The sequence below is a fragment of the Asticcacaulis endophyticus genome, from assembly GCF_014652575.1.
In the GTDB taxonomy this organism is placed as follows: domain Bacteria; phylum Pseudomonadota; class Alphaproteobacteria; order Caulobacterales; family Caulobacteraceae; genus Asticcacaulis; species Asticcacaulis endophyticus.
Genome location: NZ_BMZB01000001.1, coordinates 1329750 through 1445092, shown reverse-complemented (window position 1 = coordinate 1445092; position 115343 = coordinate 1329750). Strand labels below are relative to the sequence as shown.

Genomic DNA, 115343 nt, shown 5'->3' with positions numbered 1-115343 from the left:
CAACCACGATCCAGTCGCCGTCACCGACCTTGGCATTGGTGCCATAGGCGTTGATGATGCCGCCATTGACGACTGTGGGATCAAGCCCGCCGGCATCCAGCAGCGTGGCGACCATGGAGGTTGTGGTGGTCTTGCCGTGGGTGCCGCCGACCGCAATGGAGAACTGCAAACGCATCAGTTCGGCCAGCATTTCGGCGCGCCTGACCTGCGGGATGCGGCGTTTGCGGGCCTCAATCATCTCAGGGTTATCGGCCTTAACCGCCGTCGAATAAACCAGCGCACAGACGCCGTCGGTGACATGTTCGGGCGCGTGGCCGATGAAGATTTTCGCGCCCAGCTTTTCGAGGCGTTCGGTGTTGGCGGAGGCCTTGGCATCCGAGCCCTGCACGGCATAGCCGATTTTCAGCATGATTTCAGCAATACCGCTCATGCCGATGCCGCCGATGCCGACGAAGTGGACGGGGCCAAGATCAAACGGGGTCGGGCGGAGCTTTGAAGCGGTCATGTAAGGCTTAACATCACTATTATGAATTGAAGGTGGGGTTTGCGTTTAAACCATAGCGCGGGAGGTGTCACTTGGGATTTTTGGCACATGGTACGATCGGAACAGGTAGGAATAGTTCGGAATATATGCCATATTCATGAGTAACTGTTTGGGAGTTTTAGATATGGCCAAGATTTCAATTTCCATGACCGATGGCATGAACGACTATGTTCAGGCGCGCGTCAAGGCCGGTGAATATAACAACACGTCTGAATATTTCCGCGATCTGGTCCGGCGGGATCAGGAAAATGCGGCAAAATATATGGCCCTGAAACAGGCTATTCAGGATGGACTGGATAGCGGGATAAGCGACAAGTCCATAGATGATGCTTGGGCAGAAGCTGATAGAGAATATGACGCCCAAAATGGCTGACTTCAAATTATCACATCTGGCTTTTGAGGATTTGAAAGACATCGCGAAATATACGCGTCACAATTATGGTGCCGCACAGTCGCAGAAATACCGGGCCAGTCTGAAAGCCAGTTGCGAGGCTCTAAGTCAGCATCCCAGTCTGGGGCATGAAGCTACGGTTGCGCAGGGCTTGAGGGCCTTTGACCACCAATTTCACACGATCTATTATGTGCCCACAGACAAAGGCGTTTTGATTGTTCGCATTCTGCACCAAAGCATGGACGCCAGACGCCATCTGACCTGACCCTTTATCTACCTTCTCAGGCCCTTTAAAAACCCGAAAATCCCCGGCGTTTTGGTCTCTTTGGTATCCGGTTCGGCGCGGGCGGCACTGATCGGATCATCTAGCACCTTACCGACATAGAGCTTAAGCACCAGCGTATAGATCACCACCGTCAGCGGCGTGGCAAACAGGATGCCCATAGGCCCCAGTAGCGTGCCAAACGCAATCACCGCAAACAGGGTGACGACGGTCGGTATTGAGGCCACATGCTTTTGCACCATCGGCGTAATCACATTGCTTTCCAGTTGCGACACCCCGACATAGATAGCGAGCGCCCACAGAAACGTCGGCAGGCCCTCAGACCCTGCCAGCAACAGCCCCGGCCCGGCGGAGACAATCGGCCCAACAATCGGCACGAACTGCGCAAGGCCTGAAATAAGACCCAGCGCCAAAGCCGATTCAACGCCGACAATCGACAAGCCAATAGCGGTCAGCGACCCCACCAGCACCATAGAAAAGGCCTGAGCCAGCAACCACATCTGAAGGGATTTGCCACTATCGTTCAGGCATTCCTTGGTCAGGGCGCGTTGCGACTTGGGGAACAGCATCACAATGCCGTCGCGATAGCTGCCCGGACGCATGGCCAGGAATATGCCGCCGACGATCGCCACCACCAGATTGGCCAGGGTTGCGAACACCTCACCGGCAATCTTGGGTGCCATCGAGATCAACTGACCGGCCTTTTGCCCCAGACTATCGATCTGCTCATGCACAAAGGTGCCCGTCGGCGTACCATTAATCTGAACCTCAAGTCGGTCCCAGGCCGCCGGCATCTGCTGCCACAGATCCTCGATCTGGCGCGAAATCTGCCAGCCAAAAAAGTAAAATGCGCCGGTTAAACCTGCGATCAAAATCACCAAAGCCAGCAAAATGGATACAGGTTCCGGCACCTTAAGATAACGGATGAGCGGTTCGGATACCGCGCGCAAAATGACCGCAACGATGATAGCGCCAAAAATCAAAAGCCAGATGCTGACCAACTTGAGCGCCAATGCGCTTAAGGCCACAATCAACAGAATGAACAGCACACGCTGAATGAAACCGGCGGTCACGCCTTCGCTGTCATGCTTGGACATAGAATCCCCTAATCTTGCCCGATAAAACTATCACGCAACGCATAAAGACGCGCTAATGAAATCAGACCTTTTTCGCCACGGTACGTTCAACCAGATCGGCCAGCCGTTTGGCGGCGTCGGCGCGCGCGACAGACCGTGCGCACACCGCCATGCCCTTGAGGCGCACCGGCTGGTCGATCAGGGTCTTAATCGCCTCGGCCAGGGTTTCAGCATCGGCGTCGTCTTCATTGATGACGACCGCGCCGCCCGCCTCTTTCAGCACTTCGGCGTTGAAAAACTGATGATTGTCCGCGGCAATCTTGAGCGGGATCAGCACGGACGGTTTTCCGGCCACCGCCAACTCGCAACAGGTCGAGGCACCGGCCCGGCCGATGACCAGATGGGCACGTTCCAGACGCTGCGCCATGTTGGTGAAAAACGGTGCGATGTCGGATTCGATGCCCGCTTCGGCATAGATGACTTTCGCCTGATCGACCTGTTCGGCGCGGGTTTGCTGCTCAACGCTTAAGCTTATCCGCAGCGATGCGGGTAGCAGGGCCAAAGCCTGCGGCACGGTCTCCGACAGGATCTTCGCGCCTTGAGAGCCGCCGGTGACCAAAATCCGGATCGGCTTGAAGCTGTCCGGATAAGGCTTGTCATATAGAGCGCGGATATCGGGGCGGACGGGATTGCCGACCACCTCGACCTTACCCGTCAGGGCTTCGGGGGCCATCTTCAAGGTCGGAAAGGCGCAAGCCACGGCATCGACGCGGGTGACCAGTTCGCGGTTTGAGCGCCCCAGCACCGAATTTTGTTCATGGATCAGGGTGGTATCTGAGCGGGTAATAGCGGCGATCAGGGCGGGATAGGACGGGTAACCACCAAAGCCGATCACCGCATCAGGTTTCAGCCTTGCAAAGGCTTTGCGTGCCTGTAGCACGCCGGTGGCGATCTTGATCCCGGCGCGGATCATGCCGATAATATCGCCGCGCTTAAAGGTGGCGGCTTCAAGTGACAAACGCTCAATGGCCGGGAAGTTTTCAGCATAAATCGCGCCGCGTGTATCTGATGCCAGCACGATCCGCCAGCCGCGATCAATCAGCTCCCGCGCCAGAGCCTCGGCCGGGAACATATGGCCGCCGGTGCCACCCGCCGCCACGACAGCGAGTTTGGAATCTTTTTGTTTCTTATCGGCCACGGTCACTACTTTCTTAATTCAAAACCACCTTAAAATTGGGAATTTTAAGGTGGACGAACCTACCACTTGGTCGGGTCTTTGTCGTCATTGACCGGCAATTCCCCTGAGCGCTTTCGGGTCAGGGCCAGAATAAAGCCCATCGTCAACCCCATAGCCAGCAAGGACGATCCGCCATAAGAAATAAATGGCAAGGTCATGCCCTTGGGCGGAATGACGCCTAAGTTGACGCTGATGTTGATAAATACCTGCGTCCCCAGCATGATGTAGAGGCCTGACGTGGCGATCTGGCGGAACGGATCGCTCATCGACATAGCCTTGATCAGGCCGCGAATAACGATAACCCCAAAGACCAGAATGATCGCCAGCGACCAGAATAGGCCCGCCTCTTCACCGATCACGGAATAGATAAAATCGGTATGCAGATCAGGGATGAAGCGCTTTTGCGTGCCTTCGTTGATACCCTGCCCCCACAGGCCACCGTTGGAAATCGCCGACAAGCCCGCATTGACCTGATATTTGTCACCGTCCGGATTGATAAAGCCCATGATGCGGTTGCGAAAGTGCGGCTGCACGAAAAACAGCCCAACCAAGGCCGCCATGACACTGGCCCCCAACCCGACGATCCAGCGCACCGGCACGCCGGAGATAAAGAAACAGGCGCCGAACGCGATGGTAATCAGCAAGGATTGCCCCACATCCGGCTGAATGAGCAGCAGCGCCACCGCCAGCACATAAAGGCAAAAGGCGATGGTCACCCCCGGCACGCCCTTGCCTTTTTGTCCTTCGGCAAACATCCAGGCAATCAGGATAATCAAGGCGGGCTTGAGGAACTCAGACGGTTGCAGCTTGAAAAAGCCCAGGTTCAGCCAGCGCTGCCCACCCTTTGAGGTATGGCCGATGAACGGCAGCAGGATCATAATCAGGATCGAGACGCTGTAGATAGCGGCACTGACGCGCTTGACGCCTTTCAGTGACAGCATGGAAATCGCCATCATCACCGATATCGCCGCCACTGCAAACAGGATATGGCGCTGGGTGAAATAGATCGGCGAATGGGCCCCAATCTTGGCCGCCGCCACCGGCGATGACGAGAACGAAAACAGCAGCCCGACAATGATCAGCGACGCGACCATGACCATGGTGGCGCGATCAACCGTCCACCACCACATGGCCATCGGCCTGCGGTCGGTGCGGGAAAAAGCCTGAGCGAAACCGGTGGCCATGATCTCACCTGAAAATGACGGATTATGCGTAAGGCTTCAGGTTTAGAGGATGAGGGTTAACGGATGTTAACTGTGCTGAAATTTTTATGGTCAGAACTCCCCTGATGCAGGGGGAGCTGATGATTTTGAGACCTCAAAATTATCAGACGGGGTTAAGGTGCCGTAAGTTACCCCCTCTGAAACCAAACGAGTTTGATTTCATCTCCCCCTCCAAGAGGGGGAGTTCTTAGAGTTAGGACGCCGCCCCCGCAATAATCGACTTCGATATCTCCGCCACCGCGTCCTTGAACGCATCCCCACGGGCCTCAAAATCCGGGAACTGGTCAAAGGACGCACAGGCCGGTGACAGCAGCACGACCTCTGGCTTGCCGGTCTTTTCAGCCTCGGCATAGGCCTGAGCCACGGCGGTAAACAAATGGCGCGATTGAACGCAAGGGGCTGCGGCACCTATCGTTTTTTCAAACAACTCCGCCGCTTCCCCGATCAGGAAAGCCCCCTTCACCCGCGGGAGCAGATCCGACAGGCTCTCGATCCCACCGGCCTTGGCACGGCCACCGGCAATCCAGTAAAACTGATCATAGCTCGACATGGCTTGCCGTGCCGCATCAGCATTGGTGGCCTTGGAATCGTTCACGAAACGCACCTTACCGATCCGGCCGATTTCCTGCATCCGGTGATCAAGGCCCGGGAAGGATTTCAGCCCCGCCGCGATGACCTCTGCGCTTAACCCCAGCGCCTTACAGGCACTATAGGCCGCGCAGGCGTTTTGCCAGTTGTGCCGCCCGACCAGTGAGCGCGCTGTTTTCAGATCGAACACCGCCTTGGCGCGATCGGTCGTGGCGTCATAGATCATGCCGTTCAGGGCATAGACCCCGCGCCCCAAGGTTCGGCGGGCGGAAATCGGGATCAGTTTGACCGACGGATGAGAATTCATCTCGGTCAGCACCCCTTGCGTCCACTGATCATCGGCGCCGATTACCGCGGTCTCGGATGCGCCCTGACCCGCAAAGATGCGCAGCTTGGCCTTGATATAACCGTCCATATCGCCGTGGCGATCCAGATGATCCGGCGAAAAGTTCATCAGCACCGACACGTCAGGCTTGAAACTATGGGTCAGGTCAAGCTGGTAGCTGGAGGTCTCAATCACATAGACACTGCCCGGCTCAATCGCGGGCAGATCGAGCACGCCGATGCCGATATTGCCGCCGACATGAACGTTTTTACCCGCAGCTTTCAGGATATGCCCGATCAGGGCGGTGGTCGTCGATTTGCCGTTGGTGCCGGTAATGGCGATGGTTTTCGGGCGCTTACGCTCCGGCAAGGCATTAATGGTGCGGGCAAACAGTTCGATGTCGCCCAGCACCGGCACATTCGCTGCGTTTGCCGCCACCACCGACCAGTGCGGTTCAGGGTGGGTCAGCGGCACACCGGGCGACAGCATCAGGGCGTCAATCTCAGACCAGTCGGCGGATTTCAGGTTCTCAATCGTGAAGCCTTCTTTGGTAGCCGCCAGCATGTTCTGAGGCTTATCGTCCCACAACAGAGGCTCCGCCCCCCCGGCTTTCAACGCGCGCGCGGCGGTTAAGCCTGAACGACCCAGACCGAAAATGGCCACCCGTTTGCCTTCAAAACCTTTGACCGGAATCAAACCGAACTCTCCATAAAGATGCCCCCACCACCACATCTCGCCCGTAAACGGGCTTCGTGCGGTCCCCCTCCCCAACCGAGTTGGGGAGGTATTATTTTGTTATACCTCCCCAGTTTACTGGGGAGCCGGGCGGCCGGTGCCGGGGACCGCGACCATTGATGGTCGTGGTGGTGGGGGCCCTTGCTTACCGTAACTTTAACGTCGCCAGACCAATCATGGCCAGCAACGCCGCGATGATCCAAAACCGGATAACCACCGTCGATTCCGCCCAGCCCAGCTTTTCAAAATGGTGGTGGATCGGCGCCATCAGGAACACGCGCTTACCTGTCAGCTTGAAATAGCCGACCTGAATCATGACCGACAGGGCTTCCACAACAAACAGACCGCCGACAATGGCCAGCACGATCTCATGCTTGGTCGTCACCGCGACCGCCCCTAAACCGCCGCCCAGAGCCAGCGATCCGGTATCGCCCATAAATATCTTGGCCGGCGGCGCATTGTACCACAAAAAGCCCATGCCACCGCCGATAATGGCCGCACATATAACGGCCACATCGCCAACGCGCGGCACAAAATGGACATTCAGATAACCGGCAAATACATAGTTGCCGACGAGGTAGGAAATCAGCGCAAAGGCGCCGGCGGCAAAGATAACCGGCACGATAGCGAGGCCATCCAGACCATCCGTCAGGTTGACCGCATTGGATGCGCCGATAATGACCACAGCCCCAAACACGACATAAAACCAGCCCAGATTAAGCAGGAAATTCTTAAACACGGGCACGGCCAGTGAGGTATGCAATTCCGGTGAGGTCGGCGACTGAGGCCCGAACGCAACCAAAGCCCACACGGCAATAACAGCGACAACCGTCTGCGCAATCAGTTTCTGTATCGACGACAAACCGGCTGAGGATTGCTTGGTCACCTTGGCGTAGTCATCGATAAAGCCTAAGCCGCCGAACGCCAGCGTTACCCCCAGCACCACCCACACTGCCGGGTTACTGAGGTCCGCCCATAGCAGGGTCGCCACCAGAATACCGGCCAGAATCATCAGCCCACCCATGGTCGGCGTGCCTTTTTTGGTCAACAGGTGTCCGGCGGGACCATCTTCGCGGATCGGCTGGCCCTTACCCTGCTTTGAGCGCATCCAGCGGATGAAGCGCGACCCCAGGGCCACCGCCACGATCCATGACGTCGCCAGCGCCAGCGCAATGCGCACCGTCAGATATTTCAGCAGGTTCAGCAGCGGAATATGGTTCGCCATCCCCGCATATTGTTCGTAGAGCCAGTAAAACATGAACCGTCTGAAACCTTAAACCAGAATTATACTAAAGAAGCGGCAATCAGGCCCGCCTTGGAGCCGTTGGAGCCCTTTATCATGACCACATCACCCGATTGCAAGTCCGCTTTTAACGGCGCGATCAATTCGGATGCCGTGGGCGCATAGCCCCCCTGAAGGGCGGGCGGTACTATCTGCCACAGATTGGTCATCAGCGGCCCCGCGCAGTAAACCTTATCAATGGCTTGCGCCTCAATCACACCCAAAAGTCCGGCATGAAGAGCGGCCTCATCGGGCCCAAGCTCCAGCATGTCGGTCAGTACGACGATTTTACGCTGATCGGCAGAAACGCTGCGCGCCCCAAGCGATTCGATGGTCGCGGTCATCGAAATCGGGTTGGCATTATAACTTTCGTCGATGACCGTAATGTCTTTGCCGTCAACCGTGACATGGCGCACGCTGCCGCGTCCGGCCAGAGGGCGGAAATCCTCTAACGCAGCGATAGCGACTTTTAAATCAACCCTAAGCGCTTGCGCCATCAGCAGCACCGACATGGCGTTAACCGCCTGATGCTTTCCGGTCGTGTAGAGTTTGAAGTCATAGCTCTGGCCGTGGATTTCGGCCTGAATGCGGGCATAGTCGCCATCAGGATCGCTTATGACATCATAACCGGTCAGGAGCGCATCAGCCCCGACGCTTTCACCGAATGACGCAACCTTCGCATCGATCGCCTCAGCCCGCGCCTTAAGATCATCAAACCATTTATTGTCGGCATTGAGGATGGCCAAACCGCCGGGTTGCAGCCCGTCAAAAATCTCGGCCTTGGCCTTGACGATCCCCAATTCTCCGTCCGGGAAGTTTTCAGTATGGACCGCGCCGACCGTGGTGATGATGACCGCATCGGGGGCCACAAATTTTGACAGCGGGGTAATTTCATCAGCGTGGTTCATGCCGACTTCAAACACCGCGCGCTCGGTTTCGCGTGGCATCCGCACCAGGGTGAGCGGCACGCCGATGTGATTGTTAAAGCTCTTGATCGCCGAATGGGCCCGACCGGCGCGTTTTAAGGTCGCCATGACCATCTGAGTGACCGAGGTCTTACCGACACTACCGGTCACCGCGCCACGTTTGCAGCCAATCGCCCGGTCGCGAGCATAGACGGCGGCGGCCTCTAACGCCGTCTGCACATCGTCCACCACGCAGCAGACCGCGCCGTCTATAGCGCGTTCCGTGACGCAAAAGGCCGCTCCGGCCTTGTACGCTCCGGCCACAAAGTCGTGGCCATCGCGCGCGCCTTTGAGGGCCAGAAAGATATCACCGACCTCAATGGCGCGGCTGTCGAAATTGACGTTAGAGGCATGGACCGCAATGGCATCCTGATCACTAAGGTGTTCGCCCGTCGCGTCAACCAGTGTGCCGCCCACGGCCTGCGCCCATTCCTTTGCCGTCCACAAAACTTCGGTCATGCGAGGTTACGCGCCTTTATTGGTTTAAGGCTTCAAGCACTACACCGGCGTCATCGAAAGGCAAGATGTCGCCCTTGATAATCTGGCCCTGCTCGTGACCTTTTCCGGCCACCACCAGCACATCGCCGGGTGCAAGCTCACCCACCGCCGCAAAAATAGCCGCCCGGCGATCCCCGATATCTTTATAGGCACCCGTGCCGGTCATGCCCGCCATCACCTCAGCCCGAATGACCTCAGCCGCTTCGGAGCGCGGGTTATCGTCGGTAACAAAGCTCAGGTCCGACAGGCGCTGGGCGATGCCGCCCATGATCGGCCGCTTGGTCTTATCGCGGTCACCGCCGCACCCAAAGACACATAGCAACCGGCCTTTGGTATGGGGGCGCAGGGCCTTTAAGACCGTTTCCAGCCCATCAGGTGTGTGGGCATAATCGACATAGATTTCCGCGCCATTGGGTTTCGTGCCGACCCGCTCAAGACGGCCGCGCGCGCCGGTCAGGTGAGTTAGCGACGCCAGCACATCATCAATCGCCTCCCCGGCCGCCAGACACAACCCCGCCGCAACCAAAGCATTCGACGCCTGAAACAGACCGGCCAGCGGTAGCTTGACCTCATAGCGTTTGCCATAGTGATCAAGGTGCAGGATCTGGCCATCGGCAATCAGATCGCGCTGGATGAGGGTCAGGTGCTGACCGCGTTCACCCACGCTCATGACATTGGCGCCCGACATGATCGCCGTCGCCGCAAAGGCGTTATAGGCATCCGAATCGGCATTAAGCACGGCTTGTCGTCCGCGTGGCAAAAGCTGCTCAAACAGGCGCAGCTTGGCCTGACGATAGCTGTCCATCGTGGCGTGGTAATCGAGGTGATCCTGCGTCAGATTGGTGAAACCGGCTGCTGTAAGCGTTACGCCGTCCAACCGGCGCTGATCAATCCCATGCGATGACGCCTCCAGCGCCATATGGGTGACACCATCGGCGGCAAGCTCTGCCATATAGCGCGCCACATCGGCGGCATCGGGGGTCGTAAGCCCCGGTGCGGTAATGGCGGTTTCCACAATCCCGTCCTGCTTGACAACGCCGAGCGTCCCCATGCTGGCCGATTTACGGCCCATATGGGCAAACATCTGCCGGCAGAACGTCGCCACCGACGTCTTGCCATTGGTGCCGGTGATCGCCACGCAGGTTTTGGGTTGCGCGCCATAAAACGTCTTGGCCGCCAGCGCATAGGCGCGGCGGACATCGGCAACCTTTATCAGGCTGTCGATATTATCGACGACGGTTTTCAGTTGCGTCTTTGCGCCATCGTCCGGCGTTAAAATCGCCGCCGCCCCCGCCGCCAGAGCCTGTGGGATAAACTCACGGCCATCGACCTTGGTGCCGGGCAGCGCGCAGAACAGCACGCCTTCGCCCACCTTACGGCTATCGGCGGTGATGCCGGTGACGACCGGATCGTGATCCAGATCGCGGCGCAGGATATCGGACAGCTTCATTCCGGTTTTGGCCACACTCATCACTGACCTCCCGATACGGGCATGGCCGGGGGTGCCGGAACGGATTGAGCGCCGCTTTGGACTTCGGCCACGACCGGAGCCTTGTCCCACTCCGCCTGAGTAAACTTGTCTTCCTTGCGCGCCACGCCAACAAACGGCGCTATGCGGTCAATGACACGGCCAGCCACAGGTGCCGCCACAAACCCGCCGGTGCGCAGGCCCGATGAGGCTTTTGAGCCCTTGGGGTCATCGACCATGATCAGCACCATGTAGCGGTCGTCTTCGATCGCGCCATCGGTTGGGAACACGGCCACATAGCTGGAGAACAGGCTGGAGCGCAGGTAACGGCCATCGACGACGCGTTCCGCCGAGCCCGTCTTGCCGCCCACCCGCAGACCCGGCGCATTGGCACGCGTACCCGTGCCGCGGATGCCGTTGATACGCATGAGGTCGAGCATCTGGCGCGAGGTATTGGCCGAAAAGACCCGCGCCCCGTCAAGCACCTGACCCGGCTGATGTTTGCGCACGGTCAGCGGACGCAGATAGCCGCCATTGGCCACCGCCCCAAACGCCTGAGCATAGGCGAGAGGTGAAATCGACATGGCATGACCAAATGAGGTCGACGCCAGAGTGCTGGCTGTCCATTTTTTGGCAATGATCGGGCGGGCCGATTCATAAAGTTCGGTATCCGCCGCCCGGAACAGGCCCAGATTATCATAGAACTTGGTCATGGTATCGATGCCGACACTTTCGGCCAGTTGCGACACCCCGATGTTGGAGGAATGGATAAACACATCCTCCAGCGTCATGACGCGATTCTCAGCGTGATAGTCGGAAATCTTACGGCTGCCGATCTTAAACGGCGCGCGGGCATCAAAGACTGAATTGATCGAGGCGGTGCCGGTCTCAAGCCCGATAGCCACCGAAATCACCTTAAAGATAGACCCCATTTCATAGACCGCCGCCGCCGCACGGTTCTTCTTTTCGTTCTCGGAAAAACTGCCGGCGCGGTTCGGATCATATTCCGGCCAGCTTGCCATGCCCAAAATCTCACCCGTGCGCACATTGGTGACGATGCCGATGGCTCCTTGCGCCTGCTGATCGACCGCCGCCGCGCGCAGTTCGTTCTCCAGCGCGCCCTGCACCCGCAGATCCATAGCCAGTTCAACCGGCACCCCGCCGTGCGCGGCTATGCTCAGATCAATGTCATCATTGAGCGCACGTTCGGCCCCGGCCACACCCTTGCCGCCGCGTTCGGTAGCACCAATATAGCTGGCGCCCGTGATGCCCAGCGGATAGGTGCGCACCCGCACGGGCTCGAAGATCAGACCCGGCAAGCCATAGTTCAGGATACGTGCCCGATCCGAAGGTTTCAGCCAGCCCGCGATCCGCGCCCGGCCATCGCCGCGCAGGGCCTTATCGATCGTTTCCAGCGACACATCCGGCAAAAGCTGGATCAGCGCCCGCTTCACCAGCGGCCGGTCAGACGCCATCATATCGGTCGGATCGACATAGAGAATGAAGTTTTCGCCGTCAGCGGCCAGCAGCGCGCCGTTGCGATCGACCAGTTCAGAGCGCGCCCCCGGCGACACCGGCGCACCAGAGACCCCATCGACGCCGCTAAACAGCGCCGCCTTAACAGCAAAAATCATCAGCACTGCAAACATGCAGGCGATGAGCGCCAGAATGAAAAAGATGCGCTGGGCGGTATTTTCCTGGGTCTGCCCTTCGACATGGGCGCGCTCAAAGGCGTGCTCGACCTTCCAGACGCTGTCGGCCACCCACTGAAAGCCACCAGACGATGGGACAAACGGAATAGAATATTTCATCGCGTGCCCTCCACCGTATGTTCGATCACCAGCGGTTCTGTGGTGGTTGTATCCGTCGTGGGCGCTACCGGCGGCACTGCCGAAGGCGCTTCCGGCATAGGCGGCACAGGCGAGGCTGGCCGTTCAACACCGCGCACACCTGCACCCTGCCCGCGTGAGATTTCCACCAATGAATCAAGATTGGCTTCGTGGCGGGAATCGACCGGCTTCATGCCCAGATAGACCGAGGCCAGCGCCTCAATCCGTTTCGGTTGTTCAAGCTGAGCGACCGCCGCGCGCAGAGTTTGCACCTGCTCGGCCTCAGCCACGATATCGCGCTTGAGGGCTTCAAGGCGTTTTACGTCGGCGTCTTCGCGCATCTTGATCCAGCCGAGGCCAAACATCATCGCCAGACACAGCACAATGCCGACCAGTTCCACCAGCCGGACTCCGCGCACGCGTTGCTCGAACACATTCAACAGGCCGTTCATGACCGCACCTTATTCGTCGAAGGTTTGCCGGAAACAGTTTGTTCAGACCACGTTGCCGCCGCCGTGCGCCGTCCGGCCCTCAGCTTGGCCGAACGCGACCGCGGATTGCGCGCCAGTTCAGCGTCTGACGGCCCCTGCGCCTTATGGGTGACCAGTTCGTAAGTCGGATCATTGGCCGCCTTGACTTCCGGGGCATAACGCGATCCCGACGGCAGCTTACCGCAACGCTCGGCAAAGAAGTTTTTGACGATCCGGTCTTCGAGCGAGTGGAAGGTCACCACCGCCAGCACGCCGCCCGTTTTGATAACCGCTTCAGACACTTCGAGGGCGCGCTCAAGCTCACCCAGTTCGTCATTGACCGCAATACGCAAGCCCTGAAAGGTGCGCGTCGCCGGATGGACCGGAGCCCCTCTGCGCCCACCCAGAGCCCGCTCGACCACCTCAGCCAGATCGAGTGTGCGCTCAAACTTTTGCTCGGCGCGGCGGCGCACGATGGCAGCAGCAATACCACGCGATTTACGCTCCTCACCGTAGAGCCAGATAACGTGGGCGATATCCTCGGCGCTGTCTTCGTTGACGATATCGGCGGCTGAGCGGCCATCGATACTCATACGCATATCGAGCGGCCCGTCACGCATAAACGAAAACCCGCGCTCGGCCTCATCAAGCTGCATGGACGAGACACCGATATCGAGCACAACCGCATCGACGGCCTCAACACCCACATCCGCCAGCCCTTCGGCCATTTCCGAGAACGGGCGGTTGATCCACTGAAAGCTGTCCGGAAACTCAGCCGATACCGCATCTACATAGGGCTTTACACGGGCATCGCGATCAAAGCCAATGACCCTGGCACCATGCTCCAGAAACGCGCGTGTATAACCACCCGCGCCAAAGGTGCCATCGACGACCAGCTTATCCTTGATATCGCCCAGAGCCGTCAGAACCTCATCAAGCAGCACCGACATGTGAACAGATTGGGACATCTTAAGCCCCCCTCTGCGACAGGACTTCGCGGGCAAGCTGATCCTGCTCAGCCTGATAGGCAGCGTAGGCCGTGGGCTCCCAGATCTGGAAACGGTCATAAAGGCCGACAATCAGCGCCTTATCGCTCAGGCCGAATTTGAGACACAGACTATCCGGCAAGGTAATGCGGCCCGCCGCGTCAAAGCTTAAGCGGTGCATCCCCCCATAAATCTTGTGCTCCAATGCCCTGCGGGCCGGCGATCCCACGGCGTAACTTTCAATAAGCTGGCGATAACGGTCAAAAAATTCTGCGCCGCCACCTTCAAGGCAGTCGGCTTCGATCGAGGCAAAGCAATAGACGCCCTCAAAGGCATCAGGGGTGGCAGCTTTTGGGCCTGCGGAACCTGAATTCGCGGTCGTGCGGAAGTCCTGCGGGATCAGCAATCTCCGCTTGGCATCAAGCTGCTTCTCAACATGTGAGAGAAACACCCCTCGCACTCAGGCTAAAATCTGCCCGCTCCCTTTTCACAACCTACGGTGCGCGCCAGCCCGCCCGGCGCACCTCATCCGACGACTAATATAGGGTTAACATGGGATGAATTGGGATGCAATGACTCCAAATGACACTTTTGGGGAATTTCGACCCAAAAACAACAACTTGGAACAAATTAAGAACACGGCGTTTCACGGCTATTTTCGGCGTAACAGATTGAATCGGCGTTAATATGCAGGGGAAATGGGTGCAGATTATACTCCCCTGCCTTTGGCGGGGGAGGTGGCATTGAGCGCAGCGAAATGACGGAGGGGGGAGGCTAGAGGCTCACCAATTAAGGCAAATAGTTATAAACAACTAGGAAGCCACCACCCCGCCAATGAATTGGCGGGGTCCCCCTCCCCGGCACGCCGGGGAGGTAAAGCTCGATAAAGCGAAAAATTCTTGAAGAGTCGCTTCTAGCCTCATGGCTTCAAAAGAATTTTTCACAGCTCCGATAACGCGAAAAAGTATTTTGCCCGCTTGGGCAAAAACTTTCTTCGCGAGGAGATGTTTTTAGTTGCGCTAACGCTTCGCTCCTTGAGCGCGAAAATATCAGATGGCCTGTAAGCCGGGTTCTGTACGCGTTGCCGCGTGGCGATCATTCCTCTGGGCGACTCATTGCTGAGCCGCTCAAGCAACCGACCCGGACGTGCTGGGGTAGTAACACCCTGTAAAGCCGAAACCTTACGCGCCGCCCCTATTTGGTTTTGCTCCGGACGGGGTTTACCGTGCCGTTCATGTTACCATGAACGCGGTGCGCTCTTACCGCACCCTTTCACCCTTACCGACTCCGAAGAGTTGGCGGTTTGCTTTCTGTGGCACTATCCCTGGGGTCACCCCCGGCGGGCGTTACCCGCCGTCCTGTTACCGTGGAGCCCGGACTTTCCTCGAAACCCGCAAAGGTTCCGCGACCGCCCGGCCATCTGATACGCGTTTCTTTGCGCGTAAATCAGATTGAAATCAAGGGTTCTGCGGTTTTTCAAACAGCTTAAGCCCCGACCCAATCAGTATGCCAAGCCAGCCCACCATAGACAGGGTGCCCCCGACCGGGGCCAGCATCGGCAACAGGCCAGCCCCGCGCGTCACCCGCATGACTATATCACCGGCAAACACACCCGCACCGGCCAGCAGCAGCAAAAGCACCGCCAATTTCAGCTTTGGCCCCAAAATCTGCGTCGGCAGCAGGCCGATCACGACCGCGGCGTGGAACAGCAAAAACATACCTGCCGTCGTCAGGCGCGGATCGGCATGCGCCCCCGCCGCCAACAGCATGACGCCCGCCAGCCCCCACAGACCCGAAATCATCAGGATCAGCGCGTCAAAGCCTTTGATCGGCACCGGGTTCATAACTTACTCCATCAAAAGGGTGACATGCCGCAGCAGCGCCATCAGGCGCACGCGGGTTTCGGCATCGGCGCGGCCATCTATGTTTTCCGGCCGCCAGTGACGCTGAAAGGCCGTGACGATGGCTTTGGTCTGATCGTCATAAGGCCCGCCCGCCAGGATGTTATAGCCAAGCTTGCCCAGCGCGCTTTGCAGCGAAAACACCCCAAGGCCGACATCGCTTATATCGAGCGGCGGCCCCATAACAGATTCACCAGAAGGTTTGGCCGGCGGCAGATCCGGCTCAACCCACAGGCCGTGCCCGCGCTGCGCCAGATACGCCCAAGGGAACAACTCACCCGGATCTTCCTTGCGCTCAGGGGCGACATCGGAATGGCCCAGGATACGGTGATCGGGAATATCCCAGCGGTCGCGAATATCATCCAGCAGCAGCACCAGCGCCTCGATCTGTTCCGGCGGAAAGTCGCGATAGCCGAACTCATGGCCGGGATTGACAATCTCGATGCCGATGGAGGCGCCGTTGATATCGGTCTCGCTCTTCCAGAACGACACCCCGGCGTGCCAGGCCCGGCGCGCTTCGGCGACAAGGCGGTATACCGTGCCGTCTTCGTCGATCACATAGTGCGCGGAAACCTTGGCCTGCGGGTCGCACAGCCGGTCGAGCGCCGCGCCCGCCGTTTCCATGCCGGTATAGTGCAGCACGATCATATCCACCGGTGCGGTGCGTTCGTTAAAGTTGGGGGACGGTAATTCGATCATGGCCGCTGTTTAAACACAAAAAAACGGAAGGCAGAACCTTCCGTTTTCAAAATTCTTAAATCTGACCAGAGGTTACTTGTACGCCACCCAGGTATTGCCTTCTTTTTTGGCTTCAAAGACGCCGTTGGCAGCCTGATCAGACTTACAGCGCACCGTCACCCGCAGAGGCTTGCGGGTAAACAGGGCTACCAGCGTCGCCGCCCCCAAACCGATCACCGCCAGCACGGCCAGAGCGGAGGCAAACACCAGCATGACGGCGAGCGCACCGAGTGCCCCCAGCCCCAGCAAGGTCATGAACGCGATATGGGTAAGTCTTGACATGAGGTTTCTCCGGCGCAGGCGGCCCCAGGGCTGATAGCGACTACCAAATACGCCACCAACCCGATGAATAGCTTCGAATGTTTTTGTGTAACCGTTCATCGGTGTACCCCTAAAACAAAGCCTAAACACACATGCCCCGCCGCTATCTGGGACACTCACAAACCTCTTAAGCCATCAGATTGGCATGAATGAGGCAAAGGTCAACCATGTACGGCGGCCTTAACTTCGTTTTTACAGAATTTTTACCCTATTCTTCACAAAAGTGCGCTATTTTTGTGCCGCATGTCCCGTATGCGGACAAAATCAGCCTCAAATTAGTTCAAACCGCGCTCACCCATGATCTGGGCATAGGCCTGATTGATGGCTGCGGATTTGTGGTTATAGAGCGTGATATATTCGGGCGGCAGGCCGCGTCCGGCAATCTTATCCGGATGGAACTCTGACAGGCGTTTGTTTCGCGCCAACCTGATTTCCCCGTCATGGGCATCCGGATTGAGCCCCAAAATAACATAGGGATCATTGTCATTAAGCGCGACATATGACGATTTGATCCGTCGATAGATGGGCGTTTCAATGCCGAATAACCGCGCCACGGTTTCCAGATAGGTCTCTTCGGCATGGTTTAAGGTGCCGTCGCTGAGGGCAATGTGAAACAACCCCTCCAGCACGTTTTCCAATATATGCGGCAGGCGAGCATAGCGTCTGGCCAGACGCTGGGCATAGGCTTCAAACCCGATAGAGGTCTGACGCGCCAGATCGTACAGCCGCAACACATCACGCTCAGAGCGCGCTTCGGGGCTGAAGACATCAAGAAACGCCTGCTGTTCGATGTCGTGGGCCAGACCGTCGGCCTTGGCCAGCTTTGCACCCAAAGCCGTAACCGCCGTCGCAAAGGCCGGATCACGGCCCGGCGGGCCTTTGGGGCAGTCAGGACATTCGGCCGGATCAAACTGCCGGACGGCCAACTGCGCGAGGTTCTTCCAGAATGACATATCCTCACCATCATAGCGGCTTTTTTCGCAAGCGCGAACTTAAGTTTTTGTAAGGCTGTCATTATTATTGGGCGCTTATATTTTCGCCGTAATTACAGGCATAATAAATCATAGCTTTTGCAGGCCCTGCCTGTGTAATAGTGTCACAGCATTTTAGTTCGCGCTACCGCTTCGCTGCTTGAGCGCATTATCCCCTTTGGAGCTTATCCGTTGTCCTTTGCGCTGAAATCTTCCTGCCTTGCCCTGCTTATCGCCACAGTATCAGTGTCTCCATTGCTGGCGCAGGACGCCGCTCAGTCAACCGACGGTCCGATTTCGACCAATGTCAGCGGCATCAAGGCGCAACTGCTGCACACGCCGCAGATCGAGGACGCCCCCGCCGACGACTTCGCCAAGGTCGCGTGGTGCCACGGCGCCCTATCCGGTCATATGATGATGGCGGAGCGCATCAGCGCGGTTGAACCCTTAAGCGCCGACATGCAGGCCATTGGTCAATCCTACCTGCGGGCCTATGAGGCCGCCCTTACCCTGTCTAAAGATGGCAAGACTGAAAAAGGCCGCGAGCGCGCCGAATTGGCCCGCCAGAGCGGTTACGACGGCTGGGAAGAGGCCCGCCGTGCTGATCTGGATAAGGCGGTCGGGGCCTATGTCACCTGGTCCCTGCCCGGCGTGTGTGAGACGGCGGCGCTCAATATTTCTGGTCGGCCTAAGCTGTTTTCGGAACTGCAAACCGAGGATGAGGCCCGGATTGTAACCGAAGCGCTCAAGCCCGCGTCAGAGCGGACGGCGCTGGATGTGCATCAACCCAAGGCGCGCGAATCACGCGTACTGGGCGATGAACCGCCCGCCGCCGCACCTCAAGACGTCAAACCGGAACCCGCCAGCCTGACCGCTGAGGCTACGCCTGCCGAGGATAAGCCATCATGGGCAGACGGCCTCAAGGCGCGTTTGGGTTGGGGCAAGAAAAAGAACTAAATACCGCATAACGGTTTGTTAACCCTGATTTTAAACCCTATTTTCAGCATTCTGGGTCATATAACCCTTTATGACGATATGGTTCTATCTGGCTCTATATCTGGGCATGGTCAATTTTCTGACCTATGTGGTCTGGGCTATGGACAAGAAATACGCGGTTCACGGGGCGCGTCGCGTATCGGAGCGGCGTCTGCTGGGGCTATGCCTGCTAGGCGGGTGGCCATCGGCCCTGATCGGCACCTACAGGCTGCGCCATAAATCTTCAAAACCGTCCTTTCTGGTTAAGATGTACGCGTTGATCGCCCTGCAAATTGGCAGCCTTGGATGGCTGACCTGGTACGCCATAGCCGCCGTTTAGGTTATTGTAAAACTACGGTTTGCTGATATGGATGCGTCATGACCGACGCACCCAACGCCCTGCCCCTGTCCTGCTATATCCGCACCCATAACGAAGCGCGCAATATCGAAAACGTCGTGCGCGCGGCTCTGACCGTGGCGGATGAAGTCATCGTCATCGATGCCGGGTCAAACGACGGCACAGTGGCACTGGCCGAAGCCGCGGGTGCCAAAGTCATCCACAATCCCTGGCCCGGCAATGGTTTTCAAAAGCGCATCGGCGAAGCGGCTTGCCGCCATGACTGGCTGCTGGATATCGACGGTGATGAGGTCATCACGCCGGAGTTAGCCGCCGAAATTCGTGCCCTGTTTGCACACGGTGAACCGGCCGCCTCGGCCTATGAGATCAAGATGGTCCATGCCCCACCTGCGGGTGAACCGTGGTGGGATTTTAACCCGTCGTTTCGGCGCAAGCTCTATGACCGGCGCAAATACCGGATGCCGGAGCATAAGATCTGGGATCAGTTGCCGATCCCCAAGAGTGAGTCTGTACCGACGCTCAAAGGGATATTGCTGCACTATGCCTTTAAAGACGTTGAGCATGTGGTGGCCAAATATAATGGCCGCTCGACCGCCCGCGCCCGCGACGGTAAACGCAAGTCGAAGGCTTCTCTGAAGCTGCGTCTGTGGTTCGGGCTGCCGGTCTATTTCCTGAAACAGTTCGCCGGTCGTGGCCTGTGGCGGGCGGGCACCTACGGCCTGATTTTCGCGGTGCTGTCGGCCTATATGCGCTGGCTGCGCGACGCCAAGATGTATGAGGCGATATTGTTTGAAGAGCGTAAGAAATAGTCAGGTATCGGTGCCGACATCGTCCCAGTCGTCATCTTCGTAACAAATCAGCCAGTTCAGCGCCTGATGCCGCTCCCGCACCACACCGGGATGCAGGTTAGCGGGCTGTTCGGTGCTGTCAATCTTGGCCTGACGCACGGCCCAGTGCAGGCGGTAAATCAGGTCGGCTTCGTCTAAAATTTCATGGACATCGCGGTGGCCGATACGGGTGATATCCGGGTGATTAAAGGCGATCCAGTAGTCGATGACATCCGACACATCGACCTCATCATCCGGAAACCATAGCTCAGGATAAACCCCGATCGCCCACATCAGCGGGATGGCGGCTTCGATGCGCCATGAAAACTGAATGGCGGCAGACTCAGAGATGTCATCGGCCTCTAAGAACGCCTGCTCTTCGGGCGACAGATGTTCGGCCAGATCGTGCTTTTTGACATAGGCCCGCGCGACCGAGATATCATTCTTAATCGCCGCATTGGCCACCGTGGTCAGACACATGGCACGACGGACAATATCTGCACCGGAGCGGATTTTAACATCTGCCGCCTCTTCGATCTCCGGCAGGGTGGCCAGCACCGCCACGCCTTTGGATTTCAGAAACGCGATGGATTTTTGTTTGCGGGTTTCGGATTCAGGCATCAAAATTATCTTCTTAAGAACTCCCCCTGTTGCAGGGGGAGCTTTTATTTGATGATTTCTCATCAAATAAAAGAGGGGGTAACCTTACAGCGCGAGCAAATTCAGGCGATTCAAGGTTACAATAATAATCCCTTCAACCGCCTCTTCCGGATCAGCCAATACATCCCTTGCCGCTATCCTGTAAACCTCAAGACCTTTATCCTTAAGCCATTTATCGCGCACAATATCGCGCTCTGGACGATCGCCTATATCATGCGCCATACCGTCAATTTCGATGACCAGTCGCGCCTTGGAACAGTAAAAATCCGCAACATAAGGGCCGATGGGATATTGCCTGCGGAACACGGGTTTTCCGGGTTGACGCTGTTTAAGGCGCGACCAAACCAGCATTTCCGGCAGGGACATGTCAGCGCGTAATGCTTTTGCCAATTGACAAGTTTGATCCGTCATTTTACCCCCTCTTCTATTTGATCCATAAGATCAAATAGAAGCTCCCCCTGCAACAGGGGGAGTTCTTAGAGCGCAATCTGCTTCAAGCGCTCTATAAGCTCATCAGGCAAAGGGGCATCCGGCACATGATCATATTCGTAAACCTGGAATGATTGGTGTTTAAAAACATAAAATTCATAGCTACTTTCGAACACTTCAACAGAAATTGCATCCGGTTGCGCTGCGTTCCAGTTAAAACAGATTGTTGGCCAATACCCCTTGGATACCCATCACCTTCGGCACAGTTTTCCGAAACATAAACCAGTAAGTCCTTGGCATTTCTGATTGTTGCCTCACTAAAATCTTCATTTGCCGCGATCAATTTTTCAAATTCATCCCCTACCGCTGACCATTCCATAAAAGACCCTTACGGAACGTAATTGAGGATCGGCGACAACCACCGCTCGGCCTGATCGACGGCCCAGCCCTTGCGGCGGGCATAGTCTTCAACCTGATCCTTTTCGATCTTGCCGACGCCGAAATAGTGGGCTTTCGGATGGGCGAAATACATGCCGGAAACCGACGCAGGCGGGGTCATGGCGAGGCTTTCGGTCAGTTCCATACCTGTCCGCGCCCGCGCATCCAAAAGGTCAAACAGCGTCCATTTTTCGGTATGGTCGGGCTGGGCTGGATAGCCCGGCGCCGGACGGATGCCTTTGTACTGCTCGGCGATCAAACCGGCGATATCAAGGTCTTCGTCCGCCGCATAGCCCCACAGTTCACGGCGCACCTTTTTGTGCAGGCTTTCGGCAAAGGCTTCGGCCAGACGATCAGCCAAAGCAGTGGCCAGGATCGCATTATAATCATCGCCCGCGTCTTTGAATTTTTTGGCGATTTCCAGCTCACCATGCCCCGCCGTGACCGCAAAGCCGCCGATCCAGTCAGGCGTACCTTTGGGAGCGATAAAGTCGCTCAGCGCCAGATTGCTCTGATCGGCGCGCGGCTTTTTCATCTGCTGTCTGAGGGTGTGGAACTTGGCGATGACCTTAGTGCGGCCCTCGTCCTCAAAGATTTCGATATCGTCATCGTCGGTCGCATTAGCCGGCCAGAACCCGACCACGCCGCGGGCTTCAAACCATTTCTCAGTCAGTATCCGTGCCAGCATACCTTTCGCATCTTTATATAATCCACGCGCGGCTTCACCGACAATATCGTCGTCCAGAATATCGGGGAAGCGCCCGGCCAGTTCCCAGGTCGCAAAGAACGGCGTCCAGTCAATATGCTCGGCCAGATCATTCAGGTCATAGGGGCTGAAGGTGCGCACGCCCAGAAACGACGGGGCAACCGGCGGTTCGGCCGCAAAATCGACGTTGAATTTGCGCGCGCGTGCCTCCGCCAGATCCGAGCGGGGCTTATTGTCGCCCTTACCGTAAGCGTCGCGCACCTTGACGTAATCGGCCTTGGTATCGGCGACAAACTTCGCCTTATCAGTCTCGCTCAGCAGTTGCGACACCACCCCGACGGCGCGGGAGGCATCGAGCACATAGACGACCTGATCGTTGCTATAGCCCGGTTCGATCTTAACCGCTGTATGGGTTTTGGAGGTTGTCGCCCCGCCGATCAGCAGCGGAATATCAAAGCCCGTGCGCTGCATCTCACGCGCCACAAACACCATCTCATCGAGGCTCGGCGTGATCAGACCGGAAAGCCCGATCATATCGACTTTATGTTCCTTCGCCTCATGCAGAATCCGGTCAGCCGGCACCATGACCCCAAGGTCAATGACTTCGTAATTATTACATTGCAGTACGACGCCAACGATGTTTTTACCGATATCGTGAACATCGCCCTTGACCGTGGCCATCAGGATCTTGCCCGCCGCCTGATAGGTGCCGCCGTCGGCCACATGCTGCTGTTTTTCTTCTTCCATGAACGGCATCAGATAGGCCACGGACTGCTTCATGACGCGGGCGGATTTGACCACCTGCGGCAGGAACATCTTGCCCGCCCCGAACAGGTCGCCGACCACATTCATCCCGGCCATCAGCGGGCCTTCGATGACATGCAGAGGCCGCGTCGCTTGCTGGCGGGCCTCTTCGGTGTCGGCGTCGATAAATTCGGTGATCCCGTTAACTAAAGCGTGCTTCAGGCGTTCTTCGACCGTGCCTTCGCGCCAGGCCAGGGTCTTGGCCTCGACCTGACCTTTTTCGCCTTTGTACTTGGGCGCCAGATCCACCAGATATTCGGTGTTCGACACATTATGGCGCTGCTTACGGTTTAATATAACGTCTTCGACCGCCTCACGCAGTTCCGGGTCAATATCGTCATAGACCGGCAGGTCACCGGCATTGACGATACCCATATCCATGCCAGCATTGATGGCGTGGTACAGGAACACCGAGTGAATCGCGCGCCTGACCGGCTCATTACCGCGGAAGGAGAACGACACATTCGACACCCCGCCCGATATGCGCGCATAGGGCAGGGTCGCCTTGATGACCTTGACCGCCTCAATGAAGTCCACGGCGTAGTTATCGTGTTCTTCGATACCGGTCGCGACCGCAAAGATATTGGGATCGAAAATAATGTCTTCGGCCGGAAACCCGACTTCGTTCACCAGAATATTATAGGCGCGGGTGCAGATTTCTATCTTGCGTTTGGCGGTGTCGGCCTGCCCCACCTCATCAAAGGCCATGACCACGACGGCAGCCCCGTAACGCAGGCATTTGACGGCCTGTTCCCTGAACTCGGCCTCGCCCGCCTTCATGGAGATCGAGTTGACGATCGCCTTGCCCTGCAAGCATTTCAGGCCGGCTTCGATCACCTCCCATTTGGATGAGTCGATCATCACCGGCACGCGCGCGATATCAGGCTCAGCCGCCAGCAAATTCAGGTAGGTGCGCATAGCCACCACCGAATCGAGCAACCCTTCGTCCATGTTCACGTCGATGATCGCGGCCCCGGCCTCGACCTGCTGACGTGCGACATCAAGGGCTGCGGAATAGTTGCCCTCGATGACGAGTTTCTTGAACTTGGCGGAGCCGGTGACGTTGGTGCGTTCACCGATATTGATAAAGGAAGGTCTCATGAGAGCCTATTAAAGCATTAGAGTCTAAAATGTATGCGTTTTCTTGGCGGGATTATACGGCCCGCATCAGAACCGCCTCGATGTCGTCAAGCCTTTTGACCCAGTCGGCAAAGTCTTCGCTTTCCTGCCACATCTCATTCAGTTCCGAATCCTCGCCCCGAATGCGCAGTAGGGCTTTCAGGGCCAGTCCCGGCAGCTTTTCCGGCATGGGGCCAAGCTTTGCGGGCAGGCCTGACAGTTTGGCCGGCAGTACGCCTTTGCCCCCCAGTTTCGCCGCAACGAGGGCAATCCCGGCCAGAGCTTCGCTGGCGTCAGGGGCCTGAAGGTAACCGTGAGCGTGCAGGACGTCGTCAAATTCTTTTTGCAATCGCCGCCAGCTTAAGTCACCGCTGGCGATCAGATCGGCCGCGTCGTCATTGTCAAAAGGGCCAGTATTCCAGGCACTCATTACTCATCTCCCGTCAGGCGTAAGCGATCCATCCGCACCAGTACAGGCCTTTGAACACAAGCTCAATCCCGCTGAAACCGGCCTCCCGCAAAAGCTGCTCATCGCGTTCAGGGCCGACTGTGTTCAATCCGGTGCGCACCCGCTCATGGGCTTCCTTCAGCACCTTGGGATCGAGCTGACTGTCCTGAGCATAGCGAAGGTAGCGATCAAACTTCTGATCCGAATTGGGGTCATCCTTATCGACGCTCATGTGAGCCATGAAGAAAGGCGCACCGGGTTTCAGCCGTGCCTTAACGGCCTTGAGAGTCTCCAGCTTTGCGCCGTCATCGGGCACGAAATGCAGGGTCAACATGCAGGTCGCGGCATCGAACGGCCCATCCGGCGCATCAAAGATCAGCCCTTCGACCCATTCCACTAATGCCGGATCGCTTAAGTAAGCCCTACCCTGCGCGATCATTTCCGCTGACGGATCAACGGCGCAGAACCGACCGTCCGGCAAGGCATCCATCAGGGTTTTGAGCTCCAGCCCACCACCGCCACCAAGTACTAACGTTTGTGCCGGTGACGCTTCACCGATCAGTTGCGCCATAATGCGGTGCAGACCGTCAAACCCCGGAATGATCTTCCGTGGCCGCTCGGCATAGGTGCGGGCGTGTTCAGGGTCTTTGAACAGGTCGGCCATTTTATCAGTCATCAGATCAACTCAAACGGCTCTAAGCCTGAAAGACGCATCGCCTTGGGGCGCTCCGGCACCGGGCGCGGTGTGATGCCGCGCACTTCATCGGCCACATGGCGGATATGGTCGGGCGTCGTGCCGCAGCAGCCGCCCAGAATATTGACGATGCCGTCTTTCGCCCATTCATGCAATTCATGAGCCGTTTCATGGGGCTGTTCATCATACTGGCCCATCGCGTTGGGCAGGCCAGCATTGGGATAGGCCGCCACCAGCGTATCGGCCACGCGCGATAACTCCGCGATATGCGGGCGCATCAGATCAGCCCCCAACGCACAGTTAAAGCCGATGGCAAACGGCTTGGCGTGCTTGACGCTGTTCCAGAAAGCTTCGGCGGTCTGGCCCGATAAAGTCCGCCCCGAACGGTCGGTAATCGTGCCGGAAATCCAGATCGGCAGCTTTTCCTGTTCTTCGTCTTCAAGGTCCAGAATCGCCTTCAACGCGGCCTTGCAATTGAGCGTATCGGTGATGGTTTCAATCAGATAGAGATCAACGCCGCCCTGATAGAGCGCCCTCACCTGCTGTTTATAGGCCTCATAGACCTGATCAAAGGTCACCAGCCGTGCGCCCGGATCATTCACATCCGATGACATGCTGAGCATCTTATTGAGCGGCCCAATCGAGCCGGCGGCAAAGCGCGGCTTATGCGGCTCTTTGGCCGTCCATTCATCGGCGGCAGCGCGCGCAAGCTTTGCGCCTTCATAGTTGATATCCCAGCACGCCTGCGCGTCCAGATGGTAGTCATCCTGCGCAATCGTCGTGGCCGAAAAGGTGTTGGTCTCACTGATATCCGCACCGGCCTCGAAATACTGATTATGCAGATCGGTGATGATGTCGGGCCGCGTCAGGCACAGGATATCGTTATTGCCCTTCATCTGGCCGATGTGATCGGCAAATCGTTCCCCGCGAAAATCCTCTTCGCTCAGGTCACGGCGCTGGATCATCACGCCCCATGAGCCATCAAGGATCAGGATGCGCTCTTGTGCCGCCTGTTTGAGAGCGACCACTCTGTCTGTGCGGTTCATGCGGCACCTTTTTTAAGTTGCGCTAACGCTTCGCTCATTGAGCGCAGTGCCGCCGCATAAAGTGCGGGCACTCTGTCTGTGCGGTTCATATAACAGCCTCCTTAACACCCAACACCCGGCAGATGGAATAGACCAGTTCAGCGCGGTTGAGGGTATAGAAATGGAAATTGGTCACCCCTTCGCGCTCAAGCTCCAGCACCTGCTCAACCGCCACCGCCGACGCCAAAAGCTTGCGCGTTTCGGCATCGTCATCCAGCCCGTCGAACAACTCCGCCAGCCAGTTAGGCACATGGGCTTCGCAGGCGGCGGCCATGCGCTTTAAGCCTTTGAAGTTGGTGACCGGCATGATCCCCGGCGTCAGCTCAATCTCAATACCGGCATCGGCCACCGCGTCCCGAAATCGCAAATAGGTTTCCGGCTCAAAGAAGAACTGGCTGATGCCGCGTGTGGCGCCCGCATCGACCTTTTGACGCAGGACATCGAGATCGAAATCCAGCGATGGCGACTGCGGATGTTTTTCCGGATAAACGCCGACGCTGACCTCGAAATCGGCAATGCGCTTGATGGCCTGCGTTAGTTCAGTGGCGTTCTGATAACCATCAGCGCGCGGGGTATATTGCCCGTCGGCCAACCCTGTCGGCGGGTCACCACGCAGGGCCACGATATGGCGCACACCAGCATCCCAGTATTCGCGGATGACCTCATCGACCTCTTCGCGGGACGCCTCCACGCAGGTCAGGTGGGCGGCGGGCTTAAGCGCGGTCTCGTCCAGAATACGTTTAACTGTCCTATGGGTACGCTCACGGGTCGAGCCGCCCGCCCCATAGGTCACCGACACAAACGACGGATTGAGCCCTTCAAGACGACGGATAGAGTTCCACAGGCTCAGTTCCATCTCTTCCGATTTGGGCGGAAAAAACTCGAACGAAATGTTGAGATGACTGCCGCCGGACGATACCGAACGCGCAATGGAACTCAGGCGGGTTTGCAGATGGGGGCTTATCATAGTGTGATCTTTATTCTTGAATTAGTCTTTGCGCGCCAGCCAGATGCGCACCGTAAGGCCTGCGCCATCCACCGGCGGCAGGGCTGTGTCGTTGTTAAGCGTCAAGCCCGCCCGCATCAGCCAGCCCGACATATCCTCATCGCTGATGCCTAAGCGCCGGTGCTGATATTGCTCACGCATGTGCTCTAGGCCGTGGGGTGCGAAATCAACCACCAGCAGCCGCCCGCCGGATTTAAGGATACGCCCGGCTTCGCGCACCGCCTGCACCGGATCGGGCAGGAAGTGCAGCACCTGATGGACAATCACCAGATCGGCACTGTCGGCGCTTAAGCGCGTATCGGCAATATCGCCGTGGCGAAAGTCGATCCTTATATCGCCCGTCAGGCCGCTCTCGGCCGTTCTGGCGCGGGCGATATTGAGCATCTGCTGCGACAGATCAAGGCCGGTCGCGGTCTTGGCCCGCGGCCCCAACAAGGTCAGCATGCGCCCGGAACCGGTGCCCAGATCGACCAGATGGTCAAATGGCTGATCACCCAGAATATCCACGATCGCCGCTTCGACATCGGCTTCGGAAATGTGGTGGGAACGGATTTCGTCCCACCGGCCGGCGATATTTTCAAAATAGCTCTGGGCCGATTTCAGGCGCTGAGCATGGATATCATCCAGCGCGCGCACATCGTCGGCATAGTCATCCCCCAAGGCATCCAGCACGGCCGTCACCAGCGGACGGATTGCGGGCGCGTCTGATGCGCGGTAAAATACCCAGGCCCCATCAGGGAAGCGATCAATCAGACCGGCCTCGCTCATCAGCTTAAGATGGCGCGAGACACGCGGCTGGCTCTGGTTTAAGATCTGTACCAGCTCCATGACCGACAATTCCTCATCGGCCAGCACTCGCAACAGGCGCAGACGCGTCGGCTCACCGGCCGCCTTTAAGGCCTCCAGCAGCAGCGCCGCCCCCAATACAGGATTTGATTTCAATCTCATATAATCATATAAAGATATCTTTATATGATATGCAAGCGTTTGTTTTTCAACCTCATCATTTTAACGCGGCAAACCTGCGACTGTATGGCACACGCCGGATGACTTGATCTTCATATCCTGATAAGCCAACTAGGTTATTATGATCATAAAAAATACATCCGGTCCGAAACACACAACCGGCCAAGCCACAGGGTTATCTATGTCCGCCGAAAAGCCCCCCTTGATGACCGCCATTAAGCGCGGTCTTGGTCGCCGCTGCCCCGCCTGTGGTGAAGGCCGCGCCTTTAAGGGCTACCTCAAGATCGTCGACGCCTGCGATCACTGCCACACGCCGCTGGGGCTATATCCGTGCGATGACGGCCCCGCCTATGTCACCATGATCATCGTCGGTCATATCGTGATTGCGCCGCTGTTCATGTTTGACAGCGTATTTATGCACTATCCGTTTGAAATCCTGATCCCATCATCCATTGCGGTTATGGGCGCTCTGACGCTCTGGCTTTTGCCCTATATCAAGGGCGGGTTTCTGGGGCTGGTCTGGCACCACGGCCTGAAACAGCGCTGATCCATTTCCGGGCAATGCGAATTATCAAGGCTTTGTGATCCTGCACGCCCCGGACCGACTTGACAGCCTCAACTACCTTGCGCGAAATTGAGCCCTCTTTTCAGAGACTTCATAGCGGGGATGCCATGGCGCATACATTCGAGATCAAGAAAAACAAGGCCGGCGAATTCGTCGCCTATTTCAAGTATAATTCCGAGAGCATCTTCTGGACCGAAGGCTACAGCTCCAAAGCGGGCGCGAAAAATGCCATCGAATCGATCTTGAAGAACGGCCCGAACGCCGAAATCGTCGATTCGACAGCCGATTAAGCGCCATTCACTAAAAATCAAATCTTGCGATTCTAATTTGTCCCTCACAGATGCGTCGGTTCAACCGCCTCTGTGAGGGGCAGCAGCCCCTGTCATCAGTGTGATCAAGGGGTTGGAATGAAATACCGGGCGGATATAGATGGCATCAGGGCGTTGGCGGTTTTGCCCGTGGTCCTGTTTCACGCCGGAGTTCCGGGCGTATCCGGTGGCTTCATCGGGGTCGATGTCTTTTTCGTCATCTCAGGCTACCTGATCACCGGCATATTGCGCGATGATCTTGAGACCGGACGCTTTTCTATCTCACAATTTTACGAGCGCCGCATAAGGCGCATAATACCGGCGCTGGCCGCCGTTATCATCGCAACCTGGATCACGGCCTGGTTCCTGTTCTTGCCGGTCTATTTTCAGGACTTCTCAAAAAGCGTCGCGGCGACAGCGGCCTTCATCTCCAATTTATATTTCTGGAAGTTTTCAGGCTATTTTGAAGCCAGCGCTCAGCTACGCCCCTTACTTCATACCTGGTCTCTGGCGGTCGAAGAGCAGTTCTACATCTTTATGCCCATCGTCATGTGGATCGCTTACAAACTGTTCAAAAAGCATTGGTTCTGGTTGTTTGCCGCCGCCGCCGCAGGCTCATTTGGCCTCAGCCTCTATATGACAAATGTCGGCCCGACCGCGAATTTCTTCATGCTGCCGACACGGGCCTGGGAGTTACTGGCCGGATCATTGCTGGCCTTAGCCCGCCTGCCTGCGCCGCGCACGGCGGTCGTGGCGCATACGCTGGGCGGACTGGGTCTGGCGCTGATACTGGTGCCCGTCGTCGTCTATTCCGAAGCCACACCGTTTCCGGGCCTGGCCGCCCTGCCGCCCGTTCTGGGTGCGGTTCTGCTGATCTACAGCGGTGCCTTTCCGGCAGGCCTTGGCGGGCGGATTCTGTCGTGGGCCCCTATGGTCTTTATCGGTAAGATTTCCTATTCGCTGTACCTCATTCACTGGCCCGTAACCGTATTCGTGCGTTACGTCACGCTGGAGCCACCCACCCTGATTTGGGCCGGTCTGATCATCAGTGTAAGCTTCGTGCTTGCCGTGTTGAGCTGGCGCTTTGTGGAGCAACCTTTCCGTTCACCGACGTTCACACCACCACGCGCCCTGTTGTTAAGCGGAACATTGGCCGGTCTAGCCGCCCTGTTTGCGGTAGGCGTCGCGGGCGTTGCGATGAAAGGCATGCCGGATCGCTTTCCAGACTACGCCCCCGTCATGGTCGCGGATGCCCGCCCCAACGCCTGGAACAATGACACCTGTTTCTTTGAAGCGCCCATTGCGTTTGAGAAATGGTCCGCCGATACATGTCGCATCGTTAACAACGGGCCGGAAACCGTCATGTTATGGGGAGATTCTTACGCCGCCCATTATGTGCCCGGCATCACCGACAGCGCGGCCTACATCCCTTATACCGTCTATCAATATACCGCCGCCGGCTGCCCGCCCGTTCTGTCATACTACTCATACGCCCGCCCGAACTGCCAGAATTTCAACGCCAATGCCCTGAAACTCATCAAGCGCCTGAATATCAAAACGGTTATTTTATCGGCACGGTGGATCGATGTAAAAAGCCGCGGGCTGGATCAGATTCAATCGACGCTCACGGCGCTAAACGCCATGGGCGTCAAGACATATGTCATCGGGCAGTCCCCCCTGTTCGTGACCGACATCGGCGTGATTGCCTACCGTCAGGCAAAGCAAGTGCCCCGCCCAAGCGTAGCCGCCAATAGCTTCGGCCCGGAAATCAACGAACTGTTGCGTAAAGAAGTCGGGAATGTGCCCTTTATCGACCCGCTTGCCCAGTTGTGCCCGAATGGCACCCACTGCACCTATCGTGATGGCGAGCGGCTCATGTTTAACGATAATGGCCATTTCTCAAACAGCGGCAGCAGAGACGCCGTGAAACTTTACTTCCCTCTGTATTCCCCGTTGAGAGGGTCATTAGCCCCCCAATAAATCACAAAAAACGCCCCGGTTGATGCCGGGGCGTTTTTTAGAGCACGTCCCGAAAAGTGTGAAACGGTTTTCGGGACGTGCTCTAATGTGTGACGCGAACTAAACTCTATTACACTCGGTCAAGGGCCTCGCGCACCAGCGCGATAGCACCTTCGGCTTCTTCGGTGCACTCCATCGACAAGCGGTCAATTTCTTCCTGCGCAAACGAGCGCATCAGAAGGGCCGCCTGTGGCGACAGAGCCATAAGGGTACGCACAGATGCCCGCGCCATGGCCAGGGCGGCATCCATATCTACTAAATTCGCTGTGTCACGCGCCACTGCCAAAGCATAAAGGCGCGATGCCACATCCGGGGAGGAACTTGGCATAATTTTCTTCTTGGGCATGTAAGGTGAATGGGGGAACTCAGGTACAGTACACGGGTAGATTACGACAAAAACACACAGTCCCGCTAAAACTGCTGACGCCTTGCAATGATTACATTGTAACAGATATTGTGACGAAATCTAGGTCATCCAAATTGGTCAACCATAACGGTCACCAGTCGTCATATAATTGTAATTTAAAGACTCTTTGAAAATGACTTTGGAAAAATTACGAATTAACCGTGATTTTTCGTATAATTTATCATGGTAGCGCTATCAAAACGCACAATATATCGAAAAAATTGCACATATTTGCAAGAAAAACGGTATTAAGGTGCTGAATTATGTCGGAAATAAGGCGTATCCCGACATAATCCACACCCATTCAATCAGAATCGATCAGCGCTTAAAAAGGCCACCCAGAACATCGCGCACCATATCGTTGCTGCCCAATTGCCCAACAATATCGCCGAGCCCGCCGGCTGAGATTTGACCATTGGGGCTGAGCTTATCAATCAGGCCCGGCAGTACATCGGCGATTTGCGCCGGATTAACCCCGATCGTCTGAGCAATCTGAGCAAGCTGATCAGAGCCCAGCACCGCCTGAATCTGCTCGGCCGATATCGGCAGATTAGCACCATTACCCAGCCACGACTGCACAACGTCCTGTAGACCGCCCTGCGAAAGCTGGCCTACAATGTCATTCAATCCGCCATTACCCACCAGGCCCGGCAGGGCCTCCAGATTAAGGCCGCCTTTATCGCCGCCGCCCAATGCGCCTAAAACACCATTCAGAATATCCATTGCCCGCTCCTTGATTTTTTGCACCCGCCCGACTTTAAGCCGCTAACTGCAGATGTGAAAAGCCGCAAATCGCAGCCTGACATGGCTTTGAGTAACATTTTCGACACCAGAGCGTTTAAACGCGACAAAACAAAAAATCGGCATAAAAAAACCCGCTCCGGAACCGGAACGGGTTTTATAACTTAAACAGAAGCGGCCTTAGCCAACCTTGGCGGCCAGACGTTCCTGACCTTCGCGGATCAGTTGGGCGGCCACTTCGGGCTCACCCCACCCCTTGAGGGTCGTGACCTTGTTCTTTTCCAGATCCTTGTAGTGCGCAAAGAAGTGCGCGATCTGCTCGATCAGGATTTCCGGCATCTGGCGGTAGCTTGAAACATTGCTATAGTACGGGTGCAGTTTATCGACCGGCACGGCCAGGATTTTCTCGTCCTTACCGGCTTCGTCTTCCATCAGCAGCACGCCGATGGGACGCGAACGGATCACAACACCCGGATAGACCGGCACCGGGCCGACCACCAGAATATCGCACGGGTCGCCATCATCCGCGAGGGTGTGCGGAATAAACCCGTAGTTACCGGGATAGAACATAGAGGTATAGAGAAAACGGTCGACAAACAGAGCGCCGGAATCTTTGTCCAGCTCATACTTGACCGGCATGCCACCCTGGGGAATTTCGATAATAGCGTTAATGTCCCACGGCGCGTTAGGACCAATAGAAATCTTATCTATATTCATAAGTTTTGGCTTTTTGATTATATAACAAAGTTGAGCCCATTTAAGAGATTGAGGCTGTTCGCACAAGCGAAGAGTTGGAAAAAGTGAAAACTTTGTGCCTTATGGCGCAAAAACCCTATTGCTGATTGTACCGGAAACGACCTGTTAAGCTTAATGAAATCAATACCGTGGCAAACAGTGAACATCTACATGCGGGGAGAGTAAGATGTCCGATCTGGATTTTATGACGTTAAGGCATGATATTGCCGCCCTAATAATCTTTTTCGTGTGCTGGTTAGGCTACGAACATCTGATTAAGCTGTTATCCAAACGCCGGGGCATGCTGCTTAAGGATCTGACCGTCGTCCGCCACGCCTGGATGCGGGAAATGGTCATTCGCGACTTTAAGCTGTTCGATTCCAACCTGATTGGGCACGGTGTCAATTCGGCCAGCTTTTTTGCCTCAGCTAACCTTATCTTGATCGCCGCCATCGGGGGGGCCCTGTTCAGCACCGACGTCACCTTCCAATACGCCACAGGATTGGGAATCGATACGTCGTCCTCCTTGCTGGTGATCAAGCTGTCTCTGGTTATTCTTTGTCTGGCGCGTGGCCTCCTGAACTTCGTCTGGGCATTGCGGCAGATGAACTACTGCGTGGCGGCCTTCGGTGCCATCCCACTCAATGTCGACAAAGAGACCGCCGACAAGTTCACCGAAGCGGCCTCAGATATTATCGACCCGGCCATGTCGAATTTTTCGCAAGGGGTGCGCGGTTACTATTTCTCGCTGTCGGCAGGTGCGTGGCTGTTCGGGCCCTGGGCCCTCATCATTGCCAGTTTGGGCGCCGTGTTTCTGCTAGGCTACCGGCAGGCCAATTCACAGGCCTCACGCGGACTTCGCCGGATGCGCGAACTTCTGGAGGAACACCCTTACCCCACCCGCACCCGTCCGCTTTATGAAAAAGATACACTGCCTCTGGAAGATATTCTCGCGATGCACAAGGACGACCGCGCAAACCACCTGCCTAAAAAAGAGCCGCAAGATTAGAAAAGCCCGTTAAAAATCACGGTACTGACATTAATGTTTTTGCAGTTGTAACCATACGTGATCATACAAATGCACTTTTGGACTTGCGATTTTTCGCACCGCAAACTATTTTGATCTTGTTCGACGTTTTTACGTCGATGCCCTTCCTGGGCGTTTCCTCCCTGTAGACTTTAGCCGCGCTTGTTATTAGCGCGGCTTTTTTTTGCCCCAATTCAGGGAGTTCCGAGGCGGAACGTCTTAAGGACCTCAATAACGGACGCCAGCGCCGCTTTGAGCGTAGCAAACCCTGCCGTACGCTCCAGCGTAGCTTCATCCATATAAAGCGCCCGATTGATCTCAATCTGCAGCGCGTGAACGCCCCGGTGCGGCTTACCGTAGGTTTCCATATTATAGCCCCCGGCAAAGGGCATATTCAGCCCGACCTTAAGGCCCTGAGCTTCCAGTTGCTTTTTCACAAAGCGCGTCAGCTCCGGAGCGCAGGTTTCCCCATAAAGGTCGCCCAGCACGATATCCGGCAGCTTTCGCGACCCGCCCGCCTGTGTGGTTGACGGCATGGAATGCCAGTCGATGAACATAATGGTGCCAAACTGGGCGCAGCCCTGCCGCAACAGGTAGTTCAAAGCATGGTGATAGGGGGCATGAACCCGTGCAATACGGATCTTGGCCTCATCAATCCCGATGGGATGAAGATGGATTTCCCTCTGTCCGCTCAAACAGCGCGGAATAACCCCAAAGCCGGAGCGCACCCGCAGGGTCTGGGTCAGGGCATCCCTGGGCAAAGCGCCCTTGATCAGACGGGCATCCAGTTCGCGCGGATCGCGGTTAACATCGACAAACGACCGCCCGTAAACGGCGCGGACACAGCGGATGTGCATGTCCTTTGAAAACCCGATCAGGTCATCGACATAGGCATCTTCGGTTGAACGCAGCACCGGCAAGGCCTCGCGCGCGGCCTGAACAAAGCTGTCGGGATAATAACGACCGGAATGGGGCAGACCGAACACCAACGGCCAGCCCTCCCCGCCGTCCGGCTCGATCACATCGACCGCCGGGATAAAATCGCGGGACAAGTGCCACAGTTGAGAAACATTCGTATCCATATTAGCTATTTAGTAGGCCATTCGTGCGAGTTCTTCATCCCTAATTTACGTCAGTTGCGTTATTATCGGTTATCAACACCGGGACGGCGCCTGATCTGGACGTAAGGCGTTTAGTGATTTTGGGGTACCATGAAAAAAATTCTGCTGGCTGAAGACGAAGATTCCGTGCGCAGTTTCCTGACCCGCGCCCTGCAACGGGCGGGTTATGAGGTCGTAAGCTGCGCCGATGGCGACAGCGCGATCGAAGCGCTCGACCAGGGCCCCTACGACCTGCTGTTGACCGATATCGTTATGCCAGGCGCCGATGGCATCGAAGTCGCAAAGATCGCCGGCCAGCGCCAGCCCGGCCTTAAGATCATGTTTATCACCGGCTTTGCCGCGGTGGCGCTTAACGCCCAGAAAGCCTCGCCCGAAGCCAAGGTGCTCGAAAAGCCGGTGCATCTGCGCGAGATCGTGACCGAAGTGGAACGCCTGATCGCGGCGTAAGATTCTCGCGCAGTTTTTTAGTTGCCCTAACGCTTCGCTCCTTGAGGGCGGGCGCGAGATCGTGACCGAAGTAGAACGCCTGATCGCGGCGTAAGCAACCTATATCTGATTGTGGGATTAACCCACAGATTTCCCGAAAAATGGCTTGCTATGGCGGGGAGGCTTGGTTATACACCGCTTCCTCGCATAAAGTGGACTCGTAGCTCAGCGGGAGAGCACTACGTTGACATCGTAGGGGTCACAGGTTCAATCCCTGTCGGGTCCACCATTTTCTTATCTGACATAGCCGCACTGTCCAAACCGTTGATAAACTTGAACGGAATGGCCAATTGCGCGGTTCTAAAACCAGACTCGAAATCATCCTTTGGCACTCGCCATTTTGCTATGGCTTCACGAGTTTCGATCCTATCAGCTTCAAGCGAATTGATCTTATTTTCGTAGGTTTTGATCAGGCTTGGCGTAGGGCCATATCTCCTCCTTCGTCGTGATTTTAACCGTGCGGCATCATTCCGTTGTTACATGCTGGCAACGTCTGCGATCAGCCCAGTCACGTTAATGGCCGTTAAATTTGATCCATATAATAGGAATACTTTGGATCTTGTTTCGCCATTTGAAACGGTAACATACCAACGCAGAACAACAAATTAGCTACTCTCCCGATTTAAGGCAGAATTTCTAATTTGCAAATTAACACAGAATTAGTAGGAATAAAAATACGCCAACCATATGCATGGGGCGCCCTAAATTTCATGGCCGGACGTCAACGTCGCCTTTTCCCCATCATTTGTCTGAGCCGTGTCCGCATTTGACACGCGACCCCAGACTCCAACGATTTAGAAAGGCTCATCTCATGGGCAATCCTTCCGGCGTGCGCCTTGACGGCGCTTATGAAATCCCAAACCTGTGGTACACGCGCTGCCCGGTGCCGACACCACTGGGGCTGGCTGTGCAACTGGGCTATTTTCGTGATGAATTTGCCTCTGAAGGGCTTGAGCTAAAATCGCTTCAGGAAAGCCTTGATCCGGCGGTCAAGGAATCTCACTTCGACCACACCTTGCAAAACTCCTTTCGTCAGGGCGGCAATATTCCGGCGATCTGGGCCAGGGCTAATGGCCGCGACACCCGCGTAATCGGGCTGAACTGGACGGATGAATCGCTACTGATCATCACTTTGCACGGTTCAGGCATCCGCACGATTAAAGACCTGAAGGGGCGCAAGCTGGCCCTGCCGGTCAATCCGGGCAGCATCGACTTCAACCGCGCCACGGCCCTTCGCGCCTATTACAAGGCTCTGGAACTGGAGGGGTTGGCGCTCAAGAACGTCGAACTGGTCGATGTCATCGCCCCACCCACAATTGAGGCAGGCTCAGATGTCGACACCTCCGGTCGCCGCATCCGCAGACGTTCAGGTTACTTTGCCGAAATCAAAGCCCTGCTGAACGGTGAGGTTGACGCGATCTTCGTCAAGGGCGTGTCCGGCCTTGAAATCACCCGCGCGCTGGCGGCGCACATTGTCACCGATATCGGCTTTCATCCCGATCCGAAGGTGCGCATCAACAATGGTGCGCCGCGTACCCTGACGGTCGATTCCGAACTGCTTGAGGCCCGCCCTGATCTGGTCGCCCGCTTCCTCAAGCGTGTGGTCGAAGCCGGTGACTGGGCGCGTCAGCATCCGAATGAGACCCATGACTTCATTGCCCGTGAGACCTCATCCTACCCCGATCTGGTGCGCGCAGCCTACGGTGATAATGTTCACCACAATCTCGATACCTACCTGAATGATGAGGCTATCAACGCTTTGTCTGACTTCAAGGACTTTCTGTTTGAACATGGCTTCCTGAAGTCCAATTTTTCCGTGCCCGACTGGATCTCCAGAGTGCCGTTCGAGCGGCTGGAAGCCGACAGCGCTTACGCCCGCATCCCTGCATAAATCGCCCGTCACAAGACGGGTCATAAATAACGAAAAGTAACATCCCAATGACGACCTCCCCGAACGTCGTGCAGGCCTCTGCGCGCCGAACTCTGTGGCTTGCCTCGGCGGCCACCCTGTCCCTGATTACCGCACCCGCGTTTGCCCAAGACCTGTTGCTCGCCTCCGCCGATGATGTGGCGCAATCCGTGACCCGCGAAGCTCAGGCCGAAAAAGACCTGAAAAAAGACGACCGCGAAGACCGTATCGAGACCATCGTGGTTACCGCCAATAAGCGCTCGGAAAGCGCCCAAAAAGTGCCGACCGCCATTTCTGTGGTCGGCGGTGCGCAGTTGGAACGTAATGAAATCCGCTCGGCCGGCGATGTCGTGCGCTTCATCCCCAATGCCTCAGCCGCTCAGACCGAGTCGCGCAACCGTCCGCGCTGGTTCATCCGGGGCGTCGGCTCCAACGATCCGGGCGCCAACGTCGTCAATCCCGTCGGCGTCTATATCGACGAAGTCTACCTTAACGCCCCGTGGTTTCAGGCCTTCCCGGCCTTTGACCTTGACCGGGTCGAAGTCCTGCGCGGCCCGCAAGGCACCCTGTGGGGCAAGAACACGGTCGGCGGTGCGATCCATTATATTTCGCGCAAGCCTCAGTTCGAGACCGGCGGCTATGCCCGCGTCGGTGTCGGCAATCTCGATGCCTATAACGCTCAGGGTGCTGTGACCGGCCCGGTCAGCGACAACATCGCCGCGCGCCTGTCGTTTAGTCTGGAAAACCGTGGCGGGGTCGCCAGCAACAATGTCACCGGCGAGGACGATTTCGGCAAGGTCAAGGACGCCGCCCTGCGCTTTCAATTGCTGGGCAAGGTCTCGGATAATGTCGAAGTCCTGGCCTCAGTACGCGCTCGCAATTCCGACGGCACGCCGATTGCCCGCTACATTGAGCCCGCCTATCCAGATAATGCCACCTTCAAGGGCGCATCGGCCCTTGCCGATGACTACGGCAACACCCCGACCAACGCACCGGATGCGGGTTCGTCCAATGTCGACGGCTCATCCCGCACCGACCAAAAGGGGGCGACTTTCACCGTCAACTGGACGCCGGGTGATTACACTTTCACCTCGATCACCGCCTATGATGACGGCCAGCAAGTCTCGAAATCCGATGGTGATTTCACGGCGTTCGAAGGCTCACGCTCCTATGCGGATATCCAGAGCACCCAGGTCACGCAGGAATTCCGCATCACCTCGCCGCGTGATGACCGCTTCAACTGGATCGCCGGCTTCCATTATTTCTACGAAGATTTCTCTTCCGATTCCTCAACCGCCACCCTGCAAACCACGGCCTATCTTGATCGCGGCACCGGGGCCCAGCGCTGGCGCCACACCTACTTCCAGAACGTGAAATATGATCAGGAAGCCAAGTCCTACGCTTTGTTCGGATCGGGCACCTATAACTTTACCGGCAAGTTCTCGATCACCGGTGGCCTGCGCTATACCACCGAACAACGCGACGCTAAGATCGACATCCTGAACGGTCTGGGCGAAGCCTCAACCCGCCGCCTGAACACAGTCGATCCGGCCCTAGCTCCGACCTCCGCCAAGCCGCTGATTACCTTTACCAATACCGGCCAGTGGTGGCTAAGGTCAGCGGTGACCTCATCAGCTCCGTATCAGCCCTATGTGTCCGAACCGTCCAAGACCTGGAACCGCTGGACGTGGGATATCACCCCACAATACAAGGTTTCCGACGACGTCCTGCTGTACGCCAAGCACGCCCGCGGTTTCCGCTCCGGCACGTTCCAGGCCAGCGCCACCCAGTCCAACCAGTTTGATCCGAGCGGCATTGAGCCCGAAGATCTCTATTCCTACGAAGGCGGCGTAAAATCGCAGTGGTGGGATAAGCGCGTGCGCGTCAACCTGTCGGCCTTTTACTATGACTACAAAAAGGCTCAGGTGCTGGTGCAGGGCGTACCCATTGTTACCGGCGGCACCACCGCCTTTGCCGCGCGCCTGATCAATGCTCAGGGCTGGTCGAAGGGGATCGAGCTTGATATCTCTGCCAAGCCCACCCCGAAACTGCGCCTTGATGCGGCAATCGGCACGCTCGATACCGAATATACGCAAGACTTTATTCCGAATAACCCCAATACCGGCCTGCTGTTCGGCAAGGGTAATGAGTTCACCCGCGCGCCGAAGTTCTCCGGCACGGTCGGGGCGGAATACCGCATTCCGACCAGCTTTGGAGACGTCACGCTGGCCACCGACTGGAGCTACCGCACCTCACAGTGGTTCACCGTCAATGCTCAGGAAAGCGATCCCACCAAGCTCGATTATCTGGTGTCTCAGTATCAGAAACAAAAGGGTTATGCGCTCGGCAATGCCCGCGTCACAGCCGCCATTGGCGATGATCTGGAGGTATCGGCCTATGTCCGCAACCTGACCGATGAGACCTACAAAATCCTGACCTTCGGTACCCAGCAGGGCGCACGCCTGACCACCTATGGCGACCCGCGCACCTATGGCGTGACCGTCTCGGCCAAGTTCTAAGGGAGGATATTCGTATGTCCACGACCATGTTCAGACGCACCCTTTTGACCGGCGTTATCGGCATCACAGCGACCCTTGCGGCCTGCGGTGAAAAACCGGCCTCAAAGCCTGCCGCCAAGCTGCCGGAAACGGTGACCATCGCGGCTATCTCCTACACCTATCAGGGCAAGCCGACCTTTAACGGGCTGTCTCAGGTGGTGATCAATCAGGGATGGCTTGAAGGGGAACTCAAGAAAAAAGGTGTCGCTCTGAACTGGTTGCCGGTGCCAACTTCGGTCGGTGGCCCGCTGATCAACGAAGGCTTTGCGGCCAAGCGCATCGACTTTGCGGGCTACGGTGATTTTCCGGCCCTGATCGCCAAGTCCGGTGGCGTGGACATCCGCGCCATCACCTCCTCCGGTCAGGGCAACAATGCCTATCTGATCGTGCGTAAGGGGCTGGAGGCCAAATCCATCGAGGATTTAAAGGGCAAGTCGCTCGCTATCCATCGTGGCCGCCCGTGGGAGCTGACACTGGCCAAACTGTTGGATTCCAAAGGCCTGAAGCTTACCGATTTCAAGATCTATAATCTCAACCCGCAGGCCGCCTATTCGGCGCTGGCCGCCGGTAAGGTCGATGCGGTTTTTACCCTGTCCGAAGCCATACTTCAGGAAGACAAGGGCGCCGGCACCATCATCTGGTCGACCAAGTCCAATCCCGAATGGAAGATGCGGACCGGCCTGTTTGCCCGTACTGAATTTACCACGCAAAACCCTGAACTGACCCAAACCGTGGTCAACGCCTATATCAAGGCCGCGCACTGGGCTTCACAGCCGGAAAACCGCGCCGCATTCCTTGAACTGGCGTCGCGCGGCAATAATCCGACCAGCGTGCTGGAGCGCGACTACGCCAACGAAGGTGGTGACTGGAAAGACCATTTCTCGCCCATTATTGATCAGGGATTTGTCAGCCATTTCGATGATGTGTCGAAATACACTTTTGAGAACAAGCTTGTCCAAAAAGAGGTCGCCAGCCGCGATTTCATCGACCCAACCTTTGTCAATAAAGGCATTGATGAACTGGGCCTGACAGGGTTCTGGAAAGAAACACCCGTCACAGGTCCGGTTCAATGAGTTCGGCCCCGGAGTCCTTATCCCCCTCTGGTGCCGGAACGTCCGAGGCGGCGGCCTCTGCTAATCCTCCCCTGGCCGCCGCCTCACCGGCTGTTTTTCTGGCCGGGTTCTCAACCCTTGCCCTGATCAGCGGCATCTCGATCGGTCTGGCTAAGGTCGTCACCCAGTTTTTTGCGCTGGCTATTGGGGCCGATGCCTTTCAAATCGGCCTGATCATGGCGATGGAATCGATCGGCATGGTGCTGGTCACCGTCCCCGCCGGTTTCATCATCGCCCGCTTTGGGGCGCGCAGGGTTTACGCCATCGCCTCATTAGGCCCGCTGATCGTCAATCTGCTGCTGCCGTTTGCCAGCGGGATCATCGGTCTGGCGGTCGGTCGTCTGGTGATCGGGTTGTGCATTCCGTTTCGGATCGTGTCGATGAACTCGACCTTTCTGGCCCAGCTTAACCGCATCGGTGTGGGTAAGGCCGGCTGGTATCGCGGCGCGCTGACCGCCGGTCTGGCCCTGATCGGCCCGGCGCTGGCGACGGTACTTACGCAGCATGTCGATTACGTCTGGTCGTTCGCCATTATCGCCGCCCTGTTCGGTATCATGGCAGTGGGATCGCTCTATTTCTTCACCGACGAAGCGCCCCAAAGGTCGTCATCCTCAACGCCCGCCCCCAAAGGCTTGAGCGCTAATGGCATCGTCTCTGAGGCGAGAGGACTTTTGCGCAACAAAGACGTATCGGAAAGCTGCGTCATCGAATTTATCTCCTCGGCTACAGGGTCATTGTTTGCCGCCTTCATCATCGTGGTGGCCGCCCACCTGAACGGCCTTACCAAGGAAGACGGCGTCCACATCATGCTATTCCACGGCGCCATGACGGTGCTGGCCCTGTTCGGAGCGGGCCGCCTGACGCGCACGCTCAACAAATGGATCGCCTACGGGGCAGGTCTGGTTCTGGGAACACTGGCCCTGATCATTCTGGGTACGGCCAGTGGGTTTGCCGCCCTGGCCATCGGAGCCGTCCTGCTCAGTGCCGGGCAATCCATCGTCCACCTCGTCAACATGCGCCTGCTCAGCACCCATCCCGGCGAAAAATCTAAAGTGTCCGGCCTGTTTAACCTGTCGTCCATGACCGGCTCCAGCGTCGGCGCATTGGCAGGCGGCATCGTGTCCAAATTCGCCGGGGTCCAGTCGATCTACCTGTTGTGGCTGCCGGTGCTGTGGCTGGCCGCCGGCTACCTGTTCTTCGTTCTCAAAGGGACCAACCCTCATGAAGCCTGATCTTAAACTCATATTGTCGGTCAGCTCGCCTCTGCTACTGCTCATTGTGTGGCAGGCCGTGACCGCGTTTAAACTGTTCCCGCCCGAAGTGCTGGTCTCGCCTACCGCTGTCGTGGCGGCCTTTGGCGAAGTCATCGCCACCGGTGAATTGCAACGCCATCTGTCGGAAAGCCTGACCCGTCTGGCAGGCGGCTTTACCACCGGTGCGTCGCTGGGGCTGCTGTTCGGGCTGGCGCTGGCTCTATCGAAAACGGTGGAGCAGGTTTTCGGCCCGACATTTCAGGCCCTGCGTCAGATACCGGTTCTGGCCTTCATTCCCATGCTGATCCTGCTGCTGGGCATCGACGAAGTATTCAAGATCGTCATCATCGCCAAGGCCGCGTTTTTTCCCGTGGCCCTGGCCGCCTACGACAGCGTTAAGGGCGTGCCGAAATCCTATTTCGAGGTGTCGTCGCTGTACCGGGCGCCATGGTGGGTGCTGATTAGCAAAATCCTAATCCCTGCCACCATCCCCAATATTCTGGCCGGTGTGCGCCTGAGCCTGACCCGATCCTGGCTGGTGCTGGTGGCCGCAGAACTGATCGTGGCCGACAGCGGCCTTGGGCAAATGATGGAAATGGGCCGTCAGATGTTCCGCCTCGATATCGTCATGGTCGGGGTGATCGTCGCCGGGGTCATCGGCTTTGGTCTTGATCGCCTGTTCCAGCTTTTGCAAGCGCACGCCCTGCGCTGGAAGACCGCGTGAGGCCGATCATGACATTAAAAACCCTAAACTTAAACGCCTTCAAACCGGTCTGGCTACTGGGCCTGATCCCGCCCGTCCTGTTCCTTTTGTGGTGGGATCATGAAGCCGCCAAGGGTGGTGCCAACGCTCTGGCCTTCGTCTCTCTGGCACAGGTAGGTCAGGCCCTTATCGATATGTTTTCATCCGGTGAACTGGCCCTGTCCTATGGCTCCAGCCTTGGCCGCGCCTTATCGGGCCTGTTGATCGGCGGCGGTATCGGCACGCTGGTCGGCATTGCGATGGGCCTGTCAAAGCCGGTCGAATGGGCCGCCTCACCCATCTACAACAGCTTTCGTCAGGTGCCTATTCTGGGCTGGTTGCCGCTGATCGGCCTGTGGTTTGGCTCAGGCGACCTGTCCAAACTGATCATCGTCGCCCTGTCGGCCTTTTACCCGACCGTGCTCTATACCTTTGAGGGGCTGAAGCAGGTTGAGGCTCGCCTGCTCGATGTCGGCCGTGTGTACCGCCTCAATGGCTGGCAGACCTTCTGGCGTATTCAGTGGCCCGCGGCCCTGCCGTCCATCTTTACCGGCCTGTTTCAGGCGCTGGCCTTTACGTGGATTTCGACCATCGGGGTTGAGCTTTTGTTCTCATCAGGGGCCGGTCTGGGTGCGATGATGCAGCAGGCCCAGCTACAGGCCCGTCTCGATATCGTTCTGGTCTGCATCCTGTTCGTCGGCCTCACCGGCTTTGCAATCAATTTCCTCATCAAACGCCTCAGCCAGCACGTCTTAAGCTGGCGCTCTGTACGCGCTTAGGAGCTTTTCATGGACTATGTTCCGCACTCTCAAATCCCCGGCCACAAGGTCAAACAAACCGGCGCCGTCTCGCTCAAAGGCATCAAGAAGCAGTTCAATTTCAAAGACCGTGAACTGAAGGTTCTGTCGGAGTTTTCGCTTGATGTGCAACCCGGCGAATTTGTCTCAATCGTCGGCCCGTCCGGCTGCGGTAAATCCACCTTATTGCGCCTGATTGCGGGGCTTGATGACACCTATGACGGCACCATCACTCTTGATGGTCAGCGCGTCGCCGGCACGTCGCTGGAGCGAGGGCTGGTCTTTCAGGACCACCGCCTGTTCCCGTGGATGACGCTGGAAGACAACATCGCGCTGGCCCTCACCAACCGTCAGATTTCAAAGGATGCCAAGGCCAAGCTGGTCGCCGATCATATCGCTTTGGTCGGTCTTAAGGGCTTTGAAAAAGCCTTCCCGCATCAGCTTTCCGGCGGCATGGCCCAACGCGCGGCCATTGCCCGCTCACTGGTCAATGAGCCCAAGGTGCTGCTGCTGGATGAACCGTTCGGCGCGCTTGATGCCCTGACCCGCGTACACCTTCAGGGTGAGCTTCAGCGCATCTGGCTGGCGCAGGGCTCGACCATGATCATGATCACCCACGATGTCGAAGAAGCGCTCTATCTCGGCGACCGGGTGGTGGTCATGCAGGCCAATCCGGGCCGCATCACCCATACCGTCGATGTCAACCTGCCCCATCCGCGTGACCGCGCTTCACCGGTTCTGCATAGGCTGAAGGACGAGATTCTGGCCGAACTAACCAATGTGCCTGAAGCCCCCAATTCGGTCGTGCGCCTGATCAAGGGAGACGATCAATGAGCTTTGATACCGCCCCCGCACGCCTGAGCGACTATCCGGTCGATCCGATCTTTACCGGTCGCTGGTCATCGCGCGCCCTGAGCGGAGAGCCGATCCCGGAAACCGATCTTTATACCTGTTTCGAGGCCGCCCGCTGGGCCCCTTCGGCCTTTAATGCCCAGCCGTGGCGGTTTGTCTATGCCCACCGCGATGGCCGCGACTGGGACGCTCTGTTCTCGCTCCTCAATCCTAAGAACCAGTCCTGGGCGCACAAAGCCTCAGCCATAATCTTTATCGTCTCGCGCAAGGATTTTGTTTTTCAGGATCAGACCGTGCCGGTCGGCAGTCATTCGTTCGACACAGGCGCTGCCTGGGGCGCATTCGCCCATCAGGCTCATTTGCTGGGATATTCGACCCGCGCCATCGGCGGCTTTGACCGTAAGGCCGCGCCTGAAATCTTAGGCCTGCCTGACAACCACCATGTCGAAGCCGCCATAGCTATTGGCCGTCGTGCGGGCCTTGATGACCTGCCGGAGACCTTTCACGCGCAGGAAACCCCGTCGATGCGCCGCCCCTTACAGACCTTCGTGTTCGAAGGCCGCTTAACCTCAGCCGAATAGGAGCCCCGATGCCGTCACGCCTTGCCCCTTTGGTGCCATCCGACACCGTCTATATCACCCGCTGCCCCGTGCCGACCGCCACCGCCATTGCCCTCAATCAGGGCTGGTTTGCTGACGCGTTTCATCAGCACGGTTTCAAGACCGAAACCTTACAGGATTCCAACGATCCGAAACTGCGGTCCCAGCATTTCTACCATGACCTTAAGGCCCTGTTCCGCGAAGGCGGCAATGTGCCGGCCTTCTGGTCGCGGGCGCGCAATCTGGCCACCAACGGTGAAGACCACACCCTCGTCATCGGCCTGACGTGGGTGGATGAAACACAACTCTTATTGGCGCGGCCCGGTTCGGGAATCCGTGACCTGTCCGACCTTAAGGGCAAGACGCTGGGCCTGTCGAACGCAGCGGGCGCGGTTGATATCTGGCGGGCGATGGGTTTGCGCGGCTATGAGACCGCGCTTCATCTGACGGGTCTGACCTTTGACGATGTCACCCTGAAAAACCTGACGGCACCGGAGGTCAACTGGCAAACCCCTCGTCGCGGCGGGACATGGTCGCAGGTCAGCGAGCAGGCCCTGCTGGATGGCGAGGTCGATGTCATCTACGCCAAGGGGGCGCCCGCCGTCGCGCTAAAGGAAAAGCATGGGCTGGACGTTGTGCTTGATATCAACACCCTGACCGATCCGGCTTTGCGCATCAATAACGGCACGCCGCGCCCGATCACTATCCATAAGCATTTCCTGAGCGATCATCCCGAACTGGTGAAGCTTTATCTGCAAATCCTCAACCGCGCGTCGGCCTGGGCCAAAAACCATTCAGACAGCGTGGCCGATATCATCGCTTTCGAGACCGGCACCACCGCCGATGCCGTCCACAAAGGCTATGGCGCGGGGCTGCCCCACACTCTCGATGTCAATCTGTCGAAGGCCCGCATCGATGCCTTTCAGGACCAGGCCGATTTTCTGCACCGCCACGGTCTGATCGACGCCTCCGTCAATGTCCGCAACTGGATCGCCGCCGAACCGCTTCAGGCGGCCCTCAATGACCCGCTGCCCCTCACTGCCTCACAGGCCGCTTAAAGGAACATACCATGACTACAGAATTTTACTGGTATCTGCCGACCGCCGGCGATGGCCGCTCGAAAGCCTTCGATCAACTGGCACCCGCCAATGATACGCCCAACGCCACCATCCGCGATCTGCGTAAAAGCCATTACACCAATATCGACTACATCACTCAGGTCGCCCGCGCTGGCGAACTGACTGGCTTTGATGGCCTGATAGCACCCGATGACGTGGCGGGCGAAGCGTCATGGATCGTAGCCGGCCTGATCGCCCGCGACATCAAGCGCCCGACAATCATCGCTGAGTTTTCCCCCGGCGCGGGCTCAGCCGTCTATTTCGCCAAGAAGGCCGTGACCTTTCAGCGCTACAGCGGCAACCGTCTGGGCTGGTCGCTAGCCACGTCAACGAATGCGGTCACCCGCAAAGCCTTGGGTGATTTCGTGGCTGATACCGACATTGCCCGCCGTTTGGAAGAGTTTCTGATCGTCTCCAAAGGTGTCGGTTCGTCCGATGATTTTACCTTTAAGGGTGAGTTTTTCGAGGTCTTAAAAGGCGGCTTTGTTGGGCCGCTATCGGGCTGGCAATTGCCGGAAATTAGCCTTTCCGGTGAGACATCCGAGGCGCTGGAGATTTCAGCCGGTTACGGCGATGTCCATGTTTTTGAGCTGGGCACGGCTGATCTGGCCGCCAAAATCGCCCGCCTGAAAGCGCTGACCGCCACCAAGGGCCGCACCCTTAAAATCGCACTCAAGGCCCGCATCTTTGCTCATGATGACCTTGATCGCGCCGCATTAGAGGCCAAACGCTCAGGCTTTGAAGACGACTCTCAAACCCTGACCGGCGATTACGACAGTCTGGCCGAAGATCTCCTCCTGCTGGGCGAACTCGGCGTTGATCGTTTTCAACTGTTCGCCCCTCACAGCCTTGAGACCACCTACAGCATCGGCGAGCACGTCCTGCCGCGCATCCGGCAAGCCCTCCGCAAAGCCGCATAAGGAGTTACAGATATGTCCATTGATTTTTTCTGGCGACTGCCGACCCACGGCTGCTCGACCTCGGTGCGTAATCCCAGCCTGACCCGCGGCGACTGGGCGCCCCTGACCGAAGGCAATCAGGCCCCCGGCCTTTATGACGGTCAGCCCGATGGCTCAACCTATATCGACCATGTCGCCCAGATCGCCAAGGCAGCCGAGATTTCCGGCTTTCACGGCGGCCTGATCCCGTCATTCCCCATGACCGACGATCCGTGGGTGATTTCGTCCCATCTGGCGCGTGAAACCAAGACCTTCCGCTTCATGATCGCGTTTCAGCCGGGCTTTATCAATCCGGTGGAAACGGCACGCCTGACCGCCTCATTGCAACGGGCCACCGGCGGGCGGGCCCTGTTCAACATCATCACCGGCGGCGGTGGCCCTTCGCAACTGTGGTGGGGTGACAGCTTCGCTCACGATGACCGCTATGGCCGCACCACCGAGTTTCTGGACATCCTCAAAGGCGTCTGGAAAGACGGCCCCTATAGCCAGAACGGCAAGTTCTACAGTGTCGAAAACGGCCAGCTACCCGCAGCCCTCGCCGCCACCGACCTGCCGGAAATCTACTTCTCAGGTTCATCGGACGCCGCCTTAGCATCAGCCTCAAAACACGCCGACTACTACCTATCGTGGCTGGAGCCGTTCGAGCAACTGAAATCCAAATTCGGTGCTGTAAAAGAAAAAACCGACGCGCTGGGTCGCAAAATCAAGTGCTCGGTCCGCGTCGACCTGATCGCCCGTCCGACCGAAGAAGAAGCCTGGGCCGATGCCAAGGCCGGTTTCGAGGCCACTGCCCACAAACGTAGCGACAGCTTTAAACAGGCTTCCGATTCCGTCGGTGCCGCCCGTCAGGCCGCGTTCAAAGCCTCGGATGCCAAACACTATGATGAACTTATCATCGGGCCGAACCTGTGGACCGGTTTCTCGCTACTGCGTGGCGGCCCGGCACTCGGCATCGTAGGATCGTATGAGCAATGCGCCCAGAAGCTGGATGAGTTAATCGCCCTTGGCACCGACAGTTTCATCCTCGCTGGCACCCCGCACCTCGAAGAAGCTTACCGCGTCGGCGAAGAAGTCCTCCCCCTCGTCCGGGGCCGTCAGGCCTCATTATCTATTGCTGCTGAATAAAGGAAACACACTCATGACTACATTGTCTCAAACCGTGCTCGACTTTGTTGAACAGGTTAAAACCGATGCCGCGATTGCGTTTAAGGGTCTGCGCGACACCCACACCATCTCCCCGGCGGGTACCGTCAATTTCGTTCAGCGGGTCCCCGATGAGCACCTGATCGTCTCGATCGGCTATCCCGGCCCGTTCGCGCCCGACTCTGAGCTGAAACCTGCGGTCTATGATTTTGACGGCAACCTTCTGCTGGGTGAAGCCAAAAATGCGGGTGGTGGCGGGCGCTACCTGCCGATTTTTCGCAAGCATGACGACATCACCACCGTCAGCCACGTCCACTCGGTCTATTTAGGCGCATGGTCGCAAAGCCACCGTACCCTGCCCATCCGCTATGTGCCGGTGCAGCGCTGGACCCGCATCCGTGAACTGCCGGTCTATATCGACCGTCGTCAGGGCGAGGCCAACTACATCCTTGAGCGCCTTGAGGAGGACAACAGCCACTTCGCCATCCTTGAGGCTAATGGTGGATCGACCGTGTGGGGCCGTAAGGGTATCCTGGCGCTGGCCAACACCATCGTAAACCTCGAAGAAGGCGCGCGCCTGCAAGCGATCGCTGAAACGCTCGGTGGCTCCAAACTGTACGGCCCCGGCGTACTAGAACAGCAATGGAAAATGAGCGGCCTGTGGCGCCCTGAAGATGAAGTGGCGGTCGCTGCGGAATAACGTCCAAACCGGTCGCCTGGGGTCAAACTCAGGCGGCCAGATCTTCCTTTTCTTATTCCCGATCTAAGTACAACCGACAGAAAAAACGCGTTCGATTTACCCCGACTTTAATCCAGATGGGGCTAGTGCAGAATGATACGATAATGGCACTCAGTATAAGCGGAATGCCTTATTTTGTTTGCGTATCATTACGGCGTTTTGCTACGTTTTGATTTTGTTAGGTTTCTTGTTCGTTGACATCGTAGGGGTCACAGGTGCAATCCATGTCGGGTCCACAATTTCCTCATTTTCTCCGAAAATTCAGAAATGCTTTTTTTTCTGGCGCTCAGGGCCACAGGCCCTTGGCGGCGCGCAGCCTGCGCTCCCGCTTGGTCGCTAGTCGCTTCGCTCTGGCCATTTCACTCCAAAGTCCCTCGCCATCGTTGGGGACTTTGTCGCGCGTGTTCTGAGCTGGCTCGCGGTTTCATTAGCCCACTGATAGCCAGCTTATTTAGCCACACCCCATATTATCCGCATCGCACGCTTATGGGCATGGGCGCACACTGTCGCTCCGAAATCAGGAGAAACGCATATGACCGAAAAAGACATCACCGAAAAATTCTGGAAAGCTTTGCGCTCTGACCGCACGGTCATGCTGGGCCTGCGCAATGTCGCTCCGCGGCCGATGACCGCACTGGTGGACGGCGACGAAGGCGGGCCGATCTGGATTTTCACCTCAAAAGACACCGAACTGGCTAAGGCTTTGACGCCAGATGAGACGGCACGCTTTACCTTTGCCGATAAGGGCCACAATGTCTTTGCGACCGTGTACGGTGCGCTAAACCCGCACAATGACCGCGCCGTAATCGACCGGTTATGGAACCCGTTCATCGCCGCGTGGTTCACGGGTAAGGACGACCCGAAACTGCAATTGCTGCGCTTTGATGCGCGCGATGCCGAAATCTGGGTCGATGCCTCAAGCCTGATGGCGGGGCTGAAACTCCTGCTGGGCAGCGACCCCAAGGAAGACTTTAAGGACAAGGTCGCCAAGGTCGAGCTGTAGCGTTAAGATTTATTGAAAAACCCGTGCGTCAGCCACCGGCCCAGCCAGTGCGGTAAGCGTTCGGCAGCGGCTTCGGTGGCAATCGCGTCTGTCAGGCTTTGGCCTTGCGACAGTCGCGTTAGAACGTCGTATTCCAGTGGCTCAAGGTCGTGGCGATGGACTTCGTGGTCGTGGCGGACGATCAGCAGGTGTTCCGGCCCTGCCCCCATCATGGCAGGACCACCCGCCCTATGCGCCGTCAGATAGGCGTTGGGCGCTGCCTCGAAACTCAGCAGGTGCGAGGCGGTGCGCAGCTTAAAGCCCATCTGAGCAAAGGCCTCATCATCAATGCCGCTCAGATCCGCTGTCGTCAGGGGCGCGCTGTCCGCAGCCCAGAATACCGCGACAATCGCAGCCTCCAGTGTCGCCAGATCTTTGGCCGGGCCGGGCGACACAAGGTCGGGCAAGCCAATGGGATAGAGATTCAAATCCCAGTGGCGCGACGGCGTGGCCTCGACATAGGCGGCGACCAGCGCGTCAAACGCCTCTGCTCCCATAAAGGCCGCAAGCGCCGGATAGTCCGCCGCGACCGCCGCTTTTAACCGTTCATGATAGCCATCGGCATAGATGTTCAACCGCCGTTGCGGCGTCAGAATATTGCCGCGTGATGGCTTAAACAGAGCCATATCCGCCGCCCCGCGTCCGGTCGCCGCCTCATATAGCTGCTCAAGCTGGTGGCGGTAGATCATCGGGCGCGCACCTTATCCAGTTCGGCCTCCAGCACTTCAAACGCCGGAATATCGGCGTCCCATTCAATCATGGTCGCCCGCTCACCATGTACCGACCGCGCATAGTCATACAGCGCCCAGACCGGATCGGCGACCGGCGCATTATGGGTGTCGAACAGGTAATCGCCGTGATCGGTATGTCCGGCCAGATGGTACTGCTTGATCGCCGCCGATGGCACCGCATCGATATAGCCACGCGCGTCCCAGCCGTGATTAAAGCTGGAGACATGGACATTGTTGATATCGAGCAAAATACCGCAGCCCGTGCGTGTATGAAGTTCGGCGAAAAACTCAGCCTCGCTCAAGGTCGCGCCGTCAAATTCAACATAGGTTGAGGCATTTTCCAGCACCAGTTCCCGCCCCAGCGCGGCCTGCACCTGATGGATGCGCGGGATGAGGTGTTTAAGCGCTTCTTCGGTATAGGGTATAGGTAAAAGGTCGTGGCTGTTTTGGCCATTAATGCCGGTAAAACACAGGTGGTCTGACACCCAGGCGGCCTCGACCCTGTCGGCCAGCGCCTTCAACGCGCTCAGATAATCCGCATCGAGCGGATCGGTGGTGCCGATCGATAAGCCGACCCCGTGCATGACGATGGGATAGTCGGTGCGCAGATCGCACAGCATGTCATGATAGCCTGCGTGGGCGCGGATATAGTTGTCGGAAATGATTTCCAGCCAGTCGACCGATTTCGGGCGCGCGTTCAGAAAATGCCCGTAGTGAGGGCTGCGCAGACCAAGCCCATAACCGAGATGAGATTGTGACATCATGAATTAAGGGGCCTTCTCCGAAGGGAGCACGGAGAAGGCCCACACTCTTACATCTTCTTCGGCGGGGTCAGGGAGCCGCCCATTTTCACGCACTCGCCAGCTTTTACATAGACCCATTCATTCGGATCATTGTCCTTGGTGGCATGACCGGCGCAAGAGTGCGAACCGTCAGCCGAGGCGCACGAATTCTTGCCAGCCTTGGCAACGCCGTAGCATTTTTCCTTGTCGGCCTTGTCTTTCTTCATGTCGTCGCCCGCAAAGGACGGCGCAGTGGCAACAGCACCGGCCAGGGCCGAGGCGATAGCGGCAGTAATGAGAAGTTTATTCATGGGTAGTTTCCTTCTGTCGGATAACACCGGCCGGATAATTCCGAAATGCCCGGTCACATTTGCATTCGCCCCGCCTTTGCCCGCGGTTACACTATCACCGAAATATTTTTCGACCCAGTAACAATGCGCCCCCTGACAGCATCAGCATGGGCAGGTAATGCCAGATCAGCAGACCGACCGACAAAGGCTCGGCATCGACCAGCCGGATGCCAAGTCCACCCGCGGCCAGCGCCATAATCAGGCTAAGCCCCGCCGCCCGCATGGGCTTTACCACCATCAGCCTGCACAGCCGGAACAGCATCCAGGCCGCCGGAATAATCGCAAAAATAACGATGCACAACAGGCAGTGGAAACCATGTTTATGGAACACGGCGCCCGCCAGATCAGGTGTGACTGAAGCCGCAATCGCAAACACCACCGCATACAACCCAAGCGGCAGAATAAACAGATAGCGCCACCCTTTGATCCCCGCCCGGTCAGGATAGGCCGCGGCTGTTGCGGTCACACCGGCGGCGATCACCAGGCTAAGGTTCATGGCGAGTTCGGCCAAAAACAGCGGCTCCCCTATCCGCGCGCCCAGATCAGACCGTAGGCCATAGATCAGCGTCAGCACGCCAAAGCTGATCGCCGTCACGGCCATCCATTCGGCGCACACCCGTAGAAACGGCACGTAACGAACGGGACGGCCTTTGTCGGAGAGTTGCGTAATGAGGGTCTCGATGCTCATGATCCGCCCTCCTTTAGCTTATCTCTGAGGCGTTTATAGGCCCGGTGGGCCGTAACCTTGACGGCGGAAATACTCATACCCAATGCCTTACTGACTTCGGCCACCGACATGTCTTTGATGTACATGCCGGTGATCACCTTTTGCTGGCCTTCGGGAAGTTCCGCGATGGCTGCAACTATGTGTTCGTCTAAATCGATGCTTTCGGTTACAGGGGCGCATAGATAGGCCTCAACATCCTCAATCGCTACCTTCGGCATACGCTGATCGCGGTACCGCCGGCGCAAAGCATCATTGAGCCGGTAGTGCATGATCGCCGCCAGCCACGGCATGCAGGGGCGCTTCACATCATAGGTATGCAGGCCCTTATGGACTGAGATCAGGATTTCCTGCACCACGTCATCGCCATCAGCGCTTAGTTTGCGCCGGACATAGCCCTGAGCGATGTCAGATATAGCAGAAAGCAAAGCGGCATAACACCGGCGGTCGCCACCACACGCCGCCACAAACAGCGGATGCAGGCGGGCTTCATGGCCAGTGCGTGTGGGCGTATCAGACACCGTGTAACCGTATCCCTTTGCGCAGCGAATAGTATGGCAGCAAACCTAAATATTATTTTGTCGCTCTTTCGTATCCAATAAGTGAAACCACTTATTGGGAAAACGCTCCATAAAGGAACCGCCCCGATGCTGACCCAAACGCCTGCGCGCTCGAATCCCTCATCTGCCGTAAGATATGACGCCTATCGCCTTGCGCGTCTATATACCCTGCCCGAAGTTTTATCAGCACCGTGGTGGCTGATGGCGCGACTGTGGATCGGCTGGGTATTTTTCGTCTCCGGCCTGACCAAGATCGCCGATTTCGACACCACGATATCCCTGTTTGCCGATGAATATCAGGTGCCGATCCTGCCGCCGGAATTTGCAGCGTTTTCCGCCACCGCGTTTGAGCTGATCTGCCCGGTTCTGTTGTGGCTGGGGCTGGGCACACGCTTGGCCGCCATCCCGCTTCTGGTCATGACGGCTGTGATCCAGTTTACGTACCTGCAGCACGATCAGCACCTGTTCTGGGCGATCATCCTGACCGGCCTGATCATCCAAGGCGGCGGCAAGTGGTCCGCCGATCACCTGATCGCACAGCGCCTCAAGGTTTAGACTGCAACCATCCGAAGCGGTAAAGGCCACCGGCCAGCGCCGCCCCGATCAGCGGTGCCACGATAAACAGCCACAATTGCGCCAGGGCCTGTCCGCCGACAAACAGGGCAGGCCCCAAACTGCGGGCCGGATTGACAGAGACGCCGGTGACCGGAATACCGATAATATGAATAGCCGCCAAGGTCAGGCCGATGGCCAGCCCGGCAAAGCCGACAGGGCTTGAGGCGTGGGTTGAGCCCAAAATCACCACCAGAAAGATAAAGGTCGCCACGACTTCAAACAAAAAGGCGGCGGCCATGCCATAACCGCCGCCATAGCCTTCGCCCCAACCGTTTTGCCCAAGGCCTTCTACCGCGACATCATAGCCGCCAAGCTTACCCGACACCACCGCCACCAGGAACGCCGCCCCGGCTATGGCCCCAAGACATTGAGCGATCACATAGATGCCGAAATCGCGCGGCGTCATCCGTCCGGCGATCAGCGCCCCCAGCGACACCGCCGGATTAATATGACAGCCCGACACGCTGCCGATGCCGTAAGCCATGGCGACAATCGCCAGACCAAAGGCAATCGCGATGCCCAAAACGCCGACCACGTCCGATGAAAAGACCACCGCGCCGCATCCGAACACCACCAGCACAAACGTGCCGATAAACTCCGCCAAAGCCTTATTCATAATCCCCTCCCGGATATTGATCACCCGCAACCATACACCCTATGGGAGAAAAATAAAGCCTCAAGTAGCGCCGTTACACCTCAGCCTTAACGGCCTTTCCCGACTTGGCCTTACGCTTGGCGCCGCGCGTGAAGTCATAGACCATCAGCCCGTCTTTTTCCGTCGGCGGGGTGCGCCACTCCTCATGCCGCATGGCGGTTTGCGCATCGGCCACGCCGGACGCCCAGTTTTCCAGCATGGTGACGCGCGAAAACTCATAGTCTTTTGACTGGGTCTGGCATTGCGTGCCACGGTGGATCAGGTGGACAATCGTCACCCGGTCTTCGGACGCCAGATCTTTCAGGGCCTGAACTTCCGCGCATGATTTAACCTCATCGGGAATATGCTCATACAGGGTGCGGATCGCCTGCCGCAGCACATATTTTTGCAGGAAAGCGTCGGTATTTAACCGCGTCCGGCTGGAATAGGTGATGTCCTTGATGCGGGCATAGACTTCATCCAGCGTCTCCGGCATGGCCCCTTGAGCGTTAAACAGGTCGATCTGGAACACCAGGGTGTCTTCGTGCATATCGCCGACCCCGCCGTGCAGCACATAGCTAAGCGGCGTGTTCGACACCACCCCGCCGTCCCAATAGGCTTCACCGTCGATCATCACCGCCGGAAAACCGGGCGGCAGCGCGCCTGATGCCATAATGTGCTCAGGCGTTATGGTGCGTTCACGATTGTCGAAATAGACGAAATTACCGCTGGTGACATGCACAGCGCCTAAACTCAGGCGGATTTCGCCATCATTAAGCCGCTTGAAATCAATGTGGCTCAGCAAGGTATCGCGCAACGGCGAGACATCATAAAAACTGGTCTCAGACGGCAGCAGCCACGGCGTCGAAAACATCGTCTGCGCGCTCGGTCGGAAAAAGCCTGGCACGCCCTGAAACATGCTCCACAGCCCGCTCATCTGGCGGAATTGGGTGTTAAACCACGGATTGAGATTGCTTAAGCCATCGGTCGGAAAGGCGGTCGAAATCTGCTCCCAGAACGAAGTCAGTTTGGCCATGCGCTCATCCGGGGCATTGCCGGCAATGATCGCCGCATTGATCGCCCCGATCGAGACGCCTGCGATCCAGTTCGGCTCAATGCCGTGAGCGTGCAACACCTGATAGGCCCCGGCCTGATATGACCCCAGCGCCCCGCCGCCTTGCAGCACCAGCACCACCTGCTCATAATGAGCCGACAGTTTCTCAATCGCATCCATCTTCATATCGGGCACCTCTTACTCAAGTCCTGAACCTAACGTGTGCAGTGCAAAAGGTCACGCTCTGTGCCGCCGCCTCTCCGAAAGTTGATCACTGCGCTCAACAAGGGGGCAAGCCCCCTTGACCCGTTAGTTGGAGCGGTTGCACCTGTATCGCTATATTTGTACTCCACCATCGCACCCGGTTTCAGTCATTGTTGCACTGTATCCTATGGGGGAGGTGGCGCGGCGCGCAAGCGACGAGACGGAGGGGTGCTGCTTCACTCGAAAACTCTTTTAAGCCCCCCACCGTCACGCCTACGGCGCGCCACCTCCCCCACATGACAGGATGCAGCAAGACTTGAAACAGTTTGCGGTGGGGGAGTATTAATTTTCTCAGTTCAGCCCATAAACCACGCAGGCCTTGGCCGTCAGTTCACTAAGCGGCGGCGCCTGAATGAATGGATTTTGCGCGGCCTTGGCTTCCAAAGCCTCAACCGGCGAAGCGGGTGCAGGCGCGGCCATCATTGCGGGCGGTGAGTTATATTCAACCCGGTTTTCTTTTCTCATAGCTGAAACGGTGATGGCCTGAGTGTCATCATAGGATTCAGGTGCTGCCCGAGCCAGAATATCCGTCTCACACGCTCTACCCGTCGGGTCGATCACCTTGACCTTGCCCAACACAGCCCCCGCATCCGTCGCTGCAGCTTTTGCCCGGCGGGCGGCATCCTTCACGGCTTCCGAATAAAGCCATGACTTGGTCTCATTGGACGGTTCCAGGTTAAAATAAATGGGCGCCGTCGAAGTCGGATTGGCCGCCAGAACCAGCGCATAGGCGCGCTCCAGCACCGCCATATCGCGCACCTGCAAGGTTAGTCCCAGATTAACCTGATAGGCGTCGATCTTGTCGCCGCGCTGGTTTTCGATCCGGTTGCCATCCTTATCCTTATACTGCTCATAAAGGGCGCGCATGGCAAAAGATGTGGAAATCTGAACCTTGTCCGCCCCTAGTTTTTTCAGCGCCTCATTCAGCGCCTTGGTCTGGGCGATAGCTTTATTTTGCGCTTCTTCGGCGGTCTTGCCCACCGTCTGGAACTGCGCAGAGAAATTGGCGCGATTGGCCTCGATCTCCGTGCGCACAAAGCCGGTCTGGGTGATGACGCTTTCTTTCATCCACCACGGCGCTTTGTCGTACGGATAGGCATTGGCCGCAGGCGTCGTTTGCGCCATCGCCGTGCTCGCTAGCGCCATCAGTGATGCGGTTATGATGAGTATACGCATAGTCCCTCTCCCTCGATGATCGTTATCGGCAGAGTTGTATCAGACTATGGCTGAATTAGGGAGGGGGCTGAATTAGGGAGACGGTTTACGCCTCTTTGCGTAGACGCTCCACAAAGGCGCGCACCTTATCGTGCAGGTTCAGCGCCTCATCGGAAACTGTCTCGATGCGGGTGCGCACCTGCCCGACGGTCATCGTCGTCTCTTTCGCCACATCGGCCACGGTTTGCAGGGACTGACTGACTTCACCGGTGCCTTGCGCGGCCAAAGCGACGTTCTGAGAGATACGCTGGGTCGCGCCTGACTGCATATCAACCGTATCGGCAATCACGCTAGAGATTTCGTTGATCTGCTCAATGGTTTCGGCAATGGCGCGAATGGCGGCTTCGGTCTGGCCGGTCGCGGCCTGAATATCGCTGATTTGCGCTGAGATTTCCTCGGTCGCCTTGGCCGTCTGCTGGGCCAGAGACTTGACCTCAGAGGCCACGACCGCAAAGCCACGGCCCGCTTCACCGGCGCGCGCTGCCTCAATCGTGGCATTGAGCGCCAGAAGATTGGTCTGCGACGCAATAGTCTGGATTAGCTTGATGACATCGCCGATGCGCTCAGCGGCGGCCACCAGCCGGTTGACGGTTTCCTGCGTATTGGCGGCCTGCTGCACGGCGTCGCGGGCGATGGTGGTGGACCGCCCGACCTGCTCGCCGATAGCGCCGATCGAGGATGCCAGATCCTGCGTCGCGTCGGATACCGTGTTCACATTATTATTGGTCTGCCCGTTGATCGAAACCACACTTTGCGACTGGCGCGAGGTTTCTTCGGCCGAGTGCATCAGGGTGGCGACAATGCCCGACAGGTCGTCAGTGGCGCGGGAAATCGCCTCGACACTGGCCCCGACATCGCCGTGCAGGCTGTCGGCCAGATCGCGGAATTCCGCCCGGCGACGGCTGATCTGCTCGGCGGCGTTCATGTCCTGTAACTGCGCAACCGCATAGGGCTTGCCCCCCAGGGTCATCAGGGTGACGGTGGCGGTGACCTCAAAAATCGTACCATCTTCGCGCACATAGTTGGTCGGCCCCGTCCATTTGCCATCGCGGGCAATGGCGGCTTCGGTATTTTTGGCCATTTCAATGGCGGTGCGGCCTTCGGGCTGCTGGCCGGCGAAAAAGGACGAGACGGGCTTGCCCAGATAGTCGGATTTTTGGCGGGCTCGGATACCGTGCGCAAAGGCGGTGTTAAGGTACACAAGCCCCTCTTCTCCGGGCGTCAGGGCATTCACAAACACCGGTGAGGTCAGGGCCTCCAGCGTCGCCGACAACAACTCAAGCTCACCGGCTGACTGAACCTGTTTTTTCTGAGCCAGACCAAATACCGCCATATCCATACCCCTGAAGCGCTAAACGTGCGCGCCAAGATGGCGGATTAACTCTAATTTTGTGTAAATCAGGCGATCTTAGCTACGGGTTTTGAGCCAGACCTGCGCGCGCATTTCACCACTTTGCTGCTGCTCTGGGGTAATCCGCGTGTGCAGGTATTCGCGCACCTCTAATGCGGCCTCTTTTTGAGCCTTGTCTGCGGTCTGGCTGGCGATCTCAGCCCATTTGTAGGCTTCAACAGGATCACGCGGCAGGCCCTGCCCCGCCAGACATAGATAGGCGTATTTGATTTGCGACGGAACGTGGCCCAGATTAGCGGCCTCTTCGAAATAGGTCACGGCCCGAATGGGGCTGGCCAGGTCACCGTTTAGCGGATCGGCATAGATTTCACCGAGGCTATAGAGCGCATCCATATCCCCACGTGCGGCTGCTTTTTGGAACCACGGCAGGGCCTCAGTGAGCTTGCCCTGACTTTTAAGTTCCTGCGCATAGCGGTTAAGGGCCGGGCCATAACCGGCATCGGTCGATTGCTGTAACAACTGGGCGGTTTTAGCCGGATCGGGCTTTAGCCCCCCAAGGCTCTGGGTGTGGTACTGCGCCAGTTGGTACTGAGCACGGCCATCACCGCCACGGGCGGCTTCACCGTACCAGTGGGCAGCAATCGTGCGGCTAGCGGTGTCGCCTTTACGGTCATAGATGTCGGCTAGTCCCATCATGGCCGGGACATGGCTCTGGGCAGCGGCTTTTTCATACCACTTTATGGCCTCGGCTTCGTTGCGGTCTTTGCCGGTATCGGCAACTATGGCCTTGATATACTGAGCCTGCGGATCGCCCATGACCTGCGCACGGGCATAGGTCACCCATTCGTTTTCGCCACTGGGAGAGGTGCCGGCCGTAAAATAAACGCTCGCAGCACCTGCCGCCAGCGCAACGGGCACCAACAGCCAGGCCCACAGGCCTTTTGAGGCTTTACGTTTTTTAGTCTTCACTTAAGTAAGCCCCAGCGCAGTCTCAAAGACGATCTTAGCGATTCGCTTGAGACTGATTATACCGGCAAGGATTGCAATTGCCACCCTGCCCCCCCTGCTGCGCGAACCCGGAGGCGCGACATTACCCCAAATGCCCTATCCCGGCCAGCGCAGGTCGAGCGTTACCGGATATTCCGGATTGAGGATCAGCGGCGGTGGCCGCAGACGACCCGGCGTATGGGTCGGGGCCTCAAAACGCGACAACCTGCGCCCCTCGGCTTCGTTTTCATTGAGCGGCAGGGTCTCATAGTTGCGTCCGCCCGGATGGATGACATGGTAACGGCAGCCACCGATCGAGCGCTCCAGCCGCGTATCAATCACATCGAAATTAAGCGGCGTATTGATCGGCAGGTTGGGATGCAGGGCGCTATAGGGCGCCCAGGCCTTATAACGCACACCGGCCACCTGGGTATGGTGATCGCGGGTCGGATTGAGCGGCAACCTTTTGCCATTGCAGGTCACCACGTGCTGGGACGACACCGCCCCTTTGAGGGCGATTTGCAGGCGCTCAACGGAGGAATCGACGCCGCGGGAGGTGCCGCCGCCGGAGGGTTCTTCGCCCATCACCGGCCACGGCTCCAGCGCGTTGCGAAGCTCCAGCGTGACATCGCCGATCTGCACCTGCCCCACCTGCGGGAAGCGGAAGTCAAAGAACGGCACAAACCAGTCGGGGCTGAACTTAAATCCTCCCTGCCCCAGATGGGCCAAAACCTCGTTCAGGTCTTCGCGGACATAGTGCTCTAGCATGTATTTGTCATGCAGCATCGTGCCCCAGCGCACCAGTTTTGAGGTATAGGGCTTTTTCCAGAACAGGGCGACGAGTGCGCGGATCAATAGCGTCTGAATGAGGTTCATCTGCGGATGCGGCGACATCTCAAAGCCGCGCATCTCCAGCAGACCCAGACGACCACGGTCGCTATCGGGGCTATAAAGCTTATCGATACAGAACTCGGCGCGGTGGGTATTGCCTGTCAGATCAACCAGCAGATTGCGCAACAACCGGTCAACCAGCCACGGCGGCACATCACCGGCATCCGGCCCATCGGGGATGCTGTTGAAAGCGATTTCAAGCTCATAGAGCGAATCGTGGCGGGCTTCGTCGATGCGCGGGGCCTGAGAGGTCGGGCCGATATAAAGCCCGGAAAACAGGTAGGACAAAGACGGGTGGTTCTGCCAGAAGGCGATCATCGAGCGCAGCACATCGGGCCTGCGCAAAAACGGACTGTCGTCGGGCTTTTGCGCGCCCATAACGATGTGGTTGCCGCCGCCGGTACCTACGCGCTTGCCGTCGATCATGAACTTATCGGCAATCAGGCGCGCCGTTTGCGCCTCTTCATAGACCGTGTTGGTGATGAACTTCAGCTCTTCCCAGTTGCGGGCAGGCTGGATATTGACCTCGATCACGCCGGGGTCAGGGGTGACGCTCATCGACTCGACGCGATGATCGCGCGGCGGGGCATAGCCTTCGATAATGACCGGCGTTTTCAGGTGGGTGGCGACCGCTTCGATCGCTGAGATCAGGTCGAGATAATGTTCGATATAGCTGAGCGGCGGCAGGAACAGATAAAGCTTGCCCTGACGCACTTCGGCGCAAATGGCGCTGCGGATCAGACCATTGGGGCCATCACTGGCCGGTTTGATAGCCACCGTCACCTTGGTGAGATTTACCGCCAGAGCCGCCGCCGCGTCCATAAGCGCCCCGTCTTCGGCATAGGGCGAGCGCGGCGGAAAGACATGCTCGGCCACCAGCTTGGGCTCAACCACCGGCAGGGCCGACAGCGGCAAGCGCAAACCGACCGGTGAGTCACCGGGGATCAGCATCATCTTCTCTGTGCGGAACTTCCAGCCATTGCTCATCCAGCTATCGGTCTTGGCCGAAAACGCCAGCGGCAGAACATAGCCGGTGGGTTTACCCACATTGGCATCCAGTTGGGCCTGAAGCCGCTTACGTTCGGTCGCCTCGAACACATCGGCCTTGAGCATTTCGCCCTCAACCGGAATGCGCTGCTCTTTCCACAGCAGGTAGGGAATATCCTCATAGGCGGGGATGACGCGGTCCTGGGGCACCCCCAGCACACGGGTCAGGGTGGTGAGGAACTCTCCGGCAATTTCGGGTTTAAGCTTTGAGGCTTTGTCAGGATCGGCCAACAGCGACTGATCCAGCCAGATCGGCGTCTTATCCAATCGCCAGAACATGTTCATCGCCCAGCGCGGCAGGATTTCGCCCGGATACCACTTGCCCTGCGCATGTTGCGCCAGCGCGCCCACGGCAAACTTGGCCGCTAGTCGCTGAAACAGGTCGTAGCCGAGTTTCTTTTTGGCCTCCGACAGGGCCGTGAAATGCCACTCATCGCCGGTGCGGTCATCAAGCGACACAAAGGTCGGCTCGCCGCCCATGGTCAGGCGCACGTCCTGTTTGTTAAGCGCCTCATCGACCTTAGTGCCGAGCGCATCAATGCGTTTCCATTCGCCGTCGCTATAGGGCTTGGTAACCCGGCGGCTCTCATAGATGCGCTCAATCGTCATCTCATGGTGCAGGGTCGATTGCGCGAACTCAAGACTACCCGATATGGGGGCCGCCGATGACGGGTTCGGCGTGCAGCACAAGGGAATGTGACCTTCGCCGGTAAACAGGCCGGACGTCGGATCAAGCCCGATCCAGCCCGCCCCCGGCAAATAGACCTCGCACCACGCATGAAGGTCAGTAAAGTCGTGGTCCGTGCCCGATGGCCCGTCCAGCGACTTCACATCGGCTTTTAACTGGATCAGGTAGCCGGACGCAAAGCGCGTCGCCAGACCTTTGTGGCGCAGGATCTGACACATCAGCCAGGCCATGTCACGGCACGACCCGCTTTTGAGGGTGAGCGTTTCCGCACTCGACTGCACACCCGGCTCCATGCGGATGGTATAGCCCAGATCACCGTTCAGTTTTTGGTTGAGCGCCACCAGATAGTCGATGGTCGGGATGGGATTGTCGGAAATGCCGTTCACATAGCTCATCAGCAGTGGATCGGAATCCTTGATCTCAAGGTACGGCGCCAGTTCTTCTTTCAGGGCCGGATCATAGACGAACGGGATTTTCTCTGCGCTCGGCTCCAGAAAAAAATCGAACGGGTTGAAGACCTTGATTTCGGACACCAGATCGACCTCGACCCGGAAATGACTGGTTTTTTCAGGAAACACGATCCGCGCCAGATAGTTGCCGAACGGGTCCTGCTGCCAGTTGATGAAGTGATTGGCGGGCTCAACCTTTAAGGCATAGGACTGGACATTGGCCTTGGCGTGCGGGGCGGGTCGCAATCTGATCGTTTGCATCCCCAGTTGAATGGGCCGATCATAGCGATAATCGGTGACGTGATGCAGAGCCGTCAGGATTCCCATAGATTTAACCTTTAAACTGTTTTCGCGTCACGAATCTGTAACAGGCCCGTTACGAATCCGAAAAAAAATTGTAACCATACGCTCATCAGGGACTAGACAACCGCATCGCAAAAAAGTCTAGTTGCATTGCGGCAAGAGGATAAAAATTGTTAAGTGACATCTCATCCGACATTTTAGCTTTTAGTTTCGATGGCTTATCGTCACCGACCATAGACCTGAAATTTCGCGCTGGCCCGCAAAAAGGTGACCACACCCACGGCTGGGGACTGGCCTGGTATCCGGCCGATACCCGCGCCGCTATGGTCGCCAAAGACCCCGCCGCCCGCGACACGGTCTCACTCAAAGACGCCATGAGCGATTGGGAAGGGTTCCGCTCGACCATCTTTTTCTGCAAGGTGCGCGGCGCGGCATCAGGCTACACCCACCTTGAAACCCAGCCATTCACGCGGTCTTTTGCGGGGCAAGACTGGGTGTTCATGCACAACGGCAACCTTGACAAGAACGCCTTGTCCAAGCTGCATCATAACAAATCCATTTTTCTTGAGCCGCTGGGCCGCACCGATTCTGAGCTGGCGCTGGTATTTCTGCTCGGCCGGATACAGGACGCCGGAGCCCGCACCCTGGCTGAGGTCGATCATAAGGTTTTGGCTGGCTGGTTCGGGCAGCTTGATGATCTGGGCTCGGCCGACATGGCCATATCCGACGGCGTGACCCTGTGCGTATTTTACGGCTCCAACTCCCAGTCCGAACTGTACTATAGCCGCCTTAAGCCGCCGCATGAGGACGAAGCCTTCACCTCGGATGCGGCCTCCTTTGCTATTTCCAACCCGCGCGATACCTTTCGTACCGCTCTGGTGTTTTCGTCCTCGCCGTTTCAGACCGGCGAGTGGACGAAGATGCAGGGCGGCCAGCTAATCATCGCCCGTCGCGGCTCTATGGTCTGGACCAACAAGGACGCGGTTAAACCCAAAACGACGCCCGCAAGCCAGCAGGTCGCACCTGCCGCCACCGCCGCTTTGCGCAGTCGCGGCTTCAATGAGGCGCAGGCGCAGTCGCAACAACTCTCGATCGCCCAGTCGCTTCAGCAGATGGGCAATGTCTCAAAATACGTCATCAATACCCGCTCGATCACCCAGACCCCGGACGGCAGCCCGCTGTTGTACCGGCTTTATGATCTGGTTCATTCGACCGAGTATGCCTATGAAAAGCTGGTCGAACATTCGACCCATATTTTCCGCCTTTTGCCGGTCGAGGATCAAACCCAGGAAGTCATCCACTCGACCTTGAGCCTGTCGGTCGAGGGCGAGGACGTGCGCTTTGAGGATGTGTTCGGCAATCAGAACATCCACTATTCGATCATCAAACCCTATAAGTCTCTGACGGTCAGCGCGCGCTCTCTGGTCAAAATCTACGCCTCGCCGCCGGATGATTACCGCCATGCCCGCCGACAGGCGACCATCCCGATTTCGTGGATGCCGTGGCAGAACCAGATGATGGAGCCCTATATGCTCCTACTGGAAATGCCGGAAACTCAGATTTCAGAACTGATGATCTATGCCCAGAGCTTCTCTGAGCGCAATGGCCGCAACCTGATGGAAACGCTGAATGATATCAATCAAACCATCTACCGCGATTTCAGCTATATTCCGGGTTCAACCTCCCTGTCGACGACGCCATTTGATGTCTATGCGTCGCGCAAAGGCGTCTGTCAGGATTTCGCCAACCTGTTCATCTGTCTGGCGCGACTTCTGGGCGTACCGGCGCGCTACCGGATGGGCTATATCTACACCGGCGCCAACTATGAGAATAAGATTCAGTCCGATGCCTCCCACGCCTGGGCCGAAGTCTATATTCCGTATATCGGCTGGCGCGGGTTCGATCCGACCAACGGCATCATGGTGACGCAGGATCATATCCGCGTCGCCTGCGGCCGCAACTACCTCGACGCCACGCCTACCTCGGGCACCATCTATCGTGGCGGCGGCAAGGAAAGACTTCGGGTTCAGGTGACGATGAACGAGGTGTTTCAGACCTAAAAACTATATTTTTACAGCAAAGCCAGCAGGGGATTTAATATGGCTTTAGAGGCGTATCAGACCGGTGGGTTCTATGACGAACTGTTCAAAGGGGACGGCGTGGCGCACGATGCCGCGTCCCCTCTGGTCAAGCAGATCGACGCCTTGAGTAAGGCAGAACTTAAGCGCAAGCAAAAATGGGCTGAGGATATTCTTTATCAGTCGGGCAATACCTTCAACGTCTATGGTGACAAGAAGGGCACAGAGAAAATCCTGCCGTTTGACATCATACCGCGTATGGTGGCCGCCTCCGATTGGGACCGGCTGGAGCGCGGCATCAAGCAGCGCATCTATGCGCTCAACCTGTTTATTCAGGATATCTATAACGACCAGAAGATCCTCAAGGACGGCATTGTCCCGCGTGAGCTGATTTTCTCCTCGTCCTGCTACCTTAAACCGTGTGAGGGCTTAAAGCCGCCCAAGGGCGTATGGACGCACATCTCCGGCACCGATTTTGTGCGCGCCGGCGACGGTGAATTTTACGTTCTGGAGGACAATCTGCGCTGCCCGTCCGGCATTTCCTACGTGCTGGAAAACCGGGCAGTTCTGAAACGCATCCTGCCGCACATTTTCCAGTCGATGAAGGTGCGTCCGGTCTCCGACTACGGCGATCACCTGTACCGGACGCTGAAATTCATTGCGCCCGAAGGCGTCGAAGACCCCAATATTATCGTCCTCACCCCCGGCATTTATAACAGTGCCTATTTCGAGCACGCTTATCTTGCCCAACAAATGGGTGTGCCTTTGGCGCAAGGCTCAGACCTGATCGTCAAGGACGACTATGTGTGGATGCGCACGACCCGCGGCTTGAAAAAGGTCGATGTCATCTATCGCCGGATCGACGATGAATTTATGGACCCGGAAACCTTCCGGCCGGAGTCGGTCTTAGGCGTGCCGGGACTGATGCGCTGCTACCGGATGGGCCATGTGTCGCTGGCCAATGCGCCCGGCACCGGCATTGCCGACGATAAGGCGATCTATGCCTATGTCCCTAAGATCATTAAATATTATCTCGACGAAGACCCGATCGCCAACAATGTCCCGACCTATATCTGCGAGGACGATAAGGAACGTGACTACGTTCTGGCCAACCTCGATAAGCTGGTGGTCAAGGCCGTCAACCTGTCGGGTGGGTATGGGATGTTGATCGGGCCGAAATCTACCAAGGCTGAACAGAAAGAGTTTGCCGCCCTGATTAAGGCTAAGCCACGCGAATATATCGCCCAGCCGACGCTTAATCTGTCGCGGGCACCAACCCTGGTCGGCAATGCCATCGAAGGCCGCCACGTCGATTTCCGCCCCTATTCGCTGTACGGCGAAGAGATATTCACCCTGCCCGGCGGTCTGACGCGCGTGGCCCTGAAAAAAGGCTCGCTGGTGGTCAATTCGTCTCAGGGCGGGGGTTCTAAGGACACCTGGGTCTTAGGCGATGACACCACGGTCGTGGAAGGGGGCGCAAATGCTGAGTAGAGTCGCCAATTCGATCTACTGGATGAGCCGTTATCTGGAACGCGCCGATAATGTCGCGCGCTTCATCACGGTCAACACCCACCTGATGCTTGATCTGTCGCTCGATAAGGACTCGACCCAGTGGTATCCGCTGATCGCCACCTCCGGCGATGATGAGGATTTCTCCAAACGCTATTCGGTCGCCGATGAAAAATCAGTCGTCAAGTTCCTGACCTTCGATCTGAAAAACCCGAACTCGATCATTTCCAGCATCTATCTGGCGCGCGAAAATGCCCGCACGGTGCGTGAGATCATCCCCGTAGAAATGTGGGAAATGATCAATGAATTGTACCACCTGACCCAGGCCCAGAGCCGTAAGCGCTCGATCGCAGACCTTCAGGACTATTACGAATTTGTGCGCCGCTGCGGCTACATTTTCACGGGCCTTAAGAACAATACCATGTCGCGCGACCAGAGCTGGCAGTTCGCCCACCTTGGGCAAATGCTGGAGCGAGCCGATAAGACCGCCCGTCTGATCGACGTGAAGTACTTCCTGCTACTGCCGCGCGGTCAGGTCATCGACAGCCCTTATGATACCGTGCAGTGGGGGGCGGTGCTCAAATCGGTGGATGCGCTGGAAATGTACCGCCAGCAGTATCATTCGATCAACTACCGCGATGTGACCGAGTTCCTGCTGTTCTCAACGGCGTTTCCGCGTTCGGTCAGCTTTACGCTGGAATCGGCAGCGTTTTCGCTGGGTTTGCTGTGCGGTAATGCCGATGCACCGTCCTTGGCCATGCAGGAAATGAAAACCCTGATCGGCAGTATTCAGGGCTCAAAAGCCGATGACATCATCGCGTCGGGCCTGCATGAATTTATCGATGTTTTTCAGTATAATCTGAACCTTGTAGATACGGCGATCTTTGAGAACTATTTCGACCCGGAGGCCAAAGCCTAAGCCCGCCCCAGTTTCTGCCGCAGCCAGCTATGGGCATGGGGATCGGCATAGTGCATCAGGGCCGTTGAGCGGATTTTATCCGGATCACACGGTTCATTGGTATGCAAGGTTCGGCAGCCCCAGAACAGATAGATGTTGCCTGGCTCCATCTTAAGGCGGACCGGCTTAAGCCAGCCCATTTTCACGCCTGTGCGCAGCGCCCATTGGGTCAGCGGATTATCGAGACAAATCTTATCAACCAGATTCGTCAGATAATGCCGCCTGATCCGGCGCAGGTTGGGAAACAGGATCAGATCACCCGATTGCCCTTCGGTCGGGATGATGATCGGTGCCAGCGCCGTCAGCACATAGGAATCAAAGTGGAAATAATAGGCGTGTTTTTGGCCGGTCTCTCCGGCCAGACAGCGCAGAACCAGATGAAACCGGGGTGGCGGCGGCGAAGGTGACACACCGCGCTCATAAATTAAGCGGCATACATTCTGGAAATTCTTACTCTCAGACAGGTCCTGCAACAGCGTGCCCGCAACGGCCTTTGCCCCGGTGAAGTGCAGATACTCACCGTGATTAGCGCGCACGCGGTCTTCGACGAACCGGCGAGTTTTCGCCAGCACCGCCTCGGACAAGCCATTTTTAATGACGCCGTAGCCCAGGGTTTCGATCGAGCGCACCACCGCATCTATGTCGGCTATCGAAAGCCCCTGAAACATATCGTTCATCGTAACAACCCTCCGGGTTCAGGCCCCATGGTCGAAAGCGAACTTTACACCGCGTGATCATGACACTGGCGTGTTTCAAAATCTCAAACATTCGCTCAGGCCTTACCCCGATGCGTCTTTATCGGCGCTTTTACCAGAACCTGTGCCTTTATGGGCGCAAAAAGCCCGCTGACTGAGGGAACCGGGTCAGCGGGCGAAGTTTTTGGAAGGTGTGACCGTCACCAAAACGCGTGACATCACTCCAGGATCAAGGCTTAGAACACATTCCAAAACCTTAAATTCGAGGGACGCCGCCGATCCGATACACCGTGATCCGCTACCCCGCGAAGTTTAAAAAGCGCCCTATTGGTCCGAATGTCAAATTAAATATTTCAATTTTCTTTAATATAAATCAATATACAGGAAACCTACCTGAGATTAAGGTGCCCTGCACATGATCCGTGCTCAAAAGGTGTCCTTTAAAATATTGTTTCAATGGCTCTTTTGCCATCAGGGATGCATGCTGTAAAAGCCTTTCAGTAATGAAACACTTGGTTGAGTCGTGCATTTTCGACAGGAACCCCGATGATGAGCGCAGATGAACGCTTCGATATTGACCGCAGCGCCGCCAAACCCGCCAACTATGGTGAGGGTATGTCGGGCACAAACCTTGAGCGGGCGGGCGATCACAACCAGCGCGTCACCCTTCAGGCCGTGCGCGCCAACGGACCTATTACGCGCGCCGATCTGGCGCAGATCACTGGCCTGACCGCGCCGGCGATCGCCAATATCACCAAGCGCCTGCTGGATGACAACATGATCCTGAAAGCCGGCCGGCTTTTGGGCGGACGGGGGCAACCGGCGACCAAGCTGGTGGTCAACCCGGACGGCGCCTTTTCTATCGGCCTGAACATCGACCGTGACCACATCGCCGTGGTCGCCCTCGATTTTGAAGGCAAGGTTCGTGCCCGCATTTCACGCGAAGTCCATTTCGCCATGCCCGATGAGGTCGTGGCCTTCTTCAAGGCGGCGATCGAGCAGATCAGACATGACCATGCGATCAATTTTGAGCGGCTGATCGGTATTGGTATTGGCATGCCTGACGATCTGGGTCGCGTGCGTTTGCCGAACCGGCCCGAAGCCTATGAAGTCTGGTCGGAAATCGATGTGGCTGAGTTGTTTGGCCCAATCCTCAATGTGCCGGTCAGCCTCGAAAACGATGCGACGGCCGCCGCCATTGGTGAAATGCAATTTGGCCACGGCCTGCAAACCGCCAGCTTTATCTACACGCTGATCAGCGCCGGTCTGGGTGGCGGGCTGGTCATCAATGGCCACTATTTCCGCGGCACCCATGGCCGCAGCGGTGAAATCGGGTTCCTGCCGATCGTGCGCCAGACGCCGGACGGCACGCAAACCCCGGCCTCGCTGCAGGACGCCGTATCGCTTTATGCGCTCTACGCCCACCTCAATGCGGCAGGCCATGCGGTATCAACCCCGGCTGACCTCGATAATCTGCCCCCCGAAGGCTTGAGCGTCGTAGATGACTGGATCGAAAAGGCCGCGTCCTATCTGCACGATCCGTTTCTGACGCTCAGTTGCGCCATAAACCCCGAAGCCCACTATATTGGCGGACGGCTGCCCGCCACGGTTATCGAAAAGCTGTGTGCACGCCTGAACGAAGCCTATGCCAAGCTGAGTGATCGTGTCCCCAAGATCGCGCCGGTAACACGGGCGGCCCTGGCGGTCGATTCCGCCGCCATGGGCGCGGCGATCCTGCCGTTCAATGAGCGCTTCCTGCCGATCCGCGAAGCCCTGATGAAGACCGCTTAAAGCGCATCCCAAAAAGTGTGAAACGGTTTTTGGGACCAGATGCGCGGCGAGCGAAAACCGCTTTAAAGCTACCACCGTAGCATTCGCCGCGACATAAGCCCGGCCACCCCGCCCGCGGCCAGTATCGGCAGGACATACCAGACCAGCACATAGGTCGGCGCATCGCGGTCACACCGTACCGAATAGGTGGCCGCCACAAGGCACGCCACCCCCACCGCCGCCATGGCCCCGAATACCGCCGGTCGGTCCGGTGCGGCTTTGCGCAGCCACAATGCCCACAACAGCCCAAACGCGATCAGCCCGCCAAAGAAATTGGTGATGATGCATTGTGAGGCATAATCATCGACGCGGCTTAAGCTCTCGATCACGCCCATTTCCGCGAACTGACGCGCGATATTCAGCAACAGCAGGATAACCGGCGCGGTCATAAAGGCCCAGACTGTGCCGCCGAGTTGCCCCTCTGGTCTGTAGAGCCGCGCAACACCCCACAGGCAGGCCACACCCGCCCACAGCAACAACAGCGGCTTGCCATAGACAGCCTCATTGCCGGTAAAGGTCAGGTGCGCCATGGCCAGATATTCCGGGCGCACGCCAAACCGGCCGACGACATAGATCGCCGTCAAGATAATGATCAATACCCCGACACCCCACAAATGGCCCGGCCGCAGCTTTGGTACCGGCTTTAGATTGCCAACCAGTTGGTCGATCATGGCCTGCGTCATAAGGCGCCCCCGGCAATCAGGGCCTGAAGCCGCTTGACGCCGCGATGAACCATGACGCGCACATTGGCCGCGCTGTGGCCGGTCAGGCGCGACACCTCATCGACATTCAGTTCCTTCAGCTTATGCAGCCCGATCACCCGCGCCTGATCCTTGGGCAGTTGCGCCAGCAAGACCACAACATCACGCCTGGCCAGAGCCGGACCATAGCCATCGACGGCACTTAAGGTGTCATCCAGTTCCACCTGCACGTTTTTTTTGGTTTTACGCACATAGTCGATCAGCTTGTGGCGCGCGACGGCCATAAGCCACGGCAGGAACGGGGCCGAACGATCATAGGTCGCACGCTTTTCATGTAGGCTCAGAAGGGTCATCTGCACCAGATCCTCCACCTCCGCCTGCCCGTGATGTCCGGCATTGAGGCGACGGGAAAAATAGCCGACCAGAAACGGTCTAAGCGCCATCAGAAGGTCACGGTACGCCGACGCATCGCCGTCCAGCGCTGCCCGCATCCATCCCTGCCATGTTTCAGGATCATACGCAGCCATAGGGATAAGGTTACACATCCTCAGAAAAAATCGACCTTTTTTGTCATAAGGCCCCAAACCCACAAATATTTTATGGGGGATGTAACCTGATGGCCGTCTGAACCGTAAAGTCCATTGAGCCGTATGCTCAGATTACGCGCTATTACGGTTTGGCCCGCACTTGGGGATAATGGGGGATAATGGGGGATAATGTCTGATGACTGATGATAACCATAGCCACAGCCCGGCCCCTCCACCTATTCCTGCGGCATCTCTACACCCGGCCAATATAAGTCTGGCCGACATTGTGGCCTATCGCTGCGGATCAGCCACCGGCGCGCTCACGGACCGGGCAGAGGTCGCCCGCGCCCGACTTATGGCCCGTCGGCAGGATCAGATCGAACACCTGCATGACCTTTTGCACGCCAACTACCCTGTGACCCGCGCGGCGTTAAGCGACGGAGTATTCAGAGACCTGTGCGCCACCTATGTGCGCGATATCATCACCCTTTATGACGGCTGGGGCAGCCAGTCAGGCTTCGCCGCCCACTGTCAGGCCCATCCCCCCTTGGGCGCCTTTCCCTACCTCTATGATCTGGTGCAACTGGAATGGGCGATCTGCCAGTCCCGTAAGGCCGCAAGCGCTTATCGGCTGGAGATGGACGACCTGTTGCTGGATGAGGGAGAGTTACCGGTCGCCCTGCATCCGTCGGTGCACATTTTGCACGTTGGCTTTGATGTGCTTGGCCTGCATCAGGCCTTTCACGCCGCAGGTGTGGCCGTAACCGAGGTCGCCCCGGCCAGCGATCTGATACTGGTCTGGCGGGATAGAAACCATGTCCCGCGACAGATGCGCCTAAGTCCGCGTCAGGATCAGTTTTTAAGCTCGCTTCTGGACACGGAAAACCTGTGCCAGACCTTCAAAGACCTGAATGGCCGCGACCAGAACGATCTCTACGCATTCTTAGGCGATGTGATCCGCGACGGCCTGTTTGTGGCGGCGGTTTAGGGCCGCGCATCTTAGCCCAAAAACCGCTTCACACTTTTTGGAAACGTAGTTCGGCGAAGCCAATGCGCTTTTAGGGCCGGTTGAGCATATCGCAAATACCGCCGCGCAGGCGCTGACGAACGACCGGCCCGGCGCGCGAAAACGCCATATAGTTATCATCGAGCCCGAACTCCGCCCATTCCAAAAGGTTAGGCCCACGCGGCTCACCCGTGGCCGCAAACCGCGTCCAGTAGCTCATCATCGGCGGCCAGGCGCTTAAGGTCGCGCCGGCAGGCGGGCGGTTAAACACAAAGGCCAGTTCCGAGCCATGCCCCACGGGCTTTGCCGGATCAGCATCGACATCAAGCTGATAGAGCCAGACCTTTTGCCCGATTGAGGCTTGATGATCGGCCACCCACGCCGACGGACAGCGAAAGCTGACATCGGTCGCCAGTTGCAGATCGGCAGAGCCCAGCACCGGATCGGCGGGCGGATCGAGGTTGATATCAAGCTTATAATAGCGCTTGGCGGTAAAGGCGCGCTCACCAAACTCGTGCTGGATGGTGCTGTAGACCGCCTCCTTGCCGCCGTGCAGGCCCAGTTCACGCGCCGACATGCCGATGATGAGTGGCACCTTGGCCTGATCGCCGTCCATGAACACATCTTCGGGCGCACGCGGCAGGACATAGCCATCCACGGTCGGTTGCAGCCAGACGAAGCTGTCGTCAGGGATCGGGGCATCAAGCTTATCCGCCGCCGCTTGCAGGGCCTTGGCCGGTGCCGCGCGCAAGGCCGCCAAAGCGCGGGCACTGGCCGGGTCTTTTTCGGTGCGCGGCCCAATGGTCTTGGCCAGATCAACCCCCAGCGCCTCATTCTGCGCAAGGGTACGCGGGGCCATGCCGAACTGCGGCGTGCCGCTTTGCATGATCGCTTTATGGAACAATCCTTTAGCCAAGGGCGAGGTCAGCAGCAACCCGACATCGTGGCTGCCCGCGCTATGGCCAAAGATCGTGACATTATCCGGATCGCCGCCAAAGGCCGAAATATTAGCCTTCACCCACTCAAGCCCCGCGATCAGATCCATCAGGGCATAGTTGCCTGATACCTTGTTGGGGCTTTCGGCGCTTAAGGCCGGATGGGACATGAACCCCAGAACGCCCAGCCGGTATTGCAGGCTGACCAGCACAACCCCCTCATCGACCATAGCCGAGGAGATGGTTCCCGACCCGCCCCCGGCGCGATTGGCACCGCCATGGATAAAGACCATGACCGGCTTTTTGGCACCGGTCTCAAGGGTCGGGGTGCGCAGTTCCAGATAAAGGCAATCTTCGGCACTGGAGGCCGCGTCCTTTTCGTTCCAGCCATAGGACACCTGCAAGCATGCCGGTGCGCTTTTCTGGGCCAGCCGCACGCCCTTCCACGCCGCAACCGGCTGAGGCGGGCGCCAGCGCAGATCTCCGACCGGAGCCTTGGCAAACGGCACGCCCTTGAACGCAAAGCTGTTGTTGGGGCCGGTTTCGCCCATCAGCGCGCCTTGGGCCGTCCTGACCACCGGGCCATCAGGTTTTGGCGATTGCGCCTGAACCATGGCGGACATCGCCAGCCACAGACCTATTGCCACCCCAACCCTGAATCCGACCTTCGCCATAACGCCGCGACCACTTTAATGAATTACGCAGACATTATCTGTCTTAAAAACAACTGATCTGCCAGATAAAAATCCCAGACCAAATATCATAGCGTCGGTTTTTTAGCCTTCGCGCCATAGATAGGCCGCCCCGCGCACCCCGGAAGAATCCCCCCAGCGGGCGGCAATAAGGCGCGCCTGCCAGCCATCGGAAAAGACATAGGGCTCAATCAACCCCGGCAACCGCTCATAGATTTCCGGCACGTTCGACAGCCCGCCCCCAAAGACAAACACTTCGGGGTCAAGGATATTGACAATAGTCGCCATGCTGCGGCCCAGCCGGCTGAGCAAACGATCAAACGCCGCCATGGCCTGACGATCTCCGGCGCGCATGGCTCCGATAATGTCCTCGCCTTTCAGATGCCGGCCTGTCGTTTCGGCAAAATCGCGGGCAAAGCCGGTGCCGGACACCCAGGTCTCAAGGCAGCCCTGCAGGCCACACCAGCATTTCGGACCGGGATATTCCTCCGGCTTAGGCCACGGCAACGGCATATGGCCCCACTCACCGGCGATGCCATTGGCACCTTCGGCCAGATGACCATTGACGACCAGCCCGCCCCCGCAGCCGGTGCCAACGATAATCGCAAAGACAGAACCGGCCCCTGCCCCCGCCCCATCGACGGCTTCGCTGAGCGCCAGACAATTGGCATCATTGGCCAGCCGGATCGGCCGCCCCAGTGCGGTTTCCAGATCCTGACGGAACGGCTTACCATTCAGATAGGTCGAATTTGAATTGCGCATGACCCCGGTGCGCGGCGATAGGGAACCGGGCGAGCCAATACCTACGGTAGCGCTAACACGCTCAAGTTCCGGCGCCTTGGTTTTTGCCTCAGTCTCCACCCGCGCGATCAGGTCACTGACCAGACGAATAGCCGCCGGATAACTGCCGGGATTGGGCTCACGCTGGCGACTGAGGAAGGTTCCGTCCGCCGACAGCGCCGCTGCCTCGATCTTCGTGCCCCCAAAATCAACGCCAATATAAAGCATCTTTTATCCCAGATCGGCCTCAGCCGTTTTTTAGAGCGCATCCCAAAACGTGTGAAGCGGTTTTCGGGATAGATGCGCGTACGAAAAATACTCAAATAAAAAGGCCCCCGCCTGTTTAAGGCTTAAGCAGGGGCCCTCGTTTACAGTTCAGCGTTGTTTGGCCAGATTAGTGGCCTGACGACACGCCTTCTTCGATGGCATGGACCGGTGCTTTGGGTGCCACAATGGCAAACCACAGCACATAGACGTAGCACAGAAGCGGCGCGATAAAGCCGAGGTTACGGCTGCCGGTCGCATCGGTGATTGCCCCGAAAGCCAGCGGCAGGAACGCACCACCGACAATCGCCAGCACCAGAAGACCCGACGTTGCCGAAGTGGCGGCGGTCGAGCGTTCCAGCGTCAGGGTGAAGATGGTCGGGAACATGATCGAGTTGAACAGCCCCACCAGCAAAGCCGCAAAGCCAGGAATGACGCCCGTGGTCAGAGGCAGATCAACGCCCAGCAGATTAACCGTCGAATTCATATCCGAAGGCACCATGCCGTTCGTACCGATCACGATACCGCACATGATCATTGCACCGACGGCAAATACGCCCAGCAGGATGTGCCCCTTGATGAACTTCAGCATGGCCGAGCCGGCAAAGCGACCGATCATGGCAAACAACATGTAGAAGGTGATCAGCTTACCGGCTTCCTGAGCGCCGAGGTTGAAGATGTTCTTTTGCTCAAGGAACAACAGCAGGTTCAGGGAGATTGCGACTTCCGCACCAACATAAAGGAAGATGCCGATAGCCCCCAGATTAGCCCACTTGGACTGAAGCGCCGAGAACGGCGACACCAGATGGCCCATTTTCGGGGCTGCGTCGGTGATTTTCTGACGCACCAGCCAGATGGCCACGATGAACACAGCCAGAGCGGCGGCGATCAGGAAGTAGACATTGCCCACAAACGACAGGGTTTCCTGACGCAGGGTTTCGGTGACCACGACGTCTTCCTTGAAGATGTCGCCGCCCAAGAGGAAGGTTGCGCCGAAGAACATACCGCAAGCCGCACCCAGCGAGTTAAACGCCTGAGACAGGTTGAGGCGGAAGGCCGAGTCAGAAGGCTTACCCAGCGACGCGATCAGCGGGTTGGCCGCCACCTGCAACAGGGTCACGCCCGATGCCATGGTAAACAAAGCGACGAGGAAGACTGGATAGATTTGAACCTTGGTGGCGACCAGCGCAATCAGGCAGCCAATGACAATGCCGCCAAGGCCGAGCAGAACCGACTTAGCATAGCCGAATTTCGACAGGAACGCGGCCGACGGGAATGACATAACCCCGTAAGCGATGAAGAACGCAAAGCCGGTCAGATTGGCTTCGAGGTTGTTAAGCGTGAAGACCGTCTTCATGGCCTTCAGCAATGGATCTAGCAAATTGGTGACGAACGCCCATATGAAAAAAAGCGCCGTAACGTAGATGACCGCCAAGACAAGGCCGGAGCCTTTTTTGGCGCTACTTGTTGGTTCGGACATGTACCCTACCCTGTGTTCGGTGACGAAGGCTCTTTATAGGCCCTTCCCGATTAAATAAATCAAATTTCAAAAAGCGCGTTTTGGCGTTAATTTGCAACTGAAAAAATCGCCGGGCGTCAATTTTTTTCATTTTTCGCCCTTTACGCGCAAATCGTACAAAGTTCGATTTTCAGCAAATACTTATAATTAGCCAAGAAATTTGCCTGACAATTGCGAAAGCGCCCTCAAGAGACGAAAATTAACCTTTACGCGAAAAATTCATAAAAAAATTTCGTAACTTAGGTTTTTTTGACGTTAATGCCGATTCCGCAGCGCACCATTGATGATTCGCCGGTTGGCGGTGGCCGGTTACGCGCCGACACCACCCGTCGCCAAGGCTGCGCAATAGGTTTTCAGAACGTCATCGTGGGTCGGAGCCTGACGCGCGGCCGCGGCCAAAGCCTCAGCCATCAAGGCCAGATTTCGCTGCAATTCATCAGCCCCCATCCGCTCTGCCAGCGGGTCATAGCCTGTCGGGATGACCTCCTGCCCGATCAGCACCGACAACCAGGAATCGAGCTTAAACAGTTCGCGGCTTTCCACGACGATGCGCCCGGTATCTCTGAATAAATCCAGCCGGTGTTGCAGGCTGTCGGATATGGTCTGCGCCGCCATGTCGCGCCAGAAAGGGCTGTCGTCGCGCACCGTGGCCTTATAGTGCAGCACCAGAAAATCGCGGACATCCTCGTATTCAAAGCGGATCTGTCGGTTATATTGCTGCCGCAGCGCCTCAGAATATCCTTTATCCGGCATCATCTGGATCAGGTTCAGCACGCTTTTCTGGATCAGATGTATGGCCGTGGATTCGAGCGGTTCCAGAAATCCGCAGGCCAGTCCCATGGCAATGACGTTCTTGACCCAGGCTTCACGGCGCACACCGGTTTTGAACTTCACCAGCCTCGGATCACCCAGCGCTTCACCATCCAGATTACCGAGCAGAACCTTTGCTGCGGCCTCGTCACTCAGGTGCGCGCTGGAATAGACATAGCCGTTGCCGGTGCGATGCTGAAGCGGGATGCGCCATTGCCAGCCCGCCTCACGCGCCGTCGCCCGTGTATAGGGCGTCAGCGGCGTGGTGCGTGCCGACGGCACCGCGACGGCCCGGTCACACGGCAAAAGCCCCGTCCAGTCATCATAGGCTGTGCCCAGCGCCCCGCCGGTCAGCAACGCCCGAAAGCCCGTGCAGTCGATAAACAGATCGCCACTGACTTCGCGACCGTCCTCAAGCCGCAGTGTGGTCACATGACCGGTGGCACTGTCGGTCGCCACGACGGTGATCTTGCCTTCCAGACGTTGAACCGAACGGGCCTCAGCAAAGCCGCGCAGATACTGCGCATAAAGCCCGGCATCAAAGTGATAGGCATAGCTTAAGGTCGACAGAGCGGTTGGGCCCGTCTTTGGAAACGCAAACCGGTTTTGAGCGCACAAAAGCGTGCCGAGATTGAACTGGGATAGATCCGGCGCAATCCCCAGCTTGCGCGCCCGCAACCAGTAGGCATGAAATCCGGCAGCGTCGATATCACTGCCGTGCCGGGCAAAGGGGTGCAGATAGCTTGCCCCCTTGCGCGACCAGTCGACAAACTCGATCCCCAGTTTAAAAGTGCCACGGGTCTGCACCATGAAATCGCGCTCATCAATCCCAAGCAAACGATTAAAGGCGATCAGGGGCGGAATAGACGCTTCTCCTACCCCGATAATACCGATTTCTTCAGACTCAATCAGGGTCACACGGGTAGACGTCGGCACAAATTTCGCCAATGCGGCGGCACACATCCATCCGGCAGCGCCACCCCCGGCAATGACGATATGTTCTAGCTGTGCGCTCATGCCTGAGCCATGACCGGCTTGAGAAAGGCCTCTGAGGCACAGTGACGGGCGATAAACTCGGCATGGCTCGGCAACTGTTGGGTCACCTTCTCGATTTCCGCCAGACGCTGGCGCATCAGGCTGCGCAGTTCGAACTCGCCCAGACGGTCGGCGAGAGGATCATAGATATCGGAGACGACACCCTGCCCGTTAAAAATAGCCGTCCAGCTCGGCAGCTTAAACGTATCACGGTCCTCGGTAATGACCCGGCCACAGTGGGCAAACAGATCCATCCGCGTCTGAAGACTGTCAGGGATCGGCATGTCCACGCAATAACGCCACAACTCGCCGTCCTGACGGGTATTGAGGCGATAGTGAAGGATGATGAAATCTCGTACCCGCTCATATTCCCTCAGTACCATACGGTTAAACTCATCCTCAATGGCCTGAGAATGGCTGCGGCTGGGGTAGAACTCCAGAAACCTCACAATCAGGTTCTGGATGAAATTGATCGAGGTCGATTCCAGCGGCTCAATAAAGCCGGACGCCAGACCCGTGCAAATGCAGTTCTTATTCCAGAACTTGTTGCGGTAGCCGGTCGTAAAGCGGATCAGCATCGGGTCTTTGAGCGGGGCCCCATCCAGATTAGCCATCAGTGTGTCCAGCGCGCTCTGTTCATCGGTAAAGTTTGATGAAAAAACATGGCCGTTGCCCGTGCGATGCTGAAGCGGGATACGCCACTGCCAGCCAGCCTCCCGCGCCGTCGACACGGTATAGGGCTGCAACGGATCTGTCCGTTCACACGGCACCGCCCAGGCCCGGTCCACCGGCAGATAATGACTCCAGTCCGTATAGCCGGTCTTAAGCGCGCCTTCGATCAGCAGGCCGCGGAAACCGGAACAGTCGATGAAGAAATCGGCCGCCTCGACGCGTCCGTCCTCAAGGGTCACGCTCTCGATAAACCCATCTTCGCTGCGCAAATTAACGCCGCTGATTTTGGCATTCAGGCGCTTGACGCCGCGCGCCTCGGCATGACGGCGCAGAAAGCGCGCATAAAGCGAGGCGTCGAAATGAAACGCATAATTATAATTATGCATCGGCGAGCGCGGGTCCGGATTGGGCGGGAAAAAGCGGTCAGCCAGCGCCAGTTGCGCCGACAGGCTGAACGCCTCCAGCGGCGTCTGATCCCCGAGCGACCTGAGCCTGCGCCACAGGGCGTAGGCGCTGATGGCCTGATGGTCGTCGCCGAAATCGCCAAAGCCGTGAAAATAGCGGTTCGTCTCATGGCCCCAGCCGCGAAACTCGATCCCCAGCTTGAAGGTTGCTTCGGTCGCGCGCACAAACTCGGCTTCATTCAGGCCGATATGGTCGTTGAAAAAACGGATGGCCGGGACGGTGGCCTCCCCCACGCCGATGATGCCGATCTCTTCGGATTCGATCAGCAGTACCTCAACCTCTTTGGGCACTGCGACGCTAAGGGCCGCCGCACTCATCCAGCCGGCGGTGCCGCCGCCCACGATGATAATCCTGGAAATCGGGTTTTGCATAAGTACCCCAGGGGAATTTAAAAACTCAGAAAATGCAGATATCAGCACAAACAAAAAAGGGCTTCTCCCGCACTATACGGGAGAAGCCCTTTGTCGTCATGCTTTGCTTAGAACGCGGCTCTGAGCACCAATGCTATGCGGCGATCCGTCTTGGTTGCCGAATAGAACTGGGTATCCAGCGGCTTGGATAGGTCGGACGACACGAGCGTGTACGCCGGTTCCTGCCCCAGATTGGTCGCCTGGATACCGACCTTGACCTTTGGGGTGACGCTGTAGAAGACCGAGCCATCTAGCTGGCCGAAATCATCCGCCCACATAGGACGGTTCACGTTGGCCGCCGAAGTGGTGTACAGATACTTGGAACGCCAGTTATAGGCCAGACGCGCCGAGATACCGTATTTTTCGTAGATCAGCGCCAGATTATAGCTGTCTTCCGACATACCTTCTAACGGCAATCCGCTCAGGTTTGCACCGGTGATCTGATTGCCATCAAAGACGTTGGCGATCGGGTTGCGGCCACCGGACGAATTGATCTTCGTATAGTTGGCCTGAACCCCAAAGCCTGACAGGGCGCCGGGCAGGAAATCGTAGAACTGGTTATAGGCGATTTCAAACCCGTCAACCTGACCCGATTCCGAACCATTGACATAACGGCTGACGTTGAAGTCAAGCGTCACACCATTGTTAGTGTACTGTTCAACGCCGGTCTCAGTGTAGATGTAGTTTTCCATGTCCTTACGGAATATGGCAATGGTCAGGCTGCTGGTCGGGGCGAAATACCACTCCGCCGTCAGATCGTATTGATTAGCCTCAACCGGCTTCAGGTTTGGATTGCCGCCTGTGCCTGTGTAGGCATAGTTCGTAAGCAAACCAGCCGTGTCAATCGTAAATGACGAGCCGAGCGTCGTGTAGGGCGCCAGCCATGACATTTCCGGACGCACCATCGCTTTGGATGCCGCAAAACGGAACTGGAGTTGATCCGAATACTTCAACCGAATGTTAAGGCTCGGGAGAACATCCGTGTAATCCGTCCCGCCGGTAACGGCATAGGTTGGTGCACCAAAGGTTACGGCATTGTTGAACGGTGCACAGTTGGTAACGCAGGTGGCGCTGGTGGTCGGTGCCGTCGTGACTACGAAACCATCCGCCGCAGTCTCGGTCTTGACAATACGAACGCCGATGTTGCCATCGATGGTCTTGCCTTCCCAGAGGTTGTCAGCTTCCAGCCGGAACAGACCATAAACCGCTTTGGTTTCTTCGGTCTGGTTGTTTATGCCGCCACGTGTGCCGTCAGTGAACCAGGAATCTCCGGCTGGCGTCCAGCCCCAACCGGAGGTATTGGCCGCGGCCAGTGCCTCATAGGTGTGCTGCGTGCCCTGATTGACCAAAGACGCCGCCGGGAACCACACATTGCCCGGAACCGGCACGTCGCCATGCATGAAGTTGTTAAAGGTATAAAGTTCACCCGAACCCGCTTCATCCAGGAAGGTGCCCGCGCCACCGCCCCAATACTGACGGCTCAGGAAGCCCCAGTTATAGTTTGATTGACGGGTGACATAGTCGCGGTCAGTCGCACGGGCGCCGAACTTAAACGTCTTAAGCCAGCCGGCATCATCGAAATCATAACGGCCATCGACACGGGCGCTGTATTGGGTCGCATCGTTCTTTTCGATGTGGTCCATGGCGGCCGCGTACCAATAGGTCGACGGGTCATCAAGCGTACCGGCGTCGATGATTTCGATGGTCGGCATCTTCCCCGTCAAATCAAGGTTGACGTCTGGACGGCCTTCGACCTGAATAAAGACGGTATTAGACAATACGTCCGCTTTTGATTTCAGGTATTGAAAATCGCCCCACAGAGTCAGCTTTTCGCTGACATACCAGCGCGCATTTAGCGAAACGTCGGTCGTGGTCTTTTCGTCTTCGCCGTAACGCGTGTTCGCCGTCACCGCCGCATCGTAAACCGTACCACCGGTCCAGACACCGTTTGAATCATAGGTGTAGGTAGCTGCCGATGGAGTCTCGGTGCGTGTTACACCATTATCGGGTGATGTATAAAGCGTCGAAATATCGCCCAGATCGTTGTAAAAACCGGCATTATATTCCGTGTTCTTAGGTGTCGCCTTGGAATGGAACGCCTGCAGGCTGAATTCCCAGGCATCGTTCGGACGCCATTGTACGGCGACGGCACCGGCCTGACGCTTTTGTGTCCAGTCAATGCTGCGCCAGCCCAGCGAGTCCGGCACAAATACGTCTTCGCCCGCCGCGGTTTCCGCCGGGTTATACTTGCTGATACCGATGACATCGGTACGGTTGCCAATTGTGGCATCCGAATAGTTCAGCAAAAGCCCGATTTCACCGATAGACGTGTCCCAGCGATCCGAATACATGGCGCTGAATGAATTGTTATATTCCTCCTGAAGATCGCCATAGGTCGAATCAAGAGTTCCGGCCAGTACGCGGCCTTTGGCGTCAAACGGCAGGCGCGTGCGCAGGTTAACCGTACCGCCGATGCCGCCTTCGATCATGTCCGCCGACGGGTTCTTATAAACATCTATGCCCGACAGCAAATCGGCCGATACATCTTCAAAGCTCAGTGAGCGGCCATTCTTGGCCGAAAAGATATCGCGGCCGTTGGTTTCGGAACGTACCCAGGTCAGGCCGCGGATCACCACACCGCCACCTTCAGCGGTCATACGGATCGGGTCGCGCGCCTCGGAGGCACGCTGGATCTGAAGACCCGATACGCGCTGCAGGGCTTCGGCGACCGAACGGTCAGGCAAAGCGCCGATATCAACCGCGGTCACCGAATCGACGACGACTTCGGCGTCTTTCTTCAGTTTTTGCGCCGTTTTGATCTGAGCGCGCTGGCCGGTGACGACCACTTCGGTCACATCCGGATCGGCAGCCGGGGCGTCCTGCGCCACGGCAGGCATGGCAAGGGCCGCCGCCAGCGCACCAAGTGCGACTGCCGATACCCCGTTTTTAAGCACGATGCTGAAAGCGCTGCGCCCGTTAAGCGCAGTACGTGAGTTTTTCATAAAACTCCTCCCTCTAAATAAGCCAAGGCTCAATCTCCGGTCTTTGCAGCCGGTATGATTGAATGCGTCCCAAAATTTATGACCCCGGTTCGTCACGGAGGCAGCCTGCATGGGCAACCTCTCATAGACCGCGAACCACGATCACTGTTGTTCAGCCAAAAGGTTGGAAATTCGGGTGTATAAAGGAGGCCCGGAACGTGCACACCACGTCCGGCAATTGCGCCCTTAACCTGAAAACCCTTCCAAATCGACTGTCGTCCGGCACCCTGTCGCTGAGGTGTTTTAAAAAGATAAAAACACACCGAAACGGGCACTCTTGAATGGTAGCGATATCATAATATCATTGAGAAGCCACTAAAGATTGACAGCGCTGGCATAAAAAAATGTGATGCTGACGCAAAAGTCACACAAATGGTCAATAAAACAGATTTTAAGCGTAAAATTTTGACCAATGCGTCAATTCCGCACACCTCAGCACGGCTCATTTTTACTATTTGTTATAAAAATATGACTTGACCGGGCCTAAAGAAGCAGCGCTTTGTCGCTTCCAACAAGCCCGGCCGGGACAAAAGCGCCGCATCGATCGCTTTTCAGCTCTACAAGGCCGCTGAGTCGTCAATACCCAACTGTTAGTGAGTCCTGCCTTGAAGATACTTCGCCGCCGCCGCACCAAAATCGTCGCCACATTAGGCCCCGCGTCCTCTAATGCCGAAATGCTCCAGCAGTTATTTCAGGCCGGCGCCGATGTTTTCCGCCTTAATTTCTCCCACGGCAGCCACGAAGATCATGGCCGAAACATCGATCTGATCCGCGACCTAGAGGCGCGCACCAAGCATCCGATCGGTATCCTGGCCGATGTTCAGGGCCCAAAACTGCGGGTCGGTCGCTTCATGGGCGGGGCCATTGTTCTCAATAATGGCCAGACGTTCCGGCTGGATCTTAACCCAACGCCGGGCGATTCCCGCCGCGCCAACCTGCCACATCCTGAGATTATTGCCGCCGCCCAGATCGGCTCGCATCTGCTGCTCGATGACGGCAAGCTGAAACTCAAAGTCGTGCACGTCCGCGACGATCATCTGGAAACCGTGGTCATCAATGGCGGCCGCCTCAGCGACCGCAAGGGCGTCAACGTCCCCGACGTGGTGCTGCCGATCCCGGCTCTGACCAAAAAAGACCGCGAAGACATGGAATTCGCGCTGGAACGCGGGGTTGAATATATCGGCCTGTCGTTCGTTCAGCGCCCCGAAGACGTGCTTGAGGCTAAGGAAATCATCAAAGGCCGCGCCTGGGTGCTGTCGAAACTTGAAAAACCGCAGGCCCTTGATAATTTAGAAGAAATCATGGCCCTGTCGGATGCCGTCATGGTCGCGCGCGGTGATTTGGGCGTTGAATTGCCGCCCGAAGAAGTCCCTCTGGCGCAGAAACGCATCATACAGTCGGCCCGCCTTATGGGTAAGCCGGTCGTCGTGGCAACCCAAATGCTGGAATCGATGATTTCCGCACCGACCCCAACCCGCGCCGAGGCATCGGACGTCGCCACCGCCGTTTTTGATGGCGCTGATGCGGTCATGCTATCGGCTGAAACCGCCGCCGGTCAGTTCCCGATCGAAGCCGTGACCATCATGGACCGTATCATCGCCCGCGTCGAAAGCGACGAAGGCTGGCGCGCCAACACCGACCGACGTCGTCCGGAGCCTGAAAAAACCACATCGGGTGCCATGGCTGCTGCCGCCCGTCAGGTCGCGCAAACCATTGAAGCGTCAGCGATTGCGGCCCTGACCAACTCTGCCTCCACCGCCCTTCGGGTCGCACGTGAGCGTCCGAACGTGCCGATCCTTGGCCTGACCCCCAATATAGAGACCGCCCGCCGTCTGGCCATAACCTGGGGCGTGCACGCTACGACCGCGCCCGTCACCCATTCGATGTCGGAAACCGTCGCTGTCGCCACGCAACTGGCACGCACCGAAGGCATTTCCGAACCCGGCCAGAACATCGTCATCATCGCCGGCATGCCCTTCGGCAAATCAGGATCAACTAATGCTCTGCGTGTCGCAAAAGTCACGCGCACCCGCGTTGAAGAACCCGAATTCGTCCCCGAATCTGCCAGTGACAAGACCGAAAACCCCGTCTAAATCGGGTCGCACGGTCTCTGAGTTCAACATTAACGCCCCGAAGTGCACACTTTGGGGCGTTAATTTTTGCCTCAACCGCACATCGGATTGAGTGGTAAAATCCCAACTCACTGTGTTAGCCTATCAAATTATTCTGAAATAATTTTCACTAGCAAACCGGCTCATTTGAAAAACAGGTGCACCAATACCGGTTTACAGCTTGTTCAGCCATAGCGGGTAACCTGACGTCTTTCCTTGCGAATGAGCCAGATGACGAAACGCATCAACCTCACCTTTATCCGTGATGCCGACGGGCTTACTGCCGACCGCGTCAGGGCATGGCTGCAGGTTTTGTTGGTCATGACCCTGGCCGGATTCGCCATCTGGATTTTCAGCGCCCGCAATGCCATCGATATCTCCGGCAAGCCGATCGGCAGCGATTTCATGAGCTTTTACGCGGCCGGAAATTTAGCTTTGCATGATCAGGCGGTGGCGGCCTGGAACCTGCCCAGACATCAGGCCGCTCAGGATGCCATTTTTGGCCAAAGATTAGGCTACTGGGCCTTCTTTTATCCGCCACCGTTCCTGCTGATATGCCTGCCGTTTGCCCTTGTGCCCTATGGTTGGGCGGTATGCCTGTGGCTCACCAGCACCACGGCGGCAGCGATTATCACCTTAAAACGCTGGGCAAGCACATTTGCGGATACCCACCGCCTTGGCGTTCTGCCCTTTCTGGCCTTCCCGGCCCTGTGGATCAATATCGGTAATGGCCAGAACGCAGGCCTGACCACCGCGATCATGACCGGCGGTTTCATGTGCCTGAACCGTCGCCCGCTTCTGGCCGGCGCCATTTGGGGACTACTGGTCATCAAGCCGCAGATGGGGCTGGCTCTACCCTTCATACTGGCTGCGGCAGGCCGATGGAAAGCCTTTGCGGCCACAGGCGTAAGTGCAATCATCTATGGCCTTATCACCACGGCGATATTGGGCTCTGACAGTTGGGGGGCCTTTATGGACGCCTCGTCTCTGGCCCGCCAAACCCTCGAAGAGGGATTAGTCGGCCATGGCAAAATGCAAAGCCTGTTTGCCATGGCGCGCCATTGGGGCCTGCCTTCAGTGGGGGCCTATGGCTTCCAGCTTACTGGGGCCATCACCGCAATCACAATTGTCGTCATGGCTATCCGAAAGCACCGCCCGACCGCCGCTGCACTCGCCGCCCTGACAGGGGCAGCAACCCCGCTACTAAGCCCGTTCCTTTTGGATTATGACCTGCTTATTCTGGCACTGCCGCTGATATGGATTGCGGGCGAAGGCATACGAACCGGGTTCTTACCCTGGGAAAAAGCCGCCCTGCTGTGCGGCTTTGTACTGCCGCTGATCGCGCGCACCGTAGCCACTCATCTTTACCTGCCGATCAGTCCGGTCGTCATCATGGGATTGCTGTTCATCGTTATGCGCCGGCTGGAGCGCTACCCGTACGGGCCATCGGTCTCGGAGAAACACACCGCAGGCGGGGCCAGTTTCCATGAACCGCTCGAATCATCAAACCGGCAGGCAAAATAGGCATTGAGATAGTGCTGCTTGAGGAAGGTTTCATCTTCCATCTGGTCGGCATGTTCGGCCTTATAAAACAACACCGTAAATTCATGGTCGGCGCGGTCGATTTCCTTCATGGCAATAGCCCCAGAAGCCAGCAGAGGACGCAGGCCTTTGCGGATATGATCACGCTCAACCTGATTGAGCTTGCCCTTTTCCGAGTACATGTCCTCAAAGCTCTGATAGCCGAGGATCAGTTTTTCATCGTCGCTATTGAGCGCGGTTATGAACTTGGCGGCCTGCGGCGGCAAATCCGCGACCGATGAGCGCGGGGCACGCATTTCAGACTGCATATAGCTGTCGTCTATGCGGATCGGCACGGTCGCGGGTAATGCGTCATCGGGCACTGCGGGCTTGGCCGGTTGCGGCTTATCGCACGCCCCCAGCATGAGCACGCTTGCCAGCGCCGTAAACGTCAGAAATCGTGCGACCATGCCCTCCCCCATCAAGCGTCAGCTCTACGATGAAACCTTAGCCTATCGTTAACGCAATCGCCACCGGATTTCCCCCATCCGGCGAGATTACTCGATATAGGCCGGGGCTTCGATGCGCTTGCCGACCATGAAGGCATCCGCCACGACCCGCAGCGGGCTCAGGTCGACATCCGAGGTGCCGCTTTTGACCAGATCGTAGAAGTGAGCATAAAGGCCTGAATATTCAGCCTCTTTTTCCTTGATGATCGTCTTGCCGTCAATCTCAAGCTCGGTGCCGCCCATGGACAGGACAAGCTTTTCACCTGACTCAGACTCGACAAAAATGCTCCAGGTCTGCACGCCGGTTTGCAGAAAGTCATAGTCGGCGCGGATCGCCAAACCATTGTCGGTCTGCATGTTCATTTCGACCTGAATCGGGGCCTGACAATTGGACGGGAAATGCAGATCGGCTGATTTAACAATCACAGTATCGCGCACAATCCGCGTCAGGATCGACAACGAATTGATACCCGGATCAAACACGCCCATGCCACCGGCCTCAAAGATCCAGGTCTGACCCGGATGCCACTGACGAACATTTTCTTTCCAGACTATATGGACCGACTTGATCGGACGCTCACCCATCCACTTGCGGGTCGCTTCGACCGCCGGGGCATAGCGTGAGTGCCAACTCGCCAGGGCCGACACGCCTTTAGCCTTAGCCAGATCACGGATCAGTTCCGCTTCGCCAATGGTCGCTGCGGGTGGCTTTTCAAGGAAAACGTGGCGACCGGCCTCAATGACTTGGCGCGCGACGCTCAACCGCACCTGCGGCGGCGTACAGACAGCGACCGCTTCGATTTCCGGGTGCGCTTTCAGCATTTCCGCCAGAGTATTATAGGCCACAACCCCTTGCGGACGCGAACCGGGACTGGCACCGGCGACCAGTTCAAGGTTTTTATTGGCGCGAATGGACGGGATATGCTGATCGACCGCGATCTTGCCTAAACCGATCAGACCGATTTTGAGCGTCTGAGTTTGGGTTGCCCCTTTTTGTGCTTTTGATTTACCGAAACCGAACATCAACGCTTTCCCTGCACCTTTTAAAACCTGCTGCCATGCCCCTTAGCCGAACACGGGGCCCAAGGCAATTATCATATAAATACCCGGTCTATTTGTCCGGCAATTTGTTTCGTCAGATATCCCGGCAGACCGGAACTGTGAAGCGCTTTTTTTGCAGCCCTCATCTAAGGCTGCTGAATAAGGTCGAAAATACGGGTCATTTCAACCCACTTTTCGCCCGCCTTGGCAAATGGCAGGGGTTTCTGAAACTCCCACATCAGCCGCTCCCACGCCTGAACGTCTTCTGAAGCGGCATCCGCTGCCGCCTTGGCATCGGCTGAAAATTCTGGCCCCGTCTCCATAATCATGAACATGCGGTCACCCGCCTGCCAGATTTCGAGGCTGCGGATATCGGCGTCACGGATGGAAGCCACGATCGCCGCAGGCACCTGCCCCGGCTGATGCCAGACCTTATAACGCTCAATCAAAGCGGCATCATTGTGCAGATCAAGCGCGAAACAATATCGGGTTAAGGTCATGTGGCGTCTCCGTTTTTAGGGTTATGCGTGGTATTTTTATCCTCGCCTACACTTTTTGACAACAATGTAAATTTCATATTTGACGGCTTGATTTATATGTGATGTCCTGTCTGACAAAGGGCGAGTTTAAACAATAACGCCCATACAGGTTGAGGATATTTCATGCGCGCATCTGACATGTCGCGCCCGGCAACGGGTGCGCTCTGGCCCCTTATTCTGATTACCAGTCTGTTCTTTTTCTGGGGCATGGCCAACAATCTCAATGATGTGCTGATCCCCCAGTTTAAAAAGGCGTTCAGCCTGACCGACCTGCAATCGGGTCTGGTGCAGTCGGCGTTTTACATGGGCTATTTCTTGCTGGCCATTCCGGCCGGGCTGTTCATGCGCCGCTTTGGCTATAAGGCGGCGGTTATCGCGGGCCTGTTGCTGTTTGCCGCCGGGGCTTTTCTGTTTTATCCCGCCGCTGACAATCACCAATATAGCTGGTTCTTAGGCGCGCTTTTCGTGATCGCGTCGGGTCTGGCGTTTTTAGAGACCTCAGCCAATCCGCTGATCACCGTGCTGGGCCCGCCCGAAAAAGCCGCCTTCCGGCTTAATCTGGCGCAAGCCTTTAATCCGCTGGGCTCGCTTACCGGCATCTGGGTCGGTAAGGAGTATATACTGTCCGGGGTCGAGCATAACGAATCGTCTTTGAGCGCCCTGTCTGATCAAGCTCGTCTGGCCTTTTACATTTCCGAATCTCAGGCCGTTCAGGGGCCGTATCTGATCATCGGTGCCATTATTATCGCTTGGGCGGTGCTGGTGGCCCTGTCGAAGTTCCCGGCGGCGGCGACCGAAAACACCCACGAGCATACTGGTGAAACCGTCTCTGCCGGCCGTTCCTTAAGCGGCCTGTTTGCCAAACCACATTTCCTGTTTGGCGTGATGGCGCAGTTTTTCTATGTCGGGGCGCAGGTCGGCATCTGGAGCTATATGATCCGCTATGCCCAGTCCGAACTGGCTATGCCGGAAAAAGAGGCCGCCAACTTCCTGTTTATCGCTCTGATTCTGTTCGCTGTCGGCCGGTTTGTCGGCACGGCCCTGATGAGCCGCCTGTCGCCGCTGCGGATTCTGGCGGTCTTTGCGATCATCAATATCGGCTTGTGCGCCTATGCCGCAGCCGTCGGCGGGCTTTACGGGCTCTATGCTTTAACTGCCACCTCGTTCTTTATGTCGATTATGTTCCCGACCATTTTCGCCACAGCGGTCGATGGCCTGGGGCCGCTGACCAAGACCGGCTCATCCCTTCTGGTCATGAGCATCGTCAGCGGGGCTTTGCTGCCGCCGCTGATGGGGTTGATTTCGGATGCGTCTCATATCCGCACCTCCATTTTCATCCCGGCCCTGTGCTTTGCGGTTATCGCCTGGTACGGACTGAAATCGCCCAAGCGCCCCCTTAGCGCGACGCCTGTCGCCACCACACACTGAGGGCCGGATGGTCATCGACGCCCACCATCATTTCTGGCAGATCGGACGCAATGGCCATGAATGGCCAACCTCTGGCCTTGGGCCGATCTACCGGGATTTCGGGCTCGATGATCTGAGGTCGGAGGCGGTGGGCGTCAGCCTGTCCGGCACCATAGTGGTGCAGTCGCAAGCTCATGACGCCGACACAGATTGGCTGCTTGAGGTCGCGGCCAATGATAATCTGATCTTAGGCGTCGTCGGCTGGGCCGATATGCTGGCCGGGGGTGCCGCAGACCGCATCGCCCATCTGGCGCAGCAGCCCAAACTCAAAGGCGTGCGGCCCATGCTGCAATCCCTTGCCGATGATGACTGGATCAATCAGCCCGTCGTGGCACCGGCGCTTGAGGCGCTGACCCAACATGATCTAAGTTTCGACGCCCTGATCTTTGCGCGCCACCTGCCGGCGATTGACCGGCTGGCGAAGACCTATCCGGGTTTACGCATCGTCATTGATCACGGTGCCAAACCCCCGATTGCCCGCCGCCACAGCCATCCGGAAGAGACGCGGCACTGGCGCGAACTGATCACTGCTATTGCCCGTAACCCCAATGTCCATGCCAAGTTGTCAGGGCTGGTCACCGAAATGATGCCGGGTCAGCCGATCGATGATCTGTGGCCCTATGCGGATCACCTGCTTGAGCAGTTCGGGCCGGATCGACTGATGTGGGGCTCGGACTGGCCGGTCGTCAATCTGTGCCAGTCTTACCGGTCATGGTTCGATCAGGTTCATAACCATCTGCGGGCCATGCCGACCCACAGCACAGATAAAATCTTCAGCACCAATGCCAAAACCTTTTATAAAATTAAGTCTGAAACAGGGGTAACACTATGAATATGCACCAAAATCTGCGTGACGACGATAAAGAGGGCGAAACCACCGTCCTGAAATACCGCGCCCCGGCGTTAGAAAAAGGCCTTGATGTGCTGGAACTGCTGGCGGCCCATAAACGCCCGCTGACCCTGTCGCAGATATCGGCCCACCTTGACCGCTCGGTTAGCGAACTGTTCCGCATGGTGCAGGTGCTGGAAAACCGCGGCTATGTCGCCCCGGCCCTGCGCGGCGACGGGCTGGAACTGACCAATAAGCTGTTCTCGCTTGGCATGAGCCGCGGCCCCAGCCAGAACCTTTTGGCCAGCGCTATGCCGATCATGCAGGCTTTGAGCGAATCGACCCGCCAGTCGTGTCATATCGCCATCGCCTCCGACAACCAGATCGTCGTCATTGCCCGTGTCGAAGCGCCCGGTGATCTCGGCTTTTCGGTAAGGGTCGGCCATCAGGCGCCCGTTGTGAAATCGACCTCCGGCATCACCCTGTTCAGCTTTCAGCCGCACAAGATGAAAGAAGCCTGGCGCGCCGAACTGATGGCGGAGACTCCGCCCGAAACCTGGCGTACCTTTGATGAGCTGTGCCAGTTTGCTCAGAAAAATAACTATGTACAGCGCCGCTCCGATTTCACCGACGGGATTACCGATATTTCCTGCCCGATCTTCAGCGACGGTACCGTCATCGCCGCCCTGACCATCCCCTATATCCGCTCGCTCGGCAGCGAAAGCCTTGAGGACGCCACCCGCAAACTCCAGACCGCCGTTCAGACCATATCGAAATCGCTCGGCGGCGTTGATACCGTCGAACGCATCCCCATCCGATAGGCGGCTTTTTATCGGTAAGCGTACAAAAGCCTTGAGTTGTGCGCGCCCAAAGCGTACTTTTATCAGTAAGAATGATTTCATTTATAAATGAAACCTAACCGGAAACGTCATAATGTCAGGGGCTGACACCTTGAATTTAATTGGCCGCACCAGTGTGCGCGTCCCTGCCCTTGGGTTCGGGGCGGCCGCCATAGGCAATCTTTATCGTCCGCTGGGCGATGAGGCGGCGAGCGCCTGCGTGACCAAGGCCCTTGAGGCGGGTATTCGCTATTTCGACACCGCCCCGCGCTATGGCCACGGCCTGTCTGAGCGTCGCTTAGGGGCCGTTCTGCCGCATGACGTGATCGTCTCCACCAAGGTCGGGCGTGTCCTGACGCCCATCGCCCCGCCCCCGTCCGGCACCCAGCGCCACGGCTTTGTCGATGGCGACCCGTTCGAGGAGCATTTCGACTACAGCTATGACGGCGTGATGCGGTCGTTTGAGTCGAGCCTGACACGGCTGAAACGCGATCATATCGATATTCTGCTGGCCCATGATCTGGGACAACTGACCCATGGCGATGACCATGATTATCACCTGAAAGCGTTCCTTAGTGGTGGCCTCAAAGCCATGCAAACGCTGAAATCCGAAGGTCGCATCGGCGCCATCGGGCTGGGGGTCAATGAGACCGAAATTTGTGACAATGTGCTGGATCATGCCGATCTGGACGCTATCCTGCTGGCGGGCCGCTATACCCTGCTGGAACAGGCACCACTTGAAGCATTCCTGCCCCGCTGCGTGGCACGCAATGTCTCGATCATTCTGGGCGGGCCGTTCAATTCCGGCATACTGATTACTGGCGTAGGCAATGGCCACACGCCGTTTTATGACTACGCCCCCGCCCCGCCGGAAATCATCGCGCGGGTGCACCGCATCGAAGCCATTTGTGCCGATCACCACGTCCCTCTGGCGGCGGCGGCCTTGCAGTTTCCGCTCGCCCATCCGGCGGTCGCCAGCGTCATACCCGGCATGGCCACGCCCGATGAAGTGCGCAGCAATGCCGCCCTGTTTCACCACCCAATTCCGCCCGCCCTGTGGGACGATCTGAAAACCGGCGGTCTGATACCATCCGCCGCCCCGACACCTGCCCCAACACCTGAAACGCCTGTATCCGCATGATTACCCCCCTTATCCTTTTGCATCCCGACGACAATGTGCTGGTGTGCCGCGCCCCCATTGCGGCGGGCTTTGAAACGGTCATTGACGGCGATACCGTCACCATCCCCGCCGCCATTGAGGTCGGCCACAAGGTCGCGCGCGGCGATTTGCAGGCCGGTGATAAGATCCTGAAGTACGGTGCGCCGATTGGCTCCATGACGGCGGACGCCAAACGCGGCGATCACGTCCATCTGCACAATATGAAAAGCGACTATATCCCCTCCCACACCCGTAAGGCCGTAAGCTGATGGATACCGTAATTTGTGAAGCCCCCGGCAAGCTGGTTCACACGCAACGCCCCCGGCCTGTACGCGCCGAAGGTGAGGTGCTGGTGCGCGTCCGCCGCGTCGGCATCTGCGGCACGGACATGCATATCTATAAGGGCACTCAGCCGTTCCTGACCTACCCGCGCGTCATGGGCCATGAACTGTCCGGTGAGGTGGCCGAGGCCCCCGCAGGCTCAGACCTCAGCCCCGGCGATGTGGTCTATATCATGCCCTATATGTCGTGTGGCCACTGCGCGGCCTGCCGTAAGGGTAAGGGCAATTGCTGCATGAATATCCGGGTTCTGGGTGTCCATATGGACGGCGGGCTGTGCGAATATATCAGCGTCCCCGAAGGCTTTGTGTTTAAGGCCACCGGCATCGGTCTGGATGAAGCCGCCATGCTGGAGTTTCTGGCCATCGGTCACCATGCCGTCCGCCGCGCCCAAGTGCAAACCAGTCAAAAAGAGCAGTCCGGTCATAAGGCGTTGGTCGTCGGGGTCGGGCCCATCGGCATCGCCACGGCCCTGTTTGCCAAACTCAGAGGGGCCGAGGTCACCGTCATCGACAGCCGCCAGCCACGCATTGATTTCTGCCTGCGCGAACTTAAGGCCGATCATGGCGTGTTGGTGGGCGACGATACCCGCGACCAGTTATCACAACTGACCGGCGGCGATTTTTACGATGTGGTGTTTGACGCGACCGGTGCCCCCAAGGCTATGGAGGCTGGGTTTGGCTATGTCGGCCACGGCGGCACCTATGTGCTGATCTCGGTTGTGGCCGCCGACATCACCTTCAACGACCCCGAATTTCATAAGCGCGAAACCACCCTGATGGGCAGCCGCAACGCCACCCCGGAAGATTTCAAAGGCGTGCTGGCCGCCATGATCGCGGGCCACGTTCCCACCGCGGCGCTCAATACCCACCGTGCGAAGCTTTCCGAACTCCCCGACATTTTGCCGCAATGGATCGAACCATCGGCAGGCGTTATCAAGGCTCTGGTCGAATGTTAAATACCCCCGCCATCACCGCTTATCTCAGGCCCGATGGCCGCAAAGGCATCCGCAATGTCATTGCCGTCGCCTATCTGGTCGAATGTGCCCACCATGTCGCGCGCGGCATCGTCAACCGCTTTACGGACTATGAGCAGTTGGCGTCAGCGACCATCGGCGATGCGCCCGAAGTTCATCTAATCGGCTTTCCGGGCTGCTATCCCAATGCCTATGCCTTCAAGATGATGCAGGCCCTGACCACCCACCCCAATGTCGGCGGTGTGCTGCTGATCTCGCTCGGCTGCGAAAGCTTTAACCGTGAACAGCTCAAAACCACCATCGAAGCTTCTGGTCGTCCGGTCGAAACCCTGGTGATCCAGAATTCCGGCGGCACCGCCTCGACCATTCAAAAAGGCGTCGAAGCGGTCAAACGGATGCAGGCCATTGCCGCCCAGACCCCGCGCGTGGATATGGACATATCGGAGTTGATTATCGGCACCATCTGCGGCGGTTCGGACGGCACCTCCGGTATCACGGCCAACCCTGCCGTCGGGCGCGCGTTCGATGCTTTGGGGGCTGCGGGGGCGGCCTGTATCTTTGAGGAAACCGGCGAACTGGTCGGCTGCGAAAAGATCATGGCCGACCGGGCGGTCACACCGGAGCTGGGGGCCGCGTTAGAGGCCAGCGTCGAAAAGGCCGAACGCTATTACACCATCATGGGCTTTGGCTCGTTCGCGCCCGGCAATGCCGAAGGCGGACTGACCACCCAGGAAGAAAAGTCGATGGGGGCCTATTCCAAGTCAGGCTCAGCCCCGATCTGCGGGATTCTGAAACCGGGCGATCAGCCCCCGACCGGCGGGCTTTACCTGCTGGATGTGGTGCCCGATGGTGAGCCGCGTTTTGGCTTTCCCAATATCTCCGACAATGCTGAGATTGTCGAACTGATCGCCTGTGGGGCGCACATAACCCTGTTTACCACGGGCAGAGGTTCGGTCGTGGGCTCAGCCATTTCGCCGGTGATCAAGATTTGCGCCAATCCGGAGACCTTCCGCAAACTGGCTGAGGACATGGATATCGATGCCGGACGGATCATGGAAGGCCGCGCCACGCTGGATGAAGTGGGCTCTGAGATCACCGATCTGGTGCTTAAGGTCGCTGCCGGTGCCCGCACCAAATCCGAAGCCCTCGGCCATCAGGAATTTATCCTCACCTATAAGGCGTTTGAGCCAATTGGCCCCGCCTGTTTACCTTTGAAACGAGCCTGACATGAGACTGCAAAACAAAACCGCCCTGATCACCGCCGCCGGACAAGGCATTGGCCGCGCCACCGTCGAAGCCTATGTCCGCGAAGGGGCGCACGTCATCGCCGCCGATATCAATGACGCCTCACTGGCCGAACTGGCCGCCATACCCCGCGTCACCGCGCGTAAGCTGGATGTCACCGATGCTGAGGCCATCAAGGCCATCGCCGCCGAGTTTCCGAATATCAATGTGCTTTATAACTGCGCAGGCTTTGTGCACGCGGGTACGATCCTTGACTGCGACGAAGATGACTGGGCCTTTTCCAATAGCCTGAACGTCACCGCCCAGTACCGCCTGATCCGCGCGGTGTTACCGAACATGATTAAAAACGGCGGCGGCTCGATCATCAACATGTCGTCGATTGCCTCTTCGATCAAAGGCATTCCCAACCGCTTTGCCTATTGCGCCACCAAGGCCGCGGTTATCGGCCTGACCAAGGCTGTGGCCGCCGATTTTGTCGCCCAAGGCATCCGCTGCAACGCCATCTGCCCCGGCACGGTCGAGACCCCGTCCCTGCTGCAACGCTTACGCGACACCGGAGACTTCGATAAGGCCTATAGCGAATTCACGTCGCGCCAAGCCATGGGCCGGTTCGGCAAGGCCGAGGAACTGGCAGCACTGGCGGTTTTCTTAGGCTCCGACGAATCCGCCTTTATCACGGGTCAGCCCTATATCATCGACGGAGGATGGGTGAATTAACCTGCTCACTCAAAAGTTTGCCGCTAACGCGCCAATACATTTTTACTGGATCAATCAGGCTTAGAGGCAGCCGACTGTTTCAGGACCACATGTTTAATTACAGGTGGCCCAAAGAAAATCTGCTGCTTATGGCCATAAACATGGACGCTATAATAGACATCGAAATCTGTGCGATCTGATCTGAAATCTTCGGCACCAATCTTGATAAGTTTATAACCCCACCATTCCTTTTGAACCCAATTTTGTAATTGTTTTACGCCGCCATCTTCGTCAGGTGGTCCTATTTTCTCATATACCTGCTGAATACTCAGATTTTCGTAATTTAAGTCCCATTTGGCGGGCATTTCATCTGCGCGCGTGGCATAGATGATATGAGGAAATACCCCCCAAGCGCCTATTGCCATTATCAGGGCAGCTAATATTGCGACTAAAGTGTTTCTCTTCATACCGCGATCTAATCAACCATGCAGGGTCATGTCCATCCACATCATCGCCCGCTCACCGGTCTTGAGGCATTTCAGGCCGGAATTGGGTTTATTGAACGGATCGGGCATGTGATTGACCGGCTCGGCGCAGAAGAAATCCTCGCCCGGCGGCACATAGATATGCAGCCAATGACAATCGGGTGAGGCCTTGACCGTCAGGGTCGCCTCATCGCCTTCAAAGATATCAAACCGGCCATTAAATTCGGTGTGGCAGTGATCGAGCAACTGATCCGCATCGACTACATCGCCGCGCGTCCAGTCCTTGCCGCGATAGACCCCGCCGTGCCATTCGGTCGGCAGGCAGTCATCGCTCGATAGCCACACCCCTTCGACATGGGCCTTAAGGCGCGTCTGCGGCGTTTTCAGGAAATAGGGATGGAACCCCAGCCCCGCCGGCATGGCGCACGGCGACAGATTGGTCACCGACAGATAGATCCGCACACCGCCGTCGCGCAGTTCATAGATGACTTCGGCCCGGTAATCCCACGGCCATTCCCCGCACCTGTGATCGAACACCAGCCGCGCGCGTGACCCGCTAATCTCTGCAACTTCCCATTCAGAGCGCCAGCCCTGACCGTGCAGGGTATGGGGATGGTCACCCAGATTGGGCTTAAGCTGAATGTCCTTGGTGCCCAGCACAAAATGGCCGTTCTTGATCCGGTTGGCAAACGGCACCAGCGGGAAATTGCCGGTCTGCAGCACATCGTCTGCCCCATCCGGCGCGGGCCGCAAATAATCGCGCCCTTTATGGGTGAGGCTAAGCGTCGAAGCCCCCAGATGCGGCGCGATCTTAAGCCGCGTATCTCCGGCCACAAGGGTGCACACCGCGTCGCGCGCACGGCTCAGGGTGAGGGTATCCCCCTCAATACTATTGGACATGATGGCGTCTTTCCCGGTTTCATTATTATTTTTATCTTTTTTTTGAATCAAAAACGGCGGGGCTGATAACCCCGCCGTTCGCCAACCTTACCTTAATATCAGGACTTTTTCCAGAGCCCTTCGATAGCCTCCAAAGTCTTGCCCTTGGTTTCAGGCACGAACTTCCACACGAATATGGCCGCCAGAACCGAGAACGCCCCGTAGACATAGAACGAAAAACCGTGGTTAAACAACGCGATCAGCGTCGAATTGCCGTCCATCATCGGGAAGGTTTGCGACACGATATAGTTGGCGATCCATTGGGCCGCGACCGCAATCGACATGGCCGTACCCTTGATAGAATTGGGGAACATTTCCGCCAGCAGCACCCACACGATCGGCCCCCACGACAGGGAGAACCCGGCAATGTAGACAATCGCCGTCACCAGAAAGATCATGCCCTGCTGATGGGTCTGGTACAGATAACCTAAGAAAAACAGCGATACCGCCATGACCACGGCGCCCAGGATCAACAGCGGCTTACGGCCCCAGTTATCGACCGTGAACAGGGCAATAATGGTGAACACCACCATCGCGACGCCCATGATGACGGTTTGCAGCATGGCGGCATTGGTTTCCATGCCGACATTCTTGAACATGCTGGGGGCGTAATAAAGCACCGCATTGATGCCAACGACCTGCTGAAAGACCGACAGCAAAATACCGACCAGCAGAACGCCTGAGCCAAACGATAATAGCTTACCCGAATGGTTGACCAGACTGCCGCGGATCTCCGCCATCGTCGCCTTGGCGGTATCCGGATCATTCAGCTCATGCAGCAGCTTTTCGGCCTTGGCCTCATGGCCCTTCATCATGTACCAGCGCGGCGTGTCCGGCATCAGGAACGCCGCCGTCAGGAACAAAGCCGCCGGAATGGCGCACGACGCCAGCATGTAGCGCCAGCCAAGCGCATTGATCCAGGTGTCATCGCCGTGGCCCGCTTCGGCAATTTTCATATTGACGAAATAGACCAGCGTAATGCCGACCACGATGGCGATCTGTTGCAAAGACACCAGCAACCCGCGATGCTTGGCGGGGGCGATTTCAGCGATATACATGGGCGAAATCAGTGACGCCATGCCAATCGCAATCCCGCCAAAGACGCGGTAAATCATATAGGGCCACAGGGTATCGACACCCAGTGTGCCGATCGGCGCGATAAAGGTTTCCGGAAAACCCGACAGAATCGACGATACGAAAAACAGGGCTGCGGCAATCATCATGCCCGCCCGACGACCGAACTTGGTCGCCAGTGGCCCTGCGATGGCCGAACCGATCACGCAGCCCAGCAGCGCGATACCGACCGCCAGACCGTGAAAAAAGTTCTTTTGGGTTTCATCCCACGCCATATTCGGCAGGATGTAGTTATGCTTGATTGAGGCTTCCGCACCCGAAATAACGGCGGTGTCGTAGCCGAACAAAAGGCCCCCCAGAGCGGCACCAATCGCCAGCCCCATTACAAGCCCCATATTCACCTTAACCTGTGACGAGGTCATTGATTATCCCTTCCTGAAGGCCACCCCCACGATGGTGATGCACCTGTTGTATCAGCGCACACAGCCGTTAGGTTGCGTGCGCCCTCCTCTGATCCGTCGCGCTCATGTGCGGAAATTAAGCGTTGTTGCCCGCGCGCGTATCGGTCTCAAACCTATGAATGGCAGCGCTGTCATTTTCAAGCGGATACACCCTTGCCCGCGAGAAAATGAGTGACGACTGCCGGAATTTCTCCCGTTATTTCAATTAAGATTAATGGTTATGACGCGGCATCTGCTCGGCGATATGGGTGAACTTCAGCGCCGGTTCCATGACGGCCCCGGTGTGCAGTTGCCCGACCGTCTGACGGTAGATTTCCTGCCACGGCGTCATGCTGGCCGGATAGGCCGGGATACCCTCGGCTTTACGCGCCGCGATGACCTCATCGGCCACCAGCGCATCGCAGGCACCGGTATTGATGTCGATGCGGATGACATCGCCGGTTCTGAGCCACGCCAGCCCGCCACCGACCGCGCTTTCAGGTGAGGCGTTGAGGATCGACGGCGAATCCGCCGTGCCCGATTGACGGCCATCGCCCAGGGTCGGCAATGACGTGATGCCGCGCTTCAGCAAGGCATCGGGCGGCTGCATATTGACGACTTCGGCCGATCCGGGCCAGCCGACCGGGCCGGAGCCACGGATAACCAGAATGGTGTTTTCATCAATATTCAACGCCGGATCATTGATGCGTTCATGGTAATCGGTTGAGCCATCAAACACGACCGCCTTGGCCTCAAAGATGTTTTCCGCACCCGGCTTAGACAGATAGCGTGTGCGGAACTCATCCGAGATCACGCTGGTCTTCATGATCGCAAAATCGAACAGATTGCCTTTGAGGACCAGGAACCCGGCCCGCTCCATCATGGGCTCAGCGACCGTGTAGATCATCTCGCGGTCTTTGGTTTCGCGCCCGACAATGTTTTCCGCAATCGTCTTACCGGTAATGGTTTTGACATCCCCGTCGATCAGGTTTTCTTTGAGCAGTTCGACATGGATGGCAGGCACACCACCGGCGCGGTGGAAGCGCTCGCCCAGATATTTACCCGCCGGCTGCATATTAAGGATCAGCGGAATATCGTAAGCCGCCATCCAGTCCTGATCGGTCAGCTCAACACCGGCATGACGGGCCATGGCCACAATATGCGGCTGGGCATTGGTCGAACCGCCGACCGCCGCCACCAAAGCAATGGCATTGAGGAACGAGTTGCGGGTCAGGATTTTCGACGGTTTCAAGTCTTCCCACGCCATCTCAACGATGCGCTTACCGGTCTCATACGCCATCTGCCCGCGCTCACGATAAGGGGCCGGAATGGCCGAACAACCGGGCAAGCTGAGGCCGAGGGTTTCGGCGACCGCGTTCATGGTCGAGGCCGTGCCCATGGTGTTGCAATGCCCCGCTGAGGGGGCCGACGCCGCAGCGGCTTCGATAAACTCATCCTCGGTCATCTGACCGGCCGCCAGCTTACGACGCGACCGCCAGATGACCGTGCCGGAGCCGACCAGATCGCCTTCGTGATGGCCATCCAGCATCGGCCCGCCCGACAGGACAATGGCCGGAATATCAACGGCGGTGGCCGCCATGATGCCCGCAGGGGTCGTCTTATCGCAACCGGTCGTCAGCACCACCGCATCGATCGGATATCCGTGCAGGATCTCGATCATCGTCATGTAGCTAAGGTTACGGTCAATAGCGGCAGTCGGCCTGCGGCAGTTCTCAAAGATCGGATGACACGGAAACTCCATCGGAATCCCGCCCGCATCGCGGATACCGGCCTTGACGCGATCAGCCAGATCGAGATGGATGCGGTTGCACGGCGATATGTCCGAGCCAGTCTGAGCTATGCCGATGATCGGACGACCCGAGCGCAGTTCCGCAGGCGTAAGGCCGTAGTTCATGAAGCGCTCAAGATAGAGGGCGGCCATATCGATATGGCCGGGGGCTTCGAACCATTCCTGAGAGCGGAAACGGCCATTGGGGGTGGCGGGTGTGCGCTTAGACATGATCAATCTCATATTGCGGTTGGCCGGAAATATCGGCTTCAAAACTAAACAGACCGCCGGCCAGAGGTTGGGCGGCAATGTCGTCTGCGGACAATCCCTTGGCGGCGGTTGTGGCATATACGGTTTTCAGATCGCGTCCGGCAAAGGCGATCTTGGTGACGTTGGAGACCGGGAATTTGACGCGCCGGATCAGTTGGCCATCGGGGGCATAACAGTTGACGCCCCAGCCGAAGAACAGCGCGTTCCAGACATTGCCCGCGCTGTCGACCACCGGCCCGTCCATATAGCCTTCGCCGTGAGGTGGGGTATGGCCTTCGGTGTCCAGTCGCGCAAAGACGCGCTTACCCGTGATCTCGCCGTCGTCATCCAGATCAAAAGCGTAGATGACTTTTTTCAGGGTATCGTTGTGATAGAGGGTTTTACCGTCCGGGCTGACGGCGGGGCCATTGGTGATGACGTAGTCGTCATCCATTTTCTTTAAGCCGCGCGCATCATAGCGATAGAGCGCGCCGGTCGGATTGGCTTCGTCATCGTCCATCGATCCGAACCACAGGCGGCCTTTGGCATCGACAAAACCGTCATTGAGGCGGTTACCCGGCAGGTGCGGTTCGATGTGGGTCAGGAGGTCAAACGCACCCGTTTTTAGCTCAAACAGGTAAAGCCCGGTCTTGCACCCGACCACGAAGCCACCCCGTTTGCGCGGTGCGATAAAGCCGCATGGTGACGGCGCGGTCCAGGACTGTTTTGAGCCGATGCTGACATCATAGCGATGGATTTTCGACGACTTGATGTCGACGAACCAGACGGCGTGATCCTTGGCCGACCAGATCGGGCCTTCGCCCAGCGTAGCCTTTAGATCCCAGACGCAGGTAACCTCAAAATTAGCGACCATGTTTCCGTCCTGCATTTCTGGCCCGCGTTTTTATTCTTTTTTAGGGCCCACCAAAAACGTATTGGCGCGCCGCGCCAAACTTTTCGGTGAAATCCCTAGCGCCATCCCGCATCAATCCAGTAGCCATGTCCGGTACACAGCGACGCATCGTCCGACGCCAAAAACAGCGCCAGCGACGCCACATGCTTAGGCTCGATCCGGCCCGGCAGGCATTGCGATTCGACGATCTGGCGCTCACCTTCGGGGGTGTACCATTTCATCTGGCGCGGGGTTTTGACATTGCCCGGAATGATCGAGGTGACGCGGATATTATCGGGGCCAAGCTCACGCGCCAAGGCCCGCGTCATACCCTCAATACCGGCCTTGGCGGTTTCATAAAGCACCAGATCGGGCAGGCCCAGATGCCAGGAGATCGAGCCGAAATTGATGATCGCGCCGCCACCGGCCGTCTTCATGCCCGGCGCAATGACGCGTGTCGTCATGGCCAGATGCTTGAGGTTAACAGCGATGTTCTTATCAAAGAATTCCGAGGTCACTTCCGACAGGGTATGACGGTCATCGCGGGCGGCATTATTGAGCAGGATATTGACCGGCCCATCTGCCAGAACCGCGGCGAGTGTCGCCTCCAACGCAGGAGTGTCGGTCAGATCGCACTTATAGAATGTGGGCGTAACACCCAAAACGCCGGTATCAAGCGTGGCCGATACCTCATCGACCAGATCAATGAAATGGACGCGCGCGCCTTGCTGCACAAAGGCGGTGACAAGACCGGCACCAATGCCGGAACCGCCGCCTGTGATGAGTACTTTTTTACCTTTAAGGCTTGGATAGATAGCCGACGACATCGGTTCCATTCACTTTCTGTATTATTATAATTACGCGACCGCGTCGTGCGGCTGTTTAGTCCTGGCGTTAAGCAGACCGCGACCGGCCAGATTCTGCATCAGATCGACAATGCCGTAATTCCACGGCTTCGCCTCTTTTGAGGTCACCACGCGGTTGGTCAGGGTGCCAAGTTTCGGCGATGACACGCTAACGATATCGCCGACCTTATGGGTAAAGCCACGGCCCGGAACGTCACGATCCTGGGTCGGGGCAAACAGCGTGCCCATCATCAGGATGAAACCATCGGGATATTGATGCTCACTCAGGGTCTGACGCACCAGTTCGAGCGGATCGCGGCTGATCTCGGTCATGCTCGACTTGCCCTTAAGCACGTAGCCTTCAGGCCCGGTGATATCGAGATCAAGCTGGGCCGAGCGGACATCGTCAATGCCAAACGTGTCATCGAACATGCGGATAAACGGCCCAAGGCCGGTCGAGGCGTTATTGTCCTTGGCCTTACCCAGCAGCAGCGCCGAACGGCCCTCAAAACAGCGCAGATTAACATCATTGCCGAGCATAGCCCCGACCGGACGGCCCTTGGGATCGACCACCAGAACCACTTCGGGTTCGGGGTTGTTCCACGTCGAATCCGAGCGAATACCGACCTCATCGCCCCAGCCAATCGACGACAGCACCGGCCCTTTGGTGAAGACTTCGGCGTCCGGGCCAATGGCGACCTCAAGATATTGCGACCACATGCCATCGGCAATCAGGGCGTCTTTTAACTTGGCAGCATCATCCGACCCCGGCACGACCGAGCGGATATCGGCCCCAATACGTTCTTTCAGCGCATCGCGGATACCTTGCGCCTTATCGGCATCGCCGCGGGCGCGTTCTTCGATGACGCGTTCAACCGCCGACACCGCAAAGGTCACACCGGCGGCCTTGACGCATTGCAGGTCAATCGGCGACAGCAGTTTATCCGCAGCCCCCTCACCCGACCATGTGGTCGTGAAATTAAAGCCTTCGAGGTCACCGAGCAGTTTCCCACCCGCCGGGACACCCTTTTCAGGCCACACCGCCATCAGTTGCGCCACAGTCGGCGCCACCGGCGTCATGTCGTAAACCTTACCACCGCGCACCATAACCGGCGTCGGGCCTTCCGGCAAAAGGATGCGCCCGATCAGGGTCGCGTCGCGCCAGTCCTGGGGAAGGGCGCTGATCAGGCTGTGGTCGGCATTTGACATGGCCTTGTTTTTCCTCAATTTTTCCTTGTGCGCATTTAGCAAAACGCACGCACTCAACTTCATGGCGGCTCTGGCATTTTTGCCAAAACCGTCAAAATTGAACGCGCCGTTAGCTTTTACGCCATGATAGCGCTACCATTTGCGCTGCCGACAGGCTCATGTCAAGCCAAAACACTCATGGTGCAGTGCGAATTTTGGGGCCATCCCCGTCAGATTTTACATGACCTGTAAAAATTTAAGCGTCACTTACCGCAGCCGACGATTGGCGCTCAATCAGGGAGAAATCCCGGATTTCACGGATCGGCGTGTAGGGCGTGCCGGTGCGTTTGGCCCGGATCTGATCCAGCAACAGTTTAAGCGCCAGCGCCGACATATCCGAAATCGGCTGACGCACGGTCGTCAATTCCGGCCACACCATGGTTGCCATGGCCGTGTCATCGAATCCGACGATTGAGACCTGTGACGGCACATCCAGCCCCAGACGGTGGGCGGTCGCCACGGCCCCTGCGGCCATATCATCGTTGGAGGCGAAAATCGCCGTTGGCCGTTCCTCACGCCCCAGCAGGGTTTCGGCCGCATCAAAGCCGGAGCGATAGGTGAAATAGCCCTGGGCCACGTCCGAATCGTCAACCTCAAGCCCGGCCTTGGCCATGGCCGCCACAAAGCCGTCATAGCGAAGCTGGCTGCCGTAGTTATTGGGATGGCCCTTAATGAAGCCGATCCGGCGATGCCCCAGCGCGATCAGGCGCTTGGTCATCGAATAGGCAGCCTTATAGTCGTCGATACTGACCGAGGTTATATCGGCCGAAGGCCGCGCCGTCGCCACGCCCACAAACGGGATATTGAGATCCTTAAGCGCCTTGGCCACGCGCGTTGAATCCGACAATGGGGCGGGCAGCACGACCCCGTCCGTGCCGGTAGATTTCAACTTCTCAATCGCCGACGCCGCCCCTTCGGGCCCGTCACAGCTCTCAATCGTGAGCTGACAGCCGCTCTGGGCGCTTTGCTCAAGGATGCCTAACAAAAACTCGCTGAGATAGGCCGACGACGGGTTGGAATACAGCAGGGCCACCCGCGCCACATCCTGCGTCGCCAGACTGCGCGCCGCCATATTCGGCGAATAGTTGAGGGCCTCAACCGAGGCCAGAACCTTTTGACGGGTTTCCTCACGCACATTTTTTTCGCCATTGATGACCCGCGACACGGTCATGGGCGATACGCCCACATGACGGGCCACATCATGAATAGTCACTATATTGCCGCCGCGACGCCCGACTTTTCTCGCCAAGTTGTTCCCCTAGCTTATTCATTTTATTACCACTCGCTTTCCCCGGCGATGATAATGAAAATGATATGTAATCAACCAGCTATAGCCATAATCCGCTTTCGCGTTCAAAGCAAATGGCGCGATTTTCACCTGTGAAATCTTTTCCATCTTGCATTATTGTCTAACGCTGTCATATTTTATCCTACAAATATCAAAGGCTTGATCAGCAATCCCCTTCGCAAATGCAAAATAAAATTTGCGAAAGAGTTCTGAAACAAGCCCTAAAAACATAACGGGAAGCAGATATGGTACGGGAAGGTTTAATTGCGGCTGGGATGTCAGTCGCCATGTTAGCGCTCACATCAACAACTCTGGCGCAAACGCCGCCCCCGCCCCCAAAACCGGCCACAGCCCCCGTTTACACCTGGCAGAATGTCGAAATCCTGGGCGGCGGTTTTGTGCCCGGCGTGGTGTTTCACCCGACCGAAAAGGGCCTTGTCTATGCCCGTACCGATATCGGCGGGGCCTACCGCTTTGATGGCGCCGCCGGACGTTGGGTGCAGATGCTCGATTTTCTGGGCAAGGCCGATTCGCAGCTTTATGGCGTACTCTCGATCGGTCTTGATCCGCAAAACCCTGATCGCGTTTATCTGGCGGCGGGCGAGTATCTCGGCGGCAATGCCCGCAAAGGGGCGATCCTGATCTCCAAAGACCGCGGCAAGACCTTCACCAAAACGGAATTGCCGTTCTGGCTGGGGGGGAATGCCGATGGTCGCTCTACCGGTGAGCGTCTGGTGGTCGATCCGGCCAACCCGCAGACCCTGTGGCTGGGCACCAGCCGTGACGGCCTCTGGCGCAGCGCGGACGCAGGCCTGACATGGACAAAAAATGCCCTGCCCGCCGAACATGTGCTGTGGGTCCTACCGGACGGGAAAGGCAGTCTTTATGCGGGCGTCGAAGCGAAAGACGGCAAAAGCTTTTATGCGTCTCATGATAACGGTGCGACCTGGGTCGCGGTGCCCGGCACCCCCAAGGGCCTGATGCCCCACCACGCCGAATTTGATGCGGGCGGCCTGCTGTTCATGACCTTCGCCGACGGGATCGGCCCTAACGGCGTCAAGGACGGCGCGGTCAGACACTTTGATCCCGACAACTACCACTGGTTCGACATCACCCCGCTTAAACCCACAACTGAGACCTTTGGCTATGCCGGCTTGTCGCTGGATAAGCAAAACCCCGGCACGCTGGTGGTGTCCACGATCAACCGCTGGGGGTCGGGCGATGAGATTTTCCGATCCACAAACGGCGGGAAATCATGGACGCCTTTGAGCAAAAAATCAGCCTTCGACACCTCCGAAGCGCCGTGGCTGTTGCCCTATGCGGGCGGCAGCCATGACCACCTAGGCCACTGGATCGGCGATATCGATATCGATCCGTTTGATTCCAGCCGGGTGTTCTACGTCACTGGCTATGGCCTGTGGGAGAACCGCGAATTGGCCAGCATCGATACCGGCGCAAAGCTCAACTGGCGCTTCACCAATCAGGGACTGGAAGAAACCGCCGTTCTGGAACTGGTCTCGCCACCTGTGGGAGCCCCCGTGTTTTCAGCGCTGGGCGATATCGGCGGGTTCAGGCACGACGACCTGACCTCGGCTAAAGACTCGACCTATTTCCATCCCAACGGCGTCCACACGCGCGGCATGGACTTCGCCGAGGCCAAACCCAGCCTGATCGTGCGCACCTCTGACCGGCCGCCGTTTGGCTATTATTCCGAAGATGGCGGCAAGACCTGGACGGGCTTTGCGTCACGTCCCCCCACCGTCACCGGCAATGATTACCAGACCATGGGCATCGGCGTATCGGCAGATGGCGCGTCGTGGGTGTGGATGCCGGCCAAATCCGAGCCCTATGTCTCAACCGACGAAGGCCAGACTTGGGTGAAGTCGACGGGCGCACCGGTCAACAGTGAAAGCCATATCTTCCCGATTGCCGACCGGGTGAACCCTAAGAAATTCTACCTTTATGATAACCGCAAAAAGACGGTCTATGCCTCCGAAGACGGCGGCCTGACGTTTAAGGTCGTAACCTCAAATGCCGTCGATTGGGGCGGGCGGATGCGGGCCGCCCCCGGCAATGAAGGGCACCTGTGGGTCGGTGGCTGGAACGGGCTCAATGTCTCAGATGATGGCGGCAAGACCTTTTCCACCCTGCCCGGTTTTCAGGAAGCCTGGGCGGTCGCTTTTGGCAAGTCGGCTCCGGGTGAAACCTATCCGTCCCTGTTTGTCTGGGGTAAGCTTAATGACCGCGAAGGGCTTTATTTCTCATCCGATCTGGGCGCGCGCTGGGTCAGGTTGACCACGCCGTCAAAGCAGTTCGGCTCGATCCGCGGCGTCATGGCCGGCGACCCCAAGGTATTTGGCCGCCTCTATATCGGCACAGACGGGCGCGGCGTGTTATATGGCGATTTCAAACTGCCGGAAGCAAAACAGTAAGGGGATATCATGCGGGTTTTATTGACGGTCGTTACGGCTTTGGGGGCGTCCATAAGTGCTGCCTCACCAGTGTGGGCGCAGGTCGCTTTTGACAATATCTTCAGCGACCATGCCGTCCTGCAAAGGGATACGCCGGTCAAGGTCTGGGGCACGGCGGCTGCAAATGCACCGGTCATGGTTGAATTGGCCGGTGTGTCAGTGCCCGTCACCGCCGACACCAAGGGTCACTGGACGGCGACCCTGCCCGCCACCAAGGCCGGTGGGCCGTACACACTTAAGGCCACCAGCGGCACCTCAACCACAGCCCTGAACGATGTGGTCATGGGCGATGTCTGGCTGTGTTCGGGTCAGTCGAACATGGAGTTTCAGACCAAATACGCCACCAACGCCTACAACGAAATCCAGAACTCGGCCAACCCGGATATCCGCTTTGTGACGGTGGATCGCGATGCGCAACCGAACCCGCTAGACACCCTGCCCAAACGATTGGCGTGGCGCACTGCGGGGCCAGAGACGACCGGCGATACCTCGGCGGTCTGTTACTACATGGCCAAGGAGTTGCAAAAAACGCAGAAAGTCCCCATCGGCATGATCCATTCGTCATGGGGCGGCACCACCATTCAGTCGTGGATGTCAGAGCCTGCGTTGCGCGATCTGAAAACCTATCATCAGGGCCTTGAAACGCTGAAAACCTACAGCCGCGATGAGGCCCGCGCCAAAACCGAGTGGCAGGCGATCATGCTCAACTGGTGGAACACCAATGAACCGGATGCCAAAACTAAGGCCACATGGGCGACGCGTGATTTCGATGACAGAGGCTGGGACGCCATCACGGTTGATCAGTTCTGGGAAAGTGCTGGCAAGCCGGAATTGACCTTCTTCGATGGCGTGATCTGGTATCGCGCCTCGGTCACGCTGACCGCCGTGCAGGCAAAACAGGCCGCCGTAGTTGAACTCGGCCCGGTCGATGACGGCGACACTACGTTCGTGAACGGCAAGGTCGTGGGCACCACCGAAAGCTGGAACGCGCCACGCACCTACGCCGTTCCGGCGGGGACGCTTAAGGCCGGTAAGAACGTCATTGCCGTGCGCGCCTACGATTCCGGCGGCGGCGGCGGATTGTGGGGCAAACCTGATGACCGGCGGATCGCGTTTGCGGACGGATCGGGCGTCACCCTGCCCGCTCAGTGGAAATATAAGGTCTCGGCCCCGCTCACGGCGCTTAAAAATTCGCCCTCGACCCCGTGGCTGGCGACCAGCGGCCTGACCAACCTCTATAACGGTATGATCGCGCCCATTGCGCCCTACACCCTCAAAGGGGCGGCCTGGTATCAGGGCGAATCCAATGTCTCTCAGCCCGCCGAATATGCCCGCCTGCTGCCCGCCCTGATTTCTGATTGGCGGCGCGCGTTTGAGGCGCCGGATTTGCCGTTTATGGTGGTGCAACTGGCTAATTTCGGGCCGGTGGCCAAGGCGCCAACTCAATCCGCTTGGGCCGAACTGCGCGAAGCTCAGCGACGGGCGGTGGGTGCCGACCCGAAAACAGGGCTGGCCGTCGCCATAGATATCGGTGACCGCGTTGATATCCACCCCACCCAAAAAACCGTGATTGGGCAGCGTCTGGCGCTGGCGGCGCGCAAAGTCGCCTATGGTGAAACTGTTGCCTCCGGCGGCCCGCAGCCGGTCAAGGTGATGCGCAGCGGTGCCGATATCGTCATCACGTTTGATAGCGCGCTTCAAACCTATTCCTCGGCTCAGGCTATCGGGTTTGAGGTCTGCGATGCGGCCAAAACCTGCCGGTTCGTGGCCGCCGATGTGTCGGGTATGAGTGTCACGCTCAAAGCCGCCAACACGCCGGACGCCAAATTCGTGCGCTATGCCTGGGCCGACGCGCCCTATGTTAATCTCTATTCCGACCAAGACCTGCCTGCTATTCCATTTGAAGAGGCCATTCCATGACCACCACCCGTCGCGATCTTCTGGCCTCCGGCTCGGCGCTGACTGCCGCCGCAATAGCACCCACGGCTAGTGCGAAACCGGTAAAATTCAAACCGACCTGGGAGTCTCTGTCTCAGAACTACCAGACCCCGGAATGGTTCAAGGACGCCAAACTCGGCATCTGGGCGCACTGGGGGCCACAGTGCGTGCCCGAAGCCGGCGACTGGTACGGCCGTCAGATGTATATGCAGGGTAATTTCTACTACGACCACCACGTCAAAAATTATGGTCACCCGAGCAAAACCGGCTTTCTGGACATCATCGGTCAGTGGAAAGCCGATAAGTGGCACCCGGAAACCCTGACCAAGCTCTATAAGGCGGCGGGCGCGAAATATATCGTCGCTATGGCCAACCACCACGACAATCTCGATCTGTACGACTCCAAATATCACGCATGGAACAGCGTCCGCGTCGGCCCCAAGAAAGATATCGTCGGGACATGGGAAAAGCTGGTCAAGGCCGAAGGCTTACGGTTCGGCGTCTCCAATCACTCGGCCCACGCCTGGCACTGGTGGCAGACGGCTTACGGCTATGACGCCGAGGGACCGCTTAAGGGCGTGCGCTATGACGCCTTCCGCCTGACCAAAAAGGACGGCAAGGGTACATGGTGGGACGGCCTTGATCCGCAGGAGCTTTACACCGGACGGGCCGAAGGCATGGTGCCGCCCGATGGCATTACGTCCATCAAAGACATGCAGGCGTTTAACGACAAAACCTCCGGCGAATGGACCGAAGCTCAGCCGAAAAATAACCCCTATTACGCAAAGCAATGGCTGGCCCGTCAGAACGACCTGATGGATAAGTACAAACCCGATTTTGTCTATATGGACAACTATGTCACCCCATTAGCCGGGGTCGGCCTTGAGGCGACGGCCTATCTCTACAACCAGAGCACCAAATGGCACGGACAGAATGAGGCCGTAGTCACCGGCAATAAGCTGGATGCCACGCAGGCCAAGGCCCTGACCAACAATGTCGAGCGCGGGGCGTCAGCGTACTTGCGCCCCGAATACTGGCAGACCTGCACCTGCATCGGCAACTGGCACTATGATCGCGGCCTTTATGAGCGCGATGGCTATAAGTCCGCCAAGCACGTCATTCAGTTGCTGACCGATGCGGTCTCAAAGAATGGCAACCTGTTGCTGTCGATCCCGATTCGCGGCAATGGCGAAATCGATGAGAAAGAAGTGGTGATCCTAGAGGACATGGCGGCGTGGATGGCGGTTAATGGCGAGGCCATATTTGGCACCCGCGCGTGGCATACGTTTGGGGAAGGCCCGACCGAAGTCGGTGCCGGACACCAGAACGAAGCCGCCGCCAAACCCTTTACCGCTCAGGATATCCGCTTCACCACCAAGGACGGCGCGCTTTATGCGCTGGCTCAGGACTGGCCTGAAGGCGGGCAGATGCTCATAACCACGTTCGCAAAAAATACGCTCACTTCCAAAGCCACTATTGAACGTGTTGAACTTTTGGGTATAGCTCAACCTCTGGAATTTGAATTGTCTCCAGACGGACTAAATGTGAAACTGCCCGCTCAGCGTCCGGCCGCAACGCCGGTGCTGAAAATCACCGGCCAGACTCTGGTTTAGTCCGCCCATGAGGAACCCGCGCCTTAATGCCTGTTGATGACCCCTGCTGCCCGATCAGCCTCTACGCCCGCAAATTGCGCACCTATATGTGGGCGGTCGAGGACATGATCTGCGAACAGAAGCTGGAGCAGGCCCGCAAGGTCGAGGCCGTTAGGGCGTGGCTGGTGAGCCTCAACATCGACCCCGACCGGCCATTGCCGTTCAAGCGCAAATAACAAACCCCCGCCGGATCGCTCCGGCGGGGGTTTTAGTTTAAAATCAGGCTCGAATATAAGATTGGGAGATTTGAGCCATATAATAGCCGGCAAGCGCCGCAGGTACATTTAGTACCTGCAAGCGCAGACTGCGTATTAGATGGCCAAAGACCGCAATCTTATCGTTTCACGGTCACAGCCTTACCCGTATAGGTCACGGTCCGGTCGGCTGCGTCAAAGTCGGTGGTTTTGCCGCCGTCCTTGATAAAGCGGACCTTGAACGTGCGGCTGGCGACCATGCCCTTATAGCTGCCCGAACGGGCACCGATCTTCAGTTCACCGGTCTTGTCGTTATAGGCGAACGGGATACGGCTGAACTGGCCCTCGATGTAGGCGTTAGACACACCATCATCTTCATAGAGGCTGTAGCTGCCATCAGCGCCGGTATAGACATTGAGGGTCAGCGGCGCGTCCGGTGTTTCATCAACATACTGCATGACCGGGCCCATAGGCACGATCGCACCGGATTTGACAAACAGCGGGATCTGATCGAGCGGCGCATCAACCGTGATCGTCTGACCGCCTGTGGTTTTCGCGCCGGTATAGGCATTATACCAGTCAGCGCCCATCGGCAGGTAGACGCTGCGCGACGTGGCCTGATACTTAGTCACCGGGGCGACCAGGATCGACTTACCGAACATGTATTGGTCGTTGACGTTCTTAGCCTTGGCGTCCGTCGGGAAATCAAGGGCAAAGCCGCGCATGATCGGGGCCGAAGCATAGTGGCTGTCAGCCGCCGCCGAATAGATGTACGGCATCAAGCGGTAGCGCAGTTCCAGGAACCACACCATGTTGACGCGCATGGGCGAGCCTTCGGGCGAGATTTCGTGGATTTCGCGCTTCACCCCTTCGCCGTGCGAGCGCATCAGCGGCGAGAAGGTGCCGAACTGCCACCAGCGCTGGTTCAGCTCACGCCATTCTTTCAGGTCCTCAGCCGTGCCGGTACCACCAGCCGCACGGTTTTCCTGCAAGCCACCGACATCATTACCCTGAAAGCGTGTTTCCTGCGCATAACCGCCAATGTCGTGGGTCCAGTTGGGCACACCGGAGAAGCCCGTCTGCACACCGGCTGAGATCTGATCGTACAGGTTATCCCAGGTGCCGACGACATCGCCGGACCACAGGGCCGCGGCGTTGCGCTGAACACCGGCAAAGCCTGAGCGGGTCAGGATGAACTGGCGGGTATCGGGCTGATCGACCTTAAGGCCGTCGTACATGGCCTGCGTGTTCATGGTCGCATAGGCGTTGTGCACCAGCGCGCCCGGCCCCATCTGGGTCGGGGTGATCAGTTCGGCAAATTCCTCAGGCGACGTGTTTGAGCGCACGTCAGGCTCTGTATTGTCCATCCACCACGCATCGAAGCCGTATTTCACCAGACCTTCTTTCATCTGGCGGTAATAGATGTCGCGGGCTTCTTTGTTGTAGGGTGAATAGTGGCTGTTGAGGTAGCCGGGGCCGACCCAGTCCTTGAAGCCCAGTTCGACGTTCTTGGTCCACATATAACCCTTAGCGTCAAATTCCTTATAGTTATCCGTGTTCGGATAATACTTGCCCCAGATCGAGATCATGATGCGGGCGTTTTGAGCGTGTACCTTATCGACTAAGCCCTTGGGATCAGGGAAGCGGGTCGGATCGAACTTATGGCTGCCCCACTGGTCTTCCGGCCAGTAGAACCAGTCCTGCACAATATTGTCGATCGGCCATTTGTTGTCGCGGTAGGTTTTGAGCACACCCAGCAACTGATCCTGGGTTTCATAACGCTGACGCGACTGCCAGAAACCGTAAGCCCATTTCGGCATCATCGGCGGGGTGCCGGTGACGTGGTGGTAGCCGCCGATCACGCCTTCGATATCTTTGCCCGCGATGAAATAGTAGTTCAGGCCCGTGCCCGCCTCAGAGGTAAAGCGCAGGGAGTGCTTATCGGCATCGGGTTCCGGGTTGGAGTGATGCAGGGAAATCAGGCCGCCCGACGGCTCCCATTCGAGGCTAAGCGGAACCGGCTTACCGGCTTCAAAGCTTTGCTCGAAATTGTTGTACCAGGCATTCCAGCCCATGCGCCAGATATCATGATCAAAAAGGGTCTTATCCCCCACTTTAAGGGTCGCATAGTCGGACGCGAACAGGCGCATCTTATGCACGCCCGGTTGGTCGGAGGTCATGGTGCCTTCCCAGACGACCTTGACCTTTTTGCCGGTGGTGGCTTCCTTGGTCAGGGCGGCATCTTTCGGCCAATATTTGTCGACATCGCTCAGGAACTGGTAGCGGACATCGGGCTCAGTGCGGGTCAGGATCAGCTTACCGTCGACATAGTATTTGGCGGTCAAACCGGCCTTGCCATCGGGTGTGGTCAGCTTCAGATCACGGCTGGCCAGACCAAAACGGACCGGGTTACCGAAACGCGTGACCGAGTTATTGTCCCACAGGATGCCGTAGTTCATGTCGGAGACGACAAACGGAATACCGATGTCCATATTGTGCTGGCGCAACTCGACGTTTTCACCGTTCAGGTTCATCTGGGCGTTCTGGTGCTGGCCCAGACCATAAAATGCCTCAGAGGTGCCCTTATTGAACTGGGCGTGGGTGGCGACATAGGGTTTACCCTCGACCAGCACCGGTGTGATGTCGGCCTTGGCTTGCGCGAGCAGGGTCTTGCCGCTGGCGTCCTGAAAGGTGATCAGCCCGCTTTTCAGGGACACCACCGCCTTGGCCTTACCGGCATCAAGCGTGACCGTATCGGCAGCACCGGTGACCGTGAAGGCACCCGCAGGTTTGGCCATCGCCATCAGGGATTCGATTTGCGGGCGGGCCGGATCATCGACCGCCAGCACATGGATGACCGAGTCATTGATGACCTCAAGACGCACTTCTTTGGCCGGGCCGCTGTCAGGCTTGACCACAATACCGGTGGCGGTTTTTTCAAATGAGCCCGCAAGCGCCGTGCTGGCCATCAGCAGGGCTGCAAAAGCGGGGGCAAACATAAATGGTTTCATAATCGTCTTCCCTGTATCGTTTAGTAGGTAGCGAGTTTGATTTTAAGGACAGCCGGTTCCCCGGTCAGGTTTAGGCCGTAGTCGGTCTGATCGCCGTTCCAGACGAAATCTACCACCCACTTGCCGTTTTCAAAGTGGCCCTGCTCTACGGCGCGGAAGATCAGGTTCTTACCTTTTTGCTTGTCGCCCACGCCAAAATTGAGGCGGGCATGGACGCCGGTGACCAGAAACTCATCTTCGGATAGCTGCGCGATGACGATGCCGCCGTTGGGCTTTTCACGGCCCGGTACGGGGTCGAATTTGCCAAGCCAAGTCCATTCGGTCAGGCCGAACTGCCATTCGCCGTACATGACATCGACCTTCCATTTGCCGCCAAGGTCAATCGACTGCGGCTTACGGTCATCGGCC

105 protein-coding genes, 1 tRNA gene and 1 other RNA gene (2 of these 107 cut by a window edge) are annotated in these 115343 nt (G+C 57.4%); 44 read left to right on the top strand and 63 right to left on the bottom strand.

All coding sequences use genetic code 11. The features are described 5' to 3' along the window. Window positions 1-505 carry the beginning of a UDP-N-acetylmuramate--L-alanine ligase gene (murC, locus tag IE102_RS06505; protein WP_189485595.1) on the bottom strand. The gene continues 923 nt to the left of window position 1, outside the view, so the window shows 505 of its 1428 coding nt (coding positions 1-505); it begins with the start codon at window positions 503-505; the stop codon falls past the left edge of the window. 163 nt (window positions 506-668) lie between these two features. On the opposite strand from murC, the gene IE102_RS06500 reads away from it, so the two are divergent. Together IE102_RS06500 and IE102_RS06495 are read left to right on the top strand one after the other, a co-directional pair. Next, on the top strand, window positions 669-917 hold the full coding sequence (locus IE102_RS06500) for a type II toxin-antitoxin system ParD family antitoxin (protein WP_189485594.1): 249 nt from the start codon (window positions 669-671) through the stop codon (window positions 915-917). Next, window positions 910-1200, top strand: coding sequence for a type II toxin-antitoxin system RelE/ParE family toxin (locus tag IE102_RS06495; RefSeq protein ID WP_189485593.1), 291 nt, complete (start codon window positions 910-912; stop codon window positions 1198-1200). The genes IE102_RS06500 and IE102_RS06495 overlap by 8 nt, the downstream gene beginning before the upstream one ends. A gap of 8 nt (window positions 1201-1208) precedes the next feature. On the opposite strand, the gene IE102_RS06490 is transcribed toward IE102_RS06495, so the two are convergent. The 16 genes from IE102_RS06490 to IE102_RS06415 form a co-directional block, all read right to left on the bottom strand. Then, on the bottom strand, window positions 1209-2315 hold the full coding sequence (locus tag IE102_RS06490) for an AI-2E family transporter (RefSeq protein ID WP_189485592.1): 1107 nt from the start codon (window positions 2313-2315) through the stop codon (window positions 1209-1211). Window positions 2316-2376: 61 nt separating this feature from the next. After that, a complete protein-coding gene (murG, locus tag IE102_RS06485) occupies window positions 2377-3492 on the bottom strand; it encodes an undecaprenyldiphospho-muramoylpentapeptide beta-N-acetylglucosaminyltransferase (protein ID WP_189485591.1) in 1116 nt (371 codons plus the stop codon). A gap of 59 nt (window positions 3493-3551) precedes the next feature. After that, on the bottom strand, window positions 3552-4715 hold the full coding sequence (locus IE102_RS06480; RefSeq protein WP_189485590.1) for an FtsW/RodA/SpoVE family cell cycle protein: 1164 nt from the start codon (window positions 4713-4715) through the stop codon (window positions 3552-3554). Window positions 4716-4947: 232 nt separating this feature from the next. Continuing rightward, a complete protein-coding gene (murD, locus tag IE102_RS06475) occupies window positions 4948-6363 on the bottom strand; it encodes a UDP-N-acetylmuramoyl-L-alanine--D-glutamate ligase (protein ID WP_189485589.1) in 1416 nt (471 codons plus the stop codon). A gap of 184 nt (window positions 6364-6547) precedes the next feature. Further along, complete coding sequence (gene mraY, locus IE102_RS06470; RefSeq protein WP_189485588.1) at window positions 6548-7660, bottom strand: phospho-N-acetylmuramoyl-pentapeptide-transferase; 1113 nt, start codon at window positions 7658-7660, stop codon at window positions 6548-6550. Window positions 7661-7686: 26 nt separating this feature from the next. Continuing rightward, window positions 7687-9108, bottom strand: coding sequence for a UDP-N-acetylmuramoyl-tripeptide--D-alanyl-D-alanine ligase (locus tag IE102_RS06465; protein WP_189485587.1), 1422 nt, complete (start codon window positions 9106-9108; stop codon window positions 7687-7689). A 16-nt stretch (window positions 9109-9124) separates the two neighbouring features. Then, complete coding sequence (locus IE102_RS06460; protein WP_189485586.1) at window positions 9125-10618, bottom strand: UDP-N-acetylmuramoyl-L-alanyl-D-glutamate--2,6-diaminopimelate ligase; 1494 nt, start codon at window positions 10616-10618, stop codon at window positions 9125-9127. Continuing rightward, window positions 10618-12426 carry a peptidoglycan D,D-transpeptidase FtsI family protein gene (locus IE102_RS06455; protein ID WP_189485585.1) on the bottom strand — a complete coding sequence of 603 codons (1809 nt, stop codon included), beginning with the start codon at window positions 12424-12426 and terminating at the stop codon, window positions 10618-10620. Before IE102_RS06455 ends, IE102_RS06460 begins: the two co-directional genes overlap by 1 nt. Continuing rightward, on the bottom strand, window positions 12423-12896 hold the full coding sequence (gene ftsL / locus IE102_RS06450) for a cell division protein FtsL (RefSeq protein WP_189485584.1): 474 nt from the start codon (window positions 12894-12896) through the stop codon (window positions 12423-12425). Before ftsL ends, IE102_RS06455 begins: the two co-directional genes overlap by 4 nt. After that, the gene (gene rsmH, locus IE102_RS06445) at window positions 12893-13882 is read right to left on the bottom strand and encodes a 16S rRNA (cytosine(1402)-N(4))-methyltransferase RsmH (protein ID WP_189485583.1); all 990 of its coding nucleotides are present in this window, start codon (window positions 13880-13882) and stop codon (window positions 12893-12895) included. Before rsmH ends, ftsL begins: the two co-directional genes overlap by 4 nt. Window position 13883: 1 nt before the next feature. Then, window positions 13884-14351: a division/cell wall cluster transcriptional repressor MraZ gene (locus tag IE102_RS06440; protein ID WP_189485582.1), complete on the bottom strand. Its 468-nt coding sequence runs from the start codon at window positions 14349-14351 to the stop codon at window positions 13884-13886. A gap of 594 nt (window positions 14352-14945) precedes the next feature. Further along, window positions 14946-15324, bottom strand: an RNA gene (gene rnpB / locus IE102_RS06435) — RNase P RNA component class A. Window positions 15325-15357: 33 nt separating this feature from the next. Next, complete coding sequence (locus IE102_RS06430; protein WP_189485581.1) at window positions 15358-15744, bottom strand: DUF423 domain-containing protein; 387 nt, start codon at window positions 15742-15744, stop codon at window positions 15358-15360. Between the two features lie 3 nt (window positions 15745-15747). Then, on the bottom strand, window positions 15748-16500 hold the full coding sequence (locus IE102_RS06425) for an N-acetylmuramoyl-L-alanine amidase (protein ID WP_189485580.1): 753 nt from the start codon (window positions 16498-16500) through the stop codon (window positions 15748-15750). 72 nt (window positions 16501-16572) lie between these two features. Continuing rightward, entirely contained in the window at window positions 16573-16821 is a 249-nt protein-coding gene (locus IE102_RS06420; RefSeq protein WP_189485579.1) for a hypothetical protein, read from the bottom strand. A gap of 314 nt (window positions 16822-17135) precedes the next feature. Continuing rightward, window positions 17136-17813 (bottom strand): TerB family tellurite resistance protein, encoded by a 678-nt coding sequence (locus IE102_RS06415; protein ID WP_189485578.1) that lies wholly within the window; start codon window positions 17811-17813, stop codon window positions 17136-17138. Window positions 17814-18023: 210 nt separating this feature from the next. Here IE102_RS06415 and IE102_RS06410 point away from each other — a divergent pair, with 210 nt between their 5' ends. The 3 genes from IE102_RS06410 to IE102_RS06400 all read left to right on the top strand — a co-directional run bounded on the left by IE102_RS06410 (window position 18024) and on the right by IE102_RS06400 (window position 19973). Then, the gene (locus tag IE102_RS06410) at window positions 18024-18788 is read left to right on the top strand and encodes a hypothetical protein (RefSeq protein ID WP_189485577.1); all 765 of its coding nucleotides are present in this window, start codon (window positions 18024-18026) and stop codon (window positions 18786-18788) included. A 70-nt stretch (window positions 18789-18858) separates the two neighbouring features. After that, window positions 18859-19146 (top strand): DUF1294 domain-containing protein, encoded by a 288-nt coding sequence (locus IE102_RS06405; protein WP_189485576.1) that lies wholly within the window; start codon window positions 18859-18861, stop codon window positions 19144-19146. A gap of 38 nt (window positions 19147-19184) precedes the next feature. Next, on the top strand, window positions 19185-19973 hold the full coding sequence (locus tag IE102_RS06400; RefSeq protein WP_189485575.1) for a glycosyltransferase family 2 protein: 789 nt from the start codon (window positions 19185-19187) through the stop codon (window positions 19971-19973). Here IE102_RS06400 and IE102_RS06395 read toward each other — a convergent pair whose 3' ends face one another. The 9 genes from IE102_RS06395 to IE102_RS06355 form a co-directional block, all read right to left on the bottom strand. Next, the gene (locus IE102_RS06395; protein WP_189485574.1) at window positions 19974-20612 is read right to left on the bottom strand and encodes a DUF4272 domain-containing protein; all 639 of its coding nucleotides are present in this window, start codon (window positions 20610-20612) and stop codon (window positions 19974-19976) included. It lies immediately after the preceding gene. A gap of 84 nt (window positions 20613-20696) precedes the next feature. Next, window positions 20697-21062 (bottom strand): endonuclease domain-containing protein, encoded by a 366-nt coding sequence (locus IE102_RS06390; RefSeq protein ID WP_189485573.1) that lies wholly within the window; start codon window positions 21060-21062, stop codon window positions 20697-20699. Between the two features lie 91 nt (window positions 21063-21153). Continuing rightward, window positions 21154-21459, bottom strand: coding sequence for a hypothetical protein (locus IE102_RS06385; RefSeq protein ID WP_189485572.1), 306 nt, complete (start codon window positions 21457-21459; stop codon window positions 21154-21156). 9 nt (window positions 21460-21468) lie between these two features. Next, on the bottom strand, window positions 21469-24129 hold the full coding sequence (metH, locus tag IE102_RS06380) for a methionine synthase (protein ID WP_189485571.1): 2661 nt from the start codon (window positions 24127-24129) through the stop codon (window positions 21469-21471). A gap of 52 nt (window positions 24130-24181) precedes the next feature. Continuing rightward, on the bottom strand, window positions 24182-24577 hold the full coding sequence (locus tag IE102_RS06375) for a DUF4259 domain-containing protein (RefSeq protein WP_189485570.1): 396 nt from the start codon (window positions 24575-24577) through the stop codon (window positions 24182-24184). 13 nt (window positions 24578-24590) lie between these two features. Beyond that, window positions 24591-25271: a class I SAM-dependent methyltransferase gene (locus IE102_RS06370; RefSeq protein ID WP_189485569.1), complete on the bottom strand. Its 681-nt coding sequence runs from the start codon at window positions 25269-25271 to the stop codon at window positions 24591-24593. Further along, window positions 25271-26335 (bottom strand): homocysteine S-methyltransferase family protein, encoded by a 1065-nt coding sequence (locus IE102_RS06365; protein ID WP_189485568.1) that lies wholly within the window; start codon window positions 26333-26335, stop codon window positions 25271-25273. Before IE102_RS06365 ends, IE102_RS06370 begins: the two co-directional genes overlap by 1 nt. Before the next feature lie 85 nt (window positions 26336-26420). Beyond that, entirely contained in the window at window positions 26421-27341 is a 921-nt protein-coding gene (metF, locus tag IE102_RS06360) for a methylenetetrahydrofolate reductase [NAD(P)H] (protein WP_189485567.1), read from the bottom strand. A gap of 21 nt (window positions 27342-27362) precedes the next feature. Then, window positions 27363-28328, bottom strand: coding sequence for an ArsR/SmtB family transcription factor (locus IE102_RS06355; protein WP_189485566.1), 966 nt, complete (start codon window positions 28326-28328; stop codon window positions 27363-27365). A gap of 199 nt (window positions 28329-28527) precedes the next feature. On the opposite strand from IE102_RS06355, the gene IE102_RS06350 reads away from it, so the two are divergent. The 3 genes from IE102_RS06350 (at window position 28528) to IE102_RS06340 (ending at window position 31199) form a co-directional block, all read left to right on the top strand. Beyond that, window positions 28528-28893 carry a DUF983 domain-containing protein gene (locus IE102_RS06350; RefSeq protein WP_189485565.1) on the top strand — a complete coding sequence of 122 codons (366 nt, stop codon included), beginning with the start codon at window positions 28528-28530 and terminating at the stop codon, window positions 28891-28893. Window positions 28894-29018: 125 nt separating this feature from the next. Beyond that, window positions 29019-29201, top strand: a complete 183-nt coding sequence (locus IE102_RS06345; protein ID WP_189485564.1) for a YegP family protein — start codon at window positions 29019-29021, stop codon at window positions 29199-29201. Window positions 29202-29318: 117 nt separating this feature from the next. Further along, window positions 29319-31199 carry an acyltransferase family protein gene (locus IE102_RS06340; protein ID WP_189485563.1) on the top strand — a complete coding sequence of 627 codons (1881 nt, stop codon included), beginning with the start codon at window positions 29319-29321 and terminating at the stop codon, window positions 31197-31199. Between the two features lie 109 nt (window positions 31200-31308). Here the strand turns inward: IE102_RS06340 and IE102_RS06335 are convergent, their stop codons facing one another. From IE102_RS06335 to ppa, 3 genes are all read right to left on the bottom strand, one after another. Then, complete coding sequence (locus IE102_RS06335; RefSeq protein WP_189485562.1) at window positions 31309-31566, bottom strand: hypothetical protein; 258 nt, start codon at window positions 31564-31566, stop codon at window positions 31309-31311. A 396-nt stretch (window positions 31567-31962) separates the two neighbouring features. Further along, a complete protein-coding gene (locus IE102_RS06330; protein ID WP_189485561.1) occupies window positions 31963-32367 on the bottom strand; it encodes a YidB family protein in 405 nt (134 codons plus the stop codon). Between the two features lie 198 nt (window positions 32368-32565). Next, complete coding sequence (gene ppa, locus IE102_RS06325; protein ID WP_189485560.1) at window positions 32566-33102, bottom strand: inorganic diphosphatase; 537 nt, start codon at window positions 33100-33102, stop codon at window positions 32566-32568. A gap of 205 nt (window positions 33103-33307) precedes the next feature. On the opposite strand from ppa, the gene IE102_RS06320 reads away from it, so the two are divergent. Then, entirely contained in the window at window positions 33308-34129 is an 822-nt protein-coding gene (locus tag IE102_RS06320) for a DUF599 domain-containing protein (protein WP_229807587.1), read from the top strand. Window positions 34130-34341: 212 nt separating this feature from the next. Here IE102_RS06320 and IE102_RS06315 read toward each other — a convergent pair whose 3' ends face one another. Beyond that, on the bottom strand, window positions 34342-35229 hold the full coding sequence (locus IE102_RS06315; RefSeq protein WP_189485559.1) for an N-formylglutamate amidohydrolase: 888 nt from the start codon (window positions 35227-35229) through the stop codon (window positions 34342-34344). 129 nt (window positions 35230-35358) lie between these two features. Here IE102_RS06315 and IE102_RS06310 point away from each other — a divergent pair, with 129 nt between their 5' ends. The 15 genes from IE102_RS06310 (at window position 35359) to IE102_RS06240 (ending at window position 50538) form a co-directional block, all read left to right on the top strand. After that, the gene (locus tag IE102_RS06310) at window positions 35359-35715 is read left to right on the top strand and encodes a response regulator (protein WP_189485558.1); all 357 of its coding nucleotides are present in this window, start codon (window positions 35359-35361) and stop codon (window positions 35713-35715) included. A 193-nt stretch (window positions 35716-35908) separates the two neighbouring features. Further along, a tRNA-Val gene (locus IE102_RS06305) sits at window positions 35909-35983 on the top strand. A 582-nt stretch (window positions 35984-36565) separates the two neighbouring features. Further along, window positions 36566-37645 carry an ABC transporter substrate-binding protein gene (locus IE102_RS06300; protein WP_189485557.1) on the top strand — a complete coding sequence of 360 codons (1080 nt, stop codon included), beginning with the start codon at window positions 36566-36568 and terminating at the stop codon, window positions 37643-37645. Window positions 37646-37692: 47 nt separating this feature from the next. Further along, window positions 37693-40182: a TonB-dependent receptor gene (locus tag IE102_RS06295; protein ID WP_189485556.1), complete on the top strand. Its 2490-nt coding sequence runs from the start codon at window positions 37693-37695 to the stop codon at window positions 40180-40182. 14 nt (window positions 40183-40196) lie between these two features. Beyond that, window positions 40197-41294: an ABC transporter substrate-binding protein gene (locus IE102_RS06290; protein WP_189485555.1), complete on the top strand. Its 1098-nt coding sequence runs from the start codon at window positions 40197-40199 to the stop codon at window positions 41292-41294. After that, window positions 41291-42565, top strand: coding sequence for an MFS transporter (locus IE102_RS06285; RefSeq protein ID WP_189485554.1), 1275 nt, complete (start codon window positions 41291-41293; stop codon window positions 42563-42565). The genes IE102_RS06290 and IE102_RS06285 overlap by 4 nt, the downstream gene beginning before the upstream one ends. Further along, window positions 42555-43310, top strand: a complete 756-nt coding sequence (locus IE102_RS06280; protein WP_189485553.1) for an ABC transporter permease — start codon at window positions 42555-42557, stop codon at window positions 43308-43310. Before IE102_RS06285 ends, IE102_RS06280 begins: the two co-directional genes overlap by 11 nt. 8 nt (window positions 43311-43318) lie before the next feature. Continuing rightward, window positions 43319-44107 carry an ABC transporter permease gene (locus IE102_RS06275; protein ID WP_189485552.1) on the top strand — a complete coding sequence of 263 codons (789 nt, stop codon included), beginning with the start codon at window positions 43319-43321 and terminating at the stop codon, window positions 44105-44107. A gap of 9 nt (window positions 44108-44116) precedes the next feature. Beyond that, a complete protein-coding gene (locus IE102_RS06270) occupies window positions 44117-44959 on the top strand; it encodes an ABC transporter ATP-binding protein (protein WP_189485551.1) in 843 nt (280 codons plus the stop codon). Continuing rightward, on the top strand, window positions 44956-45558 hold the full coding sequence (locus tag IE102_RS06265; RefSeq protein WP_189485550.1) for a nitroreductase family protein: 603 nt from the start codon (window positions 44956-44958) through the stop codon (window positions 45556-45558). Before IE102_RS06270 ends, IE102_RS06265 begins: the two co-directional genes overlap by 4 nt. 8 nt (window positions 45559-45566) lie before the next feature. After that, window positions 45567-46634 carry an ABC transporter substrate-binding protein gene (locus IE102_RS06260; protein WP_189485549.1) on the top strand — a complete coding sequence of 356 codons (1068 nt, stop codon included), beginning with the start codon at window positions 45567-45569 and terminating at the stop codon, window positions 46632-46634. An 11-nt stretch (window positions 46635-46645) separates the two neighbouring features. Then, window positions 46646-47614, top strand: coding sequence for an LLM class flavin-dependent oxidoreductase (locus tag IE102_RS06255; protein WP_189485548.1), 969 nt, complete (start codon window positions 46646-46648; stop codon window positions 47612-47614). Between the two features lie 12 nt (window positions 47615-47626). Next, the gene (locus IE102_RS06250) at window positions 47627-48778 is read left to right on the top strand and encodes an LLM class flavin-dependent oxidoreductase (protein WP_189485547.1); all 1152 of its coding nucleotides are present in this window, start codon (window positions 47627-47629) and stop codon (window positions 48776-48778) included. 13 nt (window positions 48779-48791) lie between these two features. Further along, the gene (locus tag IE102_RS06245) at window positions 48792-49496 is read left to right on the top strand and encodes a class II aldolase/adducin family protein (RefSeq protein WP_189485546.1); all 705 of its coding nucleotides are present in this window, start codon (window positions 48792-48794) and stop codon (window positions 49494-49496) included. Window positions 49497-50067: 571 nt separating this feature from the next. Then, window positions 50068-50538, top strand: a complete 471-nt coding sequence (locus tag IE102_RS06240) for a pyridoxamine 5'-phosphate oxidase family protein (RefSeq protein ID WP_189485545.1) — start codon at window positions 50068-50070, stop codon at window positions 50536-50538. Window positions 50539-50540: 2 nt separating this feature from the next. Here the strand turns inward: IE102_RS06240 and IE102_RS06235 are convergent, their stop codons facing one another. The 5 genes from IE102_RS06235 to IE102_RS06215 form a co-directional block, all read right to left on the bottom strand. After that, window positions 50541-51266, bottom strand: a complete 726-nt coding sequence (locus IE102_RS06235; RefSeq protein WP_189485544.1) for an HvfC/BufC N-terminal domain-containing protein — start codon at window positions 51264-51266, stop codon at window positions 50541-50543. After that, window positions 51263-52072 (bottom strand): MNIO family bufferin maturase, encoded by an 810-nt coding sequence (gene bufB, locus IE102_RS06230; protein WP_189485543.1) that lies wholly within the window; start codon window positions 52070-52072, stop codon window positions 51263-51265. Before bufB ends, IE102_RS06235 begins: the two co-directional genes overlap by 4 nt. Window positions 52073-52119: 47 nt before the next feature. After that, on the bottom strand, window positions 52120-52401 hold the full coding sequence (locus tag IE102_RS06225; RefSeq protein ID WP_189485542.1) for a BufA1 family periplasmic bufferin-type metallophore: 282 nt from the start codon (window positions 52399-52401) through the stop codon (window positions 52120-52122). Between the two features lie 94 nt (window positions 52402-52495). Beyond that, window positions 52496-53128, bottom strand: a complete 633-nt coding sequence (locus tag IE102_RS06220; RefSeq protein ID WP_189485541.1) for an NrsF family protein — start codon at window positions 53126-53128, stop codon at window positions 52496-52498. Further along, complete coding sequence (locus IE102_RS06215) at window positions 53125-53685, bottom strand: RNA polymerase sigma factor (protein ID WP_189485540.1); 561 nt, start codon at window positions 53683-53685, stop codon at window positions 53125-53127. The genes IE102_RS06220 and IE102_RS06215 overlap by 4 nt, the downstream gene beginning before the upstream one ends. Window positions 53686-53811: 126 nt before the next feature. Here IE102_RS06215 and IE102_RS06210 point away from each other — a divergent pair, with 126 nt between their 5' ends. Then, window positions 53812-54279, top strand: coding sequence for a DoxX family protein (locus IE102_RS06210; RefSeq protein ID WP_189485539.1), 468 nt, complete (start codon window positions 53812-53814; stop codon window positions 54277-54279). Here IE102_RS06210 and IE102_RS06205 read toward each other — a convergent pair. The 6 genes from IE102_RS06205 to IE102_RS06180 all read right to left on the bottom strand — a co-directional run bounded on the left by IE102_RS06205 (window position 54269) and on the right by IE102_RS06180 (window position 63246). Next, window positions 54269-54955 carry an MIP family channel protein gene (locus IE102_RS06205; RefSeq protein ID WP_189485538.1) on the bottom strand — a complete coding sequence of 229 codons (687 nt, stop codon included), beginning with the start codon at window positions 54953-54955 and terminating at the stop codon, window positions 54269-54271. The genes IE102_RS06210 and IE102_RS06205 overlap by 11 nt on opposite strands. 73 nt (window positions 54956-55028) lie before the next feature. Then, window positions 55029-56213 carry a patatin-like phospholipase family protein gene (locus tag IE102_RS06200; RefSeq protein WP_189486030.1) on the bottom strand — a complete coding sequence of 395 codons (1185 nt, stop codon included), beginning with the start codon at window positions 56211-56213 and terminating at the stop codon, window positions 55029-55031. A 369-nt stretch (window positions 56214-56582) separates the two neighbouring features. Next, complete coding sequence (locus IE102_RS06195) at window positions 56583-57467, bottom strand: SIMPL domain-containing protein (RefSeq protein ID WP_189485537.1); 885 nt, start codon at window positions 57465-57467, stop codon at window positions 56583-56585. An 85-nt stretch (window positions 57468-57552) separates the two neighbouring features. Beyond that, the gene (locus IE102_RS06190; RefSeq protein ID WP_189485536.1) at window positions 57553-58839 is read right to left on the bottom strand and encodes a methyl-accepting chemotaxis protein; all 1287 of its coding nucleotides are present in this window, start codon (window positions 58837-58839) and stop codon (window positions 57553-57555) included. A gap of 75 nt (window positions 58840-58914) precedes the next feature. Next, a complete protein-coding gene (locus tag IE102_RS06185) occupies window positions 58915-59826 on the bottom strand; it encodes a tetratricopeptide repeat protein (RefSeq protein WP_189485535.1) in 912 nt (303 codons plus the stop codon). A gap of 135 nt (window positions 59827-59961) precedes the next feature. Beyond that, window positions 59962-63246 carry a transglutaminase family protein gene (locus IE102_RS06180; RefSeq protein ID WP_189485534.1) on the bottom strand — a complete coding sequence of 1095 codons (3285 nt, stop codon included), beginning with the start codon at window positions 63244-63246 and terminating at the stop codon, window positions 59962-59964. A gap of 146 nt (window positions 63247-63392) precedes the next feature. On the opposite strand from IE102_RS06180, the gene IE102_RS06175 reads away from it, so the two are divergent. From IE102_RS06175 to IE102_RS06165, 3 genes are read left to right on the top strand one after another with little or no spacing between them, the layout of a single operon-like run. Further along, on the top strand, window positions 63393-65282 hold the full coding sequence (locus IE102_RS06175) for a class II glutamine amidotransferase (protein WP_189485533.1): 1890 nt from the start codon (window positions 63393-63395) through the stop codon (window positions 65280-65282). Window positions 65283-65321: 39 nt separating this feature from the next. Beyond that, window positions 65322-66791 (top strand): circularly permuted type 2 ATP-grasp protein, encoded by a 1470-nt coding sequence (locus IE102_RS06170; RefSeq protein WP_189485532.1) that lies wholly within the window; start codon window positions 65322-65324, stop codon window positions 66789-66791. After that, the gene (locus IE102_RS06165; RefSeq protein ID WP_189485531.1) at window positions 66781-67728 is read left to right on the top strand and encodes an alpha-E domain-containing protein; all 948 of its coding nucleotides are present in this window, start codon (window positions 66781-66783) and stop codon (window positions 67726-67728) included. The genes IE102_RS06170 and IE102_RS06165 overlap by 11 nt, the downstream gene beginning before the upstream one ends. Here the strand turns inward: IE102_RS06165 and IE102_RS06160 are convergent. Beyond that, window positions 67725-68444, bottom strand: a complete 720-nt coding sequence (locus IE102_RS06160; protein WP_189485530.1) for a hypothetical protein — start codon at window positions 68442-68444, stop codon at window positions 67725-67727. The genes IE102_RS06165 and IE102_RS06160 overlap by 4 nt on opposite strands. Window positions 68445-69008: 564 nt before the next feature. Here IE102_RS06160 and IE102_RS06155 point away from each other — a divergent pair. Further along, window positions 69009-70253: an ROK family transcriptional regulator gene (locus IE102_RS06155; protein ID WP_308429905.1), complete on the top strand. Its 1245-nt coding sequence runs from the start codon at window positions 69009-69011 to the stop codon at window positions 70251-70253. A gap of 68 nt (window positions 70254-70321) precedes the next feature. Here the strand turns inward: IE102_RS06155 and IE102_RS06150 are convergent, their stop codons facing one another. Both IE102_RS06150 and IE102_RS06145 read right to left on the bottom strand, forming a co-directional pair. After that, window positions 70322-70975: an NrsF family protein gene (locus IE102_RS06150; RefSeq protein ID WP_189485529.1), complete on the bottom strand. Its 654-nt coding sequence runs from the start codon at window positions 70973-70975 to the stop codon at window positions 70322-70324. Continuing rightward, a complete protein-coding gene (locus tag IE102_RS06145; RefSeq protein ID WP_229807586.1) occupies window positions 70972-71520 on the bottom strand; it encodes a sigma-70 family RNA polymerase sigma factor in 549 nt (182 codons plus the stop codon). Before IE102_RS06145 ends, IE102_RS06150 begins: the two co-directional genes overlap by 4 nt. Window positions 71521-71716: 196 nt before the next feature. Between IE102_RS06145 and IE102_RS06140 the strand changes: the two genes are divergently transcribed. Next, window positions 71717-72508 (top strand): putative DNA-binding domain-containing protein, encoded by a 792-nt coding sequence (locus tag IE102_RS06140; protein ID WP_189485528.1) that lies wholly within the window; start codon window positions 71717-71719, stop codon window positions 72506-72508. 70 nt (window positions 72509-72578) lie between these two features. Here the strand turns inward: IE102_RS06140 and IE102_RS06135 are convergent, their stop codons facing one another. From IE102_RS06135 to IE102_RS06110, 6 genes are all read right to left on the bottom strand, one after another. Further along, window positions 72579-74135, bottom strand: coding sequence for a carboxylesterase/lipase family protein (locus tag IE102_RS06135; RefSeq protein WP_189485527.1), 1557 nt, complete (start codon window positions 74133-74135; stop codon window positions 72579-72581). A 102-nt stretch (window positions 74136-74237) separates the two neighbouring features. Beyond that, the gene (locus IE102_RS06130; protein WP_189485526.1) at window positions 74238-75161 is read right to left on the bottom strand and encodes an ROK family protein; all 924 of its coding nucleotides are present in this window, start codon (window positions 75159-75161) and stop codon (window positions 74238-74240) included. A 166-nt stretch (window positions 75162-75327) separates the two neighbouring features. Beyond that, a complete protein-coding gene (locus IE102_RS06125) occupies window positions 75328-76677 on the bottom strand; it encodes a sugar MFS transporter (RefSeq protein WP_189485525.1) in 1350 nt (449 codons plus the stop codon). Window positions 76678-77025: 348 nt separating this feature from the next. After that, window positions 77026-78543: a tryptophan halogenase family protein gene (locus IE102_RS06120; protein ID WP_189485524.1), complete on the bottom strand. Its 1518-nt coding sequence runs from the start codon at window positions 78541-78543 to the stop codon at window positions 77026-77028. Continuing rightward, window positions 78540-80069, bottom strand: a complete 1530-nt coding sequence (locus IE102_RS06115) for a tryptophan halogenase family protein (protein ID WP_189485523.1) — start codon at window positions 80067-80069, stop codon at window positions 78540-78542. Before IE102_RS06115 ends, IE102_RS06120 begins: the two co-directional genes overlap by 4 nt. A gap of 107 nt (window positions 80070-80176) precedes the next feature. Continuing rightward, complete coding sequence (locus tag IE102_RS06110) at window positions 80177-83110, bottom strand: TonB-dependent receptor (protein WP_189485522.1); 2934 nt, start codon at window positions 83108-83110, stop codon at window positions 80177-80179. Window positions 83111-83754: 644 nt separating this feature from the next. On the opposite strand from IE102_RS06110, the gene pyk reads away from it, so the two are divergent. Beyond that, window positions 83755-85242 (top strand): pyruvate kinase, encoded by a 1488-nt coding sequence (gene pyk / locus IE102_RS06105; RefSeq protein WP_189485521.1) that lies wholly within the window; start codon window positions 83755-83757, stop codon window positions 85240-85242. 249 nt (window positions 85243-85491) lie between these two features. After that, complete coding sequence (locus tag IE102_RS06100) at window positions 85492-86784, top strand: glycosyltransferase family 87 protein (protein WP_189485520.1); 1293 nt, start codon at window positions 85492-85494, stop codon at window positions 86782-86784. On the opposite strand, the gene IE102_RS06095 is transcribed toward IE102_RS06100, so the two are convergent. The 3 genes from IE102_RS06095 to IE102_RS06085 all read right to left on the bottom strand — a co-directional run bounded on the left by IE102_RS06095 (window position 86691) and on the right by IE102_RS06085 (window position 88831). Continuing rightward, window positions 86691-87251, bottom strand: coding sequence for a hypothetical protein (locus IE102_RS06095; RefSeq protein ID WP_189485519.1), 561 nt, complete (start codon window positions 87249-87251; stop codon window positions 86691-86693). The genes IE102_RS06100 and IE102_RS06095 overlap by 94 nt on opposite strands. Before the next feature lie 87 nt (window positions 87252-87338). Further along, window positions 87339-88313, bottom strand: coding sequence for a Gfo/Idh/MocA family protein (locus IE102_RS06090; protein ID WP_189485518.1), 975 nt, complete (start codon window positions 88311-88313; stop codon window positions 87339-87341). Between the two features lie 164 nt (window positions 88314-88477). Continuing rightward, window positions 88478-88831 carry an L-rhamnose mutarotase gene (locus IE102_RS06085; RefSeq protein WP_189485517.1) on the bottom strand — a complete coding sequence of 118 codons (354 nt, stop codon included), beginning with the start codon at window positions 88829-88831 and terminating at the stop codon, window positions 88478-88480. Window positions 88832-88993: 162 nt separating this feature from the next. Here IE102_RS06085 and fucP point away from each other — a divergent pair, with 162 nt between their 5' ends. From fucP to IE102_RS06045, 8 genes are all read left to right on the top strand, one after another. Then, the gene (gene fucP / locus IE102_RS06080) at window positions 88994-90298 is read left to right on the top strand and encodes an L-fucose:H+ symporter permease (protein ID WP_189485516.1); all 1305 of its coding nucleotides are present in this window, start codon (window positions 88994-88996) and stop codon (window positions 90296-90298) included. Between the two features lie 7 nt (window positions 90299-90305). After that, window positions 90306-91169: an amidohydrolase family protein gene (locus tag IE102_RS06075; RefSeq protein ID WP_189485515.1), complete on the top strand. Its 864-nt coding sequence runs from the start codon at window positions 90306-90308 to the stop codon at window positions 91167-91169. Further along, window positions 91166-91987 carry an IclR family transcriptional regulator gene (locus IE102_RS06070; protein ID WP_229807585.1) on the top strand — a complete coding sequence of 274 codons (822 nt, stop codon included), beginning with the start codon at window positions 91166-91168 and terminating at the stop codon, window positions 91985-91987. The genes IE102_RS06075 and IE102_RS06070 overlap by 4 nt, the downstream gene beginning before the upstream one ends. Window positions 91988-92099: 112 nt before the next feature. Further along, window positions 92100-93146: an aldo/keto reductase gene (locus IE102_RS06065; protein WP_189485514.1), complete on the top strand. Its 1047-nt coding sequence runs from the start codon at window positions 92100-92102 to the stop codon at window positions 93144-93146. Next, the gene (locus IE102_RS06060) at window positions 93143-93433 is read left to right on the top strand and encodes a UxaA family hydrolase (RefSeq protein ID WP_189485513.1); all 291 of its coding nucleotides are present in this window, start codon (window positions 93143-93145) and stop codon (window positions 93431-93433) included. The genes IE102_RS06065 and IE102_RS06060 overlap by 4 nt, the downstream gene beginning before the upstream one ends. Further along, the gene (locus IE102_RS06055) at window positions 93433-94461 is read left to right on the top strand and encodes a zinc-binding alcohol dehydrogenase family protein (RefSeq protein ID WP_189485512.1); all 1029 of its coding nucleotides are present in this window, start codon (window positions 93433-93435) and stop codon (window positions 94459-94461) included. Before IE102_RS06060 ends, IE102_RS06055 begins: the two co-directional genes overlap by 1 nt. Then, window positions 94455-95705 (top strand): UxaA family hydrolase, encoded by a 1251-nt coding sequence (locus IE102_RS06050; RefSeq protein WP_189485511.1) that lies wholly within the window; start codon window positions 94455-94457, stop codon window positions 95703-95705. Before IE102_RS06055 ends, IE102_RS06050 begins: the two co-directional genes overlap by 7 nt. A gap of 1 nt (window position 95706) precedes the next feature. Continuing rightward, entirely contained in the window at window positions 95707-96441 is a 735-nt protein-coding gene (locus IE102_RS06045) for an SDR family oxidoreductase (RefSeq protein ID WP_189485510.1), read from the top strand. A 50-nt stretch (window positions 96442-96491) separates the two neighbouring features. Here the strand turns inward: IE102_RS06045 and IE102_RS06040 are convergent, their stop codons facing one another. From IE102_RS06040 to IE102_RS06005, 8 genes are all read right to left on the bottom strand, one after another. Beyond that, entirely contained in the window at window positions 96492-96887 is a 396-nt protein-coding gene (locus IE102_RS06040) for a hypothetical protein (protein ID WP_189485509.1), read from the bottom strand. Window positions 96888-96899: 12 nt separating this feature from the next. Continuing rightward, window positions 96900-97805, bottom strand: a complete 906-nt coding sequence (locus IE102_RS06035; protein WP_189485508.1) for an aldose 1-epimerase — start codon at window positions 97803-97805, stop codon at window positions 96900-96902. A 98-nt stretch (window positions 97806-97903) separates the two neighbouring features. Beyond that, a complete protein-coding gene (gene xylE, locus IE102_RS06030; RefSeq protein WP_189485507.1) occupies window positions 97904-99340 on the bottom strand; it encodes a D-xylose transporter XylE in 1437 nt (478 codons plus the stop codon). A gap of 250 nt (window positions 99341-99590) precedes the next feature. Then, window positions 99591-101378: an IlvD/Edd family dehydratase gene (locus tag IE102_RS06025; protein WP_189485506.1), complete on the bottom strand. Its 1788-nt coding sequence runs from the start codon at window positions 101376-101378 to the stop codon at window positions 99591-99593. Beyond that, window positions 101371-102270 (bottom strand): SMP-30/gluconolactonase/LRE family protein, encoded by a 900-nt coding sequence (locus tag IE102_RS06020; protein ID WP_189485505.1) that lies wholly within the window; start codon window positions 102268-102270, stop codon window positions 101371-101373. Before IE102_RS06020 ends, IE102_RS06025 begins: the two co-directional genes overlap by 8 nt. Before the next feature lie 95 nt (window positions 102271-102365). After that, entirely contained in the window at window positions 102366-103115 is a 750-nt protein-coding gene (xylB, locus tag IE102_RS06015; RefSeq protein WP_189486026.1) for a D-xylose 1-dehydrogenase, read from the bottom strand. Window positions 103116-103145: 30 nt separating this feature from the next. Further along, window positions 103146-104342, bottom strand: coding sequence for a fumarylacetoacetate hydrolase family protein (locus IE102_RS06010; protein WP_189485504.1), 1197 nt, complete (start codon window positions 104340-104342; stop codon window positions 103146-103148). A 235-nt stretch (window positions 104343-104577) separates the two neighbouring features. Next, entirely contained in the window at window positions 104578-105630 is a 1053-nt protein-coding gene (locus IE102_RS06005) for a LacI family DNA-binding transcriptional regulator (RefSeq protein ID WP_189485503.1), read from the bottom strand. Between the two features lie 326 nt (window positions 105631-105956). Between IE102_RS06005 and IE102_RS06000 the strand changes: the two genes are divergently transcribed. The 4 genes from IE102_RS06000 to IE102_RS05985 are packed head-to-tail and all read left to right on the top strand — an operon-like array spanning window position 105957 to window position 111906. Beyond that, on the top strand, window positions 105957-108101 hold the full coding sequence (locus tag IE102_RS06000) for a beta propeller repeat protein (protein ID WP_189485502.1): 2145 nt from the start codon (window positions 105957-105959) through the stop codon (window positions 108099-108101). A gap of 9 nt (window positions 108102-108110) precedes the next feature. Next, window positions 108111-110060, top strand: a complete 1950-nt coding sequence (locus IE102_RS05995) for a sialate O-acetylesterase (protein WP_189485501.1) — start codon at window positions 108111-108113, stop codon at window positions 110058-110060. Further along, complete coding sequence (locus IE102_RS05990) at window positions 110057-111691, top strand: alpha-L-fucosidase (RefSeq protein WP_189485500.1); 1635 nt, start codon at window positions 110057-110059, stop codon at window positions 111689-111691. The genes IE102_RS05995 and IE102_RS05990 overlap by 4 nt, the downstream gene beginning before the upstream one ends. 26 nt (window positions 111692-111717) lie before the next feature. Next, on the top strand, window positions 111718-111906 hold the full coding sequence (locus IE102_RS05985; RefSeq protein ID WP_189485499.1) for a hypothetical protein: 189 nt from the start codon (window positions 111718-111720) through the stop codon (window positions 111904-111906). Window positions 111907-112064: 158 nt separating this feature from the next. Here the strand turns inward: IE102_RS05985 and IE102_RS05980 are convergent, their stop codons facing one another. Then, complete coding sequence (locus IE102_RS05980; protein WP_189485498.1) at window positions 112065-114935, bottom strand: glycoside hydrolase family 31 protein; 2871 nt, start codon at window positions 114933-114935, stop codon at window positions 112065-112067. A 20-nt stretch (window positions 114936-114955) separates the two neighbouring features. After that, a protein-coding gene (locus IE102_RS05975) for a GH35 family beta-galactosidase (protein ID WP_229807584.1) crosses the window boundary here: on the bottom strand, window positions 114956-115343 show its 3' portion. It continues 1280 nt past the right edge of the window; 388 of the gene's 1668 nt are visible here — the last part of the coding sequence; its start codon lies beyond the right edge, outside the window; its stop codon occupies window positions 114956-114958.

Excerpts from the sequence above, each read along its gene's own strand:
- IE102_RS06500 (WP_189485594.1), top strand. The coding sequence starts at position 669 with ATGGCCAAGATTTCAATTTCCATGACCGATGGCATGAACGACTATGTT.
- IE102_RS06495 (WP_189485593.1), top strand. The coding sequence starts at position 910 with ATGGCTGACTTCAAATTATCACATCTGGCTTTTGAGGATTTGAAAGAC.
- IE102_RS06490 (WP_189485592.1), bottom strand. The coding sequence starts at position 2,315 with ATGTCCAAGCATGACAGCGAAGGCGTGACCGCCGGTTTCATTCAGCGT.
- IE102_RS06480 (WP_189485590.1), bottom strand. The coding sequence starts at position 4,715 with ATGGCCACCGGTTTCGCTCAGGCTTTTTCCCGCACCGACCGCAGGCCG.
- mraY (WP_189485588.1), bottom strand. The coding sequence starts at position 7,660 with ATGTTTTACTGGCTCTACGAACAATATGCGGGGATGGCGAACCATATT.
- IE102_RS06465 (WP_189485587.1), bottom strand. The coding sequence starts at position 9,108 with ATGACCGAAGTTTTGTGGACGGCAAAGGAATGGGCGCAGGCCGTGGGC.
- IE102_RS06460 (WP_189485586.1), bottom strand. The coding sequence starts at position 10,618 with ATGAGTGTGGCCAAAACCGGAATGAAGCTGTCCGATATCCTGCGCCGC.
- IE102_RS06455 (WP_189485585.1), bottom strand. The coding sequence starts at position 12,426 with ATGAAATATTCTATTCCGTTTGTCCCATCGTCTGGTGGCTTTCAGTGG.
- ftsL (WP_189485584.1), bottom strand. The coding sequence starts at position 12,896 with ATGAACGGCCTGTTGAATGTGTTCGAGCAACGCGTGCGCGGAGTCCGG.
- rsmH (WP_189485583.1), bottom strand. The coding sequence starts at position 13,882 with ATGTCCCAATCTGTTCACATGTCGGTGCTGCTTGATGAGGTTCTGACG.
- IE102_RS06430 (WP_189485581.1), bottom strand. The coding sequence starts at position 15,744 with ATGAACCCGGTGCCGATCAAAGGCTTTGACGCGCTGATCCTGATGATT.
- IE102_RS06425 (WP_189485580.1), bottom strand. The coding sequence starts at position 16,500 with ATGATCGAATTACCGTCCCCCAACTTTAACGAACGCACCGCACCGGTG.
- IE102_RS06420 (WP_189485579.1), bottom strand. The coding sequence starts at position 16,821 with ATGTCAAGACTTACCCATATCGCGTTCATGACCTTGCTGGGGCTGGGG.
- IE102_RS06415 (WP_189485578.1), bottom strand. The coding sequence starts at position 17,813 with ATGTCATTCTGGAAGAACCTCGCGCAGTTGGCCGTCCGGCAGTTTGAT.
- IE102_RS06405 (WP_189485576.1), top strand. The coding sequence starts at position 18,859 with ATGACGATATGGTTCTATCTGGCTCTATATCTGGGCATGGTCAATTTT.
- IE102_RS06400 (WP_189485575.1), top strand. The coding sequence starts at position 19,185 with ATGACCGACGCACCCAACGCCCTGCCCCTGTCCTGCTATATCCGCACC.
- IE102_RS06395 (WP_189485574.1), bottom strand. The coding sequence starts at position 20,612 with ATGCCTGAATCCGAAACCCGCAAACAAAAATCCATCGCGTTTCTGAAA.
- IE102_RS06390 (WP_189485573.1), bottom strand. The coding sequence starts at position 21,062 with ATGACGGATCAAACTTGTCAATTGGCAAAAGCATTACGCGCTGACATG.
- IE102_RS06385 (WP_189485572.1), bottom strand. The coding sequence starts at position 21,459 with ATGGAATGGTCAGCGGTAGGGGATGAATTTGAAAAATTGATCGCGGCA.
- metH (WP_189485571.1), bottom strand. The coding sequence starts at position 24,129 with ATGAGACCTTCCTTTATCAATATCGGTGAACGCACCAACGTCACCGGC.
- IE102_RS06375 (WP_189485570.1), bottom strand. The coding sequence starts at position 24,577 with ATGAGTGCCTGGAATACTGGCCCTTTTGACAATGACGACGCGGCCGAT.
- IE102_RS06370 (WP_189485569.1), bottom strand. The coding sequence starts at position 25,271 with ATGACTGATAAAATGGCCGACCTGTTCAAAGACCCTGAACACGCCCGC.
- IE102_RS06365 (WP_189485568.1), bottom strand. The coding sequence starts at position 26,335 with ATGAACCGCACAGACAGAGTGGTCGCTCTCAAACAGGCGGCACAAGAG.
- metF (WP_189485567.1), bottom strand. The coding sequence starts at position 27,341 with ATGATAAGCCCCCATCTGCAAACCCGCCTGAGTTCCATTGCGCGTTCG.
- IE102_RS06355 (WP_189485566.1), bottom strand. The coding sequence starts at position 28,328 with ATGAGATTGAAATCAAATCCTGTATTGGGGGCGGCGCTGCTGCTGGAG.
- IE102_RS06350 (WP_189485565.1), top strand. The coding sequence starts at position 28,528 with ATGTCCGCCGAAAAGCCCCCCTTGATGACCGCCATTAAGCGCGGTCTT.
- IE102_RS06345 (WP_189485564.1), top strand. The coding sequence starts at position 29,019 with ATGGCGCATACATTCGAGATCAAGAAAAACAAGGCCGGCGAATTCGTC.
- IE102_RS06340 (WP_189485563.1), top strand. The coding sequence starts at position 29,319 with ATGAAATACCGGGCGGATATAGATGGCATCAGGGCGTTGGCGGTTTTG.
- IE102_RS06335 (WP_189485562.1), bottom strand. The coding sequence starts at position 31,566 with ATGCCAAGTTCCTCCCCGGATGTGGCATCGCGCCTTTATGCTTTGGCA.
- IE102_RS06330 (WP_189485561.1), bottom strand. The coding sequence starts at position 32,367 with ATGGATATTCTGAATGGTGTTTTAGGCGCATTGGGCGGCGGCGATAAA.
- ppa (WP_189485560.1), bottom strand. The coding sequence starts at position 33,102 with ATGAATATAGATAAGATTTCTATTGGTCCTAACGCGCCGTGGGACATT.
- IE102_RS06320 (WP_229807587.1), top strand. The coding sequence starts at position 33,308 with ATGTCCGATCTGGATTTTATGACGTTAAGGCATGATATTGCCGCCCTA.
- IE102_RS06315 (WP_189485559.1), bottom strand. The coding sequence starts at position 35,229 with ATGGATACGAATGTTTCTCAACTGTGGCACTTGTCCCGCGATTTTATC.
- IE102_RS06310 (WP_189485558.1), top strand. The coding sequence starts at position 35,359 with ATGAAAAAAATTCTGCTGGCTGAAGACGAAGATTCCGTGCGCAGTTTC.
- IE102_RS06300 (WP_189485557.1), top strand. The coding sequence starts at position 36,566 with ATGGGCAATCCTTCCGGCGTGCGCCTTGACGGCGCTTATGAAATCCCA.
- IE102_RS06295 (WP_189485556.1), top strand. The coding sequence starts at position 37,693 with ATGACGACCTCCCCGAACGTCGTGCAGGCCTCTGCGCGCCGAACTCTG.
- IE102_RS06290 (WP_189485555.1), top strand. The coding sequence starts at position 40,197 with ATGTCCACGACCATGTTCAGACGCACCCTTTTGACCGGCGTTATCGGC.
- IE102_RS06285 (WP_189485554.1), top strand. The coding sequence starts at position 41,291 with ATGAGTTCGGCCCCGGAGTCCTTATCCCCCTCTGGTGCCGGAACGTCC.
- IE102_RS06280 (WP_189485553.1), top strand. The coding sequence starts at position 42,555 with ATGAAGCCTGATCTTAAACTCATATTGTCGGTCAGCTCGCCTCTGCTA.
- IE102_RS06275 (WP_189485552.1), top strand. The coding sequence starts at position 43,319 with ATGACATTAAAAACCCTAAACTTAAACGCCTTCAAACCGGTCTGGCTA.
- IE102_RS06270 (WP_189485551.1), top strand. The coding sequence starts at position 44,117 with ATGGACTATGTTCCGCACTCTCAAATCCCCGGCCACAAGGTCAAACAA.
- IE102_RS06265 (WP_189485550.1), top strand. The coding sequence starts at position 44,956 with ATGAGCTTTGATACCGCCCCCGCACGCCTGAGCGACTATCCGGTCGAT.
- IE102_RS06260 (WP_189485549.1), top strand. The coding sequence starts at position 45,567 with ATGCCGTCACGCCTTGCCCCTTTGGTGCCATCCGACACCGTCTATATC.
- IE102_RS06255 (WP_189485548.1), top strand. The coding sequence starts at position 46,646 with ATGACTACAGAATTTTACTGGTATCTGCCGACCGCCGGCGATGGCCGC.
- IE102_RS06250 (WP_189485547.1), top strand. The coding sequence starts at position 47,627 with ATGTCCATTGATTTTTTCTGGCGACTGCCGACCCACGGCTGCTCGACC.
- IE102_RS06245 (WP_189485546.1), top strand. The coding sequence starts at position 48,792 with ATGACTACATTGTCTCAAACCGTGCTCGACTTTGTTGAACAGGTTAAA.
- IE102_RS06240 (WP_189485545.1), top strand. The coding sequence starts at position 50,068 with ATGACCGAAAAAGACATCACCGAAAAATTCTGGAAAGCTTTGCGCTCT.
- IE102_RS06235 (WP_189485544.1), bottom strand. The coding sequence starts at position 51,266 with ATGATCTACCGCCACCAGCTTGAGCAGCTATATGAGGCGGCGACCGGA.
- bufB (WP_189485543.1), bottom strand. The coding sequence starts at position 52,072 with ATGATGTCACAATCTCATCTCGGTTATGGGCTTGGTCTGCGCAGCCCT.
- IE102_RS06225 (WP_189485542.1), bottom strand. The coding sequence starts at position 52,401 with ATGAATAAACTTCTCATTACTGCCGCTATCGCCTCGGCCCTGGCCGGT.
- IE102_RS06220 (WP_189485541.1), bottom strand. The coding sequence starts at position 53,128 with ATGAGCATCGAGACCCTCATTACGCAACTCTCCGACAAAGGCCGTCCC.
- IE102_RS06210 (WP_189485539.1), top strand. The coding sequence starts at position 53,812 with ATGCTGACCCAAACGCCTGCGCGCTCGAATCCCTCATCTGCCGTAAGA.
- IE102_RS06205 (WP_189485538.1), bottom strand. The coding sequence starts at position 54,955 with ATGAATAAGGCTTTGGCGGAGTTTATCGGCACGTTTGTGCTGGTGGTG.
- IE102_RS06200 (WP_189486030.1), bottom strand. The coding sequence starts at position 56,213 with ATGAAGATGGATGCGATTGAGAAACTGTCGGCTCATTATGAGCAGGTG.
- IE102_RS06195 (WP_189485537.1), bottom strand. The coding sequence starts at position 57,467 with ATGCGTATACTCATCATAACCGCATCACTGATGGCGCTAGCGAGCACG.
- IE102_RS06190 (WP_189485536.1), bottom strand. The coding sequence starts at position 58,839 with ATGGCGGTATTTGGTCTGGCTCAGAAAAAACAGGTTCAGTCAGCCGGT.
- IE102_RS06180 (WP_189485534.1), bottom strand. The coding sequence starts at position 63,246 with ATGGGAATCCTGACGGCTCTGCATCACGTCACCGATTATCGCTATGAT.
- IE102_RS06170 (WP_189485532.1), top strand. The coding sequence starts at position 65,322 with ATGGCTTTAGAGGCGTATCAGACCGGTGGGTTCTATGACGAACTGTTC.
- IE102_RS06165 (WP_189485531.1), top strand. The coding sequence starts at position 66,781 with ATGCTGAGTAGAGTCGCCAATTCGATCTACTGGATGAGCCGTTATCTG.
- IE102_RS06160 (WP_189485530.1), bottom strand. The coding sequence starts at position 68,444 with ATGAACGATATGTTTCAGGGGCTTTCGATAGCCGACATAGATGCGGTG.
- IE102_RS06155 (WP_308429905.1), top strand. The coding sequence starts at position 69,009 with ATGATGAGCGCAGATGAACGCTTCGATATTGACCGCAGCGCCGCCAAA.
- IE102_RS06150 (WP_189485529.1), bottom strand. The coding sequence starts at position 70,975 with ATGACGCAGGCCATGATCGACCAACTGGTTGGCAATCTAAAGCCGGTA.
- IE102_RS06145 (WP_229807586.1), bottom strand. The coding sequence starts at position 71,520 with ATGGCTGCGTATGATCCTGAAACATGGCAGGGATGGATGCGGGCAGCG.
- IE102_RS06140 (WP_189485528.1), top strand. The coding sequence starts at position 71,717 with ATGACTGATGATAACCATAGCCACAGCCCGGCCCCTCCACCTATTCCT.
- IE102_RS06135 (WP_189485527.1), bottom strand. The coding sequence starts at position 74,135 with ATGGCGAAGGTCGGATTCAGGGTTGGGGTGGCAATAGGTCTGTGGCTG.
- IE102_RS06130 (WP_189485526.1), bottom strand. The coding sequence starts at position 75,161 with ATGCTTTATATTGGCGTTGATTTTGGGGGCACGAAGATCGAGGCAGCG.
- IE102_RS06125 (WP_189485525.1), bottom strand. The coding sequence starts at position 76,677 with ATGTCCGAACCAACAAGTAGCGCCAAAAAAGGCTCCGGCCTTGTCTTG.
- IE102_RS06120 (WP_189485524.1), bottom strand. The coding sequence starts at position 78,543 with ATGAGCGCACAGCTAGAACATATCGTCATTGCCGGGGGTGGCGCTGCC.
- IE102_RS06115 (WP_189485523.1), bottom strand. The coding sequence starts at position 80,069 with ATGCAAAACCCGATTTCCAGGATTATCATCGTGGGCGGCGGCACCGCC.
- IE102_RS06110 (WP_189485522.1), bottom strand. The coding sequence starts at position 83,110 with ATGAAAAACTCACGTACTGCGCTTAACGGGCGCAGCGCTTTCAGCATC.
- IE102_RS06100 (WP_189485520.1), top strand. The coding sequence starts at position 85,492 with ATGACGAAACGCATCAACCTCACCTTTATCCGTGATGCCGACGGGCTT.
- IE102_RS06095 (WP_189485519.1), bottom strand. The coding sequence starts at position 87,251 with ATGGTCGCACGATTTCTGACGTTTACGGCGCTGGCAAGCGTGCTCATG.
- IE102_RS06090 (WP_189485518.1), bottom strand. The coding sequence starts at position 88,313 with ATGTTCGGTTTCGGTAAATCAAAAGCACAAAAAGGGGCAACCCAAACT.
- IE102_RS06085 (WP_189485517.1), bottom strand. The coding sequence starts at position 88,831 with ATGACCTTAACCCGATATTGTTTCGCGCTTGATCTGCACAATGATGCC.
- fucP (WP_189485516.1), top strand. The coding sequence starts at position 88,994 with ATGCGCGCATCTGACATGTCGCGCCCGGCAACGGGTGCGCTCTGGCCC.
- IE102_RS06075 (WP_189485515.1), top strand. The coding sequence starts at position 90,306 with ATGGTCATCGACGCCCACCATCATTTCTGGCAGATCGGACGCAATGGC.
- IE102_RS06070 (WP_229807585.1), top strand. The coding sequence starts at position 91,166 with ATGAATATGCACCAAAATCTGCGTGACGACGATAAAGAGGGCGAAACC.
- IE102_RS06065 (WP_189485514.1), top strand. The coding sequence starts at position 92,100 with ATGTCAGGGGCTGACACCTTGAATTTAATTGGCCGCACCAGTGTGCGC.
- IE102_RS06060 (WP_189485513.1), top strand. The coding sequence starts at position 93,143 with ATGATTACCCCCCTTATCCTTTTGCATCCCGACGACAATGTGCTGGTG.
- IE102_RS06055 (WP_189485512.1), top strand. The coding sequence starts at position 93,433 with ATGGATACCGTAATTTGTGAAGCCCCCGGCAAGCTGGTTCACACGCAA.
- IE102_RS06050 (WP_189485511.1), top strand. The coding sequence starts at position 94,455 with ATGTTAAATACCCCCGCCATCACCGCTTATCTCAGGCCCGATGGCCGC.
- IE102_RS06045 (WP_189485510.1), top strand. The coding sequence starts at position 95,707 with ATGAGACTGCAAAACAAAACCGCCCTGATCACCGCCGCCGGACAAGGC.
- IE102_RS06040 (WP_189485509.1), bottom strand. The coding sequence starts at position 96,887 with ATGAAGAGAAACACTTTAGTCGCAATATTAGCTGCCCTGATAATGGCA.
- IE102_RS06035 (WP_189485508.1), bottom strand. The coding sequence starts at position 97,805 with ATGTCCAATAGTATTGAGGGGGATACCCTCACCCTGAGCCGTGCGCGC.
- xylE (WP_189485507.1), bottom strand. The coding sequence starts at position 99,340 with ATGACCTCGTCACAGGTTAAGGTGAATATGGGGCTTGTAATGGGGCTG.
- IE102_RS06025 (WP_189485506.1), bottom strand. The coding sequence starts at position 101,378 with ATGTCTAAGCGCACACCCGCCACCCCCAATGGCCGTTTCCGCTCTCAG.
- IE102_RS06020 (WP_189485505.1), bottom strand. The coding sequence starts at position 102,270 with ATGGTCGCTAATTTTGAGGTTACCTGCGTCTGGGATCTAAAGGCTACG.
- xylB (WP_189486026.1), bottom strand. The coding sequence starts at position 103,115 with ATGTCGTCGGCTATCTATCCAAGCCTTAAAGGTAAAAAAGTACTCATC.
- IE102_RS06010 (WP_189485504.1), bottom strand. The coding sequence starts at position 104,342 with ATGTCAAATGCCGACCACAGCCTGATCAGCGCCCTTCCCCAGGACTGG.
- IE102_RS06000 (WP_189485502.1), top strand. The coding sequence starts at position 105,957 with ATGTTAGCGCTCACATCAACAACTCTGGCGCAAACGCCGCCCCCGCCC.
- IE102_RS05995 (WP_189485501.1), top strand. The coding sequence starts at position 108,111 with ATGCGGGTTTTATTGACGGTCGTTACGGCTTTGGGGGCGTCCATAAGT.
- IE102_RS05990 (WP_189485500.1), top strand. The coding sequence starts at position 110,057 with ATGACCACCACCCGTCGCGATCTTCTGGCCTCCGGCTCGGCGCTGACT.
- IE102_RS05985 (WP_189485499.1), top strand. The coding sequence starts at position 111,718 with ATGCCTGTTGATGACCCCTGCTGCCCGATCAGCCTCTACGCCCGCAAA.
- IE102_RS05980 (WP_189485498.1), bottom strand. The coding sequence starts at position 114,935 with ATGAAACCATTTATGTTTGCCCCCGCTTTTGCAGCCCTGCTGATGGCC.